This is a genomic window from Altererythrobacter sp. (assembly GCF_050299635.1).
In the GTDB taxonomy this organism is placed as follows: Bacteria; Pseudomonadota; Alphaproteobacteria; order Sphingomonadales; family Sphingomonadaceae; genus Erythrobacter.
On sequence record NZ_JBNKWF010000005.1, the window covers coordinates 1 to 113156 of the forward strand.

The window sequence follows — 113156 nt, forward strand, 5'->3', positions numbered from 1 at the left end:
GTGCCGTCATCGCCGGTGATGCCGTCGCCGGTGATGTCCTCATACTTGGTGCCCGAGATGTCGTAGAGCTCGAAATTGGCGAAATCGAGCCCGGACTGGTCGGCGCCCGAGGTGCCGGTGATGCCGTAGCCAGCCTGGCCGACGGTCTGGACATAGCCACCCGGCAGGACCTCGTAGACGGTCTTGCCGGCATGGGAGGCGTCGAGATCGGTGAAGGACCAGTTGCCCGAGGCATCGGTGGTGGTGGTCAGGTCGTCGCCGGTCAGCGTGCCGGTATCGTCCATGTCGATGAAGATGGTGACGCCCGAGAGCGTGCCGTCATCGCCGGTGATGCCGTCGCCGGTGATGTCCTCATACTTGGTGCCCGAGATGTCGTAGAGCTCGAAATTACCAAAGTTGAGCTGTTCGGTGGTTTCGAAATCGCCCTGCGGTAAATCGACGAGATCCTTGTCGATCGTTACATAGGTTGTGGCGTCGAGGGTTCCGTCACCATCATAAGTATTGATCCAGTCACCAAGGTCGGTCGATCCCGGTGCGCTGACTTCGGTAATCGTGATCGTATAGTCATGGTTGTTGCCGACTACGGGAATGAAGTACTGGCCGTTTGCATCGGTTATTGCGTCGCCGGAATGCGTAATGACATTCTGGCCATTGCCGGTGGTATATTCGTAATGGAACTTCCAGCCTTCGAGCGCTTGCTCGCCAGTGTCCCAGATGCCGTCGCCGTCAACGTCATCCCATTTGTACCCGCTGATGAAGCTTTCACCGAGCGTTTTTGAAACGGACCATTCCTCGAAACCGTCATTCGAAGTGTAGGTGCCATAGACGGAAGTAGGATCATCGTCGGATTCGTCGTTACTTGCGAATTGCGAGTCGTCGAGCGCCGACAGCCCGTCGGAAGAATCCAATACGTCTGCCGCGCCGAATTCAGAGTAGAGCGTGACATTGGTGGTTTCTGGATCGGCACCACCGAAGTTCGAAACCGGCACATAGAAGAACATGTCCGATTTGCCGCTGCCAGCCTGGAGCGAATAATCGAGCAGAACACTATTGTCAGTGTTCTGGTTGTTGTCGCCATCGCTATTGGTGTTGAAAATGTCGTAGTCCAGATCATAGACCAGAGTGGCGTTCAGATCGAACCATCCACCGACATCGTCAATCTCGCCATTTGCGTCACCGTCTGTGACGTCGCTCTTGTACAGCTTGATCGCGTCAAGCGAGAGTAGCGGGCTGGAGTTGAGCTGGTTGATATCGAGCCTGAACTCGTAATAGTCCACACCGTCTATCGTGACGACTGGAACGTCGGCAAGCGAGAGCGTGGTGGTGAAACTGGGTGACGTGTTCTCTTCATAGGAGAGCGGTCGAAAATCGGTGTTGTAGCCGTTTTCAAAACCTGGGGTATCGTCGTTGCCGCCGTCTTGAACGCGAACAAACGCCTGGATGAGCCCGGTGCCGGACGATGATGTCGGCTGCTCCGAGAAGAACAGCGCACCATTTATCAGCGCTTCGCTGCCGGTGATCGTCGTAATGTCGTAATAGATTACGTCGTCGTCGTCTTGAAAAGAGGATTGATCCAGGTCCAGTGCCATTTCCAGCCTCCAAATACGCCTGGCAGGGGGTGCCAGTTGAATTGCATCGGCGACCGGTGACGGAATCGGATTCCGTTCTGTTCTAGATCGTTCAAATCGAGTGCTGAAGCTGGTTGGATAATGGGCCAGCTCTTGTGCCATGGGCTGCGGTTGAATCCGCAATTTCCCAGGAAGGCACTCGGTAAGGCGGCCCAAGTTAATGTTATTGACGAAGCGGCACTAAGTCAGCCGCAAACGCGACTCGCGGAATCAGCGAGTTAGCTAAATGTTAACCTTAACCCACTGCGAGTCAACAATTTGAATTGAAAACCTGCGTCAATGGGACGCAGGCCGGAAGAAGATCGATATTCTGACAGCCGGTTTGCATCCCCATTTATTGGACGAGCGGGTTTGATGCTCGTGGATCTCTTCGATCGGGTTCAGGCACACTGGATTGTATCGATTGCAACCTTATTGGCGATGTCCTAGGCCGCGGTCGATCACAGGAGATCGTCATGCTTGTCGGTGTGCCAAGAGAGATCAAACCCAGCGAATTCCGCGTCGGACTAACGCCCGAGGCCGTGCGCGAATATTGCGCGGCGGGGCACCAGGTCATCGTCGAAACCAAGGCCGGTGAAGGGATTGCGAAGTCCGACGATATATATCGCAAGGCCGGGGCCGAAATTGCGGAGAGCGCTGAGGAAGTCTTTGCTCGGGCCGACATGATCGTGAAGGTCAAGGAGCCGCAGCCCAACGAGTGGGTGCAATTGCGCGAAGGCCAGATCCTCTACACCTATCTTCACCTTGCCCCCGATCCCGACCAGGCACGCGGGCTGATGAAATCGGGTGTTTCCGCCGTGGCCTATGAAACGGTCACGTCGCCTGGCGGTGGCTTGCCGCTGCTCGCACCGATGAGCGAGGTCGCGGGACGGCTCTCGATCGAAGCTGGAGGCATGGCGCTGAGGGCAATCAATGGTGGACGCGGCACATTGATTGGCGGTGTGCCGGGAGTGCTTCCCGCCAAAGTCGTTATTCTGGGCGGCGGCGTGGTCGGCACACAGGCTGCGCGCATGGCCGTCGGACTGGGTGCCAATGTCGAGATTTTCGACAAGTCACTGCCGCGACTGCGCCAGCTTGACGAGATGTTTCAGGGCCGCGTCACAAATCGCTACTCGACCATGGCGACGATCGAGGATGCAATTGGCGAAGCCGATGTGGTGATAGGCGCGGTGCTGATCCCGGGTGCTGCCACGCCGCATCTCGTTACTCGCGAAATGCTGGGGCTGATGAAGTGGCGCGCCGTGCTGGTCGATGTGGCAATCGACCAGGGCGGTTGTTTCGAGACCTCGAAACCGACGACGCATGAAGATCCGACCTACCAGGTCGACGGAATCATTCATTATTGCGTCGCCAATATGCCCGGCGCAGTCCCGCTAACATCCAGCTATGCGCTCAACAATGCGACGCTGCCGTATGGGCTGGCACTGGCCGACCGCGGGATCAAGGCCTGCGAAGACAACCCGCACCTGATGAACGGGCTCAATGTTCACATGGGCAAGATCGTGAATGCAGCGGTGAAGGATAGCCTGGGCTTCTAACAGGCATTAGTAATCGGCATTAGCCAGTCTTGATATGGTCTCGCTCTTGACCTTTCGGCATTCGTTATGTCTTGCACACTGTTCTTGCGAGACATGAGGAGAGCCCCCGATGAAGACCCGTGCCGCCGTAGCATTTGAAGCCAAGAAGCCGCTTGAGATCGTCGAGGTTGACCTCGAAGGACCTAAGGAAGGCGAAGTTCTGGTCGAGATCATGGCGACCGGCATCTGCCACACCGATGCCTATACGCTGGACGGATTCGACAGCGAAGGCATATTCCCAAGTATCCTGGGCCATGAAGGCGCAGGGATCGTGCGCGAAGTGGGGCCGGGCGTAACCAGCGTGAAGCCGGACGATCACGTTATCCCGCTCTACACGCCGGAGTGCCGCCAGTGTAAGTCCTGCCTCAGCGGCAAGACCAATCTGTGCACCGCGATCCGTGCGACGCAGGGCCAGGGCCTGATGCCCGACGGTACGAGCCGCTTTAGCTACAAGGGCGAGACGATCTTTCACTATATGGGCTGCTCGACCTTCTCGAACTTCACGGTGCTGCCTGAAATCGCGGTCGCCAAGATTCGCGAAGACGCACCGTTCCAGACGAGCTGCTATATCGGTTGCGGTGTAACCACGGGCGTGGGTGCGGTGACCAACACCGCCAAGGTGCAGGTTGGCGACAACGTCGTCGTGTTCGGCCTTGGCGGGATCGGCCTGAACGTGATCCAGGGCGCGCGTCTCGCTGGTGCCGGAATGATTATCGGTATCGACATCAATGGCGACCGCGAGGAATGGGGTCGCAAATTCGGAATGACCCACTTCCTCAACACCAAGGGAATGAGCCGCGACGAGGTGGTGGCCAAGGTTGTCGAAATGACCGATGGCGGGGCCGACTACACCTTCGACGCCACCGGCAATACCGAAGTGATGCGCACCGCGCTGGAGGCCTGCCACCGCGGGTGGGGTACCTCGATCATCATCGGTGTGGCCGAGGCTGGCAAGGAAATCGCCACCCGCCCGTTCCAACTCGTAACGGGGCGCAATTGGCGCGGCACGGCTTTCGGTGGCGCGAAGGGCCGCACCGATGTTCCAAAGATCGTCGATTGGTACATGAATGGAAAAATCCAGATTGATCCGATGATTACGCATGTTCTCACCCTTGAAGAAATCAACAAGGGTTTCGACCTGATGCATGCGGGCGAGAGCATCCGCAGCGTCGTGGTCTATTGATCCAGTTGGCAGAGAGAGGAATTACAGAATGTACACGCATGTGATGGTTGGCGCGAACAACCCCGAGGCATCGATCAAATTCTACGATGCGACCTTTGGCGCTCTTGGCGTCCAGGGGCACAATATGGGCGAGCGCGCATTTTACCAGAGCGCTGCAGGCCAGGCATTCGGCGTCGGTGCACCCGCAAATGGTGAGGCGGCTACCTATGCCAATGGCGGCACGATCGGCTTTGCTGCGCAGAACAAGGAACAGGTCGATGCCTGGCACGCTGCCGGCCTCGCCAATGGCGGCGCTGATGAGGGCGCACCGGGCAAGCGTCCGCAGGCTCCCGGCAATGCCTATGGCGCCTATCTGCGCGATCCGGATGGCAACAAGGTCTGCGCTTTCTGCCAACTGCCCGAAGGGGAGTAAGGCCACGGCAAGGCAAAGGGGTGGTTCGATCCGGCTGAATGCGGCCGAACCACCCTAATTGCTAGCGCGCGGATCGGACGAAGGGAGGTAAGTCATGTTTACGCATGTTCACCTTGGAAGTAGCGACGTCGGACGATCCAAAGCGTTCTACGATGCGCTGTTCGATGCATTGGGCGGAGCGCGAAGCTGGAAAGACAGTGAGCGCAACCGGTGGTTCTGGCAGCGCGGCGAAACCTTCCTTGTGGTCGGTGAACCACTCGACCACGAAGCCCCTCATCCGGGCAATGGCGTAACCATCGGCTTCTCGGTCGACAGCCCGGAACAAGGCGATGCCTGGCATGCGGCTGGTATCGCCAATGGCGGCACCTCATGCGAGGACCCGCCAGGCATTCGCAGCCACAGCGCGGAAGGCGGCATCTACCTGGCGTACCTGCGCGATCCGGATGGGAACAAGCTTTGCGCACTCAAGTTTATGGGGCCGTTGGCGGTTTGATGCAAAGAGGCGAATCCGGATTGCTGGCCGACCTCGCTGCGCATGGCATTGCCCATGAGATCCACGAGCACGAGGCCGTGTTTACGGTCGAGGAAAGCCGCGGGATCAAGGATAGCCTGCCGGGCGAGCATACGAAGAATCTGTTTCTCAAGGACGCCAAGGGCGCCTTCTGGCTGCTGACAGTTCCAGCTGAAGCTCAAGTCGATCTCAAGGCTTTGCCGCAAGCTATCGGCTGCAAGCGCGTCAGCTTCGGCAAGGCTGAAGACATGGAATGCTTGCTGGGTATTGCGCCTGGATCGGTCACGCCGCTGGCAATGATCAATGCAGAGCCGGGCAGCATTACAGTGGTGCTCGACGAACGGCTCGCTGCAGCCGATCGCATCAATGTGCATCCGCTACGCAATACGGCGACGGTTGGGCTTTCCGGGGCCGATACGCTCAAACTGTTGCAGCATTGGGGCCATGAGCCGCTTGTCGCACTCATACCAGTCAGGGAAGAATGATGACGCTCGAAACTGTAAGCGAAAACAAGGCCCATGGCGGTGTGCAGGGCGTGTACACTCACAAGTCCGCCGAGACCGGGACGGATATGACGTTCTCCGTCTTCGTGCCTCCGCATGAACCGGGCGCGAAGCTGCCGGTACTGTGGTATCTTTCCGGGCTAACCTGCACCCACGCCAATGTCACCGAGAAGGGCGAGTTCCGCGCCGCTTGCGCTGAGCATGGCATGATCTTCGTCGCACCCGATACTTCGCCGCGTGGCGACGATGTGCCTGACAGCGCAGAAGAATATGACTTCGGCAAGGGTGCGGGTTTTTATGTCAATGCGACGCAGCAGCCCTGGTCGAAACACTATCGCATGCGGAGCTATATCGAGAGCGAATTGCCTGAGGTGATAGTTGCGAGTTTCCCTGCCGATCTGGAGCGACAAGGCATTACCGGCCATTCGATGGGCGGACATGGTGCGCTGACCATCGCGCTGCGCAATCCGGGCCGGTACAAATCGGTTAGTGCCTTCGCGCCGATTGTTGCGCCTTCGCAGGTGCCGTGGGGCGAGAAGGCACTTGGCCGTTATCTGGGCGATGACCGCGCGGCCTGGCGCGAATATGATGCCTGCGCCCTGATCGAGGATGGTGCGCGCGTGCCTGAACTGTTGGTGGATCAGGGCACGGCCGACAACTTCCTCGAAGAGCAGCTACAGACGCACCGGCTTGCGCAGGCTTGCGAAGCCGCCGGGATCGACGCCACGATCCGAATGCAGGATGGCTACGACCATTCCTATTACTTCATCTCGACCTTTATGGCCGAGCATGTCGCCTGGCATGCCGCGCGGTTGACTTAGGCCTGCTTAGACCTTCACCACCGTCTGCTCGATCGCACCGAAGATCGAGTGGTTGTGTTCGTCGCGCATCTCGATTCGCACCGTGTCGCCCGGTTGCATGAAGCGTGTCGAGGGCTGGCCGTCACGGATCGTCTCGATCATACGAATTTCAGCGATGCAGCTATAGCCCAGGCCACCTTCGCTGACGGGTTTGCCCGCGCCGCCATCTTCGCCCTTGTTGGAGATCGTGCCGGTGCCGATCACGGTTCCGGCGCAGAGCTTGCGGGTCTTGGCCGCATGGGCGACGAGTTGGGCCAGATTGAAGGTCGCGTCGACCCCGGCATTGGCGCGACCGAATGCCTCGCCATTGTAGTCGACCATTAGCGGTAGGTGAATCAGGCTTTCGGCCCAGGCATCGCCCAACTCGTCGGGCGTGATGCACACGGGCGAGAAGGCACTGGCAGGCTTGGACTGGAAGAAGCCGAAGCCCTTGGCCAGTTCGCCGGGGATCAGGCCGCGCAGCGACACGTCGTTGACCAGCATCAACAGTTTGATGTGTCCGGCCGCGTCATCGACTGAGACGCCCATCGGCACGTCGCCCGTGATCGCCGCCACTTCGCCTTCCATGTCGCAGCCCCAGGCCACATCGCCCAGCGGAATATCTTCGCGCGGAGCCAGGAAGGCGTCGCTTCCCCCCTGATACATCAGCGGATCGTGATAGAAACTTTCGGGCACAGCGGCACCGCGCGCCTGCCGAACCAGCTCGACATGATTGATATAGGCGCTGCCGTCGGCCCATTGATAGGCGCGGGGAAGGGGGGAAAGCGCCTCGCGCTCATGGAAGCGTTCGCAAGGAACCGCTTCATGCTCGACATCAAGAGCCAGCACTTCGAGCTTGGGCGCAATCCTGTCCCAATCGTCGAGCGCTGCCTGCAAGGTGGGCGCGATGTTCTCGGCGGCGCAATAGCGCGTCAGGTCCTTCGAGACGACGACGAGTTTTCCGTCACGGGTGCCGTCATTGAGTGTGGCAAGTTTCATTGGGACCTCTCGGGATTGTCAGGCTGGTTGTCGGGATGCGCGCGCTGGAATGCGGGCAGGGCAAGGCATGCCTGTTCTATGCGCGTGATGTGAGGCTTGTTGCTGAAATCGAACTGGAAACGCTGCGCATTATAGACCTGCGGCAGGAGCACCACTTCAAAAAATCCGGGGGCGTCGAACAGGAAATCGCCTGTGCCGAGCTGAGTGAGCCGCGCCTCGAGCGGGTCGAGCGTGCGAGCAAGCCAGTGGCGATACCAGGTGCTGATCTCGTCCTGCGAATGGCCGAGCGGGTCCTTGAGATACTTCAGAACAGGCAGGTTGAGCGGCGCGTGCAGTTCGGTCGCTATGGCATAGGCCAGCTCGCGCGCGGTGTACCGATCCTCAACGTCGCGCGGCAGCAGCGAGCGGTCGGGATAAGCCTCGTCCAGCCATTCGAGCTGTGCCATCGATTGTGCGCGGTCGCGTCCGTCCGCTTCCAGCATCGGTACGCTGCCGAAGGGGTTGCGGCTGGTGAAGGCTTCGCCCTTCTGTTCCGAAGTCAGCAGGTTCACAGGGATATATTCGTAGTCGATGCCCTTCAGCTCCAACGCGATGCGCAGGCGGTAGCTTGTGGAGCTGCGATAATAGCCATAGAGTTTCATCTGAACATCGCCCTGGCGGAGTTAGTTTCTGCTGTAACTATATTGCTATCCCTGTGGCAGGCTTGGTGCGATCCCGCAAGCCGTCAAGTCGCCGGGCGATTGGCGAGTAAATCGTCAACCACCGATGGATCGGCCAGCGTTGAAGTGTCCCCCAGATTGCCGGTGTCGTTCTCCGCGATCTTGCGCAGAATGCGGCGCATGATCTTGCCGCTGCGCGTCTTGGGAAGGCCGGGCGCGAACTGCACAACATCGGGTGTGGCAATCGGCCCGATTTCCTTGCGCACCCACTGCACCAATTCCTTGCGCAGGTCGTCGCTGTCTTCCACGCCTTCCATCGTGGTGACATAGGCATAGATGCCCTGGCCCTTAACATCATGGGGCATGCCGACCACGGCGGCTTCCGCCACCTTCTCATGCTCCACCAGCGCGCTTTCGACTTCAGCCGTGCCCATGCGGTGACCGGAGACGTTGATGACGTCGTCGATCCTGCCCGTAATCCAGTAATAGCCGTCCTCGTCTCGGCGGCATCCGTCGCCGGTGAAGTAGTATCCGGGGTACTGGCTGAAATAGGTCTGGAAGAAGCGTTCATGGTCGCCATAGACGGTGCGCATCTGGCCCGGCCAGCTATCGGTGATGACCAGCGCGCCTTCGGTGGCACCCTCCAGCACCGTGCCATCGGCGGCGTCGAGCACAGCGGGATTCACGCCGAACATGGGCTTGCTTGCACTGCCGGGCTTGAGGTCTGTCGCGCCGGGAAGGGGGGAGATCATCGCGCCGCCTGTCTCGGTTTGCCACCAGGTATCAACGATCGGGCAACGCCGCTCGCCAACCACACGGTGGTACCAGTCCCAGGCTTCGGGATTGATCGGCTCACCAACAGAACCGAGAAGTTTTAGCGACTTGCGGCTGGTTCTTGTCACGAAGTCATCGCCTTCACGCATCAGAGCGCGCAGCGCCGTGGGTGCAGCATAGAAGATTTCGACATCGTATTTGTCGATTACCTGCCAGAAGCGCGAATGGTCCGGGTAGTTTGGCACGCCTTCGAACATCACGGTCGTCGCGCCGTTCATAAGCGGAGCATAGACGACATAGGAATGGCCGGTCACCCAGCCGACATCGGCGGCGCACCAGTAGATCTGGCCGGGGCGGTAATCGAACACATATTCATGCGTCATGCTGACCCACACGGCATAGCCTCCGCTGGTATGCAGCACGCCCTTGGGCTTGCCGGTCGAGCCCGAGGTGTAGAGGATGAAAAGCGGATCTTCTGCGTCCATCTCCTCTGGCACGCACTCTGCCGAAACACCGGACACGGCATCGGCCCAGGTCACGTCGCGGCCTTCCTTCATCGGCACGTCGGCGCCGGTACGCTCCAGCACAATGACATTGTCGACCGGCACCTTCTCCAGCGCGGCATCGACATTGGCCTTGAGAGGGATCGGCTTGCTACCGCGCAGCCCTTCGTCTGCGGTCACGACGATATTCGACTGGCAATCCTCGATCCTCCCGGCGAGCGCATCGGGAGAGAAGCCTGCGAAGACGACTGAATGCACCGCACCGATCCGAGCGCAAGCGAGCATCGCGATCGCAGCCTCGGGCACCATTGGCAGGTAGAGCGTGACCCGGTCACCCTTTGCCACGCCGCGGGTCTTCAGCGCATTGGCGAATTTGCATACTTCGGCATGAAGTTCGCGGTAGGTGAGCTTGCGCGCCGTGTCAGCGGGATCGTCAGGTTCCCAGATGATCGCAATTTCTTCGCCCCGCTCGGCCAGATGTCGGTCGAGGCAATTGGCGGCAATATTGAGCTTGCCGCCCGTGAACCAGCGGATGTGAAAGTCTTCTTCGTTGAAGGACGTGTCTTTCACTGTGTCGAAAGGAGCGATCCAGTCGATCCGTTCGGATTGCGTGCGCCAGAAGGTATCGGGATCCTCGACCGATTGGCGATACATCTCCCGATATTTCGCATCGTCGATTTTGGCTGACTTCGCCCATTCATCCGGAACCCGAAAAACGGCGTCACTCATTCGCTAATTCTCCCTTCGATTGGGGTACAGCGTTAGGGCATGGCGGCGCGCGATGGAAGCGCGATTGCCAATGCAATTCAATGCAGGTGCAAGGCCTCGTTGAGCGCTGCGATCATTTCGTTGGGCGGGCATGGCTTGCTTAGCGTTTTGGCGCCGGGAAACCGCTTCCACACTTCATCCCGCGTGAAATGGCAGGAGTGGAAGATTATCGGTACGTCCTGTTCGGCAAGCTGGCGGGCGAGGGGAAAAACCACGCCGTCGCTCAATTGGACATCAAGGATCGCGAGGTCTGGCCTCCGCTTGTGGAAAGCCTGCATGGCAGAGGAAACCTCGCCGTGCGGCCCCTCCACGATGAATCCTGCTTCTGTGACGGTTTCGCACAGGTCCATGGCGACGATACACTCGTCTTCCGCGACCAAAATCCTGAGGCTTGGCATGGCGGCTCCCCCGCATTGTGATATGCGAAGACTCCTAACGTGAATTGGGCGCCGAAGTTCCCACCACTGCGACGCCAAGCCGGGCCTGTTCAGCCTTCGCGGCCGAACTCGCTGACAAATCCCGCTTCGTCTCCAGCTGCGAGCAGTTTCGCCTGCGCAACCCAATTGTCACGCCGGATGCGGCCCTGGAACCGGTCGAGTCTTGCGTCGATACGGTCGATCTCCGCATCGTCCCAAGCGGCGATCTGTTCAAATCGCGTCACGCCCATCTCACCGAGCTTGGCTGCAATTTTTGGTCCTAGCCCCTTGATCCGGGTCAGCTCGTCGCCCCCGGTTGGGGATCCCTGTGAGGTCGGATCGGTGGCTGGAGTGGCCGTTCCGCCAGGCGCATCGATCAATGCCTGATTGCGCTGCGCACGTTCGGCGCCTTCATCGAGCACGTCCTTGCGCTCGCTAACAACAGAGGTGCGCCGGTTGGCCATGAATGCGAACCACGCTACCGCCAGGCCGATGGCGAAGGCGATCAGGAGATAGGGCCAATAGGTCTGGATCAGTTCTGGCATCGAAAAACTACTCCTCGGAAGGGCTGCCGCGCCCCCATAAAAGCCATCCCAGCCCGAGCCCCAATACATAGGCACCGAGCGCAATTGCGAGAACTTCTGACCAGATCGGCATGATCTACCTCGGCCCAGGCGTGTCGACGGGGGTGGGTTGGACCGGTGTCGTTGCCACCACGGAAAATTCGATCCGGCGATTGGCGGGATCTTCGGGCGCGAGGCCATCGATCGGCAGTTGCGAGCCGACACCGCGTGCACGAAGCCCGTCGGCCGGGATGCCTCGGCGCATCAACGCATTCTGGACAGCGAAAGCGCGCTGCCGCGAAAGAGCGAGATTGCCCGGTTCGGGGCCTGAGGCGTCGGTGTGCCCGGTGATTGCGATAATACTGCCGAGACAGGGCCTGAGCGCGGCTGCGACTTCGTCAAGCAGCGGCTGGCTGGCTAGATCCAGGTTGCTCGATGATTCTTCGAAGCGGATCGATCGCGCATTGAGCAAGGCATTCACATCGTCCTGACAATGAAGTGGCGAGAACGTTGTGTCCCCTGCATCGGCCAGCAGCGTTCCGTCAGCCCAGTTGATCCCGCCAATTCCGGGAACTGCCGCGACCGCCTTGGCCACGCGATCGCGCGTATTTGTGTCGAGGTTTTCTCCGCCCGACAGCGTCGGGTGGCGCGTTGGCCAGCCCATCCGGTTGGTGAAACGGGCGCTGACATTTCTTCCGCCAGCCTTTGCGATGGCGGTGGCGGCACGTTCATTCAGGGTTTCGGCGAAATTGGTGTCGGCGGTGCGCGCACCACCGATCGCCACGGCGCAAGTGGCAAGGGCTCCGGCAAGCATTGCGGTTTTGGGGCCAATGGGCATGGCCGTGCCCTTAGCCAGAGCACGGCCATCAGAAAAGGGGGGCTTTCGTGAAGGCGCAAGCTCAGCCGCCGCTGCGCTCACCATTCATCGAGCGTGCAACGTCGTTCAGCCGCAGAAACTCCTGCCGCCAATAGTCGCTTTGCGTTCCGGCCAGCCGATCGACATCGTCAAAGCTGAAATCCATCATCAGTTCGTCGCCGCGCAGCAATTGGCCAAAGGCGGCTACCGAAGCAGCAAAGGCAAAGTCGCCGCGTGGATATCTTGCGTTCTTCAGTGCGCTATGCGGCACAACATAGTCGATCAGCTTCGATTTCGAGCCATTCGGCAATTTATAGCGCAGCTTGACATGTGCGGCCTCGGCCATCTGGTTCTTGGCGGCAGCGGGGGGCGCGTCTTCGTAGCGGCGAGGGGCGATCCATCCCTTGGTTCCCGCTGGCACGATTTCGTAGATTGCAGTGACCTGGTGACCGGCACCGATATCGCCCGCATCGACCTTGTCATTGTCGAAATCCTCTTCGCGCAGGGCGCGGTTCTCATAGCCGACCAGACGATATTGGCTGACGACGGCTGGATTGAATTCGACCTGGATCTTCACATCCTTGGCGATGGTGAAGAGGGTCGAACTCATTTCGTCGCCCAGCACCTTCTTGGCTTCCAGCGCGCTGTCGATATAGGCGTAGTTGCCGTTCCCGTGATCGGCGATCTGCTCCATCATCGCTTCATTGTAGTTGCCGGTGCCGAAGCCGAGCGTGGTTAGCGTGATGCCGCTATCGCGCTTCTGTTCGATCATTTCGACCAACGCATCACGGTCCGAAACGCCGACATTGAAATCGCCATCGGTTGCCAGCAGCACGCGATTGACGCCGCCCTTGATGAAATTATCCTCGGCGATGTTGTAGGCGAGTTGGAGCCCTGCACCGCCCGCGGTCGATCCGCCTGCCTCCAGCCTGTTCAGTGCGGCGCGGATCTTGCGGGTGTCGCTGGTTGGTTCGAGGACCAGCCCGGCAGCACCGGCATAGACCACTATCGATACCTTGTCCTGGGAACCAAGCTCGCCGGCGAGGCCCGATAGCGCAGTTTTGACCAGCGGCAGCTTGTCAGGACTGTTCATCGAGCCCGACACATCCATCAGGAAGACGAGGTTCGCTGGTGGGCGTTCGCTGCGCGGAATGTCATAGCCGCGCAGGCCGATCCGCATCAGATAGGTGTTTTCGTTCCAAGGTGTCCTGGCGACACCGGTGGTGACGGTGAAGGGTTGCGAACGATCCTGAGGTGCGAGGTAGTTGTAGCGGAAATAATTGATCATTTCCTCTGTCCGCACGGCGTCACGCGGTGGCAGTTGCCCCTGCGTCAGGAAGCGGCGGGCATTGGCATAGGCGCCGGTATCAACATCGACCGAGAAGGTCGAAACGGGTTCTGTCTGAACCATTTTGACGGGCGATACCTGCTCGCCATCATATCGCTCGCGGTTGGGCTCGCCGGGCACGATAACTGGTGGAACGAAACCGTATCGTGCCGAAGCCAAATCCGCGCTCTCCGCCATCACCATCGACGGCGTGGCAGGCGGAGGCGGGGCGACGTCCATCTGCGCGACTCTTTCTTTGGCCGGGCTTCCCGTCACGACAATTTCTTCGGACTCCTGAGTTGCACATGCCGTGAGCAATAGCGCGTGCATCGTGACGACGGTTCCGCCGACCAGGATCTTGCGACTTGTGGGTGTGGCTGTGGTGCTGAAGTTGGGCATGATCTGGCCTCCTCTCCCGGCTAGGATAGCACAAAAATGTAATGTTATTACATCTTATATAGTTGCCGCGGGACCGGAGAGGGTGGGGGTCAAATTGGGCCAGCCCCGCGACGAGCTACAGAATTGTCATTTTCGGTGAATGGCGACTGAACGTGTTGTACGTACGTCGAAATGTCAGGATCCGGGCATCTTGTCCTGTGTCTTCGTCCCGCCGATATTGCGGCGGAACAATACCCGGTCTTCGGGGCCGAATCCGCGATGCCAGATCACCCAGCCATAGGTTGCGAGGATCGCGGGAATGCCAAAGACCAGTTCCATCCATTCGGGAAGCTGGGTGGCAATGAAACCCACCGCCACAGCTGGCGCGGTGGCCCAGACGAGGGCCCAGCGCCAATTATTGACCGGTGCCTTGAGAATACGGCTGAGTAGCCATGCCTTGACCAGCGAGGCGGTTCCCAGCGCCAACATCAGTGCCACAGCGGCGCCCGCGGCCTTGAATGCTTCCGAATAGCCAAGTCGCTCGACCAGCATCATTGCGCCGATGGTGAGGGCAGCCTGTAGAGCGATGGTGCCAATGGAAATCGCAAGATTACGCTTGCGGGCGACATAGACCAGCGCGGCTTCGGACACCACAGCGGTCGCAGCGGCCACTTCGGCCATCAGCAGGAAAGCGAGCGCGCCCGTTCCTCCTACGAAATTGGGTCCGACCAAGCCCATCACACCTTCGCCGGGGACGCCTAGCGCCAAAGCGATCCCTGCCTGTGCCGCGATGATCCAGAAGCCGACCTGACGGACTTGGCGGGCGATCGCGTCGAAATTCTTTTCCTTGAGATTGCGCGTGATTACCGGCCCAAGGATGGGCTCGAAACTGGTCTTGAGCTTTTGCGGCAGGCTCGCGACTTGTTGTGCGACGTAATAGACGCCAACCGCTGCGGGCGCTGCGAAGAAGCCCAGGATGAAGATGTCGAGCCGCCGCGTGCCCCATTCGATTGCGTCCGCCACCGCCAGTGGCAGTGCACGCGAGGTCAAGCGGTACATCCTCAGGAGGTCAGGTCGCCATTCCTTGGGTAGGCCATAGGTTCGAAGGAACGGCCATGCCGCTGCGACCAGCCCCGCGAAGATCGAAGCGATATAGGCGAGCGCAAGGCCGGAATCGCTCCAGCGCGAGTAGAAGAATACCCCGGCCATGATCGAGATCGTCCATGGCTCGATCACAGCGCGCGCCCTAACGGTGGTCGCGATGTCATAGCGATAGGCTTGCGCGGCGAGCAGGATCTCGGTCAGCGCATATCCTGGGATGGCAATGACCAATAGCTTGTCGAGCGGGCCATTCATTCCATTGGGGAACATCGGACCAGGTACGAACCAAAGGACGACGCCTGCGATGCAGGACAAAATTAGGGCCAACAGCAGCCCGTCGAACACAAGATTGGCCGGGAGTTCCTCGCCCTCTGTCAGTCTTTGCGCGAGGCCGCGCTTTTCGCCCATCGAGCAGACCAGCGCGAGCAGTTCGATCACAACCAGCGCCGAGGCAAAGCGGCCCAGCGCCTCTGCGCCGTATAGCCGACCGGCTATAAAGAGGAACGGCAGGCGCGCTGCCAGCCGAAGCAGGAAGCCGAAGAAATTTGTCCGTCCGCCCTTGGCAAGGGCAGCAATATCGCCTTGCTCGCTGCTGGGCGCTCCAGCCTGCGGCGCGGGGTCGCTCACGCAGTTGCCCCCTGTTCCGCACGTAGCGGGCGTGAGAGCAGGCTGGTTACGACCTGAGCGGGATCGGCACCTTCGAGGATTGCGTTGACCGCATCGGTGATCGGCATTGCAATATCCTTGTCACGCGCGAGAGCTTGCAGCACCGGCGCAGTGTGCGCCCCTTCGGCGACAGTCCTGCGGTCGGACATCAGGCTTTTTGCTTCACCCCCTTCGCCCAGCGCCTTGCCGAGCGAGAAGTTGCGGCTCGAAGTCGAGGAGCAGGTCAACACCAGATCGCCCAACCCGCACAATCCAGCCAGCGTCTCCGCCTTTGCACCCAGTGCATCGCCGAACCGCAGCATTTCGGCATAACCGCGCGCGATCAGGGCGGCGCGGGCGTTCTGGCCCAACCGCAAGCCTTCGACCACTCCGCAAGCGATCGCGAGCACGTTCTTGATCGATCCGCCGATCTCCGCCCCTGTAACATCGTCCGAATAATAGGGCCGGAATGCGGGCCGCGCGATGGCGGGCGCAATGCGCTCCCATTGCGCTTCACCGCCGCTGCAGGCGAGCGTTACGGCGGTTGGCAAGCCGGCCGCCACTTCATGCGCGAAGGTCGGGCCGGACAGGACCGCGACCTCGCTGTCAGGCTGCGCATCCTTTGCGACGTGGTTCATCAATCGTCCGCTGCCGGCTTCAATCCCCTTGCTGCAAAGCACGAGGTCGCGCGGCCCGGACGCAAGACCACGCAGGACAGAACCGAGATGCTGCGCCGGAGTGACGGCCAGAATGGTGTCGATTCCGGCGAAATCGGAGAGGTCCGACGTGGCACGTACCGGTTCCGCGAGTGTTGCCGATGGCAGAAAGAGGCTGTTGGTATGGCTGGCGTTGATCTCATCGGCCAGTTCCGGCTCGAGTGCCCAGATGAGGACATCGCGCCCGTCGCTCGCGAGCATTTGCGCCAGCGCCGTGCCCCATGCGCCTGCGCCGAGTACGCCGATCCGGCGTCCGTTTCTGTCAGCACTTGCGTGGCTCATGCCTTCACTCCTGCGCCGCGCACCGGCTCTGCATTCGGATCGAGCGGCCAGCGAGGCCGCGCCGCGAAATCCAGCGGGTCGAAATGCCCAAGCGGCAAGCGCTCGATTCCGGCCCATGCGATCATCGCCGCATTGTCAGTGCATAGCGCCAGTGGCGGGGCAGTGAAGCCCATTCCGTGATTGCCAGCGAGTTCTTCGAGTGCGCTTCGCACCGCCAGATTGGCGGCGACACCGCCCGCCACGACCAGTGTGGGGATGGAATCGATCTGGTCCAGCGCGTGCGAGAGCCGGTCCAACAGGCACTCAATAGCCGCCTGCTGGAAGCTCGCGGCAATATCGGCGTCTGTATGTTGTCCTGACTCTTTAGCCCGCAAGACCGCGCTTTTCAGTCCGGCAAAGGAGAAATGCGGTTCTTTCGAACCCATCAGCGGACGAGGAAGCGGCACCGCACCGGAATCGCCTTCGCGCGCCAGGCGCTCAACCGCTGGGCCGCCGGGAAAGCCGAGGCCCAATATCTTCGCTGTCTTGTCGAAGGCTTCACCCAGCGCGTCGTCTATGGTCGTGGCGAGGCGGCGATATCGCCCCACGCCTTGGACCAGCAGGATCTGGCAATGACCGCCGGAGACCAGCAACAGCAGATAGGGAAACTCCAGGGCAGGGTCCGCCAGACGCGGGCTCAGCGCATGGCCTTCCAGATGATTGATTGCCAGCAGCGGCGTGTCCGAGGCCATCGCCAAAGCCTTGGCGCTCACCAGTCCCACCATCACGCCGCCGATCAGGCCGGGGCCAGCCGTGGCTGCAATGGCATCGCATTCGTTCAGAGAGACGCCAGCATCGTTCAATACGGTCTCGATCATCGGCGCGAGCCGCTCTGCATGCGCGCGCGCCGCGATCTCGGGTACGACGCCGCCATAGGGCGCATGTTCCGCATCCTGCGAAGCGATCCGCTGCGCACGGATGACGCGGGTGCTGTCGACCAGCGCCACCGCTGTTTCGTCGCAACTGGATTCTATGCCCAAAACCAGGCTCATGGCGCTTCCCCTTAAGGCTTTGCATGGCTAGGGCAAGCGCATCCATGCCTGACACCGCAAAGTCCCAACCGTTTCTGCGCCTCGGTACGCGCCGCTCGCCGCTTGCGATGGCGCAGGCGCATGAGGCGCGCGCGCGGCTTTGCGCCGCCCACGGCTGGGACGAAAACCGTGTTGAACTTGTTCCCGTGTTGGCGAGCGGCGACAAGATTCAGGACCGTCCCCTCGCGGAAATTGGCGGCAAGGCGCTTTGGACCAAGGAACTCGACGAATGGCTTGGCGAAGGGCGAATCGATGCCGCCGTCCATTCGATGAAGGATGTCGAGACGATTCGGTCCCAGCATTTCACCATTGGCGCATTCCTGCCGCGCGCAGATGTCGCTGATGTGCTGGTGGGGGCGGGCAGTCTTGCAGAGATACCGCATGGCAGCCGGATCGGGACGAGCGCCCCGCGCCGCGCTGCGCAATTGCTCTACACAAGGCCCGATTGCGAGGTTGTGCCGATCCGCGGCAATGTTGCGACCCGTCTGGCCAAGATTCAGGCGGGTGAGGCGCAGGCGACATTCCTTGCGGCGGCGGGCCTCTCGCGGCTGGGCGAGGACAATGTCGGCATTAGGCTGGACGAAGACGACTGGCTTCCGGCTCCTGCGCAAGGGGCAATCGGGATCGAATGCCGCTCCGCTGACGAACGGGTGCGCGCATTGCTGGCAGCGATCGACCATGGCGCGACGCGTGAGGCGGTGCTGGCCGAGCGTGCGCTGCTCGCGCGGTTGAGCGGCGATTGTCACAGCCCGATTGCGATGCTTTCGACTTATGCAGGCGAGATACTCACTCTGCGCTGCGCGTTGTTCAGTCCCGACGGCACCGAGCGGATCGAGCGTAGCGGGCAAGGCCTCCCCGCCGATCATGCCTGGATCGTTGAGCTTGCAGACAAACTGCTCGCGGCGCTGACGCCTGGCATGAGGCCATATTTCGGGATCGATTCCGAGTGATGCAGATCGTCGCAATCCGCCCAGAACCGGGCCTTGCGACAACAATCGGCGCTGCTCGCGAATTGGGAATAGAGGTTACCGGATATCCTGTGTCGCGGATCGCGCCCTTGGACTGGACATTACCCGAGCTCGCCGGAATCGACGCACTGCTGATCGGTGGCGCAAACGCCCTGCGCTATGGTGGGCCGCAACTCCGTCACTTGCGCCATTTGCCTGTGCTGGCCGTTGGCAAGGCGACCGCCCAGGTTGCGGAATCGCAGGGATTTTCCGTGGAAAAGGTGGGTGAGGGCGGGCTGCAACATGTTGTGGATTCGCTCGGCACGCAGCCTCGCCACTTGTTACGGCTCGCCGGAGAAGCGCATGTGCCGCTCACACCTACGGCGAATATCACGATTGCCACCGAGATTGTCTATCGTGTGGAACACCTACCACTGCCGCAAGCTCTGCAGGAAAACCTTGCAGCTCAATGCCTTGTCCTTCTGCATTCGGCAGGTTCCGCCATGCATTTCGCCTGCGAATGCGACCGGCTAGGGCTCGACCGGGCCAGGATCTCACTTGCGGCACTGGGGCCACGCATACTTGCGGCGGCGGGTGAGGGCTGGCGTATGGCGAAATCGGCGCATCGTCCGGATGAAGCCGCATTGCTGGCCTTGACGAAGGACATGTGCCATTAACTTCTGAGCAATCGCGCGCCTGAATAGTGCGCATGTAGGGTCGCGGAACGGACGGAAATGGAATCGAGATTCGGTAGTCGCCGCAAGGCAAGTTCCATGCAGCCAATTCTGGGGGCTGTGATCGCCTCGTTCCTGCTGGGCGCGGCGGTGGTCGGCTATTTTGTCTGGCAGTCGAACGATGATGAACCGCAAGCTGCGCTTGCTTCGCCAGAGGTTGGTGCGCCAGCTGTTGAACCCACTGACGATTCTTCGCCAGAACCAACACCTAGCGCGAGCTCTACCACCGAGGCGGAAGAGGCCGCACAGGCCGCGGAGGCTGCCGAGGCCGTCGAACGCGTGGCCGAGCAGCAAGGGGGGCTGGACCAGCGCCTGGCGGCTGCAGAACAGCGGTTGGCACGGCTCGATTTGCAGGCACAGGCGGCGGCGGGGAACGCCGCGCGGGCGGAAGGCCTGTTGATCGCATTCGCCACGCGCCGTGCGCTCGAACGCCGGGCGGAACTGGGCTATCTTGCCGACCAGCTGCGGCTGCGCTTTGGCGATGCGCTGCCTAATGCCGTGCGGACCATCATTGCATTCTCGCGCGATCCGGTGACGGTGGATGAATTGCTTGCCCGGCTGGAAGGTCTTGGTCCCGAAATCAGCGAAGAGGATGGAAGCCTCACCTGGTCCGATTTCAAGCGTGAGCTTGGCCAGTTATTCGTTGTTCGCCGTGAGAGTACCCCGTCGCCTCAGCCTGAACGCAGGCTCGAGCGCGCGCGCATGTTCCTCGAAACCGGACGGGTCGATTCCGCGATTGCGGAGGTCAAGAATCTGCCAGGCGCGGCAAAGGCGGAAAGCTGGATCGCGGATGCGGAACGTTTTCGCGATGCCATGGACGCGCTTGATCGGGTGGAAACTGCTGCCGTTCTTGAACCCCGGTTGCTGCGCGATAGCTCGGGCAATCCGATCGAACAACTCAGCCCGCTAGAGTCTGGCGCCGAGTAAGCCGATTCAGATCAGGCTTTGAGCAATTCGGGCAATTGACCCGACATGCCGCGTGCTTCGTCCATGAAGAAATGCTTGAGGAAGGATGAGCGCTGCACGCCTGCCATTCCGGCTCGGCGCACAGTCGATGCCAGCTTACCGGGAATGCCGAACAGGCGGGTAAGCCCGTCCGTAGCGGACATGACCATCAGCGAATCGAGCGCGCGCCATTCCTCGTAGCGCTTGAGCACTTGCGGATCGCCCAGGTCGAGACCGAGGTGTTGCGCATCGGCCAGCACTTCGACCAGCGCGCCGACATCGCGCAATCCAAGGTTCAGGCCCTGGCCAGCGATTGGATGCATACCGTGCGCCGCATCGCCAACCAGCGCCAGACGGTCACCGATGATCCTGGCAGTATGCTGGAAGCTGAGCGGATAGGATGTGCGCCTGCTGTTGAGACTGACTTCGCCCAGCAGATCGCCCATCCGCTTCTGGACTTCGGCCAGAAATGCCCGGTCTGAAAGTTTGACGACGCCTGCCGCATCTTTTTCCGAAACGGTCCAGACCAATGCGCTGCGGTGCTGCCCCTGCGGCCCATCAAGCATGGGCAAGAGCGCGAAGGGCCCGGCCGGATAGAATATCTCCCACGCGACATTGTCATGCGGCTTCTCGTGATCGAGCCCCACGATCATTGCGCGATGGCTGTAATCCCACGTTGCCATCTTCAATCCGGCTTCGTCGCGTGTGGGTGAGCGGCGGCCCTCCGCTCCAATCATCAACGCGGCTTCGAGAACGGTGCCGTCCGCCAGCGTGGCCGAAACGCCAAACTCGCCGCGTTCGCGTGCTACAATATCGACAGGAGCGTGCCAGGCAATCAGCGGCTCATTCTTCGCCGCTTCGAACAAAGCCATGCGAAGCTGGCGATTGGCGAACATCCTGCCCAGCGAACCCTCATGCGGTTCGGGCGTGAAATCGAGCCGCCCCGGCTTCATCTGATCGGTTACTGCGATTGAAGCGATCGGGCAGGCAAAGGGCTCCAAACCCTCGCCAATCCCGATATTGCAGAACAGATTCCAGCTCGCGGTGGAAATGGCGGATGCGCGCCCATCGAAACCCTCTGCGGTCAATTCCGCCGGGTCGGCCCGGTCGACGACATGGCTGGACATTCCCTTGCGCGCGGCGGCCAGCGCCAGCGCCATGCCCACCAGCCCGCCGCCGATAATCAGCAAATCGCGCCTGTCACTCATACCAGCCTCGTTGCGAATGGATTGGCATCGCCCTAGAGGCACAGCCGTGACAGACGCAAGGATGATCAACCGATTCCGTGAGTTTGCTGCGCTGGTTGCGTTGCTGGCCGCGCTTGTGCTGGCGCCGCTCGCCCATGCGCAGGAGACGAACCTGGCGGCGGAGCTCGTCGCTGAAAGGGCAGCGCAGCCGGGCGAGGACGTGATGGTCGCGCTGCATTTCACGCCGCGTTCGCATGAGTGGCATGGATATTGGTCGAACCCCGGCGATGCCGGGCTGGGCATGCAACTCGATTGGCAATTGCCGGAAGGCTGGGAAGCGGGTGACACGCTCTACCCGGTGCCGCAGACGCTGATGATCTCCGGCATCATGAACCATGTCTATGAGCATGAATATGCGGTGCTGATCCCGATCACGGTGCCGGCGGATTTTAGCCCCTCCGGTTCAGTGCCCATTTCGCTCAAGGCACAGTGGCTTGCCTGCACGGACAAGATCTGCGTGCCCGAGCAAGCCAAATTGAGCCTGTTTCTGGATAGCAAACCTGATTCGGTAGAGGATCAGCGCTTTGCCATGTGGCGTGCGGCGCTGCCGCCTATGCTCGACAGCAAGAGTGCCTTTGCACTCACGCAGAATGAGCTGCGGCTGGCCATTCCGATCCCTGCCAGCATGGCGCTGGATGCGCCGCATGTGTTTGTCTCCAACGAGCAACTTGTTGACTATGGAGCGCCGCAGACCTTCCGCCGCAAGGGCGATGTGCTGGCTGTAGAGATCCCGCTGAAAGGCGGGGCGACGCCGGAGAAGGTCGAAGGCATCCTGTCGCTTGGCGAAGGCAATGGCGTGCGCTTCATGGCCGAGCTGGGCGATGTGCCGAGTGGCGGAACGCTGGTGAAAGGTACGGCGGCCGACATCCCGCCAATCTGGCTGTTGCTGCTGGGTGCATTGGCAGGCGGCCTGCTGCTCAACATCATGCCTTGCGTTTTCCCGATCCTCAGCATCAAGGCGATCAGCCTGGCTCGTGCTGGCGAAAGCGAAGCGCAAGCTCGCCGGGATGGCCTTGCCTATACTGCAGGCGCCATGCTGGCTTCAGTGGCGCTTGGGGCGGTAATGCTGGTGTTGCGCGCGGCGGGTGAACAGATCGGCTGGGCATTCCAGCTTCAGGAGCCGAGCGTGGTGGTGTTCCTGCTGTTGCTTGCGGTCGCCATCACTGCCAATTTCGCCGGTCTGTTTGAGCTGCCTTCGCTTGCGATCACGCGCGATGACAAGCCCGCCAGCAGTTTTGCCACTGGCCTGCTCGCAGCTTTTGTCGCAACGCCATGCACCGGCCCCTTCATGGCCGCAGCTCTTGGAGCGGCGCTGCTGCTGCCACCGCTTCCCGCACTGCTGCTGTTCGCGGCACTGGGGCTGGGATTGGCTTTGCCGTTCCTGATGATCGGCATGGTCCCTGCGCTTCGCAGCAGGCTGCCCAGGCCGGGCGCATGGATGGTGCGCTTTCGCAAGCTTATGGCAGTCCCGATGGGCCTGACGGCGCTGGCGCTGATCTGGCTGACATCTCGTCTGGGTGGGCAGGGCTTCGCTCTGATCGCTCTGGTGGTGGTGTTCGGCCTGGTCGTCGCGCTGATGATCGTCGGTCGGTTGCAGAGGGCGGGCAAACTGGCCTGGCCCGCATTCGGACTGATTGCGGCCCCGTTCCTCATTTTCGGGGCGTTCGCACTACCTGCGAGTTATGCCGAGGCGGAGGTATCTGCCGAGGATTCGCTGCTCAAGCCGCAAGCCTTCAGCGAAACGGCGCTGGCGGAAGCACGCGCAAGCGGCAAGCCGGTGTTCCTCTGGTTCACAGCCGACTGGTGCGTGACCTGCAAGGTCAATGAAGGCGTCGCTATCGAGCGCGAGGCAACGAAGCAGGCGTTCGAGAAGGCGGGCGTGGTGGCCATGGTCGGCGACTGGACACGCCGCGATGCGGAAATCACGATGTTCTTGAACGCGCAGGGCGCAGCGGGAGTGCCGCTCTATCTGTGGTACGAGCCGGGCGGTGAAGCGGAGCAGTTACCGCAGGTCCTGACGCCTGACACGCTTACAGAGCTGGCTCAGCGCCCTCGCTGACAATCTCCGCGTCCTCTTTCTGATCGCCGCGGCAGCTTTCGATCAGCATCCTCGGGCGTTCGCTGGGATTGAGCGTCAATTTGCCCGCCCCGGGGATCGTCAGACTCACTTCGCGTCGGCCCGTCAGCACTTCCAGTGCGGGGGCGCTGGCGGGGTAGCTGCCTTCCCACAGATAAGCTTCGGGTGCAGCCTCCACCGCATCGACAGGCAGGCGCTCAATATGGGCATTGCCGATCAGTGCCATCAGTGCGCCCGCGCCTTCGTCGGCAGGGGCATAGCGCGTGATCTGCAGCATCGGGGTGCCGGCCTCCTCGACGCAAGCAAGCGCCAGCATCGGCGCTTCGCCCGGATTGCCATAAATGATGCGGCCCGGTGTCTTGCTATCAGCCCAGATCGCATTGCTGCTGTCGGGCGAGTCGATCGGTTGCGAAGGACCGTCCCGCTGACCATCGAGCGGAAAGCGCGCACGTGTCTCGTCGGTCGGTGGCGGTTTGCAGGCAGCGAGAGCGATCAGCGGGAGGCACAGGGCCAGAGAAGAGAGGCGAAACAAGGGATCAGCGGCTCCGGATAAAGGCGCGGATATCGGCCGAGAGCTTGTGGCGGTCTTCGTCGCGCACATACATCATGTGTCCCGCGTCATAATAATGGAAGTGAACCCGATCCTGCGGGATACCGGTGCGGCTGAGCGAATATTCGGCGGCGAAGAAAGGCGTGGCGAAATCGTACCAGCCTTGCCCCACGAACAGGCTCAATCCTGAGTTCTCGCGCATTGCCTTGCCCAGATAGGGCGCAACGGTGAGATAGGCGTTGAAGTCCCGTCCACCGTTGAGGCGCCAGTCCCAATCATTGACGCCACCGATCGTCACATAGTTGCGCTCGGTCGTATATCCCAGCGTGTCGCGGAAAAAGGAATTGGCCGCGGCAGTGTACCCACCGTCGATGCCATAGAAGCTGGGGTCGTTGTCCGGAGTCTCGCCGGCATTGTCGTAATCCTTGCCGGTGTAGCGGCTGTCGAGCCGACCGATGGTGAGCCCGCGATCGCGCAGCAATTCCTTGTAGAAACGGCCCGGCGTTACACGCAGGTCCGCCGCCTCGAGATAGCGTTCGGAAAGGCCGGTGAAATGCGCTAGCTGCGGGCGGATTGCATCGCGTTCGGCCTGGCTGGCCTTCTGACCCTTCAGCAGGAACGCGGCGTAAGGCCCTTCGGCGAACTGCCTCGCTTCCGCAACGAATTGCTCGACCGAAGGTGCATTCGCCTTGCCGTGATAGAGTGCGGTTGCGGCCATGCTCGGGAGATTGGTGATATAGCTTAGCTCATTGCCTTCGGCGTCCGATCCGGCACCGAAATCGAGCACGGTGGAGATCAGGATCACGCCATTGAGCGCAACATCGTTATAACCGCCCTCCAATTCGTGCACGACGGCGGCCGAGCGGGTGGTGCCGTAACTTTCGCCGCCGAGATATTTGGGGCTGTTCCAGCGGCCATTTTCTGACAGCCACTGGCGGATCACCTTGGCGACCGATTGCGCATCCTGCGTTACGCCCCAATAGTCATTGGGGTCGGTGTCGCCGATCGCATGGCTGAATCCCGTGCCGACCGGATCGATGAAGACCAGATCGGTTACGTCGAGCAGCGAATCCGGATTGTCGAGCACAGGATAGGGAGGTCCGCCATCATCCTTCGCGTTGGAAGGGATCGCGACGCGCTTCGGCCCGAATGCACCCATCTGCAACCACAGCGAAGCAGAGCCGGGCCCGCCGTTGAACAGGAAGGTTACCGGGCGGGCCTTGTCACGCGGCTCCGCAATATAGGAGGTGGTGACGATTGCGGCCTTTGGCGCACCCTTATCGTCCTTCAGCACCTGTTCTGCGACGGTTGCGGTGTATCGCACGGATCGCCCGCCGAAAGTGCCGGTGAAAGACTTTGACGAACTGTTGGCAGTGTAGTCGGTTACCTTGGCCGGCGAGTCCTTTGTCTCTTCCGCAGCGGAAACAGCGGGAAGGATCATGCCAAGCGTGAACGCGGCAGTGGCCGCCAGAATGGGTCGCTTTGTCATGTGCGCCTAACTATGCGAGCGGCCGGTTAGTGGCAATCGTAACCTGTTAGCGCATCTTCCGCTGTGTCTTGCCGTAGCGCAATTTGCGCGTGCCGGGTCTTCCCTCGGTCGATTTGCCGATAATGGGCGCGTGCTTGTCCTCGAGCCCGAGTTCTTCGTTCTCCAGCCGCCGGATTTCGTCGCGCAGGCGGCCGGCTTCCTCGAACTCGAGATCGGCAGCGGCTTCGCGCATCCGCTTCTCGAGATCTTCGATATAGGCGCGCAGATTGTGCCCGACGAGATTGTTCACCTCTTCATCGCCGGTTGAGACGGTGACCTGATCCTTGCTTGCCGTATGTGCGACGATATCCGCGATCTGGCGCTTGATCGTCTGCGGAGTGATGCCGTGCTCTTCGTTGAACTCGCGCTGTTTCTCGCGCCGACGCTCGGTCTCGGCCATTGCGCGTTCCATGCTGCCCGTGACGCGGTCGGCATAGAGGATCACGCGGCCATCGACATTGCGCGCGGCACGCCCAATGGTCTGGATCAGCGAGGTTTCCGAACGCAGGAAGCCTTCCTTGTCGGCATCAAGGATGCAGACGAGCCCGCATTCGGGAATGTCGAGCCCTTCGCGCAGCAGGTTGATGCCCACCAGCACGTCATAGACGCCGAGCCTGAGGTCGCGGATCAGCTCGATGCGTTCGAGCGTCTCGACATCGGAGTGCATGTAGCGGACCTTGATGCCCGCTTCGTGCATGAACTCGGTCAGGTCTTCCGCCATGCGCTTGGTTAGCGTGGTGACGAGCGTGCGGTAGCCATTTGCGGCGGTGGCGCGGCACTGCTCGATGCAATCCTGCACCTGATCTTCGACCGGACGGATCTCCACTGGCGGGTCGATCAGCCCGGTGGGGCGGATCACCTGTTCGGCGAAGACGCCGCCGGTCTGCTCCATCTCCCAGCCGCCCGGCGTGGCGGAAACGGCAATGGTCTGCGGACGCATCGCGTCCCATTCGTTGAAGCGCAGCGGGCGGTTGTCGATGCAGCTTGGCAGGCGGAAGCCATATTCAGCCAGCGTGAGCTTGCGGCGGTGGTCACCGCGCGCCATTGCACCGATCTGTGGCACCGTCTGATGGCTTTCATCGACAAACAGAAGCGCGTTCTCGGGCAGGTACTCGAACAGTGTTGGCGGGGGCTCGCCTGGCAAGCGCCCTGTGAGGAAACGCGAATAGTTCTCGATTCCCGCACATGAGCCGGTTGCACCGATCATCTCCAGGTCGAAATTGGTGCGCTGTTCCAGCCGCTGCGCTTCCAGCAAGCGGCCTTCTTCGTGCAGTTCCTTGAGCCGTTCCTTCAGCTCGAATTTGATCGCTTCGGTCGCCTGCTTCATCGTCGGGCCGGGCGTGACGTAGTGCGAATTGGCATAGACGCGCACTGTGTCCAGGCTCGCGCCCTTCTTGCCGGTCAGCGGGTCAAACTCGCTGATCTCCTCGATCTCGTCGCCGAAGAAACTGATCCGCCATGCCATGTCTTCATAGTGGCTGGGGAAGAGTTCAAGATTGTCGCCGCGCACCCGGAAGCTGCCGCGAGCGAAGGCTGTGTCGTTGCGCTTGTACTGCAGCGCGACGAGCTTGCGGATCAATTCGCGCTGATCGACCACCTGGCCCTTCTTGATGTCGAACACCATGGCCGAATAGGTTTCGACCGAGCCGATGCCGTAAAGGCACGAAACCGAAGCGACGATCACCACATCGTCGCGTTCGAGCAAGGCGCGCGTGGCCGAATGGCGCATCCGGTCGATCGCTTCGTTTACGCTGCTTTCCTTCTCGATGTAGGTGTCGCTGCGCGGGACGTAGGCTTCGGGCTGATAGTAGTCGTAATAACTGACGAAATACTCGACCGCGTTTTCGGGGAAGAAGCTCTTGAACTCGCCATAGAGCTGCGCGGCGAGGATCTTGTTAGGGGCGAGCACAAGGGCGGGGCGCTGCATTTCCTCGATCACCTTGGCCATGGTGAAGGTCTTGCCACTACCGGTCACGCCCAGCAGCACCTGCGTCTGTTCGCCATCGCTCGCCGCCGCGACCAGTTCCTCGATCGCTTGCGGCTGGTCGCCTGCCGGTTCGTAGTCGCTGACGAGCTTGAAGCGCCTGCCGCCATCGGCCTTTTCAGGGCGCGCAGGCTTGTGCGGAACGAACTCGCCGCTGGTGTCAGGTTCTTCCAGTCCGCGTCTGATTACGAGTTCGGCCATGTGCGAACATATGGGGCACAAACGCACGCATCGCAACGCTGCAAACGAGTCTTTTACAGAACTGATCTCGCGTTGGTTTCACCGCATACGCTTTGCGGTGGGCGCAGCATCTTGATACCAAGCGGTTGACCCAGTGAGGAGATTCCCCATGCGTACAAGACTGATTGCACTTTCCGCTCTCGTCCTTCCGCTTGCTGGATGTGGTGACGATCCCGCCAGCGATGAGATTGCGAGCGGTGAAAATATCAGCATGGAAGAGGCTGCGCAGCGCGCAAAGGCAAGCGGCGTGAAGCCACAGCCGGGCGAATATAGCGTGACCATGGATGTGCTCGAAGTGAACATGCCCGGCGCGCCAGAAGGCATGGCCGACATGATGAGCAAGATGATGGGCGGCCAGTCGCATAAATACTGCCTGACGCAGGAAGATGTCGACAAGGGCTTCGAAAATATGGCCAAACAGTCGCAGGATGGCGATTGCACCTTCCAGCGCTTCAACGTCAGCGGCGGCGATTTCGATGGCAAAATGGTCTGCAACAATAAGGGGCAGGGCACGATGACGATGACCATGAAGGGCAAGGGTACGCCCACCAGTTCGGAAATGGATATGACCATGGAAGGCGATTTCACCGGCATGGGCCAATCGACCATTCGCATGAAGGCGAAGCATGAACGGATCGGCGACTGCGCCTGATTTTTCGGATTATGGCCGGTTCGTGACCGGGCCCCTTTCGTTCATGCGGGAATAAGTCAGTTCTGTTACACCCCGTCTCATGAGTGAGGCGATTTCCACTGGGCGAGCGGGTTTGAACCGCATGAGTGAGGTGCTGTCCTCGCTTCGCGAGAACGCGCAGACACGCATAGAGCTCGCGCGCGAGCCGCGCCCGGAAGAGGCGGCGGGGGCGCCGCCATTGCGCCTGCTGCTTGGTGAAGCGCTGACTCTTGCCGAACCGCTGGCGCGCAAGCTGCGCCCGCCGCTCGATATCGTCCGTTCCGACAATCCGCAGATCGTGGTCCTGCTGCCCGGCTTTGCCACGCATCCACTGCGCATGCGATATATGGCGCGGCAGATCGAGCGCGCGGGCCACAAGGTGAAGAATTGGGGGCTCGGCTTCAACATGGGTCCGAGCGAAGAGATCTTCGATCACCTTTCCAGCCGTATCGATGCCGTACACGCGCGCTATGGCAAGCAGGTGGTGCTGGTGGGATGGAGCCTGGGCGGGCTTTATGCGCGCGAACTGGCGAAGCGACATCCGGATCTGGTGGCGAAGGTCATCACGATGGGTTCGCCCTTCAGCCAGTCGCCCTATGCTAACAATGTCTGGCGGATCTACCAGTTCGTCACCGGCCATTCGGTTGCTGCGCCCCCGATCAAGGCGAATATGGCGGAAAAGCCCCCGGTCGAAACCGTTGCACTATGGTCACCTCGCGACGGCGCGATATCTCCGCGAGCGGCTTGCGGCCTGCCAGGCGAACGCGACAGGGCCATTGCCCTGCGCTGTACGCATATGGGTTTTTCCAAGTCGCCTGAGGCGATCCTGACCGTGCTTCGGGAACTCGAAAACACTTCTATCAGCTAGGGCTACATGTAACCCCTTGGCGGATCGATAAATGCGTGCAATGTTGCACTGCAATAAATCGAACTCCACTCGGGGATGAATGATCGAGTCTGCGGACCAGTTTGACGAGATGCGAAACGCCGATGGTTCGGTGCGAAGTGCATACGCCGGATATTGCAACTGGTTTGACGAGCAGGATGAGGCGCAGCTTCGCCGCAAGGATAAGGAAGCGGACGACAGTTTCCGCCGAACCGGAATCACCTTCAACGTCTATGGCGAGGACGAAGCCGAGGAGCGACTGATCCCCTTCGATATGGTGCCGCGCATCATCACTGCGGCGGAATGGCGCAGGCTTTCCAGGGGTATCGAGCAACGTGTCAGCGCGCTCAATTCCTTCCTCTACGATCTGTACCACCGGCAGGAAATCGTCCGTTCCGGCCGCGTGCCCGAGCGATTGTTCCGCCACAATGATGCCTGGCTGCCGCAGATGGTGGGCTTTACGCCTCCAGGGGGCATCTACACACATATCGTGGGGATTGACCTGGTGAGAACCGGTCCCAACGATTTCTTCGTGCTGGAAGACAATGCGCGCACGCCGTCGGGCGTTTCGTACATGCTCGAAAATCGCGAAACCATGATGGCGATGTTCCCTGAGCTGTTCTCGCGCGTCTCGGTGGAAACGGTGTCGAACTATCCGCGCCGCCTGGCGAAGAGTCTTGCTGCTTGTGCGCCAGAGGCCACAGGTGGCAAACCGACCATCGCCGTGTTGACGCCGGGCATCTATAACTCGGCCTATTTCGAGCATGCATTCCTGGCCGACCAGATGGGGGCCGAACTGGTCGAAGCGAGCGACCTGCGCGTGGTCGGGGGCAGGGTCCAGATGCGCACGACCCGGGGCTATCAGCCGATCGACGTGCTCTATCGACGCGTCGACGACGACTTCCTTGATCCGCTGACGTTCAATCCCGACAGCGTGCTGGGCATTCCGGGGATCATGGATGTCTATCGCGCAGGCGGGATAACGATCGCCAACGCGCCGGGCACCGGAGTGGCTGACGACAAGGCGGTTTACAGCTTCATGCCGGAAATCGTCGAGTTCTACACTGGCGAGAAACCGTTGCTGCCCAACGTCAAGACCTGGCGCTGCTCGGACAGTGACAGCCTGGCCTATGTGCTCGACAATCTTGACGAGCTTGTGATCAAGGAAGTGCATGGTTCTGGCGGCTACGGCATGTTGATCGGGCCGACCGCGACGAAGCGGGAAATCGCCAGCTTCCGCAAGAAGCTGATCGCCAACCCGCAGAACTATATCGCGCAGCCCACGCTTTCGCTTTCGACCTGTCCGGTCTTCACGCGCAAGGGGTTGGCGCCGCGTCACGTTGATTTGAGGCCTTTTGTGCTGATGTCGCCTAACGGGATCGACATTACGCCGGGCGGGCTGACGCGGGTTGCACTCAAGAAAGGATCGCTGGTCGTCAACTCGAGCCAGGGTGGCGGCACCAAGGATACCTGGGTGCTGAAGGATTGAGATGCTAGGACGCACCGCCAACGGATTGTTCTGGATGTTCCGCTATCTCGAGCGGGCTGAGAATACGGCGCGTATGCTCGATGCGGGTTTACGCATGGCGTTGACCCGGGATCTCATCACTGCAGAGGACGAGTGGCGATCGGTTATCGCGACGTCGGGACGGCAGGAAGCCTATGATTCTATTCATAAGGGCTATTCCGGTTCGCAGGTGTGGAACTTCATTCTGCGCGACAAGGAAAACGCCGGGAACGTTCGCCAGATGATGCATGCGGTGCGCACCAATGCGCGAATGGTGCGAACGGCAATCAGCAGCGAGGTGTGGGAAGCGGTCAACACGAGCTGGATGGAGATCGACGCCATGCTCGCGCGGCCGGTCGGGCAAGCCAGCGTGGGGCAGGTGGTTCGGGCGATCCGCGGCGCGGGCAGCCTCGTGCGTGGCGCGGTCGCGGGCTCCATGCTGCGCGATGATGGTTATTGTTTTGCACAGGCGGGCACATTCATCGAACGGGCGGACAAGACTGCACGTATCCTCGATATCAAATATTTCCTGCTGCTGCCTTCGCCGTCCTACGTCGGGACCAAGCTCGATACCGGACAATGGGAACAGATCCTGCGTTCGGTGGCGGGCGAGCGCGTTTTTACATGGCTTAACTCCTGGCAGATCGACGCGCGCAGTATCGTCGAGTTCCTAGTTCTGGATGATCGGTTTCCGCGCTCGCTGATCTATTGTCACAGCGCCTTGCGCGACCATTTGACCTTGTTGGCGCGCATCTATGGCGGTGAAGGCAAGAGCCACGAACTGATGCGGGATGCCGATGAGCAAATTGCGGGATTGAACGCGGAGAAGATTTTCGATGAAGGACTGCACGAATTTCTCACCGGCTTCATGGCGCGTAATGCGGCGATCGCGGACGCCATCGCCGAAGACTACCGGTTCCTGGCATAGGGGCTGAACCGATGCGCCTCGCCATCCGCCATTCGACTCACTACCGCTTCAAGGAGCCGGTGGTTCATGCGCTGCAGCGCCTCAGGCTCACGCCCAAGGAAACTCAGGGGCAGCGGATACTCGAATGGTCGATGGATTTCGCGCACGCTTCGCCTGAGCTCGAATATGAGGACCAGCACTGCAATACGGTGACCCTGGTTTCGGTCGAGGCAGGTGCACAGGAAGTGGAGATCACTTGCAACGGCACTGTTGAGACACAAGACCATGCCGGCGTGATCGGGCGGCATTCGGGCAATCTCCCGCTTTGGAGCTTCCTGTGCCACACCAGGCTGACGAAACCCGGGGCAGGGGTACGCGCGCTGATTCGTAGCCTTCCCGATCCCAACGAAGGCAAATTGGATTACTTGCATGCCCTTTCTGCGGAAATACGCGGTCATGTGAAATATGAAACCGGTCGCACCCATACTCGTACCACAGCGGAAGAAGCCTTCGATGCGGGACATGGCGTGTGCCAGGACCACGCCCATATCTTCATCGGTGCGGCCCGTGCTGCGGATATCCCGGCGCGCTATGTCAGCGGATATCTCATGATGAATGATCGCATCGATCAGGAAGCGACTCACGCCTGGGCTGAGGCTCATATCGAGGGGCTAGGCTGGGTCGGTTTTGACATCTCCAACGGTATCAGTCCCGATCCGCGCTATGTTCGCGTCGCAACCGGATGCGACTATCGTGAGGCAGCTCCGATTACCGGGATAAGCTTTGGCGCCATCGAAGAGGTTCTTCACGTCAATGTCGCGGTGGAGCAGCAGCGGATCGAGCAATAGCCAGCCATGTCGGTTACGTTCACGCAGCGAATGTCACGAATTGTTCGCGGTGGCTTGACCCGAAGCGTGCAGGATGGTTGTTCGCGCATCGGCGTTTTGGCCACCAGACAAGCGGCCTGAGGCCGGACGGGAAAATTGGAATGACCTATTGCGTGGGAATGATGCTGGATCGCGGCCTGGTGCTGATGAGCGATACGCGCACCAATTCCGGCGTCGACAACATCTCCACCTTCCGCAAGATGTTCCACTGGCAGGTGCCGGGCGAGCGCATGATCGCTCTGATGACGGCAGGAAACCTGGCGACCACACAGGCGGTCGTAAGCCAGCTTGAAGAGCGGACAAAGGCACCTGACGAACGCGGCAATACCTTGCTGCAGGCGCCGACCATGTTCCAGGTCGCAACGGAAATCGGGCAATTGCTGCGCGCCACGATCGAGCAGCCGCAATCCGCCAATGGAGCCAGGGGAGAGGGGCGCTTTTCCGCATCGCTGATCGTCGCGGGCCAGATCGCTGGAATGGAACCGCGGCTGTTCATGATCTATCCCGAAGGCAATTTCATCGAAGCGAGTTGGGACACGCCATTCTTCCAGATCGGCGAAACCAAATATGGCCGGCCGATCATCCTGCGCGCCTATGACCGCGACATGAGCTTCGAAGATGCGGTCAAGTTGTTGATGGTATCTTTCGATTCGACGCTCAAGGCCAATCTCTCGGTCGGGCTACCGCTCGACCTGCTGGTGATCGGTCGTGACGAGTTTGCGCCAACGCATCAGCATCGGATCCAGCAAGACGATGCATATTTCAACGCAATCTCGTCGAGCTGGGGTGACGCGCTGAAGAACACCTTTCATTCGCTGCCGGACTACAGTTTCTACGTGGATTAGGTCTGCCGCATGCCGCGTAGTTACGATCCTGTAGGGGTAATTGCGCAATTCTGCTCCGCAATGGACCTAATTCATCGGTAGAATTGCGTGGGTCAGGTCCGATTGGTCCCGATCTTCGCTCCAATTCGGGCAGGTCTTCGCGTGAAAAGGCGAGGCTCGGGAGGCAGGCTGGCCTCCATGACACGCAAACCCACGCTTCATTTCATCGACCGATCGAGCCGCGTCCGCGCGGAGCTGGCGCGCACCGCCTTCGATCTGGGACATCACGCGGAAGTCTATGGCGATCTGGAGGAACTGTCGCTCCTGCCACCGCGCGAAGGGATCATCGTCGCGCGCGACGATGCGGATCGGGGCGGCGTCGCAGCGATGATCGACCGTCTCGGACGAATGGGCATCTGGCTGCCGCTGGTCGTGTTCGATCATCAGCCGGGCGCCGGGCGCATTGTCGAGGCGATCAGGGCCGGCGCGCTCGACTATCTCTCGCTCCCGCTCGACACGGAAAAGTTCGCGCGCTGCATGCTGCGGATCGAGGACGAAGCAGGGGCCTATTGCGAAAGGCGGAAACGCGAGATCGAAGCGCGCAACCTCCTCGCCAACCTCTCGCGCCGCGAAGGCGAAGTGCTCGATCTGCTTGCCCAGGGCAGCAGCAACAAGACGATCGCGCGCGAACTTGCGATCAGCCCGCGCACAGTCGAAATCCACCGCGCCAACATGATGTCCAAGCTCGGCGCTCGCCATCCCGCCGACGCGGTCAGACTCAGGATCGACGCGCAGGCAGGCAAAAAAGAGAGCTAGGCTGCGCCTCAGCGGCAGAAGCTGCCGTCGCCTTGTTCCAGGTGGAAATGGTCATGGTGATCGGCGTTGTAGTTCGGCCCCAGCACCGTGCCGAAGCGCTTGCAGGCGCTGCGGTGCACGATCCGCAGGAAGCGCCGTTCGGAGTCGCTTCCACCCGACCAGTCGGCGGAGACGGTGATGCGGCGGCCATCCTCCAGCACGAAAGCCGAAACGTCGATCGCCGCGGCACGCGAATGGGCTGAGCGGCGGCCGGTTCCCGCGACATTGCGGCAGGAATAGCTGCCCATCGTCTCGATCCGCGCGAGCGGACTCCCCAGGATTTGCCGCGCCGCGCGATCGACACCGAAGCGGGCCCAGGCGGCGAAGGTCTGCGCGGTGCCGCAAGTGACGGGGCCGATATTGCTGACACCGAACTGACTGCGGTCACCCTGCACCGCGGAGAGTTGCACGGTGTTCACCGTGTTGCACCCGCCGCCATAGTAACGGTCGGGGAGGGGAGAGAAGCGCGATCCGGTCTCGCCCAGGCCGGCAAGGCACATCCGCGACTCTTGCGTCACCGCAAAGGGCCGCGGAGCCGAGACCGGCGCACGCGCCTCGCGCGAGGTTTCCGGCACGCTGCCGCATCCTGCCACGGCGAGCGCGGCGGAAGAGATGGCGAAGGCGCGGAGTATCGACATGGGCTGATGATCCGCCAACATGGTTAACCAAACCCTAATCTCACACCCCGTTCCGACACGGGAGTCGCCGCATGCGGCGGGCCGGGCTAGCCGCAAGACTGGCCGCGTTTACGGCAGTTCGTCCGCTACCTGCTCCCACAATTCGATCTTCACGCCATCCGGGTCGAGCAGCCAGGCGAACTTGCCATAGCCTTCGTCCGCCGTGTCGAGCACCTTCACACCCTTCTTACCGAGCTGCTTCACGAAGGCATCGAGATCGTCGACCCGCAGATTGATCATGAAGCCGCCCTTGCCGGGCTTCACATACTCGTCGTCCTTGAAATGGCTGATGAGCGAATAGGGATTTGCCTTGGGCTCCTCCGCCCAGGCGAGCTGCGGACCATAGGGCCCGTCGATCCCCAGCACCTCGCGATACCATTCGCGCGTCGCCTCCGGGTCCTCCACGACATAAAAAACGCCCCCTAATCCCGTCACTCTGGCCATGTTCGCTCTCCTGAAATCCTACTCGATGGAACACATGGAACACGGTTCATGGGCAAAAACCGCCATTCCGTAAACCTGGAGGCCAAATGTGTGACTCTTTGCCGTAAAGCGTGAACCTGGTGCGCAAGAGTGTGAACTTGCTGGGTGCAGATGTGACTGTGCGGCCCCGCAAAGTGTGACCTTGCGGGTGGGGCGTGTGACCCTGGGCGAGCATGGCTTGAGGTGTGTTCCATGACCACGGTTTAGCCGAGGGGGGCAGTAGGAAAATGAGTGTTACCAGTGGGTTGCAAGCATAAAGTGGGGCCACTCGCGATTGTCCGCTAACGACCCAATTGCGGACATCTCGATCCAATGCGAAAAGCGCCTATGGGGCGACGCAGGCTAACAGACGAAGAACGGCATTTTAGAAAGATTGGATCGGGCATTCCGTTCTCGCGCTGGTGGCCAGCAGCCGCGATCGTTTTCGGCGTTTTGATCGCTGCACTGAACGCTGACTATGTTGCAACCTGCACTGGGATACCGTTGGACGAATACAGCGCACAGCGATCAGCACGCATTGCCATATTGTTCGCCTACCCCTGTAGCCCATATCTTTTGCATGACGGAGTTGAAGGCTCGCTGGTCTTTTTGAGCCTTTGGGCACCTTGGCCGTTCGCAATCGTCAACTGGCGCTGGGCGAGGCGTCAGCGAAAGTTTTGGGATGGTGAGAGGTCGCGTGAGGCAGAACGCCGCAAGGCGAAACGCGATGCAAAAACGCTTGATCACGATTGACCGCTTTCCACCCAATATCGGACATCTCGGCTCAATGATCCTTTGGTCGCAGGGTCAGCAAATACACATGCTCGCCTTCAAGCAAGCGCTCGCCATGCTGGTTGTCGAGGCTGACCGCCTGGAACGCCGCGAAATTGGCATCGCCCAGTGTGCGAGATGGGAGCGGAAAGCGTTCTCACTATGCAAGATCGACAAAACCGCGCTTCGGCACCAGCCGGTACGGATCATAGATGGACGGGAGCGATTGGGGTATCGCGTCACGCTATCGCGTGTGCATCATCCCAACAAGCGCTGGCGCTATTACGCGGCAGCTTTGCGCCGTGCCTTCTTGCGCTCATGCGGGTCGAGGATCGCCTTGCGCAGGCGGATGCTCTGCGGCGTCACCTCCACCATCTCGTCATCGTCGATATAGGCGATCGCCTGTTCCAGGCTCATCCGACGCGGCGGGGTGAGGCGGATCGCATCGTCCTTGCCCGATGAGCGGATATTGGTGAGCTGCTTCGACTTGAGCGGGTTGACCTCAAGGTCGTCCGGCTTGGCGTTCTCGCCGATCACCATCCCTTCATAGACCTTGGCCTGCGCCCCGATAAACAGTTCGCCGCGCTCTTCCAGAGCGTTGAGCGCATAGGCGACGGAGTCACCCGCGCTGTTGGAGATCAGCACGCCGTTGATGCGGCCTTCGATCGGGCCCTTGTAGGGGCCGTATTTGTCGAACAGCCGGTTCATGATGCCGGTGCCGCGCGTGTCGGACAGGAACTCGCCGTGATAGCCGATCAGCCCGCGCGAAGGGGCGGAGAAGGTGATGCGCGTCTTGCCGAGGCCACTGGGGCGCATTTCGGCAAGCTCTGCCTTGCGGCGCTGCATCTTCTCGACGACCGTGCCGGAGTGCTCTTCGTCCACGTCGATCACGACGGTTTCATAGGGCTCCATGCGCTGTCCGTCCTCTTCGCGGAACAGAACCTTGGGGCGGCTGATGCCCAGTTCGAAGCCTTCGCGGCGCATCGTCTCGATCAACACGCCGAGTTGGAGTTCGCCGCGTCCGGCAACCTCGAAGCTGTCCTTGTCGTCGGCTTCGGTCACGCGGATGGCGACATTGGTTTCCGCTTCGCGCAGCAAGCGGTCGCGGATCATGCGGCTCGTCACCTTGTCGCCTTCGCGCCCGGCGAGCGGCGAATCATTGACGGAGAAGCGCATGGCCAGCGTCGGCGGATCGATCGGCTGGGCAGCGATCGGCTCGCTCACGGCGGGATCGGCGATGGTGTTGGCGACGGTCGCCTTCTCGAGGCCCGCCAGCGCGATGATGTCGCCTGCCTGCGCGCTTTCCACCGGCACGCGTTCCAGCCCGCGGAAGCTCATCAGCTTGGTCGCGCGACCCGTCTCGATCACATTTCCATCGGCATCGAGCGCATGGATCGGATCGTTGAGCTTGACGGTGCCCGATTGCACCCGGCCGGTCAGCACACGGCCCATGAAATTGTCACGGTCGAGCAGCGTCGCGAGGAAGGAGAAGGGGCCCGAGGCGTCGAGGCCCGGCTCCGGAACATGGTCCACGATGCGCTGGAACAGCGGGTCCAGCGTGCCTTCGCGTGCATCCTGGTCTTCGCTGGCATAGCCGTCGCGCCCGGAAGCGTAGAGCGTGGGGAAATCGAGCTGTTCGTCATTCGCGTCGAGGCTGACGAAAAGGTCGAACACTTCGTCCAGCACTTCCTGCGGGCGGCCATCGGGACGGTCGATCTTGTTGACGACGACGATGGGCTTCAGGCCCAGCGCCAGCGCCTTCCCGGTGACGAATTTGGTCTGCGGCATCGCGCCTTCCGCGCTGTCGACAAGCAGGATCACGCCATCGACCATGCTCAGGATGCGTTCCACCTCGGCGCCGAAATCGGCGTGGCCGGGCGTATCGACGATGTTGATGCGATTGCCGTTCCACTCGACGCTGGTGCACTTCGCGAGAATGGTGATTCCGCGTTCCTTCTCGAGATCGCCCGAATCCATCGCGCGTTCTTCCACGCGCTGGTTTTCACGGAAAGTGCCGGACTGGCGGAAAAGCTGATCGACCAGCGTGGTTTTGCCATGATCGACGTGGGCGATGATCGCCACGTTGCGCAGTGAGGAGGACATTTCGGACCTTGCAGATAGGGGAGGGGCGCTTGTTGCGCCGCACAATGGGCGCGCGGTTAGCAGGGGAGCGCCCCGGCGGCAAGTGGCTGCAGTGCAGAAGGCCACGGATGACGTAGCGGCAACTGTGTCAAACCCGCAACACAGTTAAAATGGGCAGGTACATGTTTTCTTTGCAACTTGTGCCTATTCGACCGCTCGCGTAATTGTCTGTCATTGTATCGGCAGAACGCGCAATTGGGGGTGCGTGCCGATACCGGGAATGAAATGGAGAGGATATTTCATGCTTTTGAAACAAACAGCTGCCGCTGAATCAATCCGTCTTGGCTTGCTCGCCGGGGCAGCGACGATCGCCCTGTCATTGCCGGCGGCCGCTCTGGCTCAATCCGATCCGGATGGTGACGCTGCGGCGGACGATGCGACACCCACTTTCAATGACAATGTCATCGTGGTGACCGCGACCAAGCGCGAGCAGACGTTGCAGGAAACCCCCATCTCGGTCTCCGTGACTTCGGGCGAAACGCTCGAACGGGCCCAGATCCGCGACCTGATCGATCTCCAGTCGGTTACGCCATCGCTGCGCGTCAGCCAGTTGCAGAGTTCCTCCAACACCACCTTCATCATTCGCGGCTTCGGCAATGGCGACAACAATTTCGGCATCGAGCCTTCGGTCGGCGTCTTCATCGACGGCGTATTCCGTTCGCGCTCTGCCGGTTCGCTGGGCGACCTTGCCAATGTGCAACGCATCGAGGTTCTGCGCGGCCCGCAGTCGACTCTGTTCGGCAAGAACGCATCTGCCGGCGTGATCTCGGTCATCACGCGCGAACCGCAGTTCACCTTCGGCGGCAAGGTCGAAGCGAGTTACGGCAATTACAACTCGATCGTTGTGAAAGGCGATGTCACCGGCCCGATCGGTGAAAACGTCGCATTTGCGCTCGACGGGAGCTACAACAAGCGTGACGGCTATGCGCGCATCGTCAATCTCGACAAGGATCTGAGCGACCGCAATCGCTGGTCCGCACGCGGGCAGTTGCTGTTCGAACCGACGCCTGACCTCAAGATTCGTGCGATTGCCGATTATTCGCGCATTGATGAAGTCTGCTGCACCGTGGGCAATGTTCTGGCCGGGCCGACTGCCGCGATCCTGCCGTTTGTAGGTGGTGCAATCGATGCGAACAATCTGTTCAGCTACGACACCTATCTGAACCAGGAGCCGATCAACAAGATCGACAATTACGGCGGTTCCATCCAGGTCGACTGGAACACCGGGCCGCTTACGGTCACTTCGATTTCGGCCTATCGCAAGCTGAAGAACTTCTTCAACCAGGATGTCGACTTCACCAGCGCGGATATCGTTAGCGAGTTCCGCCGGCAGAATGTGAAGAGTTTGACCCAGGAACTGCGGGTCGCATCCGATTTCGATGGACCGGTGAACTTCCTGCTGGGCGGTTTCTACTTTGACGAGAGTATCGACCAGGCCAGCCAGTTGACCACTGGCACTGTCGCGCGGCCGTTCTTCGATCTTCTGGCGAGTGCCGCGGGCGGCACTTTCCCGCCCCAGTTGGGTACGTTCTCCTTCGTTGAAGGGGCACTCGGCCTACCGCAGAACAGCATCTTCTCGCCCGGGCTGCTTACTTCCGAAGATTTTTCGATGGACAACAAATCGTGGTCCATCTTCGGAACGGTGGATTTCGAACCCGTCGAAGGTCTCGTGCTGACTGCGGGTTTCAACTACACTGACGACAAGAAGGATTTTGCTCTCAGTCAGACGTCGTTCGATCCGCTGGCCAATATCAACATGGTCGACGCCTTCATTGCGGGAGCGATCGGTTCGGCCGATCCGGCGGTGATCGCGGCCTTCGCTCAGTCCAATCCGGCTGTCTTTGCGCAGATCGCCGGGCTGGCGACCGATCCGGCGAGCAATCCTCTGCTGGGCCTGCAACCGTTCCAGTTCCAGCCGCCGTTCCTCAACCTGCCGAATGCGGTCGAAGATGGGCGTACTCGCGACGACGACTGGTCCTATACGCTGCGTGCAGCCTATGACGTTTCGGACCGTGTGAACGTCTATGTCAGCTACGCAACCGGCTTCAAGGCGAGCTCGATCAACCTTTCGCGCGATTCCCGCCCGGCCTTTGGCGATTACATTCCGGGGCCGTTCGGATCGACGATCCTGGCTCCGTCTTCGCCAATCCGCGATGCGGGCCTGGCTGTCCCGAACCTTTCGACCGGTTCGCGATTTGCAGGTCCCGAAGAAGCGAAAGTCTGGGAAGTGGGCCTGAAGGCGCAGTTCCCTGGCGTCGGGTTCAATCTGGCGCTGTTCGACCAGACGCTGAAGGGGTTCCAGAGCTTCACCTTCACCGGCACCGGTTTCCAATTGGCCAATGCGGGCAAGCAATCGACCAAGGGCTTCGAGTTTGACACCACGATCAGCCCGATCGATCCGCTGGTGTTCACCTTTGCGGCGACCTATCTCGATGCGGTCTATGACAGCTTCACCGGCTCTCCCGTCGGCGATCTTAGCGGCCAGCGCCCGGGTGGCATCCCGGAATGGGCGCTGTCCACTTCGGCCACCTACACGCATGAGTTCGGCGCGAGCGGCAATCGCCTGATCACGCGCGTCGACTATAGCCATGAAAGCAACACGCCGATCAACAATGGTCTGCCGACGTTCAACGCGTCACTGGGCAATACGCAGATATTCAGCCGCGAGGTAAACCTTGTGAACGGCTCGATGACCCTGGCGCTCAACAACGGTCTGGAGATTGGTGTGTGGGGACGCAATTTGTTCAACGACAAATACATCCTGACGATCTTCGATGGCGTGGCGCAGGCAGGTACGATCTCGGGCTATCCGAGCGTTCCGCGCACCTACGGCGGTGTCGTCCGGTTCAAGTTCTGATCGAACTGAGCGCTGGAGTTTCGAGGGGGGTCGGTGAAAACCGGCCCCTTTTTCATTGCGTTAGGCGCAATGCTATGATGAGATCCAAGTATCGAGGGGGAGTGGGTTTTATGAGCATCGACGTTTCGCAGGTCATTTCGAAGACATTGGGCATTTCACGCAGCCGGTTCGGCTCCTTGGCAGGGCTTTGGTTCGTATTCTTTGTGATTCAGGTCTTGTTTGTGTTGATCGCCTTTGGTGTCCTCGGTTCGTCAATCAACTTGGCGGGTGGACTTGGACAAGAGTCTCCCTTCGCAGGACTTGGGACAGGAATGTTCCTGTTCCTGGCGATCTTCTATCTAGGCTATCTCGCTATCTATGCCGCGCAGGCTGTATCGATGAGCAGGCAAGCATCTCCCTTGCTAGCGCCCGATTTTGGCCAAGCAATGAGTGTAGGATTTAGGGGAGCATTGCCTTTTCTAGGAGTGGTCGTCCTGCTTCTAATCGCATATTTTTTGGGTGCGCTTCTTTTCGGAGCAATAGTAGGTGTGTTGTCACTACTTGGGAGCGCGGTAGCGGCGATAGGCCTGATCGTCGGAATTCCCTTGTTGATCTATTTGGCGTGCCGGCTTTCGGTTTTGCCGCCGATCATAGGCGTTGAAGGCGTACGCAATCCCATTACGGCAATCACTCGTTCTTGGGTGCTTACGAGCGGGAAGGTCCTCGGGATATTCCTTTCGATGCTGATCTTTGCCGTACTCGCGATCCTTCTCTTGGCCATTCCATTTGGGGTCATCTATTCACTTACCTCGGATCTCGCGAGCGGGGAGGGGGCATCGTCACCTGGTTTGATATCGTTTGTAATCTTGACGCTGGTTGTTTTCGGTATTGCGGTAGCGGTGGTGAGCGCCGCACTTGTGTCAGTAATTCATGGCGAGCTGGCAAGCTCGGGGGGCGAGCAACTGACGGAAACCTTTGAGTAGAGGCGATTGGGGCGGTCGTTTGCGCCGCTCCAGCCCCTCAACCTTCCTTGAGGCCCACGCCGATGCTGGCGCGCGGCTGGTCCATCTCCGTGCTGGCGACCGGATAGGCGCAATAGTCGGCGGCGTAATAGGCGGCCGGACGATGATTGCCGGATAGTCCGACACCACCGAAAGGCGCTGAGGATGACGCGCCATTCGTCGGTCGGTTCCAGTTGATGATACCTGCGCGGACATTGGCCCAGAAGCGGTTGTAGTCCTGCGGGCTGCCGCCGATCAGCGAAGCCGAGAGGCCGAAACGGGTATTGTTCGCCTCTGCAATGGCGGCGTCGAAATCGGGCACGCGGATCACCTGCAGGATCGGCCCGAACAATTCGACATCCGGGCGCTCCTGCATATTGGTGACGTCAATGATCCCCGGCGTCAGGAACGGCCTGGCGTTGTCTGGCCGGCGCATATGCATCAGCACCTTGCCGCCATGCGTAAGCAGATGGACGAAGCTTTCCTGCAGCCGTGTCGCAATTTCATTGTCGATCACCGGCCCCATGAAAGGTGCGGGATCGGCAAAGGGTTCGCCGACGATCAGCTTCTCGGCCAGCTTCAGGACTTCGTCCATCAATTGCGGATAGAGATGCTCGAGCACCACCAGCCGCCGCGCGGCGGTGCAGCGCTGCCCCGCCGTGGTGAAGGCCGACTGGACGATCAGAACTGCGGCTTCGGCCAGTTTGGGCGTATCGATCACCACGATCGGATTGTTTCCGCCCATTTCCAGCGCCACGATCTTGGCCGGATTGCCGGCCAGGGTCTTGTTGATCGCAATCCCGCCCTGGAGCGAGCCGGTGAACAGGACGCCATCGATATTGGCGTTGGAGATCAGCTTCTTGCCTTCCTCGACATCGCCGATCACCAACTGGATGACGTCTTCGGGAATGCCGGCCTTGTGGAAGCATTTGACCAGCAGCTCGCCGGTCGCCGGCGTCTTTTCGCTCGGCTTGAACAGGATCGTGTTGCCCGCGATCAGGGCTGGCACGATGTGGCCGTTAGGCAGGTGCGCCGGGAAATTATAGGGGCCGAGCACGACCATCACGCCATGTGGTTTGTGGCGCAGGGCGGCTGAGCCCTGCAGCGCACTGTCGAGCTTCTTCTTGCCCGTCCGTTCGGCATAGGCGCGGACGGAAATCTCCACCTTGTTGACCACCGCATCGACTTCGGTGCGCGCTTCCCACAGCGGCTTGCCGGTCTCGCGCGCGATCAGATTGGCGAACTCGTCACCCACTGCGCGCACTTCATTGGCAAAACGCCGGACCAGTTCCATACGGTTGGCGAGCGGTTGTGCGGCCCATTCCGGCCATGCGCGGCGCGATCGGTGAATGCACTCACCGATGTCGCTGACGTTTGCGTGCCAGAATGCGACCCCCGTTGCGGGCTCCGTGGAGATAAATTCCTTGACGTTCACTTCGGTATTCCAAATGTGCTGAATGCCCCGTTAGGCTTCTTGATCCGGTTTGGAAAGGTTTGGCGCTCGCAAGCGACAACCAAGCGGTTAACAATGCTCAGAAAACAAGCCCTGCGGGCGTTGGGGGTGTTCCGTGCGCCTCGCCCATCCGGCGGATGGCGGCGATTGTGTTGTAAAGCGGCTGCCAGTCGTCGCGTTCGTCGATTGCCGACCAGAGCGTTTCCATTTCATCGATCAGCATCGATTGTGGTGTGTCATCCTGCCAATAGGGATGCGTGTCCTCGACCGGGCAATGGTTCGCCAAGACATCGCTCAATTCGCCTGATGCAGCGCGACCCCCGCGATGCGCGAAGAAGAACGCATCGGGCTGCTGCCCCTTCTCGCGCATGATCCTTTCGCAGGTGCCGACCAGTTGCGTGTCCGCCTCCGGCCCGCGCGATTGGACCCCCAGCCGCCAGCACCAGCGGCGAGAAATGGCTGCCATGTAGAGCTCACCGAAGCGATTCATCGCTGCCAGCAACGGTTCGGTTTCAGCCAGCAGGCGCAGCGCCACCGCCAGTTGCCCGCAATTCCAATGCAGCGCCTCGGGCTGGCGTCCGAAGGCATAGAGACCGGACTGGTCGAAATAGGCAGCAGTAAAGCCTGGATCCCACGCCGGAAGCCAGCGCCACGGCCCATAGTCGAAGCTCTCGCCCGATATGTTCATATTGTCGGTGTTGAGCACCCCATGGACGAAGCCCGCCACCATCCAGCTTGCAGCGAGATCCGCCAACCGCTCGACCACCTGATGCAGCAGGATGACGGCGGGTTCGTCACGCCCGGGAGCATCAGCAGGCGGCATAGGGCCGGGAAATTGCCCCAGGCAATAATTGACCAGCGCCTCCATGTGATCGCGCTCTTGCAGCGCAAGCAGGCGTTGGAAGGTGCCGATGCGGATGTGGCCATGGCTCAGCCGCACCATCACGGCCGAGCGGGCGGGGGAGGGCTCGTCGCTACGGAACAGGTCTTCGCCCGTCTCCACGAGCGAGAAGGTCTTGGAGGTGTTGACGCCGAGTGCCTCCAGCATTTCGGTGGCGAGCACTTCGCGCACCCCGCCTTTCAGCGTTAACCGGCCATCGGCGGTGCGGCTGTAAGGCGTCGTGCCCGATCCCTTGGTGCCCAGATCGAGCAGGCGGCCTTGCGCGTCGCGCATCTGCGCGAACAGGAATCCGCGCCCATCGCCGATTTCGGGATTGTACACGCGGAACTGGTGGCCGTGATATTTGAGCGCAAGCGGATGCGGCACATTGTCCGGCAGCGGCTCGAAGCGCGCGAAATGCGCGATCCATTGTTCGTCATCCAGCGCATCAAGGCCGATCGCGCTCGCCCAGCGGTGGTTGCGGAAGCGCAAGGTGGCTTGCGGGAATGGAGCTGGCTCGACCGGATCGCCCAGCCACTCCGCCAATTCCATGATTGCAGGGTCTGGGCGGTATTGCGCGGCTTGCGGATCGGATTGCATCCCGCGATAGTGGGGACGCCTTGAGGCTAGCGCAAGCTTGCCCTTATGGTGCAAAGGAACCGGAACTCAATTTCGAAAGCCCCGCACTACATGGATCAACCCTATAGCGACCGGTACTGGACCAGCTCCGACGGTTTGAAGCTCCACTATCGCGATTATCCAGGTCCAGAAGGGGCTTCGCTCGCGCCAGTGCTCTGTATGCACGGGCTGACCCGCAATTCGCGCGACTTCGCAGAGTTGGCGGAACATATTTCACGCCATCGCCGCGTGATCGTGCCTGAAATGCGCGGCCGCGGGATGAGCGACTATGCCAGCGACAGCGCGACGTATAATCCCTTTGTCTATGTCGCCGATGTGGAGGCCCTTCTGGCCGAGCAAGAGATCGATCGCTTCGTCGCGATAGGAACCTCTCTGGGCGGTTTGATGACGATGCTGCTGGCGGCGAAGCTTCCGGGCAAACTCGCCGGGGCGGTACTCAACGATATCGGGCCGCAGGTAGAGACCAGCGGAATCGAGCGGATCGCTGGCTATGTCGGGCACGGGGGCAGTTTCCCGACCTGGATGCATGCCGCGCGCGCACTGGAGGAAGTGCATGGCCATGCTTTCCCGAAATACACGCTCGATCAATGGCTGGAGATGGCCAAGCGTACACTCGTCGTCGGGCAGAACGGGCGCATCAGCTTTGATTACGACATGGCGATTGCTGAGCCTTTCAAGGAAGTCGACAACGCGGTTCCGCCCGACCTTTGGCCCGCTTTCGATGCTCTGAAGGAGGTGCCGCTCCTGTTGCTGCGCGGTGCGCTTTCAGACCTGATATCGCAGGGGGCGGTGGACAAGATGACTTCACGCCACTCTGACATGAAGGCCGTGACTGTGGCCGATGTCGGCCATGCGCCGATGCTCGACGAGCCGGAGGCCCTGACCGCGATTGACGAGTTGCTGGCGCGCGTCCCATGAGCAATCCCGGTGCGGGGGTGCCGCGCGTACTCCACTGCCATTCGAGCTTCTCCGCCGGCGGCAAGGAGCTGCGCTGCGTCCAGCTCATCAATGCGTTCGGCCGCAATCTCAGCCATTCGATCGTGTCGGGCGTTCCCGGCGAAATGAGCGCAGCGAGCCGCATTTCTCGCGCCGTCCAGGTCGATTACCCCGGCGACTTCCCCAGGCTCCAGGGTAGCCCCACGCCGGGGCGGTTGCTGCGGTTGGCGCGTGCGATGAAGTCCTATGATCTGGTGCTGACCTATAATTGGGGGGCGATGGACGCGGTAATGGCGCACACGCTGTTCTCCGATGCGCTCGGCCTGCCTCCACTGATCCATCATGAAGATGGCTTCAACGAGGATGAAGCGGGCAAACGCAAGCTCGGGCGTAACTGGTATCGACGGATCGGGTTGGGCAAGGCCGCGGGTCTGGTCGTGCCGTCAGAGCAGCTTGAGGGCATCGCTCTGGTCGATTGGCAGCAGCCGATCGGGCGGGTGAAGCGCATTCCCAATGGAATCGATACCGCTGCCTTTGCCAGGCCACCCCAGCCTGACGGACTACGCGGGATCGTGAAACGCGAGGGCGAGTTCTGGATCGGAACGCTCGCGGGTCTTCGCCGGGTCAAACGGCTGGATGCGCTGGTGCGCGCCGTCTCAACTCTTCCCGAAGATTGGCATCTGGTTATTGCCGGGCAGGGGCCGGAGAAAGACGCGATCCGCAAAGAGGCCGAGCGGTTGGAGATCAGCCACCGGGTCCACTTGCCGGGACAGGTCGATGATCCGGCACGCATCGTGGGACTGTTCGACATATTTGCCCTCAGTTCGCAGAGCGAACAATTCCCGATCTCAGTGGTGGAAGCGATGGCGGCGGGTCTGCCTGTCGCGGCGCCTGCCGTAGGCGACATTGCCGCTATGGTTGCCGAAGAGAACGCACCATTTGTCGTTGCGCCGAATAATGAGTCAGCGCTGGCCGAAGCGCTTCAGGTGCTCGCACATGATGCGGAACTGCGCATTGCGGTGGGCGATGCGAACCGCGCAAGGGCACGCGCGCAATTCGACGAGAAGCGCATGATTGATAGTTATCGCAGGCTTTATGCCAGCGCGATGGGGCGGGAAATCTGAGCGTCAGATGCACATTTCGCCTTCACCTTCGGTTCAAGCTTTGGGGGACAGGGTTTTTGCGCCATTGCGGTTGGCGCACACCGTCCCTAAAAGCGGCGCCCAAACCCGTATCAGCTGAGGAAAGAGCCCCATTGTGGCGTTGAGACCTTCGAGCGAGAAGACCCAGGAAGAAAAGCAGGCAGCGCAGGACGAAGTCCTGATGCGAGAGATCGATGATGCCGTGCGCCAGGACGAGTATGCCCGGTTCGCCAAGACCTATGGCCGGCCGTTGCTTGGCCTGCTTGTGGCAGGCCTTATGGCGTTTGGCGCATATCTCTATTGGCAGTCGCGCGAAGAAGCGGCGATGGAGAAGGACTCCGAAAATCTTGTGGCCGCGCTCGATCAACTGGGGGCCGGCAATCTCGATAGCGCGGGAAGCCAGGCAGCTGCACTCGCTTCATCGAGCGACAGCGGCGTGGCCGCAGCGGCGCTGATGCTGCAGGCGAGCATCGCAATGCAGCAGGACAAGGTGGAAGACGCCGCCAGCCTCTATGCGCAAGTCGCGGCCAGTGAAACGGCGCCACCTGCCCTGCGCGATCTTGCGACCATTCGCGAGATTGCTGCGACATTCGACCAGCGCAAGCCGGAAGAGATTATCGCGAAACTCAAACCGCTTGCGGTTCCGGGCAAGCCCTGGTTCGGCAGCGCGGGAGAGATGGTAGCGATGGCCTATCTGGAGCAGGGCGACCGCAAGCAGGCGGGGACGCTGTTCGGTGAAATCGCGAAGTCTGAAGACGTACCGGAATCGCTCCGGGCGCGCACGCGCCAGATGGCGGGCCTGCTTGGCGTCGACGCGATCGAGGATGTCGAGGAATTGCTCGAAGAGCAGGGCGTCGACACTCAGGGCGAGGCCGATACTGCCTCCGCAAATGCAGAATAATCTGACTGGATCAAGATAGATGATGACACGCTCTTCTTCTCGCACCCTGTTCGCCGCGGCGGCTCTGGCGATGGCGCTTACCGGCTGTAGCGGCGGGTTGTTCGGAGGTGGGGACAAGAAGTCCACGCCCACGGTCGGAGATCGGATTCCCGTTCTTTCGCGCATCGAAAGCGGGACGACTGTCGATCCCACGATGGCGGGTGTGTCGGTTGTACTCCCTCCCGCGCAGGTGAACAGCGAATGGGCCCAGGGCGGCGGATCGGCCAGCAAGGCTTCAGGTCATCTCGCTCTGTCCGAGAGCCCTGCGCAGGTCTGGAGCGCCAATATCCCCGGTTCGAGCGATCGTAGGCGGCTGGCTGCCGCGCCTGTCGTAAGCGGCGGCAAGCTGGTGGTGGTCGATACCAATGGCGTGATCCATGCATTCGACGCCAAAACCGGTGCGCAGTTGTGGACCCACAAGATGGATCTTGGAGGACGTCCCGCGAACTCGGCATTTGGCGGCGGAGCCAGCATTGCCGATGGCCGTGTGTTCGCGACCAATGGGGTGGGCGATGTGGTTGCGCTCGATGCCGAAAACGGCAGCCTGATCTGGAAGGTTCAGCCAGCCGGGCCGCTGCGCGGGTCGCCTACCGTCGCTTTCGGGCAGGTCTATGTCATGACGCAGGACAACCAGATCTTTGCGCTTGAGGCGAGCGATGGTTCGCTCGTCTGGCAAGAGTCCGGTTCCGCGACGCAGGCGGGTGTGTTCGGCGTTGCTGCACCGGCAGCAGGGCAGGGCACGGTGATCGCAGGCTATTCGAGCGGCGAGCTCTCCGCTTACCGTTATGAGAATGGCCGCGTGCTGTGGGCTGACGCCTTGGCTCGCACCTCGATCTCCACCGAGGTCGGTTCGCTGACCGATATCGACGCCGATCCGATTATCGATTCGGGCCGGGTTTATGCTCTGGGGCAGGGCGGCCGCATGGCAGCTTATGAGCTGGTTACGGGGCAGCGCATCTGGGAACTTAACCTTGCAGGCATCTCTACCCCGACGATCGCGGGCGAGTGGATCTTCACGCTGACCGATGATGCGCGTCTGCTGGCCATCGCGCGCTCGAGTGGACGCGTGCGCTGGATCACGCAGCTCCAGCGTTACAAGGACGAGAAGGACAAGAAGGGGCCGATCTTCTGGACCGGACCTGTCCTTGCAGGCAACCAGCTATGGGTCGCGAGTTCGCGCGGTTTGCTCTACCGCGTCAGCGTGGACGAGGGTTCGGCCCAGCAATATCTCGACCTTGACCAGCCAATCAGCCTGCCGCCGATCGTGGCAGACAACATGTTGTATATTCTGGACGATAGCGGGCGTATTCGCGCTTACCGCTAAGTCTCGCTACTCGTTCGGAAAATTTGTGCCGCGCGTCAAATTCGTGTGGCAAGGTTTACCTTCGCATTAACCCTTTCCGTCTATGCCGCGCGCTGGATGGACAGGCACGCGAAGAGTGACGGCAATTTGCCCAGGAGCGATGTTTCGTCAGGTGTAGGCCTGGCGGGGCTGCTGGGCCTGTTCGCCTGGATCCTGCTTTGCCGCACCTATCCGGCGATCTCCGATTTTCTCGGATTGCCTGGACGGCATGAGGTGCTGTCCGGCCCGCATGCGGCGTTGGCGGCCATGCTCTTTACCGCAGGGCCGATGGCGGTCTGGTCATTATTGGTCGACCGCGTGCATTTGCGCCCGTCGACGGGGCTGGACTGGAACCTGAGGCGGCCCGTTTCGTCCATCATCGACATCTCGGTGGTGAAGATTGGCGGATTGTGGGCCACCTGGGCCGTTATCGCGGCGCTCTATTGCCTGTGCCGCTGGTACTGGGCCGGCAATTACGTGTTTGCGATGGAGGTGCTGCGTACCGCGGCGATACCGCTGTTCCTGCTATCCGTGCCCTATGTCATCTGGCTCGATCGATACATGGTCGAACCGCGTGACCACGCCTGGCATTTCGGTGCCATGCTGATCGGGCGAGAGGCGTGGGACGCTGAGGAAGTGAAGAAGCACTGGCGCGCCTGGATCATCAAGGGGTTCTTCGGCGCTTTCATGATCTCGATCCTGCCACCCGGATTCCAGACCGTGGTTGAAGCGGATTTGAGCCAGATGGTCGCCAATCCGGTCGGGATCGGCGGGCTGCTGATTACTCTGCTGTTCCTGATCGACGTGCAGATCGGAACGGTCGGCTATCTCGTCACGCTGCGCCCGCTCGATGCGCATATCCGCAGCGGCAATCCGTTCCTTGCCGGCTGGCTGGCGGCGCTGGTCTGCTATCCGCCCTTCGTCTGGGGAATCATCGGAAATGGCGATGTGCTGAGTTATGAGCACAATGTTTCAAACTGGTCCCACTGGATCGGCGATAGTCAGGCGCTGCTATGGATCTGGGCCGGTTGGCTGGTCTTCCTCACCGCATGTTATGCCTGGGCAACGGTCGCTTTCGGAATCCGTTTTTCCAACCTGACCTATCGCGGCGTGCTGACCAACGGGCCCTATCGCTTTACGCGGCACCCGGCCTATCTTTCCAAAAACCTGTTCTGGTGGTGCTCCGTCATGCCGTTTCTTGTGACGAACGGTTCCTTGGCGGATGCAATCCGCAACTGCTTCTTCCTGCTCTGCGTGAACGGGATCTATTTCTGGCGCGCGAAGACCGAGGAAGCACATCTGCTCTCGGAAGATCCCAAATACGCCGAATATCACGCCTGGATGGAGCAGAACGGGCTGATTACAGCGCCGCTTGCCCGCCTGAAGCGACGTGTACGTCCGCGAAAGATATTGGTGCAGCCGGCCGAGTAACGGCGCGCCAGGGTCCAAACCCTAGATCGGTTCGCCTTCGTCGGTCTCGAACATCCTGAGGTCGCGATCGAAAGCCCCGATCTCTCCGATGGCAGTGCGCCATTCGGCCATATGCGGGGACTCGAAATGCGCCTTGAGCGCCTCGCGATCGCGCCATGCCTCGGCGACATGAATCAGATCGGGATCGAGCACGTCCTGCGCAAAGGCATAGCGGATACAGCCATCCTCCGCGCGTGTGGCGTTGAGCAGGGGCTCCATCGCTGTACGTACCTTTTCCAGCGCACCTGTCGGTATGCGAACCGTTCCTGCGATCACGATCATTTGGTCTCTCCCCCGCTATCAAAAACTGTGTTCGTAGACTCGACCAATATCGCCGTTCCATTCGCCATGATAGAGATCGAGCAGTCGCTGTGCCGGGACTTTTCCGCTCTCGACGATCTCGTCGAGCGGTTTGAGGAAGCCAGTCTCGTTGTCGCCCGATGAATTGAGCCGCGCGCGTGCGTTTAGCCCGGCCCTCGAAATGGCCAGCACTTCGCGCGCCAGGTCACGCAGCTTGCCGCCGCCGGGCAGGTCGGCATCCAGTGCCAGCCTGGGTACTGCATCGCGTAGCGCCTCGCGCTCTTCCATCGACCAGTCCTTGACCAGATCCCACGCCGCATCGAGCGCCGTGCCGTCATAAAGCAGACCAACCCAGAAGGCGGGCAGGGCGCAAATCCGGCTCCACGGGCCGCCATCGGCTCCGCGCATTTCGAGGAAGCTCTTAAGCCGCACTTCGGGAAAAGCGGTCGAGAGATGATCCCACCAGTCGCCTTCGCGCGGCTTCTCGCCCGGCAATGCAGGCAGTTCGCCCTTAAGGAAATCCCGGAAACTCTGGCCCGCGGCGTCGATATACTTCCCGTCACGGAAGACGAAATACATCGGCACGTCGAGCATGTAGTCGACATAGCGCTCGTAGCCGAAACCATCTTCGAACACGAAGGGAAGCATTCCGGTACGGTGCGGATCGGTGTCCGACCAGATATGGCTGCGGTACGAAAGAAATCCGTTGGGCTTGCCTTCGGTGAAAGGCGAATTGGCGAACAGCGCGGTGGCGAGCGGCTGCAGCGCCAGCCCCACACGGAACTTCTTCACCATGCAGGCTTCGGACTCGTAGTCCAGATTGACCTGGATGGTGCAGGTCCGCAGCATCATGTCGAGGCCGAGACTGCCAACCTTGGGCATGTGCCGCATCATGATTTCGTAGCGGCCCTTGGGCATGACAGGCAGCTCTTCGCGGGTCTTGTCCGGCCACATGCCGAGCCCCAGGAACTTGACGTCGCATTTCTCGCCTATCGCCTTGACCTGCGTGAGGTGACGGCCCGTTTCGGCGCAAGTCTGGTGCAGGTCTTCTAGCGGCGCGCCAGACAGCTCGAGCTGCCCTGCCGGCTCGAGACTGACCGTGCCGTCCTTGCCGCTCATGGCTATGACGTTGCCGCTTTCTTCCACCGGCTTCCAGCCGAACTCGCGCAGGGCGAGCAGCATGTCGCGGATGCCGCAAGGCTCGTCATAGGACGGGGCGTGCTTGTCGTAGTCCTTGTAGACGAACTTTTCGTGCTCGGTTCCGATTCGCCATTTTTCGCGCGGCTTTTCGCCGGCTTGCATCGGCGCGACCAATTGGTCGCGGCTCTCGATGATCGGGTCCTCGGCCCCGGATTCCTCCCGCGTGCTCATTGGGTTGCTTTAGAAAACGGAATGCCGTGGTGCCAGCAAATTATTCTTTGCTGTTCCAATCGCCAATTGCAGACATCCAGACGGATATTCCTGCGATGGCGGCGGTTTCTCCGCGCAGGATACGCGGGCCGAGAGTGACCGCGTGCGAGAACTCCTGTTTGCGGATCGATTCGCGTTCGGCCTGATCGAAGCCGCCTTCCGGCCCGATCAGCAAGGCGGCGGGAGGTGGATTGCCAGTAAAGCAAGCAGCTGCAGGCTCGCCACCTTCCTCGTCCGCAAAGAAAAGTGCGCGCCCCTCGGGCCAATGCTTCAGCAGCGCGTCGAGCTTCATCGGCTCCGCAATTTCGGGCAGGGCAGTGCGTGCGCATTGCTCTGCCGCTTCGGTCACGATCTGGCGCGCGCGGTCAAGGTTGAGCTTGTCCGCGACACAGCGGCGCGTGATGACTGGCTGGATTCGCGCCACGCCCAGCTCGGTTGCCTTTTCCAGCACCAGATCGAAGCGGTCCTTCTTGAGCAGCGCCGCGCAAAGCCAGAAGTCAGGCACCTCCTCTCGCGGGCGGAGCTGCTCGACGATTTCGAGCGATACATTCCGCTTGCCTGCATCGGTGACGCGCGCAGCCCATTCGCCGGTCACATTGTCGCACAGGACCACCGCATCGCCGTGCGAAACCCGCATGACGCGCGACAGGTAATGCGCCTGATTGCCGTCGACGGAAATATTGGCCTCGCCCGCCAGCTCTTGCTCGACGAACAGGCGCGGTGCGCTCTTGGGTGGCCAGGCTGGTGTGGCAGGCATGGGTAGGCAGGTGGCATGGCCCGCGTTAGGGAGCAAGCCATGACCGAACACATTGTCCCCGATACGCAGCACCGCGGGCTGGTTGCGCGCTTGCCGCAATTGCCGCGCGATCTTGCGCAGCTTGCCCGTTTCGACCGGCCGATCGGCTGGTGGCTGCTGTTCTGGCCCTGCGCCTGGGGCGTATGGCTGGCAGGTGAGGGCGTGCAACTGGCGCTTGTTGCATGGCTGCTGCTCGGCGCCATTGCGATGCGCGGTGCGGGTTGCGTCTATAATGATATTGTCGATGCTGATCTTGACCGAAAGGTCGAACGCACAGCCGTGCGGCCCGTTGCCAGCGGAAGGGTGAGCCGCAAGCTCGCATGGGCCTGGCTGTTCTCGCTATGCGCGATTGGGCTTGTCGTGTTGCTGCAATTGCGATTGCAGGCCCAGATCGTGGCCTTGGCGAGCCTGCTGCTCGTTGCTGCCTATCCCTTCATGAAGCGGATCACCTGGTGGCCGCAGGCGTGGCTCGGCCTGGTCTTCACCTGGGGCGTACTGGTCGCCTGGACACAGCTGCGCTGGGACCATTGGGAAGTGCTGGCAGCGATCTATGCGGGCGCGATCTGCTGGGTGATCGGCTATGACACTATCTATGCCTTGCAGGACCGCGAAGACGACGCACTGGTCGGCATTCGCTCCTCTGCGCTGAGGATGGGCAGCCATGTGCGCGGCGGTGTCGCCGGGTTTTACGGGGGTGCCGTAGCGCTGTGGGCATTGGGCTTCTGGCTTTACCGGATGGATCTGGTGGCGCTGCTGGCGTTGCTCCCGGTGGCGCTCCATTTCGTCTGGCAAGTTGCAACGCTCGACCCGGATGATCCTACCAATCCGCTGGATCGGTTTCGTTCGAACAGGATGGCAGGGGCGCTGATGGCGGCGGCCTGTTTCGTAGTCGGCAACGCCTGATGTGCAACCTCTACCGCATGACCCAAAGCCGCAGTGAAGTGGCCAAGTGGTTTGATGCGGAAGATGCACTGGGCGGGGCCAATTTCGGGGCTGAGGTCTTTCCCGGCTATCCGGGCGCGGTGGTGGCGCAGGGAAAGCTCCAGCAAATGCATTGGGGCTTCCCGCTCATCCTGAAAGGAAAGAGCGGCCAGAAGCTCAAGCCCAAGCCGGTCAACAATGCCAGGTCTGACAAGCTCGACAGTTTTTTCTGGCGCGACAGTTTCGATCATCGGCGCTGCCTGGTCCCGGCAACCGCATGGGCGGAAGCGGAAGGGCCGAAGGGCGGCAAGACGCGGACATGGCTTTCACTGCCGGGGCGGGAGCTGTTCGCCTTCGCCGGGGTCTGGCGCGACAGCGACGAATGGGGAGCGTGCTATTCGATCGTGATTACCGAGGCTGCGGGTGCGGCTGCAGAGGTCCACACCCGCATGCCCGTGGTTCTGGCGCAGTCGGACTATCGCCGTTGGATTGAAGGAACGCCGAGCGAGGCGAGCAGTCTTTGCCACCCTTGGGAAGGCGATATCGCGATCGACCGAACCGGTGATGCATGGTCGCGCGGCGGGCAATCGCGTTTGCTCTGATTGGCAAACATCGGGCTGCGCAGGATCGGCTCATTCATTGTCCGTCCCCTGCATAGCTGACCACTTCGAACTCGATGCCGTCCCAGTCGAAGAAATAGAACCGCCTGCCCGGATCGTAGTCATCATGGCCGAAGGGCTCCAATCCGGCATCCACCACGATTTTCTCGGCTGCGTCGAGGTCGTCGACCAACAAGCCGACATGGTTCAGCGGCACGCCTTTGACATAGCGCTCATGCGCCTTGTGATCCGTGTAGAGCGCGAGGTAGCTGGTCTCGCTGCCGACATGGATCGTCTCGCCGCCATTCATTGCCGGGCCGCGCCAGCGCTCGTGCCAGCCGCACAGCCTGGAGAACAATTCAGCGCTGCGCTGAGGGTCGGAAACGGTGAGGTTGGCATGTTCGATCTGGCCTTTCGGCATTGAAAGCACTCCTGATTTTGTGGCCCGTAATCCATTGTGGTGGGCCGGTTGAACGAATCGGGTGCTCATGCTTTTGCAACCTCAAGTTCACTTGAGGTCAAGCAAAAAATGCTGCATGGTTTCGCGCAGAGATTACAGGCGGGATGACCACGTCCAAACGCGAGATCGATCGAGATGAGTGCCAGACTGAAAAGCAGCGACCTGATATCGATTGGCGAGATGGCCCGGCGTACCGGCCTCTCCGTCTCCGCTATCAGGTTCTACGAGGAAAAGGGGCTGGTCGAACCGATCCGCACCGCCGGCAATCAGCGCCGCTTCCTGCGCAGCGATATCCGTCGGCTCAGTTTCATCCTGATCGCGCAAAGGCTGGGGATGGCGCTGTCCGAGATCGAGGAAGAGCTGCGCAAGCTACCCCAGGGCCGCACCCCCAATGCGCACGACTGGCAGAAGATAAGCAATTCCATTCGCGGGGAGCTGGATCGCAAGATCACCCAGCTCGAAAGAATGCGTGACCGGCTTGATGGCTGTATCGGCTGTGGTTGCCTCAGCCTGACGCATTGCCAGCTTTACAACAAGGACGACATTCTGGCCGAGGAAGGGCCCGGCCCGCGCAAGGTCTTCGGATAGGCGGTGGAGCCAGGTTGCAGCGTCAGGTCTGGGGGCCGAGCGCAGGGTCGAGATCGCGCGGCCGGGCGAAATGGACCAGCCTGCCGCAGCCCTTGCCTAGCTCTGACCAGTCATCGATGTCGCATTCGAACACTGCGAAGGCCGAAGTCGGGAATTTGGCTGCCGCCTCGTCAAACAGCGAATTTTCGTTCTTCGGATCGACCAGGTCGAACAGCACTTCCTGCAAGCCGGGGTTGTGCCCTGCCACCAGCACCCTTTCGGCATCGCCCGCGTGCGTCATGACCGAATCGAGGATTGTCTCGCAGCTGGCAAGATAGAGCCGCTCGTCCCATTCCGGTTCCACGTCGGGGAAGGCGGAGGCGAGCGTTTGCCTGACCCGTTCGGCGGTGCTGGCCAGCACCATATCCCATTGCACGCCATGCTCGCGTACATGATCGCCGATCAGCCTGGCACCCTTGCGCCCACGCTCGTTCAACCCGCGATCGAAATCGCGCTTGGCCATATCGTCCCAATCGGACTTGGCATGCCGCAGAAGGCCCAGAATCTTCACAAGCGTATCTTCATGAATGTATTGTCACTTCAGGCTTGTTCCCTCTCCGGCGATCTGGCCCATGCTGCCCCCCAGTCCGTCCGTTGTTTCGATTCCATCCGAAACACCAGCAGCGACGCGTTGTAAAGCCTCATCAAGTGTCAACCGCGTGACGGGCGTCCCTTCAGGGAAGGCAGTAAGCAACCGGCTGGGGAAGGCGGGCGAGAGGACGACGAAGTGACCCCTGTCCTCATTTGAACGGATCAAACGGCCGAATGCCTGCGCCAGCCGCGCACGAATGATGCGGTCGTCATAGGCTGAGCCGCCATTCGCCGCGCGGCGAGCCTTGTGCAGGATATCGGGCCGCGGCCAGGGAACTTGCTCCATCACCACGCAGCGCAGCGAATGGCCCGGCACGTCCACGCCGTCGCGCAGCGCGTCAGTGCCAAGCAGCGAAGCATGTGGGTCGTCGCGGAAGATATCGACCAGCGTGCCGGTATCGATTGGATCGACGTGCTGCGCATAGAGCGGCAGCCCGGCGCGGGCGAGCCGGTCGGCGATGCGGCCGTGCACCGCGCGCAAGCGGCGGATCGCGGTGAACAGGCCCAGTACGCCACCTTCGCTCGCCTCGATCAGCCGCGCGTAGGCGCCGGCGAGCGCGGGCAGATCGCCCTTCTTGATGTCGGTAACGATCAGCACTTCGGCGCGGGCGGCATAGTCGAACGGGCTTTCGGCCGAGGACAGCAAGGGCTGAGTCTCGACATATTCCGCGCCCGAACGCGCGACGGCCACATCCCAAGGATCGCCTTCTGGATTGCGGTCAGTCAGCGTGGCACTGGTCAGCATGACCCCGTGCGAAGGCTCCAGCACCACCTTGGCGAAGGGCTTCATCGGATCGAGCCAGCGCCGGTGAATGCCGATATCGAACTCGCGCGCATCGCTGCGATCGACCGCAAGCCAGTCGACGAATTCGGGATCGGCCAGATTGTCGCCATCCTGCCCGCACAGCCGGCTTAGCAAGGCTTCCCATGCGGCGATCAGATCGATCCGCCAGGTCAGCGAATGGCGCGCACCTTCGATCCGCGCGCGGCCCTGGGCGTCGAGCCAGTCGGGTGCATCTGCCAGCACCGCCTCCAGCCTGGAGCCAAGTTTCATCATCGGCACGCGGATTGCGGCGAGCGCCTGCTGGGCATCGCCCGCCGCTTCGATCAACTCGCCCGGAAGGCCGGAAGCCTCGGTCTCTATGCCATATCCCGCTTCCTGACCGCTTTCGTCGCGCGCATATGTGGCGGTGCGCACTGCGGCGAGCAGCGCTTCAATCGGTCCGGAAGGTTCGCCATCGTGCAATCGTTGCAGCCAGCCATCGGCGGGCAGGGCATGAGCCGCTTCGATCGCCGCCTCCACCGCATTGCCGCTATCATCGTCATAGCTGGCGACATCGGCAAGGCGCGCGGCGAGGCCGCGGCGGCGCCCGCGATTGGCGCGTTCCGGCCCCACGATCCAACGCCTGAGTTCAATCGCTTCCTGCCCGGTGAGCGCTGCGGCGAAAGTCGAATCCGCCGCTTCGAAAACGTGATGGCCTTCGTCGAAGATGATCCGCGTTGGCCTCTGCGCATGATCCCTTCCGCGCGCGGCGTTGATCATCACCAGCGCATGGTTGGCGATCACCAGATCGGCTTGAGCCGAAGCGCGTGCGGCGCGTTCGATGAAGCACTTCCGGTAATGCGGGCAGCCGGCATAGACGCATTCGCCGCGCTGGTCGGTCAGCGCCGCGATCCCGCGCTTGCGGAATAGCGTGCCGAGCCAGCCGGGCAGGTCGCCGCCAATCATATCCCCGTCTTGCGAATAGGCGGCCCAGCGCGCGACGAGCTGGGCCAGGATCGCCGGGCGGCCCGTGAAGCCACCTTGCAGTGCATCTTCGAGATTGAGCAGGCAGAGATAATTCTCACGCCCCTTGCGCACCACCACAGGCAATGAACCGTCCGCCCGAGTTCCCGGCCAGGCGCGTTTGCTTTCCTGCCTCAGCTGGCGTTGCAGGTTCTTGGTGTAGGTCGAGACCCAGACGGTGCCTTGCGACGCCTCGCTCCAAAGCGATGCAGGCGCGAGATAGCCCAGCGTCTTGCCGATGCCGGTGCCGGCCTGCGCCAGCAGCAGGTGCGGCGCTCCGCGCTGCGACCTTGGCGCAAAGACCTGCGCGGCTTCGCTGGCGTAGGAGCGTTGCCCCTCGCGTCGCTCGGCACCTTCGCCGGTTAATTGGTCCAGCCGGGCAAGCACAGCGTCCTGCGGCAGGGCAACCTGCGAAGGGGCAGGGCGCTCGGGCGCGTCCTCCCATTCGGGTAGCTTTGAGAAGAGCCACTTCTCCGCCCGTTCAGGCTTGGCGACATACGGGCTCAACACCTGCGCCCAGGGCCAGCGCAACCGCACCAGCGATTGCAGCGCGCTCCACGCACCTTCGCGCTCGGGCCAATCCCCGCTCTGGCACATCTCGATCAGTTTTCCGGCGGCGGCCTGCAGAAACTCGGGCACATGCTCGTCGCCCTGCGGTTCTTCCAGCCCAAGCGCGTCGGCCAGCCCGCGCGGTGTCGGCACGCAAAACCGGGCGGGGTGGATGAAAGCGAACAGTTCCAGCAGGTCGAGCCCCGAAAGGTCGGGATAGCCCAACCGGGTGGCGACTAGCGGCGCGTTGAGCAGCAACAGCGGCGTATCCGCCGCCGCCATGATCGCATCGCCCTTTGACACTGCGCCGGTAGCGCCATTGGCGGGCCTGAGCCATGTGCCGCTGTGGCTGGCGTGGAGCGCGGGGAGGAGGAGCGGGGAACTCACCTGACCAGAAATGCGCGGGTGGGAACGAAAAGTAAACATGGCGTGGAAGCACAATGGGCGGCTTTTGCCCGGTAAGCTTGCCCTGCCTGAGCGAAAATTGACTCGCCACACGTCGAGGCGGATAAGGCCCTCACAATCAAAAAAGCCGGAGTCGCATGCGTGACGTGATCGGCCGGAAGCATGTCTTGCGTCTGGCGGGTTGGCGTTGCGCAATCATGGGTCGCTTTGTGATGGGTCGCTTTGAGAGAGGAGAGACTCATATGAACAGGGCAATCGCATATTCGATCGCTTCGGCGGCACTTTGCTACGCAAGTGTCGCTGTGGCGGCAACGAGCACCTATACGACCACCGGGGGTCCGGAAAAGACGACCGGCAACGAGCAATACCAGGGCAGCTATCAGGAGGGCACCTCGGTCGTGACATTCTCCGATGGCACGCAAGTGAATGAGAACTGGACCTGCATCGGCGTCTCACAGCCGCCCAATGCAAAGCTGTTCGATTTCCACTTCGCCTGCGATGCAAGCGGGCCTTCGGGAACCTATTCGATGATTTTCGGCTGCAACAATGTTGAAAATGGTATGCAAGGCTGCGTCGGCGGGCTCAACGGCAAGACCGGGATCTATGAAGGCAAGAACGGTGCCACGACCTGGGCCGGACAGGGCGGCTCAGGATCGGGCACCATGCAATGGGCCGATTGAACTGAATCTCGGGAAGGGGCACGGGTCAGCAGCGAAAGCGCCCGTGCTCTTCGCGCTTGCAACATGGGCGGCATTAGGCAAGAGGCTTCGCCCATGAGCATGGAACAACTGATCGAAGCTGCACGCGTCAACAAGGCCTGGCCTTTTCAGGAAGCACAACGGCTGCTCAAACGCTATCCGGACGGCGTGAAGCCGGACGGCTCGCCCGTGCTGTTCGAAACCGGCTATGGCCCATCGGGCCTGCCGCATATCGGCACTTTTCAGGAAGTGCTGCGGACTACGCTCGTCCGCCGCGCCTTCGAAGCAATGATCGGTGCCAAGCCTGAAGACGGCAAGACGCGCCTCGTCGCCTTCAGCGATGATATGGACGGTCTGCGCAAGGTGCCCGACAATGTTCCGAACCAGGAACTGCTGGCCAAGCATTTGGGCAAGCCGCTCAGCCGCATTCCCGATCCGTTCGAAAAGGGGCATGAAAGCTTCGCGCATCACAACAACACCATGCTGCGTGAGTTCCTCGATCGCTTCGGCTTCGACTATGAATTCGTTGCATCGAACGACATGTACAATTCAGGACGCTTCGACGATGCGCTGAAGCAGGTGCTGCGCCACAACCAGGACATTCTCGACATCATGCTGCCGACCTTGCGCGAGGAGCGGCGGCAGACCTATTCGCCGGTCCTGCCGATCAGCCCCTCCACGGGACGCGTGCTGCAGGTGCCGGTTGAAATTGTCGATGCCGATACCGGGCTGGTTCGCTTCACTGACGAGGATGGCTCGCAGGTCGAGCAGTCGGCGCTCGGCGGTATGGCCAAGCTGCAGTGGAAGGTCGACTGGGCGATGCGTTGGTATGCACTGGGCGTCGACTATGAGATGTCCGGCAAGGATCTGACCGACAGTGTTACCCAGTCGGGCCGGATCGTGAAGGTGCTCGGTGGCCGCAAGCCCGAAGGGCTGATCTACGAGCTTTTCCTCGACGAAAAGGGCGAGAAGATCTCCAAGTCGAAGGGCAACGGCCTGACGATCGAGGAATGGCTGACCTATGGCAGCGAAGAGAGCCTGGGTTTCTACATCTTCCCCAATCCCAAGAGCGCAAAGCAGCTGCATGTCGGCGTGATCCCGCGCGCGGTCGACGATTACTGGCAATTTCGCCAGCGACTGCCCGAACAGGAGCTCGACAAGCAGCTGGGCAATCCGGCCTGGCACCTGCTGCGCGCCAATGGCGGTTTCGAAGCGGATGAAGCACCGGGCGCTGGCGACAGCTTGCCGGTTACCTATGGCCTGCTTCTGAATCTCGTCGGCGTATTGGGCGCAGGGGCCAGCCATGAGCAGGTGTGGTCCTATCTCGGCAACTACATCCACGATGCCGATCCTGCTCATCATCCAGAGCTGGATGTGCTGGTGGACAAGGCGCTGGCCTACAATCGCGATTTCGTCGCTCCAACGCTCAAGAAGCGCGCGCCGAGCGAGAACGAAGCAGCAGCCTTGCGTGCGCTGGATGATGTACTTGCAGGGCTCGATCCGGAAACGCCTGCCGAGGATATCCAGACCCAGGTTTACGAGATTGGCAAGAACGAGGAATTCGGCTTCGGCAATCTGCGCGACTGGTTCAAGGCGCTCTACGAGACCTTGCTGGGCAGCGAGCAGGGCCCGCGCATGGGCAGCTTCATCGCGCTTTACGGGATCGCAAACAGCCGCAAGCTGATCGCAGAGGCACTGGCGAACGCCTGATCGCGGTCAAGTGATCGCGGTCAAGTCCACTTGCGGGTGCGATACCACTTGGTGATGACGTATTTCGCGCCTTTCACCACGGGCGTCCCCGCATGCATTGTCCCTTCATTGGGCACACCATCTTCAGTCGCGTTGTTCCACACCAGCAGCACGCCGGGCTTGGGCTCGATCTTGATCCCGACGTTGGTGAAATGGGTCTCGCCGCCTTCCTCGACCTCGTTGAGAAAGGCCATCGCAGTCCAACTGCGCTGCCCGCCGCGCTTGCGCTCCAGCTTCCAGTAGTTTTCGCTGGTATAGAACCAGTCGTTATGCGGCTTGAATTGCTGGCCGGGCAGATAGCGCTGGCCCTGGATCGACTCACCGCAGATTGAACTGATGCCCAGCAGATCGTCGATCCGGCGCGAAATACCTCTTACGAAGCTGTCTTCGCGATCGAGGTCGCCCGAATAGGACGTCCGGAACCCGCTCGCATAATCCTGCTCGTGCAGCGTGCTGGGTTTTGCCACCAGATCAATCATCAGGCACAGGCGGTCGCACTCGGACTGGCTGAGGAAATCGCCCACAGCAAAGATTTCCGCAACATCGGTTTCGATCTTGTAGGCGTGCGGGTCGGCCTCAAGTCGTTCGCGCACCGAAGCGCCAATGCGTTTGAGAGCGGCCTGATCGGGTATCGGGGAAGTCTTGGTCATCGTGCTTTTCCTAGCAAGCCGGTCGCTTGCTGCAAGTGTGCTGCGCTCGCAGGTGCTTGCCGCGCACTTTCGCGATGCTAGGATAGGTCCAACCCCATCGGCAGGAGAGAGATGAATGACCACCGTAACGCAGGCACGCTATTCCGGCGTGGCGATGATATTGCATTGGCTGATCGCTATCGCTGTCATCGTAAACTGGCGTCTGGCTGAAAATTTCGAACATGCCGAGGATGCGGACAAGCTCTATTGGATCACCCAGCACAAGGCGCTGGGCATCACTATCCTGATCCTGAGTGTGCTTCGCCTGCTATGGCGTTTTACTCGCAGGCCGCCTGAATTGGCTGCCAGCCTGGCTGGGTGGGAAAGGTCGCTTGCCCGCGCGGTACATGTGATCTTCTACGTCATGCTCATCGGGCTGCCGATCGGTGGCTGGGTGGCGAGCTCCTTCAGCCATTATCCGATCGATTTCTGGGGGCTGTTCAACGTGCCCCTGCTTCCGGTCGCAGAAAACAAGGAACTCGGTCACGAAATTGCTGAAGCACATGGCGCCGGCGCCACTTTCCTGTTGCTGCTGGTCGTGTTGCACATCGTCGGCGCGCTCAAGCACACGCTGATCGACAAGGACGGCAATATCCACCGTATGCTGCCGTGGGGCCCCGAGCCCAAGGCCTGATTCCGGGTACCTGCAACAAGAAACCCCCATCCGCTGCGGCGAATGGGGGTCCTTGGTGGCTCGCCCCGTTCTATTCGCTCAGGGGCCAGCACTTCGGGAGTAGGTTTACCAGAAGAAGTCGTAGATCACGTCGACCACTTCTCCGGTGTACATATCCACCAGCAACACATCGTCGTAATAGCGCACCCAGCGATAGGGGCCATAGACGTCCGGCAGGCGGTATTGCCACGGATTGCTGATCCAGTAGCGGTTGGAATAGAACAGGCTGTCGAGGAAGAACCCGATGCTCAGCCGGCTGTAGTGGTGATAGCGATAGGGCGAGTAATAGCGCCCCAGCCGGTAGATATGCCGGTGGTCGCGGCGATGTTTGTACCAGTTATAGCGATGGTTCTTGCGCCAATGTTTGCGGTCCCACCGGCGATAGTCATGCCGTGCCTGGCGATAGCCGTCGTGCCGCCCGTCGCGATATGAGCCGCGGCGTCCGTCACGATATCCATCGCGGTAGGAGCCGTGGCGCCCGTCGCGATAGCCGTCCCGGCGGTCGCCTCGCCGTTCCCAGCGGTTGCGGTCGCGATGCCGGTCACGGTCGCGATTTGCCTCGCGATAGGTGCGATTGCGCCTGGTATCCGAATAGCTGTGGTTGCGCCGTGCATCGACTGCGCGGGTCTCGCGGCGATCGCTGCGATTCCATTCGCGCGTGCTGCGCTCCTTCGCAATGTCAGCGCGGCGGTCGCTGCGGTTCCAGTCGCGGCCACGGCGTTCCTCGCCGCGGTTGCGGGCCTGTTGAGCCTGTGCCCGCCGAATGTTCTGCCGCATTTCAGGCCGCTGGTGAACATCACGGGCCGAGCGGCGATCCTGCTGGGCCGAGCGGCGGTTCTGCTGGGTCGAGCGACGCTCCTGGCGCATTTCGCGGCGCTGCTGGCGATTCTCGCTACGCACCTGCCGTAGCTGCGGCCGCTGGCTTCGCTCTGCCTTGTAACGTGGGCTCTGGTCGCGTTCCTTCGCCCCAGCCGCTTCGGGCAGGGCCGTCAGCGCCATCGCGGCAGCGAGGGCGGAGTACGCGCTACCCTTCAAGAATTGGGAAATCGACATGTTAGGCTCCTGTCATGCCGCTCCACCAAGTGCGGCCCTGTTTGATAAGGCTCTGATACTTTGCGAGTGCTGTCACAGAACTGAACCGGCCATACAGGCTTCTGTTCATGTTTCGCGCCATCTTTCTTAATATCGGTCGGCATTCGAATGCCGGAACGATCGATCATTGGACTCCGCACTGCGAGAGAGTAGGGGCGGCGCATGTCCCGTCTTTCCCGCATACTCGATGCCATTCCCAGACCGGATGCGGGCGATCTGTTTCAGATGCAGGATTGGCACCGGCGGCTGGCGACGCTGGTCGGGGCGCTGCTGATCGGCCTGATGGCGCTGGTCTTTACCTATGCGGGCGACAGCGCCCAGCACCTGTTTGAACAATTGGTCGAGCGCTATCGGTGGGCACCGCTGGTACTGACACCCGCGCTGTTCGTCGCCATCGTGATGGTGACGCGCAAGCTCGCCCCTGAAACGCGCGGCTCGGGCATTCCGCAAGTAATCGCCGCCGCGCGAGAGCCCGATGCCAAGGGCACTGCGCCGCTTGTCTCGCTCAAGGCGGGGCTGGCCAAGATCGCGCTGACGGTGGCGGCAATGTTTGGCGGTGCCTCGGTCGGGCGCGAAGGTCCGACGGTGCAGCTGGGTGCAGCGATCATGGTCCAGATCCATCGCCTGTTCGGCGTGCGCCTGACCTCTGGCGTCTATATCGCGGGCGGGGCGGCAGGCGTCGCGGCGGCGTTCAACACGCCGCTGGCCGGAATCAGCTTTGCGATCGAGGAACTGGCCGTCGCTTATGAGCAGCGTATTGCCGTGCTTGTGATGGGTGCTGTCATGATTTCGGGCCTGACTGCACAGGGACTTGCAGGCAACTATGTATATTTCGGACACGTCGGGGGGCACTTGCCGATCACGACAGTGCTGATCGTGGCCCCGGTTGCAGGTATCCTCGGCGGCGTCCTCGGCGGGCTGTTTGCCCGGCTCATGCTCGCGCTGCGCGGACCGGGAGGCAAGTGGCGCGGAGCGCTGGAGCGCAAGCCCTTGCTGGTCGCGTTCATCTGCGGACTGGTGGTCGCTGTACTCGGCATCGCCAGTAACGGCGCAAGCTGGGGCACGGGATACGAGCCAACCAAGGCGCTGCTCGAAGGCGGCGCGATCGATCCGCTGTTCGGTCCTGCCAAATTCGTTGCCGCGCTCGCCACGGCGGTCAGCGGAATGCCCGGCGGCATCTTCGCTCCCTCGCTTGCAGTCGGCGCTGGTTTCGGCAGCCTGCTGACCTGGCCGTTCGATGCGGACCAGGCGGGCGCCATCGTGCTGCTCGGCATGGCGGGATACTTCGTCGGTGTTGTTCGTGCGCCGCTGACGGCGGTGATCATCCTCAGCGAAGCGACGGGCAGTACTGGAGCGATTCTGCCGCTGTTCGCCACTGCGCTGATCGGCGACTGGGCCAGCACCATGGTATGCCGCAAACGCCTCTACCACGCGTTGGCGGAGGATTTTGCAGCCCCTCCTGAATCAAGACCTTCCGGCGATGTTAAGTAGATTCGGGCACCAATTTTCCTTGATCGGAAACTGCACCGGCAACCTTCGCGCTATACGCATCTATTTCATATAGAACGAAAATATTCATTCTGTGGCGATATCTGACTGGCTCTCGAATGGATGTTCGAGTCCGTTTCAGGAAGACGCCGAGGCTGCGCCTTAAGCAATTTGGTAACGCTACCGGAATATATGGCCTGGCTCGTCTCGCTTCAGGGCGCGACGAATGGGAGCCAGGCATATAAAACAGAACGGGCGTCAGAAATGAGCGAAACCAAGAGGATCCTGATTTTCTCCGATAACCCAGGGGATGACTATGTCTCCCGGATTCATTCCGGCGTCAGCAAGGTCGGCTCCGCCGAACGTTTCGAAATCAAGTCGGTGAACATCTATCGCCACAGGCGCAGCATTACAGAAGTCATGGAGGAAACCGGCTGCAACGGGCTCATCGTTACACCTCCGGTTTCGGATGACCGGCACTCGATCCTTCAGATTGAAACGCGCGGCATTCCCTATGTCCGTATTGCGCCGCTGCTCGATCTCGACAAGGGCAACCGGGTAACCATGGACGAGTTTGATGCTGCCGCAGCGATCACCGGCCTGCTGGTCAATAATGGCCATCGCCGGATCGGCATCATGCGCGGCCCCAATACCCATCTGGTCAGCATGCGGCGCTACAATGGCTATACGCACGCGCTTGGGGCGAAGGGCCTGCGGGTCGACAATTCGCTTGTGGTACAAGGGGACTTCACGCGTCAGTCCGGCCGCGAGCAGGCCAGAAAGCTGTTTGCAGCCAAACCTACGGCGATCTTTGCAAGCAATGATGAAATGGCCGCCGGAATTATCGACGCGGCAAATGAAGCGGGAATATCGATTCCCGGGACGATCTCACTGGTTGGCTATGACGATGTTGCGGTGGCCAATACCACTCGTCCGCGCCTGACGACTGTCCGTCAGCCGCTCGAAGAGATGGGTGAGGCGGCTTGCAGGCTGCTGGTCGACCAGATCCGCAACCCCTCAAGGCCCTGCCAGCACACGCTTGTCCCGTTCGAGATCGTCGAGCGTGAATCGGTGGCCGAATATGTCGCTGAGCCGGATGAGACCCCGCGCTTGAGGTCGAACTCGATTTCGATCTAATCGAATCCCGCCCTCCGGGTCTTTGCGATGCTCCGATCGCGCGGCGCATGGCAGCTGTTTCGCTTTCAAGATGTGCCTCAACCGCGCCGCCTCGCGGGTTCTTCATCTGGAGCTAATCTTACCGGCTGAGAGGCGGTCATCGCCTGCCACCAGCGCTATCGCCCCCCTGTGCATAACATCCTCGCCAAGGCCAATAATGGTGATAGGTTGAAAGACGGGGCGCGTAGCGGGGGCTTGGGGCAAGATGGCTACGATTTTTGCAGGTGGGAAAACCTTAAATCCATTGCACAAAGTGCTCGGTTTCAGCTTTGCGCTGGCGATCGGGATGGGGAATGTCATCGGTGCCGGGATAATGAGAACGCCTGGCGGTGTGGTCGATAACATCCCATCCATGCCAATCGTGATGGGTCTATGGCTGTTGGGCGGCTTGCATTGCCTCCTTCTCGCCAACATCGCTTCGGAGCTGATTACCGCCATTCCCAAGGTCGGCGGCAATTACGTTCCTGTTCGCTTTGTATTCGGGGACTCTCTTGGGCTGTTGGCGGGTTGGGCGGATTGGCTCTCGGCGATCGCTTCAGTCGCGGCCCTTGGCGTGGTTTGCGCCAATTTTACCGCGGTGCTGATCCCGCCGCTGGGCGCATATACGCCGCTCGTAGCCATGGCATTCGGCGCAATGTCGTTCGCAGTGAATTTCTGGGGCGTAAGGGAGAGTGCGGCGGCAGAAATTGGTGGCAGCTTGCTGAAGTTCCTATTCCTTTGCGCGATCGTGGTCGCGATCTTCGTCTACCCGCCGCTTTCGCTGGAGATTCAATCTTCGCCCAATCAAGCGGGCGGAGAGTCGACGTTCGGCCTCTTCGGCATATTGATCGCCTATCAACTGATCTACGGCGCGTACGGCGGCTGGTCTGGATCGACCTATTTCGTTGAAGAAGACTCCCATGCGATCCGACACTTGCCCCGCGCAATGTTCATGACTGTGGGGTCTATCATGGTGGTCTATCTCTTGCTCAATGCCGGGCTGTTCCACGCGCTACCGATCGACGTGTTGCGACAGTCAGACCTTCCCGTTTCGGTCGCGATGGCCAATATCTTCGGGCCGATTGGTGGAAAGATAGTCGCCGCCTGTGCGATACTGCTTGCTGCCAATTGCCTGCACGGCAACCTCATGGTCGCTCCGCGAATTCTTTATGGCATGGGGCGCGATGGATTGTTCCCTTTGATTGCAACGCGCGTGAACAAGCATGGAACCCCGGATGTCGCTTTGGCCATTTCCGGTCTATTTGCAGCAGTATTGATCTTGTCAGGCGGGTTCGAGTTCCTGTTCCGCCTCATGGGCGCCCTGATCATCTTTACCTTCGTCCTTTACGAAGCCTCGCTGTTCGGACTCAGGATAAAGCATCCCAACCTGCCGCGTCCCTACAGGGCCAAGCTCTATCCTGCGCTTCCAATCCTGGTCACGCTGGTGGATGTGGCATTGCTTGTGCTCTATATTTCGACCGACCTCTTCAGCGGAGGGGTGATGCTGGGGCTGATCGCGTTATGCGTGCCGATTGGTCACTACCTCTCACGGGAGCGCCAAAGGGCTCGGGCTGCTTGAAACCCGGCCAATCTTGCGCACGCTGACAGCTATCTTCTCCCGTTACCTAGTCAGCTTCTTGTACGCCAGACGCGTAGGCCGATCCGCAGCATCGCCCAGGCGGCGGCGCTTGTCTTCCTCATAGGCTTCGAAATTGCCCTCGAACCATTCGACATGGCTGTTGCCTTCGAAGGCGAGGATATGGGTGGCCAGGCGGTCGAGGAAGAAGCGGTCGTGCGAGATAACCACGGCGCAGCCGGCGAAGTTCTCGATTGCCTCTTCCAGCGCGCCGAGCGTTTCGACGTCCAGATCGTTGGTCGGTTCGTCCAGCAGCAGCACATTGCCGCCTTCCTTCAGCATCTTGGCCATGTGGACGCGGTTGCGCTCACCGCCTGACAACTTGCCGACATTCTTCTGCTGGTCGGCGCCCTTGAAATTGAAGGCACCGACATAGGCGCGGGTCGACATGTCGTGGCCGTTGACCTTCATGTAATCGAGCCCGTCGGAGATTTCCTCCCACACATTGTGCTTGGGATCGAGGTGATCGCGGCTCTGATCGACATATCCCAGTCGCACGGTGTCGCCGATCTCGATGCTGCCTGAATCGGGCTCTTCCTTGCCGGTGATGATCCTGAACAGGGTGGATTTACCCGCGCCGTTGGGGCCGATCACGCCCACGATACCGCCCGGAGGCAGAGTGAAGGACAGGTCTTCGAACAGCAGCTTGTCGCCATAGGCCTTGGAGATACCCTTGGCCTCGATCACCTTGCCGCCGAGCCGTTCGGGAACCTGGATCACGATCTGTGCCTTGCCGGGCTTGCGGTCGGACTGCGCGTCCTGCAGCGCTTCGAACTTGCGGATACGCGCCTTGCTCTTGGTCTGGCGCGCACTGGGCGTCTGCCGGATCCATTCGAGTTCGCGGCTGAGCGCTTTCTGGCGGCCCGATTCCTCGCGGCTTTCCTGTTCGAGGCGCTTGGCCTTCTTCTCGAGATAGGTCGAGTAGTTACCTTCGTATGGGTAGTAGGAGCCGCGATCGAGCTCGAGGATCCAGCCGACCACGTGATCGAGGAAGTAGCGATCGTGGGTGATCATCAGCACCGCACCGGCATATTCCTTGAGGTGGTTTTCCAGCCATTCGACGCTTTCGGCGTCGAGGTGGTTGGTCGGCTCATCCAGCAGCAGGATCGAGGGTTTCTGGATCAGCAGGCGGGTGAGCGCGACACGGCGCTTCTCACCGCCGGACAGATCTGTCACCGGCCAGTCCCCCGGCGGGCAGCGCAATGCCTCCATCGCGATTTCAAGCTGGTTGTCCAGCGTCCAGCCGTCCACCGCGTCAATCTTGGTCTGAAGGTCGGCCATCTCTTCGCCGAGCTTTTCGTAATCGGCATCGGGCTCTGCCATTTCGGCGGCAACGGCGTTGTAGCGCTCGACCAGATCGGCGGTTTCGCGCGCGCCATCCTTGACGTTCTCGAGCACGGTTTTGGTAGAGTCCAGTTCCGGCTCCTGTTCAAGATAGCCGACGGTAATGTTCTCGCCCGGCCAGGCCTCGCCAGTGAAATCCGTGTCGATCCCGGCCATGATCTTGATCAGGGTGGACTTGCCCGCGCCGTTTGGCCCGACGATGCCGATCTTCGCGCCCTGGTAGAATTGCAGATTGATATCGCTGAGCACCGGTTTCTGGGCACCGGGGAAGGTCTTGGTCATGTTCTTCATGACATAGGCGTATTGCGCGGCCATCGGGTCGTCCTTGCATCGGATTCTTGAGTGAAAAGATTTGCCGCGCAGATAGGGATTGCGGCGGGTTAGGGCAAGCTGGACTTCGCTAGACATGCAAGGGACGGGGCGATAGCAGCTTGGGCCATGAAAAGATTCGCATTTGCGCTGGTTGCGCTCTCGCTCTCCCCTTCCATCGCCGCAGCCTCTTCCCAGAGCGCCCTGGTGGGTCAGGCCGACAAGGCGCTGTCGGATGACAGGATCGCGTGGGATTTCGTCGAGGGCATCACGACAGAGGTCGGCCCACGCATGGCTGGAACCGAGGCGGAGGCACGCGGCCGCGCATGGGCCGTGAACTGGCTCAAGGCTCACGGCTTCGCCAACGTCGCTATTGAGCCATTCGATATGCAGACCTGGGTGCGCGGCGAAGAACGTGCCAGCGTCACCGCTCCCTTCGCCCAGCCAATGCGCATCACCGCTTTGGGACGCTCCGCCTCAACCGGACCTGACGGGATCGAAGCCGAAGTGATCCATTTCCCGAGCTACGCCGATCTGAAAGATGCTTCACCGGGCAGCCTGGCGGGCAAGATCGCCTTCATCAGCCATGACATGAAACCCACGCAGGATGGATCGGGCTATGGCTTTGCCGGACCTGCACGCTGGACCGGGCCGAGCCTCGCCTCCAGCAAGGGCGCGATCGCGACGGTGATCCGCTCGGTCGGAACCGAGAACCACCGTACGCCGCATACTGGTGGGACGACCTTTGCCGAAGGCGTCACGCCGATCCCTGCAGGCGCGATCAGCAATCCCGATGCTGATAATCTAGAGCGGATCTTTGCACGGGCCGGAGATCGACCAGTCCGGGTCAAGCTGGTGCTTACCCCGCGCGATATGGGCACAACCCAGAGCGGGAATGTGGTGGGCGAGATCGTGGGCCGCAATCCCTCGTTGCCACCGGTACTGCTCGCTTGCCATCTCGATAGCTGGGACCTTGGCACTGGCGCGGTGGACGATGGCGCAGGCTGCGCGATCATTGCCGCCGCTGCGCTGCATGTGGCGCGGGCTGGCCAGCCGCTGCGGACCATCCGTGTGCTTTTCGCCGGGGCCGAGGAGACCGGCCTTTGGGGCAGTGCGGCTTATGCCGCCGCGCACAAGGATGAACCGATGGCAGTCGGGCTCGAAAGCGATTTCGGGGCGGACCGGATCTGGCGCTTCGATAGCAATTTTCGCCAGAGCAACCCGAGCTTGCACACGAAGATCGCACGTGCGGTGGCCCGCTTTGGTGTCGCAAACGGTATGCAAGAGGCCACTGGTGGAGCCGATCTCAATATCGTTCGCGAACAGAAGTCAGCGATCGTCGATCTGCAGCAGGACGGCACGCACTACTTCGACCTGCATCACACGCCCGACGATACGCTCGACAAGATCGATCCGCTGCAGCTCAGGCAGAATGTCGCGGTCTGGACGCAGGTGGTCGCGATTCTGGCTGATGAGGCAGGACCGATCAAAGGGACCAATCTGGAGGAAGACGTAACGCCGCGGTGATCGCGGGCGTTGCGTCGGCGCAACGCGGACGAAACAAGAATCGCGTTTTCCACGCGGGGAAATTGACGCAGCGCAGGATTGTCGCAACTGCGTGACAAGTTCAATTCGCATTCGGGTCCAAAATCGATCTCCGAGACGGCGAGCAGTCTTGCGCGACCGCCGACGAGTTACATGGGGCAAGCAGATGAAGCATCTCTCCAGCTATTTCGTTTCCGCGGCGAGTGTCGCCCTCTCCGCATCTCTCCTGGCAGCGACACCGGCTATCGCCCAGGATGCGGCAGCAAATGCCGAAGCCGATGAAGGCATCGGTGTGATCATCGTCACTGCGCAAAGGCGCGAAGAGAATATCCAGGACGTTCCGATTTCTGTGACCGCGGTGAGCCAGGATCAACTGACTGCCCTGGGCAGCGGTGGGCAGGATATCCGCGCACTATCGGGCAAGGTTCCAAGCCTGGTGGTCGAATCCTCCTATGGCCGCACATTCCCGCGCTTCTACATTCGCGGCCTTGGCAATACCGACTTCGATTACAACGCTTCGCAGCCTGTGAGCCTGATCTACGATGACGTGGTTCTCGAAAACCCGGTCCTGAAGGGCTTTCCCATGTTCGACATGCAGCAGGTAGAGGTCTTGCGCGGGCCGCAGGGAACGCTGTTCGGTCGCAATACGCCAGCGGGTATCGTGAAGTTCGATTCGGTCAAACCGCAAGACGATTTCGGCGGCTATGCCCGCGTATCATACGGTCGCTTTGAGAACGTGAACGCTGAAGGTGCGCTCAATCTGGCCTTGAGCGACAATTTCGCAGTGCGCGTTTCGGCGCTGTATCAACGCCAAAGTGACTATGTCGACAATGTCCTGCCTTCGGGCACACAAAGGAACGCCTTCGGCGGTTTCGAGGATTTCGCATTCCGTATCCAGGCCGAGGCCGAGCCAACCGACGGCTTCGAAATCCTTCTGACGGGTCAGATTCGTGATCTTGAGGGTACCGCGCGACTTTTCCGCGCCAACAATTTCACGCGCGGTCAGAAAGGCCTCAACGACAATTTTGACCGCTACAGCGTCTCGACTGACGGCAAGAACGATCAGAGCCTCAAGGCACAGAATTTCTCTGCGCGGATCACCATGGATCTGGGGCCCGTTTCGCTGATCTCCGTCACCAGCTACTGGAATGCGGATTCGACTTCGGTAGGCGATGTCGATGGCGGCTTTGGTGCGAACTTCCTGCCGCCCGATCTCTACGGCCCGGGTGAAATTCCGTTTACCGCCGAAACGCGGGATACAGTGCCCGATCTCGACCAGCTGACCCAGGAAATCAGGATTGCCAGCAATGGCGACGGGCCGCTCAGCTATCAGGCTGGGTTCTTCTATTTCGACGAAGACCTGCAGATCCTGAGCGAGAATTATTCGACACTCGGCGATCCCCTGAATGCGCCGGGCGGGGTTAATATCGTTGTCAGCCAGGACCAGCGGAGCGAGGCCTTTGGCCTGTTCGGCTCGCTAACCTATGAGCTTACGGACCAACTGAGCGTCACCGGCGGTATTCGCTACAATGACGACAAGCGGGAATTCGTTGTCGTTCGCAGCCAGGACACACAATTTCCGACCTTCCTGCAGAATCCGCTTGGCACAGTAAGTCGCGAAGTCAGTGACAACACCGTCACCTGGGATGCCAGTGTGCGCTATGAAGCCAGCGACGATCTGAACCTCTATGCGCGCGTAGCGCGAGGCTATCGTGCGCCGAGCATCCAGGGACGCATCCTCTTCCCGCCAGCAACGGCCACGCCGCTTGAAGATGGCGTTTCGGTGGCAGATTCGGAAACGATCACGTCGTATGAAGCGGGCGTCAAATCGACATTGTTCGGCGGACGTGCTCGGATCAATCTCTCCGGCTTCTATTATGACCTGAACAATGCGCAGCTCACAGCGGTGGGCGGCGACGTGAACGCGAACCGCGTAATCAACGCCGACAATGTGCGCGGCTATGGTTTCGAGCTGGATGCAGAAATCGCACCGACCAGCGGCCTGCTGTTCACTGCGGGTGTCAGCTACAACAACACCGAGATTCAGGACGAGGACCTCACCTCCGCTGCATGTGGTGGGACCAGGGTCGATACCTTCCCGGACGTATCGCTGTGCACGATCCTCGATCCGATCGAGATTGCAGCTGCACCCTTCTCGGCGGCGATCGTCAACATCAATGGCAACAGCCTGCCGCAATCGCCGCGCTGGATCGCGAATGTCACGGCGCGCTACGCAGTCCCGGTCGGCGATGGCGAAGTCTATTTCTTCACTGACTGGGCATACCGTTCGAAGATCAACTTCTTCCTCTATGAATCGGTCGAGTTTCAGGACGATCATATGCTGGAAGGCGGTGTACGTGCCGGCTACAAGACCGACCGATTTGAAGTCGCCGCATTCGTCCGCAACATCACCAAGGATACATCGGCGGTGTCGGGGATCGACTTCAACAACCTCACCGCGATGGTCAACGAGCCGCGCATCTGGGGCATCGAAGCCGGCGTGACCTTCTAGACTTCGCGCGGGCGGGGCGGCTCTGCTGCCCCGTTCGCGAAGCTGCGCCGCATTCTTCCGGGCAGGAGCAAGGCCTGAAACACGGCTCTCGAGAGCAGAAAAAGCGCGAAGCTGCCCCAAAGCGCACCATTGCCCAGTGGCCAGGTGAGCCACAGCGCGAGCGCGAAGACCACGGCTGCTCCCGCCATGGAAAGCAGCATGGCGCGAGTCCAGCTCGCGCCCACGAACACCCCATCGAACACGAAGCTGGACACCCCGGCGAAGGGGATCGCCACAAGCCACAATGCCTGGCGCATGGCTTCTCGCGCGACACCCTCGGTCGCGGCGAAGCTGGCGAGGATGGGATCGGCAAAGAGCAGGAAGCCTGCGGACAGGATCGCGGCCGCCACCAGCCCGCGCCACAGGATCGCTCGCACATAACCGGCAAATCCCGCGCGGTCGCCTGCGCCCAGCCGCTCCCCATTGAGCACCTGCGCGGCATTCTCGAACCCGTCGAGCAGCAGCGCGCTGAAAATGAAGAGCTGGTAGATGATACCGTTGGCTGCGAGTACTTCCGGTCCGCGCTCAGCACTGAGCCGCGTCAGCGCTGCGAGCGAAATCGTAAGCACCAATGTGCGCAGGAAGAGGTCGCGATTGAGGCTGAGGAAGGGGCGGATAGCATCCCAGCGGAGCACGGCGCGGTCGCGTAGGGCGGCGAGGAGTGATGCTCCCGCCGATCCCGTCGTCACCATCGCCAGAAGTGCGGTTAGCTTGGCATATTCGGCAATGAAGCTGGACCAGCCGATGCCCGCTATGCCCCATTGCAACTGGAGCGCCAGCAGTAGGCCAAGCGCGACATTGATTACGTTATAGGCCACCTCGATCCAGAGCACGGCAATCATTTGCCGCCTTCCGACAAGGAAGCCCATAAGGGCCAGATTGAGCATGACGCCCGGCGCAGTCCAATAGCGGATATTGGCATAGGTACGGGCAGCGGCCAGAACTTCGCCCTTGGCACCCAGTGCGTCGAGCGCAAGCGGCATCAGAAGCGGCTTGGCCAACAAGAGAACGACAGCGATCGTCAGGCCAATCGCAATGCCGCGTGCCAACAATCTGGCCTGCGCGCTTTCTCCCCCATGCTCCCCGGCGCGCGTGCCAGCTTGCGCCACCAGCCCGGTGGTGCCGGTCTTGAGGAAGTTCATGACGGTGAACAGAACGGCGAACAGGCGTGCGCCGACATCGACCGCGCCTTGCGTTGCGGCATCCTCCAGCCGCCCTACGATCCACATGTCACCCAAACCGATCAATGCGGTCGCTACATTGGTGACCATGGCGGGCAGGGCGATGGCCCAGATCGCGCGCCTATCCAGGTTCAGAGGCTTTGGAGTCGCCATGAAGCGTGGCTTACGCCGGAGAGTGCAGGCGGGAAACGTTTGGCCGGATCATTTCCACCGGGGCGCCTGGCCCCATGTGCATCATCGAAACTGGTCGGGGAGACTGGATTCGAACCAGCGACCCCCTGTACCCAAAACAGGTGCGCTACCAGGCTGCGCCACTCCCCGACCGTTTCGTGCCGCATCAACCGCGCCCCGGTGGTGGGCCCGGCAGGATTCGAACCCGCGACCTAGCCGTTATGAGCGGCCAGCTCTAACCGCTGAGCTACAGGCCCGTCCGGATGCGGCGATGCGGAACGCGCCCTACATTGGGTCTGCAGGTCTTACAAGCCGGTGTTTGCATCCAATCAACGGACAACTGAATCCATGATCTCGGCAATGGTAGTGGGGCGCACGTTCAACTGGCCGCAATAGGCGTAGATGAGCCTGAACCAGTCATACAGCGCGTCGAGGTCCTCTTCGCTACGGATATAGGGCGTATGGCCGATGTCCAGGGACGGGCTGTGGAAGCTGAGAACCAGCACAGGCAACCCGTCATCCACCGCGATATCGACGCCGCGCAGAGCCTCTTCCGCAGTCACTCCTTCGGGCGTCAGTGCTATCCGTTCCAGCATACCCATCCTGGCCAGTGCCCCGCCGAGCCGCGGCATCCGTTCCGTCAAGGGATAGATTTGCGGCCCCTGCTTGCGCAGCATTCCCCAAAACACGCTGGTCACCGGAAGTTCGAGCAATTGGCGTTCCGGATCGATCCAATAGGGCCAGAGCGGATGATGCGAATAGTCCGGGCCGTTGCCCTCGCGATAATCGAAATTGGCGCGAACCGATGTGTCAATCGCCACCCGGGCTTCCTTGAGGATCGTGGCGGTTTGCGGGCCAAGCCCATAGCGGCCTGCGCGATAGCTGGCCGGTACGGTGCCGAACCGATCTTCGACCTTGTTACGCAGCTGGACCAGCTTGTCGCGTTCAAGCTGAGAGGGGAGGTTCCCGGCATAGGAATTATGCGCATTGACCTCTTCATCGAAGGGCGGGTTGACCCAGGGATGAAGCTGGATTCCCACTTCGGCCTTGCCGCGCTTTACCGCATCCCCGATCAGATCGACCGCCAGGTCGGAGGTAACGATTGGCCAGTCGACCAGATACACCGGGCTTACGCCAAGTCCTTCGCAGAACTCCTGGAAATTGCGCAGTCGGATAACGTGATCGAGGCTGTAGCCGGTCGAACTGAAAGGTGCATTCCAGTCGAACTCCTCTTCGGTATCGACCGTCAACAGCACACGTTGGCCAAAGTCCGCCGAGAAGCTCGCCCGTGCCGAATGCGCTGGCGGTTGAAGCATCGAAACTTTCGAGATGGCCACCCTCCATCGCCGCGCGAGCGAAACGGCTATCCCTGGTCGAGAGCAGCCTTGCTTCGCGCCTGTTGGCCTTGGCTAGGCAGGCTCTCATCAAGGGTCAAGAGCGGCAATTTCAGCAAGACCCGATCGTCGTCCTGAACCAGGCCACCCCCGGCTGACCGCGCTTCGGCTCGCGCCAGCCGCAGACTGAATCCCGCGCCGAACAGTCCCGCGCTCAGCCCCCCGGCTGCGGGCCTTGTCTGCGCAGCGAAGAGGTCGTCTTCCGCCATCAGTTCGGCCGGCAGATCGCAAGCGAGAATCGCCTGATTGTCTTCGACCTCGAGCGAGGCGCCCAGCGTTTCGCCTGTGCTGCAAGCCCCTGCAAGAATGGCCAGCATACGCCAGACCAGGGTTTCCGCTTCGTCATGGTCGAGCGCGACCGTCACTGGTTCATCTGGCGTCGCTTCCAACGCAATCCCCGCTAGCCGGGGCGCGAGCACTTGTTCCAATTGCCCCAGAGTCTGGCGGACAAGCTCTGAAAGGTCGGTTTCGCCGCTGGCAGGCGCAATTGCCCCGGTCTCCAGCTTGGCGAGTCGTTCCAGCTCGTCGAACCCCGCCATTATGCGCGCGGCGTCACCGGCGATCGATGCCGCCAGTGCTCGGTATTCGTTGGGGGCGGGGCCGAATAGCTGCTGCTGGATCACTTCGGCATAGCCCTGCAGCGCATTCACTGGCGTACGCAATTCGTGCAGCAACTGGCGAATGCGATCCGCCTCGCTCGCGATGCGCGGATCGATGGCGTCCTTGCGGGGGGGGCGGCGGAATCGCCCGACATAGCCATGGAAACGCCCACCTGACCTGGCAAATCGAGGGTGCGCATCGACGATCCATTCGCCGGAAATCGCCGCTGCGCCTTCCAGCGTCATTTCGGCATGTTTGATAGGGAGCTGGCGCGAGAAGGCGCGCATAACCTGATCGGGAAATGCAGCTTCACCCAGCCTGCGCGGTGAAATGAGGCGTTTGCCGATAACCATCGGGGCCACTTTGGTTTCGGCCCATTCGATCCGGCCAGCAGCGTCGGCAGCAAAGCCGAAGCCGGTAATCTCGAAATCCTCGGCAAGTGGTGCTTCGCCCAGCGGCAGGCGCGGCGAATGATCGATTGGCGGCGCGCCCGATTCACGCTCGCGGCGGAACTGTGCGATCCGCTCGACCAGACGGGATATCTCGCTGGCCTGTTCGTTGTCGGCGCGGGGCGCCGTTATCGGTTCCATCGTAGCCGGAGCTTCGGGCCCGGACCTTGCCGCGGTCGCCGCCGGATCATCGGTTGCCGAGATGTGGTCGTCATCATGGAAGACCCGGTCTGCCTCGGTCAGATGCGAGGCCTCTACGGTTTGATCTTCCTCACCCTCTGAATCTGGCTCCGGTTTCGCCTGTTCGGCTTCGGTTAGCGCTGCTGAATCGCCCGGAACATCGTCAACTGCATCCTCGCCAAACTCGCTCTCGCGTTCCGGTTGCGGCAATCCGCGATCTCTGATGCCGAGCCGTTCGAGGATTGCTTCCGCACTATCGGGAAGGTCGCGGCGGAGCCGCAGGAATCCCCGTGCCCGAATCGGCAGTCGGGGGATAAGCGCTTCCCAATCGCTTTCGGACAGATTCGCGCGGGCAAGTGCAGCCGCAGCGACGGCGGGTTCATCCTCGGCCAGATGGGCGGCCAGTTCAGCGCTGCGGAAGCGCCAACCGGGTTCAGCGACCATGCGCGCCCGATCAACCGCCGGAATCTGTTCGCCCAATGCGCCCAGCCGCAGCCATGCGGCGGCCACCAGGCTCTCGTCCCGCCCGTATTTGCGGTTACCCAGCAGGTCCAGGAGCTGTCGGTACTGGGTGCGCGCCGCATGCTCGCCGGCAGCGCGGTGGCGCAGCACAGTGGCAAGGCGGTCGTCAAAAAACATCCAGACTCCGTATTTCCATCGCGCCAACAGGGCGCATTTCGGGCAGTCTTGTTCCTACCAGTTTATCCAAGCTGCCCGTGAGTGGCTTGTTCAGTGCGTTGCAAAGCGGGACAATTGCTGGCAGGAACAATAAAATTAGCTTCCAAGGCTTATGAAGGGGTCATTCGTTTCATAACGCCGTGGATCAAACCATAGCATTCTTGCGGGGCTCGGGGATGGCCAATCTAGACGAAATCGACCGGAAATTGCTGGCAGAGCTGCAAGCAGAAGGGCGCGTGACAAATGTAGATCTGGCGCAGCGTGTAGGGCTGACGGCGCCTCCCTGTCTGCGCAGGGTGCGCGGGCTGGAAGAAGCCGGAGTGATTCGCGGCTATCACGCCGATCTCGACGCGTCGAAACTCGGCTTCGCAATTACGGTTTTCGCTATGGTGAGCCTCAAGAGCCAGGCCGAAAGCGCATTGCGCGAGTTCGAGGAAGCGATGCGCGAGCTGCCCGAAGTTCGCGAAGTGCATATGCTTAACGGTGAAATCGACTTCATTCTCAAGGTCGTGAGCAAGGATTTGCAAAGCTTCCAGGAATTCCTCACCAGCAAGCTGACCCCGGCGCCCAATGTGGAAAGCGTGAAGACTTCGCTGACGATCCGCACCGCCAAGCATGAGCCTGGCGTGCCGCTTGGGTAGATGAAAGGCGGCCATGTCAAACGAACAGATGCAGATTAGCGGGCACTGTCTTTGTCATGCGGTCGAGATAAGGCTCGAAGAGCCAAACCCGCATGTCGAGATCTGCCATTGCGATATGTGCCGCCGATGGGGCGGCGCATTCTACTCTGCGCTGACTGGCGAAAGCTTTGCCATTTCCGGCGAAGAAAGCATCACGATCTATCGATCGAGCGAGTGGGCCGAACGGGCATTCTGCAGGCACTGCGGAAGCAATCTCTGGTACCGGTTCCTGCCTACAGGCAGTCGCAGCTTTCTCGCCGGACTCTTCTCGGACGCAGATCGATATACCGTAGAGAAAGAGATATTCATCGACGAGAAGGCAGCATGGTGCGATCTTTCGGGAGATCACACACGTCAAACCGGCGCGGAAGTAATTGCCGAAGCGAAGGAAGCCGGGTTCGATCCTGGTCAGGATTAGAGCCCGGTAGGTCTACCGCAGCACCAGCCGATTAGCGATCCCAGCCCTTTCGCAGCTCGCGGTCGATTTTCTCGACCTGCTCGAGAAAGCGCGGGGTTTCGATGCCGCCGAACTGGCGCTTGAACTCCGCTTCGCCGATCCCGTCTCCCAGCTCAATGAGGTCTTCTGGCAGCAATTGCTGGCCATCTGCCTCCATGGCCCATTCGCGCGCCTGCACCAAATGGGACGGATTTGTGAGACGGCGCGCGGTCAGCATACCGGAGCGGTCTGCAGAAAGATCGGCGAAGGAGAATCCGCTCGGATCCTTCGGCGCGAGTTTGGGCGATCTTGCGCCGCTGTCTGCCAGTTCCTTCCATTCGCCCATTGAGTTCGCAAACTGGTCACCCGTTGTAACGGCAAGAGCCGCGGACAACGACCAATGCTTGGCCCAATCCGCGCGGCCTTGCAGGGTGATTGCCTGGCCACGAGGCTTGCAGGTCTCGATCGCGTCGGGTGCGACGCCAGCCAGCCTGCCTACTGTTGGATCGACCACAAACATTGCGAGCGCGACCAGCGCGGCGGCATGCTGCTCGCGACTTTCTGACGAAGCGGCAAGTGCTCGCCCGAGCTGTTGTTCCAGGAGCTTCTGCTTCGATCCGCGCTGCTGTTCGCTCAATCGGCAATAGATGTCCGCCGCCACCGCCGGGTCGATGATCAGCGGGTCATCGGAAAAGGCCTGCTGAACCTGAGCCGGTTCTGGCAGCAGCAAGGTTGCCTCGGCTTTCCCATCCGTAATCCGGGTCGATTGAACCAGCTTATCAAGCGGTTGCACGGCCACGCCTTTGGCCGCGATCAGGCGATGCCCCAAATTCAACATCTTGCGTGAAAGCCAGCCGGGAAACCGGACAGCACCCACCTTCATTCGCAATTCGGGAAAACCTTCGCTTTCACCGCTGATTGCGGTTTGCACATTGAGCCAGCGAAACCAGAACGGGCGGCTCAGCGTGACTGTGAGCGTGTCATCCTCAAGCCTTGTCTTGAAACGATTGGGAGGTAGCCCCTGGCTGGCCAATGCCGCCAGGCTACGAAGCTGGGCATCGTCGAACGATACATCGATCGGATCACCCTGCACGTTCCCGCTGCTTGCCTCCTGCAAGACCGCCCGCACATTCTGGATTTCCCTGGCCGATGGTGTCGGCTGCTCGGCAACCCATGGATCTGAGCCTGTCAGAAGGAAAAAGGCGCCGGCCGCCAAGACCAGCAGCACAATCAGAATGCGGAATGTTCGGGTCATCTAGGGTCTGTTGAAACTCACCGCGAAAGAGCGGTCTGTATGACGGGCGAGCATCAGCTCTCCCGCTCGGCCAACCATTCCTCAAGCCATTTGATTGAATAGTCGCCTGACAGAACGTCATCCTGCCGCAACAGTTCCTGATGCAGCGGGATGTTGGTCTTGACCCCTTCGACGACCATTTCCTCCAGCGCGCGGCGCAGGCGCATGATGCAGCCTTCGCGCGTGCGGCCATAGACGATCAGCTTGGCAATCATGGAGTCGTAATAGGGCGGGATGCGATAGCCCGCGTAGAGCCCCGAATCGACGCGCACATGCATGCCGCCAGCGGCGTGAAAATAAGTCACTTCGCCAGGTGATGGCGCGAAGGTGAAGGGGTCTTCCGCATTGATGCGGCACTCGATCGCGTGACCCTGGAACTCCAGCTCTTCCTGCTTGACCGAAAGCGATTTTCCCGCCGCGATGCGGATCTGTTCGCGCACAAGGTCGACGCCGGTAATGGCTTCCGTCACGGGGTGTTCGACCTGCAGGCGCGTGTTCATTTCGATGAAGTAGAACTCGCCATTTTCCCACAGGAACTCGATCGTGCCTGCGCCGCGATAGGCCATGTCCTGCATCGCCTTCGAGCAGATTTCGCCCATACGCATGCGGTCTTCAGTGGAAATGACGGGCGAAGGCGCTTCTTCGAGCACCTTCTGGTGGCGGCGTTGAAGCGAGCAGTCGCGCTCGCCCAGATGAATGGCGCCACCCTTGCCGTCGCCGAATATCTGGAACTCGATATGGCGCGGGTTGCCGAGATATTTCTCGATATAGACCGTATCGTCGCCGAAGGCAGCCTTGGCCTCGCTCCCGGCCTGCTTCATCAGCGTTTCGATCTGGTCTTCGGACTCGCAGACCTTCATCCCGCGACCGCCGCCACCAGAGGCCGCCTTGATGATGACCGGATAGCCGATCTCTGCGGCGATCTTCTTGGCCTCATCGTAATCGGACACCGCACCATCCGAACCGGGGACCAGCGGCAGGCCGAGCGCACCCGCAGTCTGCTTGGCCGCGACCTTGTCCCCCATGGTGCGGATATGTTCGGGCTTGGGCCCGATCCAGGCGATGTCATGCGCCTCGACGATTTCGGCGAATTTGGCGTTTTCCGAAAGGAAACCGTAGCCGGGGTGGATCGCGTCGCAGTGAGCGACCTCGGCGGCCGAGATGATGTTGGCGATATTGAGATAGCTGTCGCTTGCAGGCGGCGGACCGATGCACACAGCCTGGTCGGCCAGCCGGACATGCATGGCATCGGCATCAGCGGTGGAGTGCACCGCAACCGTCTCGATTCCCATCTCATGCGCAGCGCGGTGGATGCGCAACGCGATTTCGCCACGGTTGGCGATCAATATGCGGGTGATGGCCATGCGCTAACCCCGGATCAGCCGATCACGACCAGCGGCTGGTCGAACTCGACCGGCTGCGCGTTCTCGACCAGGATCGCCTTGACCGTGCCGGACTTGTCGGCAGGGATCGGGTTCATCACCTTCATTGCCTCGACAATCAGCAAGGTGTCGCCCTGGCTCACGCTGTCGCCGATTTTCACGAAATTGTCCGCGCCGGGTTCTGCGGCGAGATAGGCGGTGCCCACCATGGGCGACTTGATCGCATCGGCATGGGTTTCGGCAGGGGCCTCTTCAGCAGCAGCGGCTGGAGCGGCAGCAGGCGCCGCGGATACGGGCGCTGCGGTGGGAGCCGCCGTCACTGCGGCAATGCTGCCACCACGCGAGACCTTGATCTTGCGGTCACCGTCTTCGACTTCGATTTCGGTCAGCCCGGTCTCTCCGAGCAGTTCGGCCAGCTCGCGCACCAGCTTGGTATCGACATTCATTCCGGACCTGCGCCCGGTCGTGCCTTTGGATTCGGCCATATTCGCCCCGTTAACTGTTGTTTGCGGGGTGACTATTCGCGGGAATTGTGGCTGGCAAGGGGCGAAAGCTCAGATTTCGCCATTCGCCACCGCTTCAAGCGCGATCAGATAGCTTTTTGCCCCGTGCCCCTCGACGGTCTTTGCTGCCCCCATCCCGACATAGGAAAGGTGGCGGAACTCCTCGCGCGTCTTGGGGTCCGAAAGATGCACCTCGATCACTGGAGTGGTGATTGCCCGGATGGCATCGAGCAGCGCAACGGAGGTATGCGTATAGGCTGCTGCGTTGAGCAGCACGGCGCGCGCGCCTTCGGCCTGTGCCTCATGCAGCCAGTCAACCAGCATGCCTTCGTGATTGGTCTGGCGCATGTCGATCTCGAGGCCCAGTTCACGCGCGCGGTCCTCCAGCATGCCGGCGATATCATCGAGCGTGTCGGAACCGTAAATCTCCGGCTCGCGCATGCCGAGCAGATTGAGATTCGGCCCGTTGAGGACATAAACGAGGTTGGATGAGGTGGTCATGGGCGGGCCATAGCCCGCAGCGCGTCTACTTGTCGACGCCCTTCACTTTGCCCCATTGGCGGGCGGCGGTGTAGCCAAGGTAGCCGGTGCCGAACAACGCATAGAGCGGCTCTGGCAAGCCGCCCAGATAGGCGTTCATTCCGCTGGCAATGTCGCTCGCGGCGGCAGGATTGAATGCGGCGAGCACGCCCATCGGCAGTGCCCACAGGATCATCGCATACATCACATAGAGGAAGCTGGGGCGCGCGCGGCTGGTCCAGGGATCGGCTGACTGCGCTTCGGCCACGATTGCCTGCAAGCGCGCTTCGATCATCTGCATCTCTCGCGTTCCCTCCAGCCGGATCAGCTCCAGCTTGGCCTTGGCGCGTGCTTCCTTGTCAGGAATGATCTTGTCGATGATCGAGGCGAGGGGACCGATCAGGGTCTCGATAATGGCCATGACATGCGCTCCGTTGCTGCGAATCGCATATCCGATAACCAAATGGGTTCGTGTAGGAAAATTTCGGTTCTATTCGCCCGCTTCGGCGAGCAAGCGTTGCGCCAGCTTGAGATGCGGGAGGTCGACCATCGCACCGTCCAGGCCAACCGTTCCCGCGCCGGGATTATCGGCAAAGGCCTGCACAATCGCGCGGGCATGCGCGAGTTCTTCCTCGCTGGGCGTGAAGGCCTGGTTGATAACTTCTACTTGTGCCGGGTGGATCGCCAGCATTCCGCGAAATCCTTGGCCGCGCACCATCTCGGCCCGTTCGCGCAGTTTATCGAGATCGCGAAATTCGGGCATGACGGTTTCGACCGGCACCACACCTGCCGCCACTGCGCCCAGCAGGCACAGGCTGCGCGCCAGCTCATACGTGGGCATGTAAGACCCATCAGGACGGTGCTGGACGCGCGCGCCGAGCGCGGAGGAAAGGTCTTCGGCGCCCCAGCTCAGAGCAGACAACCGGCTCGATCCCGGATAGTCGCCTTCATACTCGCCGCAGTGGAACATCGCCTTGGGCGTTTCGGTGACCAGTGCGACGATGCGGGTCGAACCAGCGTCCAATCCAAGCGCTTCTTCATGTGCCGAAAGCATTGTGTGGAGGGTTTGGACATCGGCGCGGCCTTCTGCCTTGGGCAGCATGATGCCGCCGGGACCGGATGCCATGACCGCCTCGAGATCGGCCACGGCCTCTCCGCCCGACAGCGGATTGATACGCACCCAGATGCGTTGCCTGTCACTCCGGCTTAGGAGGAATTCCCTCGCCATTATCCGTGCCGCCGGCTTGTTTTCCGGCATGACCGAATCTTCCAGGTCGATCAGCACGATATCGGCCGGTCCGTCTGCCGCCTTGGCCATCTTCTTCTCGCTGTCGGCGGGTGCGAACAGCCAGCTACGCATTTTCGGCGGTTTCGTGCTGGGCGGGGTTGTTTCCGACATAGAAGCTCCTCTTGCAGTGAACGGGGTTAGTGCCGTCTGCAATGGCGCGCAACTCGCGGTCGCGGCGGATCGTGAAGAGGGGGATTTTCCACTGGTCGGGACGACTGGATTCGAACCAGCGACCCCTACACCCCCAGTATAGTGCGCTACCAGACTGCGCCACGTCCCGGAACCAGTGGAGGGCGGCCCTATAGGATGCACATCGGAAGCTGGCAAGCGGCGATGCATGTGGTGCGCTTTTGCCACGATTGTCTCCGCGAGATTGTGATGGGCTTGCAATGCTGCTAGGCGCGCCCACTTAGCGACCGAGGGGAGAGCCTGCGCGGCGAATGCGGCAGCGGTTACGCCCCTCGCGATGTAACGTAGTTCAAACCTGACAGGCCTTTATCCAATGTTTGAAATTCTAGCTGCAGCGGCCAGTGCCGAAGCGCCGCCCGCGTGGTTCCAGTGGGCACCGATCGTCGGCATGATCGTGATCTTCTGGATTTTTATCATCCGTCCGCAGATGAAGCGGCAGAAGGAACATCAGGCAAAAATCGGCGGTTTGAAGAAGGGTGACCAGGTCGTCACCGCCGGTGGCCTTGTCGGCAAGGTGGTGAAGGTTGACGACAATTATGTCGATATCGACCTTGCGCAGGGTGTGCGCGTGAAAGCGGTCAAGAGCACCATCGGCGATATCATTCCGCCCGGTGGCGCGGCAGCCAACGATTGACGCGCGGTTCCAGCGCGAACCAGACAAGGCGAGTGAGTAAGGCATAGAAGATGCTCGAGTTTCCCACCTGGAAGAAGATTTGGTTGTGGGGGCTGACGCTTGTCGCATGCCTTGCGGCCCTTCCGTCGATTTTTTCCGCAGCCAACGTCGCCTGGCCTACCTCGCTTCCCGATCCGGAAGTGAACCTCGGCCTCGACCTTGCGGGCGGTAGCCATATCCTGCTTGAGGCCGATCCTGAGCAGGTGGCTTCGCAGCGGCTTGAAAACATGGAAGAATCGGTCCGAACGCTGATGCGGCAGGCCGAACCGGCCATCAGAATCGGCGATGTGTCGACCAACAACGGGCGGCTGGCTTTCCTGCTTGACAATCCCGCCGATCTGGACCGGGCACGCGAGATTCTCCTGCCGATCGTCAACGGCACCGGACTGACACGCGAATGGGATCTGTCCATTACCGATGGCCAGCGCATGATCCTCGCGCCGACCCAGACCGGGCTGAGCAATGCCGTGACACAGGCGATGGACAGCGCGACTGAGGTGGTCCGTAAGCGTATCGACGCTCTGGGCACACGCGAGCCGACCATTATCCGCCAGGGCGACACGCGCATCGTGGTGCAGGTGCCCGGCTTGCAGGACCCCGATCAGCTCAAGGATTTGCTGGGCCAGACCGCGAAGCTCGAGTTCAAGCTGGTCGACCAGAGCGCCTTGCCCACCGACGTTGCGGAGGGGATTGCTCCTCCGGGCAGTGAAATATTTCCTTACGCAGCAGGTACGCCGTTCGAGGGAACTTCGCTTGCAGTGCGGCGGTTGGGTGGTATCCGCGGTGACAATCTCACCAATGCGCAGCAGGGCGTAAATCCACAGACCAATGAAGCGGTGGTCAACATCACCTTCGATCAGCAGGGCGGGGCGAAGTTTGCCAAGTTGACGACCGAGAATGTTAACAAGCCCTTCGCGATCATTCTCGACGGCGAAATCCTCTCCGCGCCGAACATCAACGAGCCGATCCTGGGCGGTAGTGCGCAGATTTCAGGTAGCTTCACGGTCGAATCCGCCAACCAGCTGGCGATTGCACTGCGGTCAGGCGCCTTGCCGGTCGATCTGAAGGTGATCGAGGAGCGGACCGTCGGGCCGGACCTGGGGGCGGATTCGATCCGCAAGGGCTTGTTGGCGATGATGATCGGTTCGGTCGCGGTGATCGTGCTGATGATCGTCAGCTATGGCCGTTTCGGCATCTATGCGACGATTGCGCTGGGCTTCAACGTGTTGATGATCCTGGGCATCATGGCCGGGCTCAACACCACGCTGACCTTGCCGGGCCTTGCCGGATTCGTGCTGACGATCGGTGCAGCGGTGGACGCTAACGTGCTGGTCAACGAACGAATACGCGAAGAAAGAAAGCGCGGACGGCGCGTGGTGGCCGCGGTCGAGACCGGCTACAAGGAAGCGAGCCGCGCGATCTATGACGCCAACATCACCAACTTCATCGCAGGTGTGCTGCTGTTTCTGTTCGGATCGGGGCCGGTACGCGGTTTCGCCGTGGTGCTGGTGATTGGCCTGTTCACCAGCGTTTTCACCGCCGTGGTGCTAACCCGCATGTGGGTCGCCGGATGGTTGCGCAGGGCGCGGCCAAGCGATCTGAGCCTTTAAGGGGATTTAGCCATGAAACTGCTCAAGCTCGTCCCCGACGATACCAACATCAAGTTCCTCAAGGTCCGCTGGCCCTTCTTCATCGTCAGCATTCTGCTGATTGCTGCAAGTTGGGGCCTGGTGATGACCAAGGGTCTCAACTACGGCGTCGACTTCGCCGGCGGCCAGGAAATCCGCGTCACCTTTACCGAGACAGCGGAAGCTCCCATCGGAGAACTGCGCCAATTGGTCGGCAGCCTGGAAAATGGCGGCGATCCGGTGATCCAGCGCTTTGGCGCGCCAAACGAGGTTTCGATCCGGGTCAAGCTCCCGCCCGAAGCTGAAGGCAATCCCGAATTCGCCGAAAAGATGACGCGCGAAATCACAGATGCGCTGAAGGCAGCGCATAGTGACATTCGTATCGACGGGGTGGACTCTGTTTCAGGCAAGGTGTCGGGCGAGTTCCGCAACGATGCCGTGTTTGCATTGGTCGCCGCGATGATCGCGGTCGCGATCTACATCTGGATCCGATTTGAATGGCAATTCGGCGTCGGCGGATTGTTCGCGCTGTTCCATGACGTGTCGTTGACGCTGGGCATGTTTGCCCTGTTCCAGCTGGAGTTCAGCCTGCAGATCATTGCCGCGATCCTGGCGATCATCGGTTACTCGCTGAACGACACGATCGTGGTCTATGACCGCATCCGAGAGAACCTGAAGAAGTATCGCAAGATGCCGCTGCCCGAGCTGCTCGACCTGTCGGTCAACGAGACGCTGGCGCGAACGGTGATGACTTCGCTGACGCTGCTGGTTGCGCTGATCCCGCTGCTGTTCTTTGGCCCGGCCAGCCTGTTCGGCCTGACTGCAGCCATCACGCTAGGCCTGTTCGTGGGCACCTACAGCTCGATCTACATGGCAGCGCCCATGTTGATCTGGATGGGCGTGACTTCGAACAGTTTCGTTCCGGACGAAACGGTGACCGAGAGGCAGGAGCGGATCGCGCGCGGCGAGGGCTGAGCAAGCCCTAGCCGATCAGTCGTTCGTAATGCTGGGCCAACTCGGCTGCGTTGTTGGACCAGCTGAAACGGTCCACGGTCGCCGCCACCTCTTTCGGATCGGGCTTGTCGGCAAGCACCTCGGAGATCGCTGCGGCAAAATGATCGATGTCGCGCGGCACCAGCCTGCCTGCCGCATTGCTGGTGATGAGCTCGCTCGCGCCGCCGACATCGCAGGTCACTACTGGTGTGCCGCAAGCAAGCGCTTCAACCCAGGCGTTGGCGAGGCCTTCGCTTCTGGTAGGTAGCACCATGACGTCTGCGGCGGAGAGGATTTCTGGCAGGACCTCGTGATCGACCGATCCGGCGAAATGGACGCGGTCGGCAATGCCCAGGTCCTTGGCCAGCCTGCGCAGATGCGCTTCGTCTTCGCCCTTGCCGACCAGGATCAGTCGCGCTTGGGGCAGGGCCGCCAGCGAACCGAGTGCAATGTCCTGTCCCTTGCGCTCGATCAACGCACCCACGGTAACAAGCAGCGGAGCGCCGTCTGGCAGGTCGAACCCGAGTTCGCGTGCCAACTTCGCGCGCAGGCCCGGGCTATCGAGCGGACGAAAGCGGCCACGGTCGAGCCCGGTGTAATGCAAGGTGATATGGTCGCGTCGCATGCCCATCTCGGCCATCTGACCCGCCAGTTCCTGCGATACTGCCAGCAGTCCGCTGCAGCAGTTCGCAGCCTCCAGCATCTCTTCGCGCGCGTAGTCCTTGTCACCCCAATAGCAAATGTCGGCACCCCGCGCCTTGATCGAACAGGGTAGGCCAAGCTGCTGCGCAATCCATGCCGAGGCGGGGCCATCGGGATAGAAGAATTGCGCATCGATCACATCGATCGGCGTATCGGCATGGATTTGCTTCACCAGCGGCAGCGCAGCGCGTGCGATTGCCTTGGCATTGCGGCGAGCACCGAATTTGGGGATCAGGGTGAAGCGTGGGCGATGAACCGTCACGCCATGTTCCACTGCCATTGCAGGTAGCCTCGCCAGCGCGCGATAGCGGCCCAGTGCAACCGGCGGGATGCCGATGGGATTGACCATGGTCACGCGCCAGTCGCCTCGCGCTGCAAGGGCTTCGATCGAGCGCGCGACGAAGGTGCCGAAACGCGGATTGGCCTCGTTTGGATAAAGCGTCGAAAGCGACAGGACGTGCTTCAAAGTTTCCGCACCAGCATTTCCGCCACGGCGATCCAGGCCGGACCATCGACGATCTGCTGTTTCTGCCCGCTGCCCGGTGGCAGGAGGCCAACGAATGTTCCCTGTCGGTCGATCAACCTGCCGAAGTAGAATTGCCCGCCCGGACGCGGGACGAGCACATCACGATTGATCGCATGGGGCGCGTCTTCGAGGGCGATCTGGCGCAGCCACAGCAAGTCGCCGGGCCGGAATTCGCCGACGCTTTCGTCCACCTGCAGCACCATCTGGGTTCCGTCGCCGCTCAGGTCGTTGGGCATGATGGCTTCACGCGGCTTTGTGAGTGGTTCAGGCCCATGAGACTTGAGCGCGGCAACCACCATTGGCTGATCTGAGGCGTCCGACCGGACGAGTAGTTCGGGATCGATCTCCAGCGCGGCTGCAATGCGTTCCATCCATTTGAGCGAGAGGTTGCGCATCCCGGTTTCGAGCCGACCGATGGTCTGTGCGGTGGTGGGCGGCTGACATGCTTCGGCCAATTCGGCCAGCGTCATGCCCTTACCCTTTCGGATGTCCCGGATGCGGTTGATCACTCCAAGCCTCCCTTAACCGGAATGGTGATTTTTCTTTCCTACAGGAACCGGTGGAATGCAAGGCGTTCCTCCCGGCAATACACAGGAGGAATGGCGATGCGCCGCAGACTGGTCGAACGTGAGCTGACAGAAGAGGGTCCGCGCAAGTCAGGGAGCGCGCGCGGGAAGCGCCGGACAGTAACGGTCAATCTCGCGGAATCGCCTTTGTCATGGCTGCATTCGCGCGGGCATCTCGAAGACAGGCTGTTCGACGCGGGCGAGCGGCTGCGGGCTGACTATGAACGCGCCCAGCTAGGCGCAAATGTCACCATGCGCTGGGATCCTGTGCGGGTTAGGAGCACCGGCGAAACCGGGCTACACGCTTCTGAACGCCAGATTGCAGCCAAGCTACGCTTCAATGCTGCGCTGGCTGAAGCGGGCAAGGGGCTGGAGGATATTTTGTGGCGCGTGGTTTGCGCGGGTGAAGGATTGCCCGAAGCGGAGAGGTCGCTCGGCTGGCCTGCGCGCTCGGGCAAGCTGGTGCTGCGCCTGGCTCTCGACCGGGTAGCGGACTTCTACCGCATCATTTGAAGGGCCGCGTGGGTTAGTGCCCAGCGAGGTTTGACGCCTCAGGAAAAGCGGGGGTGGGCTTTCACCCACCCCCACACCAATTACATTCCCTCGACGCTCTTGCTGACGAGGATGTTCACCGCAACGCGGCGGTTCTGTGCCTTGCCTTCGGGCGTGCTGTTGTCTGCCAACGGATCGGCTTCGGCCATTCCGGTGGGAGTAAGCATCCGCCAGGGCTTCCAGCCGCAGGCCTGCTGCAGGTGGTTGACGACGCGGCCGGCGCGCTTTTCGCTCAGGACCTGGTTGAACTCCTGGCTGCCAACCGAATCGGTGTAGCCGACGACCAGCAGCAGGGCATTGTCCATTGCGTCTGCTTCTGCAGCTGCGGCGCAAAGTTCGCTCTCTGCTCCGGGCGTCAGCTTCCACTTGCCCGTGTCGAAATAGACGTTGGTCGTGCCCTTGATGTTGTATTTGTCGATATCGGCCATGCGGCCGCGCAGTGCCTCGGTCGCCGCAGCATTCTTGTTGATTGCCACGTCATGTTCGCCAAAGCGCTGCTCGGTTCCGTTGCGGATCATCGCCGCGGTCTTCAGGTCCTTGTTCTTGAGGTCGATCTTGCTCGCCACAAGGTTGCCGGCCCACTGCACAGTCTCGACGGACACAGGCAAGCCATTCAACAGCGCATCCGCACCCAGCTTGTCGCGATTGAGGCCGAGGAAACCGCCCTTGGCCTTGATTTCGGTGCCATTGCTGATGAGCACTACAGTCTTTGTGCCGCCAGCAGTTGTAACCTGCAGTTTCTCGCCGCTGCGCGCGGAGATGAAACCTTCGATCTCGGGTCCTTCGGTCATGCCAGACAGGTCTGACGGCGGGGAACCGTAAACGGTCGTCAGAACTTCACCATCCGACGATGCCTCCAGCTCCTGCGCGGACAGGACGCCCGCTACGGGCATCGCGAGCATGGCGACCAGTGCCAGGGCTCCCTGCCTCTTCGAAAAAACATTCATCAGTCCACTCCTTCAAATTACGTCAGCCGGACCTGCGTGTTTGCGGTCTTTATCCGACCGCGCCCGTTAAGGCGGGTCCGGCTGTCTGAAACGCACTCATCTCGTCGTAGGGGGTTGTGCCGTCGCTTGACCGCACGAGTTGTTGACGCGATGGGCCTCCTGCGTGTTCAGGCAAACCTTTCTGCCACATGAACAGTTTCGGCACCACCTCCCGTTGTACGGGTGGTTCGAGCGCGATGTGCGGCGAGTCGATGCAGTGTGCTGCGGTTCCGGCCTAACCTTCGACCAGTTCCGCCAGCTCCAGCCATCGTTCCTCGGCCGCGTTCTTTTCCGCACGAGCATTCTCGATTCCGGCGGAGATGGTGGCGAATTTCTGCGGGTCCGAGGTGTACAAGCCGGGATCGGAGAGAATCGCTTCGCCTTTGGCTATAGCGGCATCCAGCTCCTCGATCCGGGCGGGTAGCAGCTCGTAGTCGCGCTGGTCCTTGTAGGAGAGTTTCTTGCTCCCCTTTCCGTTTACGGGAGGGGGCTGCTGGGGGGTGGGTTTCTTCGCGGCCGTTGCAGGCCCACCCGCAGCCCCTCCTGCGCGCGGGGCAGGAGAAGAACGCCGCTTCTTTTCCCAATCCTCATATCCGCCAGCAACGACATCGACACGGCCCGACCCGTCGAGGCCGAGCGTGATCGTGACAGTGCGGTCGAGAAAGTCGCGGTCATGGCTGACAATCAGCACGGTACCGTCGAAATCCGCGATCACTTCCTGCAACAGATCGAGCGTTTCGAGATCGAGGTCGTTGGTCGGCTCGTCCAAGACCAGCAGATTGGCGGTGCGTGCGAATTCGCGCGCCAGAAGCAGGCGCGAACGCTCGCCGCCCGAAAGCGTACCGACCTTGGTATCCACGATCTTGGGGTCGAACAGGAACTCCTTGAGGTAGCCCTGCACATGCTTGCGGATGCCACGCACGTCGATCCAGTCGCCGCCTTCGGCCAGGACTTGCCGCACGGTTCGATCGGGCTCGAGCAGGCTGCGCTGCTGGTCGATCATCACACCGGTGAGCTTCTTCGAGATTTCCACCGTTCCGCTGTCGGGTGCGAGCTCCCCGGTCAACAGCTTGAGCAGCGTTGTCTTGCCAGCGCCGTTCGCACCGACCACGCCGATGCGGTCGCCGCGTTGGATGCGCAGGGTAAAATCCCTGATAATTGGGCGGTCGCCGAAATTCTTGGTGACATGCTCCGCAACGATGACGGACTTGGACCTGAATTCCTCGTCATTGGAAAGCTGCAGCTTGGCGGTTCCGGCGCTGGTAATCATCGCCGCGCGGGCGGCGCGCATCTGGAACAGCTTTTCGAGCCGGCCCTGGTTGCGCTTGCGCCGTGCGGTGACTCCGCGTTCCAGCCAATGAGCCTCGATCTTCAGCTTGGCGTCGAGCTTTTCAGCCGCGCGCGCTTCTTCGGCATAGACTTGCTCTTCCCACGCCTCGTAGCCGCCAAAGCCGACTTCCTTGCGCCGCAAGGTGCCGCGGTCGAGCCACAGGGTGGCCCTGGTCAGGCGCTTGAGGAAGGTCCGGTCGTGGCTGATGACGATAAAGGCGCCCTTGTAGCGGTTCAGCCAGTCTTCCAGCCAGTCGATTGCGCCGAGATCGAGATGGTTTGTCGGCTCGTCCAGCAGCAACAGGTCAGGCTCCATCGCCAGCGCACGAGCAATCGCGGCGCGGCGCTTCTCACCGCCGCTGGCAGTATCAGCCGGTCGCGCCATGTCGATGCCAAGCTGACCGGCAATCGACTCCACTTCATGAGCGGCCGGGGCATGCTCACCCGACAGTGCGAAGTCCATCAGCGTATCGAAGCCGGTGAAGTCCGGCTCCTGCTCAAGAAAGACGATGCGCGTCCCCGGCTTGACCTTGCGTGTGCCGCGGTCTGCCTCGATTCTGTCGTCGATCAGCCGCATTAGCGTGGTCTTGCCCGCGCCATTACGCCCGATCAGCGCCAGCCGATCACGCGGCCCGACATGAAGGTTGATATCAGCGTAGTCCGGTCCGCCGAACAGCCAGCGGCCGCCCTGCTGCAGGCCGAGATTTTCCCAGGAAAGGATCGGGGGTAGTGCCATGGCGCGGCAGTTAGGCGTTCGTATGGCCCGGAACAAGCCGGTTCAGTCATTCGTAATGATGTGCGTTGCAGCCATGGAGGCCTGAAGGAGACAAAACGATGATCCGTACCGCTATTCCCGCCGCCACACTGGCCATGCTGGCGTCCCCCGCTGCCGCAGCCGAGGTGAGGATCGAGGCCCAAAATCCCGTAGTGGAATTGACTGTGAGCGAAGTGGTCCAATCCGCTCCCGACGTCGCTCAGATCGGGGCAGGGGTGACCACTCGTGCCGCGACCGCGCAGGAAGCGGTCCGCCAGAACGCGCAGGAAATGGATCGCCTCGTCACGCGAATGAAGGCGCTGGGGATCAAGCCCAAGGACATCCAGACCAGCAATTTCAGCCTCAATCCGCAATATCGCTATGACCGGACCAATGAGCAGCAGGTCTTCACCGGATATCAGGTCAGCAATCAGGTGAGCGTGAAGCTGCGCGAACTCAAGAGAGCAGGCGAAGTGCTCGATGCCTTTGCCGGAGCGGGGGCGACCAATATCTTCGGTCCCAATTTCATGCTCGAGGATGATTCGGAAGTGAAGGCGACGGCGCGCGGAACTGCCTTCAAGCGCGGCCGGATGATGGCAGAGGAATATGCTCGGATGGCGGGCTATTCAGGAGTGCGTTTGCTGGAGGTGTCCGAAACCTTCCAGTCATACGGCCGACCGCAACCTCTCATGGCGATGCGGGTTGCGGCGGATGCGGCCGAGGCGGCGACGCCGATCGAACTGGGAGAGGTTGGCACCGGCGTAACCATTTCCGTCAAATATGAGATGCAATAGGCTGGCAATGTAGCTGAATGGCGTGCAACGCGAGCATTCACACCTTGTTCAATGCTCTACGCTTAGGCAAACTCGCATCATGAAGCACTTTCTGTCCGTATCCCTTCCTGTTGCACTGGCGCTTGCCGGGCTCACTGTCGTTCCTGCTCAGGCTCGTGACGAACAGGGCGAGGCACGCAAGGAAATGAAGGCGGGCAATGCGCTTTCGCTGCGCGAGATCGAAAAGCGCGTTTTGCCAAAGATGAAGGGCAGCGAATATCTGGGGCCTGCCTATGACGCTGCAGCGCGTGCCTATCGGCTCAAGTTTATCCGTGACGGGCGCGTGACCTATGTCGATGTCGATGCGCGGACAGGCCGGATCATCAAGCAATCTCAATGACTGGCCGGGAGCGGCGATCGGGTGGAGAATCCCTCTCGCTCGCTTGACGCTAACCGCCCAAAGGCTCAACACATCCGCATTCAAGGGAAAGTGAACGGGGAACGATGCGCATCCTGATCGTCGAAGACGAACCGACATTGGGCAATCAGCTCAAGACGACGCTGGAGCAGAACGGTTATGCGGTGGATCTCTCCACCGATGGTGAGGACGGCCATTTCCTCGGCTCGACCGAGGATTACGATGCCGTGATCCTCGACCTTGGCTTGCCGGAAATTGACGGGCTGACCGTGCTCGGCATGTGGCGCAAGGAAGGCCGCACTTTCCCGGTGTTGGTGCTGACTGCGCGCGATAGCTGGTCGGATAAGGTGGCTGGGCTCGATGCCGGCGCGGATGACTACCTCGCCAAGCCTTTCCAGACCGAAGAGCTGATTGCTCGCCTGCGGGCGCTGATCCGCCGCGCTTCGGGCAATACCTCGGCGGAACTCACCGCGGGCGACGTGAGGCTTGATACGCGCTCCGGCCGTGTCACGCTAAGGGGCGAGCCGGTCAAACTGACCGCGCAGGAATATAAGCTGCTCAGCTACCTCATGCACCACAAGGGCAAGGTTGTGAGCCGCACCGAACTGATCGAGCATATTTACGATCAGGACTTCGACCGGGATTCCAACACGATCGAAGTCTTCGTCACCCGCATTCGCAAGAAGCTCGGCGCAGAAGTGATTACGACGATCCGTGGACTCGGCTACAGCCTCGACGACCCCGCAGACGCCCCACGCGCCTGATTCTCCTTCTCCCGAAGCTTCGGGACATGAGGATGCAGGCGCAGTGCGCGAAGATGAGGCGCGCTCCGAACCCGGCTCTGATGTAATTGTCGAGCAGGACAAGAGCGATGCGGACGTGCAAGAGAATGGCAAGGGGCAGGGTAGCCTTGCCCGCCGCATGGCGCTCATCGCCGCCGGCTGGATCGCAGTGTTGCTGCTGGGTGGCGGCTTTGCATTGGACCGGACGCTTGCCGGAATGGTCCGGAGCAATTTCGATGACCAGCTCGAATATGTCCTGACGGCACTGATCGCATCGGCGGAGATCCAGGCAGGCGGTGAAGTCTATCTCTACAGCCAGCTTGGCGACCAGCGTTTCCTTGAGCCCAATAGCGGAGTCTATTGGCAGATAAGCGGGCCGGGTGAAGAGACATTGCCCAGCCGCAGCTTGTGGGATCGCACGCTGGATGTGGAAGGCGATCATTTCGACAGCGAACCGCATTTCTTCGATTCAGACCAGTTCCCGACCGAACATCTGCGAATGGTCGAGCGCACGGTAATTCTGCCCGGAAGCGAGACGGGTTGGACCTTTGCAGTCGCATCCGCGACGGGCGAACTCGACACGCAGATTGCGCGCATCCGTTCTATTCTGGCGTGGAGCTTTGCCGCGCTGGGCCTGGGGCTTTTTGCCATGACATTGCTGCAGATTCGCTATGGCCTCTCCCCATTGCGACGTGTGCGCGCGGCGATCCAGAAGCTGCGCACCACCGGCGCCAACCGGATTGACGAACCGCTTCCCACCGAAGTTCAGCCATTGGTGCAGGAAGTCAACGCGCTGCTCGAGCATACCGAACGCCAAGCGGCGGAAGCGCGCACCCATGCGGGCAATCTGGCCCATGCGCTCAAAACTCCGCTTACGGTGCTGACAAATGCCGCAACCGCCCATGCGCCGGACCTTGGAGACGCGGTGATCCGCGAAACGCGCACTATGCAGCGGCATGTCGATCACCATCTTGCGCGTGCCAGGGCGGTGGGTCGGCGGGCAATGGGTCGTTCGCGCGCGCCTGTCCGCCAGAGTGCTGAAGCGGTGCGGCGCGCGGTAGAGCGGCTCTATCCAGACAAGCGTATCGACATTGCCGGAAACCCGAAGGCAGAAGTACTGATGGAGCGTCAGGATCTCGACGAGATCCTCGGCAATCTCATCGAAAACGCCGCCAAATACGGCGGGGGCAGCGTGTTCGTGACAGTCGATGCCGAACCCGATGCGGAACAATGCGTTGTCTGGATCGAAGATGACGGTGCGGGCATCCCGCCCGAAGAACGCTCGCGCATATTCGATCGCGGCGCGCGGCTGGATACTGGCAAGCCCGGCACGGGGCTGGGCCTCGCCATCGTGCGCGATGTGGCGCAGATTTATGGCGGATCGGTGTCGATGGGCGAGAGCGAGGACCTTGGCGGCCTGTTGGTCGAGCTAAGCCTGCCGCGCGCGACGTAGAGTTTCAGGGATCCAGAAACCGCAGGATTTGATAGTTGTTCTCGGCTCGTGAGAGTTCGCGCCGGTCCAGTACATCGGCTGTTTCGCCAGATTCATCGACGAACTCCACCGCCGCAAATCCCGGCTCGATCCGCACCACCTGGCAGAGCAGGTCCAACCCGTCGCAGCGGAGCAACCCGTCTTGCCCCACGCGCACCTCCGCAAGCGTGAGCAAGAGCGCGCCGCACAGCGAAATCTCGACGACCTGGCAATCATAAGCCCCGTCCTGCAGGATAAACTGACCCATGCTTACGAGTTCGATGCGCTTGGAGCGACGCTGGTCGAGACTGAATATCTCGCGTTGTGGAATGTCGGGACGCATGATGTCGGCCGCTATGGCAGACGCCAGAAACCAACCGATTGCGCGCGGATCAGGTGAAAATACCTAGGGCGCGGACCTCAGGCCGAATCGCGCGCCTTTTCATGGTGCCGGATCACTTCATCGATGATGAAGCGGAGGAATTTCTCGCTGAATTCCGGGTCGAGATCCGCGTCTTCGGACAGCCTGCGCAACCGCTCTATCTGCTTGGCCTCCCGGTCGGGATCGGCAGGAGGAAGCGTGACCTTGGCCTTATACTCACCCACAGCCTGCGTGATGCGGAATCGTTCCGCCAGCATGTGGATTAGCGCAGCATCGATATTGTCGATGCTTTTGCGATAGGCATTGAGGACCGGATCAGCGCCGGTGGGCGAGGCGGGTGCGTGAGGTGACGGGTTAGACATTGCGCCGCCCTTGCTAGCAGCAAATCCACGCTTGCCAAGCGGGCTTGTGACGGCCATGGCGCACCCCATGAGTGCCGAGGTCGTCCCTCTTCCCCGCAAGGTCCCATCGCTTGACCCGATGCTGGCGTTGACAGCGAACGGCATGAATTCGGTCAATGCTGTGATCCTTGAGAGGATGCAGAGCGAGATTCCGCTCATCCCGCGGCTGGCCGGGCATTTGATTTCAGGCGGCGGCAAACGTCTGCGACCCATGCTTACGCTGGCGGGCGCGGAACTGGTCGGATACCAGGGCAATCGTCACTACAAGCTGGCTGCTGCGGTGGAGTTCATTCACACCGCCACGCTGCTGCATGACGATGTGGTGGACGGTAGCGAGCTGCGCCGCGGCAAGGCGGCGGCCAATATCATCTTCGGCAACCCGGCGACCGTTCTGGTGGGCGATTTCCTGTTCAGCCGCGCTTTCGAACTGATGACCGAGGATGGCAGCTTGAAGGTGTTGCGCATCCTCAGCCATGCCAGCGCGGTAATCGCAGAAGGCGAAGTGTCGCAGCTCACTGCCCAGCGACAGATCGAGACCAGTGAGGAACGCTATCTCCAGATTATCGGGGCCAAGACCGCCGCACTGTTCGCCGCTGCAAGCCAGGTGAGTGCCGTGGTCGCCGAATGCAGCGACGAGCAAGAGCGTGCGCTGGAGGAATATGGCCGCAATTTGGGTGTGGCCTTCCAACTTGTCGACGATGCGATCGATTACGATTCGGACGCGGCCGAAATGGGCAAGGACCGGGGCGACGACTTCCGTGAAGGCAAGATGACGCTGCCTGTCATCCTCGCATTTGCACGTGGCGATGAAGAGGAGCGCAAGTTCTGGAAGGCTGCGATCATGGGCCACCGCGCTTCCGACGAGGATCTTGCTCACGCTATCACGCTGATCAAGCGGCACAATGCGCTGGACGACACGCGCGAGCGGGCACGCCATTTCGCGCAAAGGGCGATCGACGCGATTTCGATCTTCCCTGATAGCAAAGCGCGGCAGGCGATGGCCGAAGCGGCGCATTTCGCGGTCGCGCGGGGATATTGAGCACTTCGCTTCCCATCGAAGCTGTCCTTCCTGACATTCAGCGCGCGCTGGCGGATCGTGGCGCGGCAGTGCTGGTTGCGCCGCCGGGTGCGGGCAAGACCACAGCGGTCGCCCCGGCTCTGCTCGATCAATCCTGGTGCAGCGGACAGATTATCCTCACGTCGCCGCGCAGGGTTGCTGCGCGTGCCGCAGCTGAACGCATGGCGGAACTGATGGGCGAGAAACCGGGCGAAACGGTCGGATATCTGACTCGGCTCGACAGCAAGACATCCGCCAAAACGCGCATCCTGGTCGTCACCGAAGCGATCTTCGTCAACCGTATCCTCGAAGACCCGGAACTGGCGGGCGTTTCGGCAGTGCTGTTCGATGAAGCGCATGAGCGGCATCTCGACAGCGACCTCGGGCTTGCACTGGCGCTGGAGAGTCGTGCGGTTCTGCGCGAAGACCTGCGTGTTCTGGTAATGAGCGCGACTATCGATGGCGCACGGTTCGCGCGGCTGCTCGGTGATGGCGCGCATGTGATCGAGAGCGAGGGCAAGGCCTTTCCGCTGGAGATTCGCTGGCTTGGCGCGTCTCCCGATGCGCGGATCGAAGATGCAATGGCTGGTGCGGTGATGCAGGCCTGGCGCGAGCAGCAAGGCGACATCCTCGCATTCCTTCCCGGCGTTGGAGAAATCGAGCGCACGCGCGAACGGTTGGCGGAGCGCTTGCCTGATGTCCCGATCTTGCCGCTGCATGGACAGGTGCAGCCCGCGCAGCAGCGCGCTGCGATCCGGCGCGATGCAGAAGATCGGCGACGGATTGTGCTGGCGACTTCGATTGCGGAAACGTCGCTGACACTCGATGGTGTGTCGGTAGTGGTCGATAGCGGGCTCTCGCGTCATGCCGAGTATGACAAGGCCGCCGGGACGACGCATCTGGTGACTCGTCGCGCCAGTCAGGCGGCATCGGCGCAGCGAGCAGGCCGTGCAGCGCGGCAAAGACCCGGTGTCGCTTACCGCTTGTGGGAAGAACACGGCCACGCAGGCCGGCCGGAGTTTGCGCCGCCCGAGATCGAAATCGCGGACCTTTCCGCGCTTGTGCTCTCGCTGGCGAAGTGGGGCACGAATGATCCCGCCTCGCTCCCCTGGCTCGATTCGCCGCCTGACGCTGCAATCTCTGCGGCGCGCGGCCAATTGGAAAAGCTCGGTGCGCTTGACGGGGAAGGGCGGATCACGCTGCAGGGCGAGCGGATCGCTTCACTGCCGATGGATCCCGTATCAGGTGCGGCGGTGCTGTTCGGCGCGGAGGCGGGGCAAGGTCTGGATGCGGCCAAGCTCGTGTTGCTACTACAGGAGCGCGGGCTGGGCGGTCGTGGAGAGGACTTGCTGCAACGCCTTTCGCGCTGGGATGGCGAGCGCGGTTCGCGCGCCGAGGCTTCGCGTAAACTGGCCCAGCGCTGGGCGAAGGCGGCGGAGCGGCTAGTCGCCGGAGTCGGTTCTAGCTCGATCAACCCCGCTATCTTCCTCGCACATGCACGGCCCGATTTCATTGCAAGGCGGCGCGACAATTCAGGCGAGAACTGGCTTTCTGCCGGTGGGCGCGGGTTCCAGCTCGATCCCGCCTCTCCCTTGGCGCGGGCGGAATGGATCGTGATTGGCGATGCGCAAGGGCAAGCGAAGGGCGCGCGCATCACCGCCGCTGCTGAATTATCCACTCAAGAGGTCGAGAAACACCTTCAACCATTGATCGAAAAGCGGTCTGTAATCCACTGGAATGGCAGTGAAAACCGTGCTGAAGCTCGGCTCGAACGGCGGCTGGGTTCGATCACACTGGCGAGTGGGCCAGACCCCGATCCTGACCCCCAGTCGCTTGTGGATATCCTTGTGGAAAAGGCGGTGGAGCAGCTGGGGACATTGATTCCGGCGGATCTGTTGGCGCGCGGCGGATATGCCGGGATCGAGAAGTTGACCCTCAAGAATTTGCAGGATGAAGCGCAGTCTTGGCTCGCTCCCTTGCTGAACGGGCGGCGTGATCTGGACATGTCCAGAGGCAGGCTCGTCGAGGCGATCCTGAACCTGCTTGATTGGAATGACCGCCAGAAGCTCGACCGTGAGGCCCCGCGCGAGTTCAGCTCTCCGGCTGGCACCAGCCATGTGATCGACTATGCCGGTGACGATGCGCCGAGCGCTGAAGTACGGGTACAGGCGCTGTTCGGTCTCGACAGCCATCCGATGATCGGCCGCACGCCGTTGCTGCTCAAGCTGACCAGCCCGGCGGGCCGCCCCATCCAGTCGACGCGCGACCTGCCTGGATTCTGGCGTGGCAGCTGGACGGACGTGCGCAAGGACATGAAGGGGCGCTACCCCAAACATCGCTGGCCGGATGAACCATGGGCGGAAAAACCGAGCTTAAAGACCAAAAACGCCTTCAATCGAGGCGAGAGTTGAACTAGGGGCGTCCTGTACGACGTAGTCGGACCGCAAGCGCGACCGCACGTCGGCCGGTCAGGCCGGAGCCAAGGCGGACGGATGTCCGCCGCCCGGCGATTGAGGGACAAATAAAGATGAGCGCACGTATCTACCAGCGTCCGAAGAACGCGATGCAGTCCGGCAAGGCGCGCACCGATCAGTGGGTGCTTGAGTTCGAACAGTCTGAGGCGCGCCGTGCCGACCCGCTGATGGGCTGGACCGGCAGTGGCGACACGCAATCGCAGGTGCGGCTCACTTTCGAGAGCAAGGATGCCGCCAAGGCCTATGCCGAGAAATACGGCATTGCCGCACGCGTTCACGCCACTCCGCCCAAGGCGCTCAAGATACAGGCCTACGCGGATAATTTTCGCTGATTGATTGACCCACAGACGCCGGGCGCGCGCCATCCGGCGCACTTGGCTTCCTCCGTCGCTTCGCTCCTCCGGTCAGCCTTGCGGGCCTGCGGCCCGATCTTGCGCTTGGCTGTTGAAATTCTCGCAAATCGCCGCCATATGCCCGCCCGGGAGTCGGGTGGACGTTTGCGTTCGCTCACCGGGTCAGGTCCGGAAGGAAGCAGCCCAGGTGAATTGCGGCGGGTCGCTCGGCTCCTTTTTTGCGCACTGTTCCGGCCCGCTTTTCTTCCGTTTCCTCACATCACCGTCATGACAATCGACGCGGGAGCGCCTACCTAATCGGCATGGGTGATTCACCGGACAATTCGGATACGCCTCCTTGGGAGGAAAAGCAGGAAGACGCGCAACCCAGCGCCGCGGAGCTAGAGGCTGCGGGCCAGTCCGCCATGTTTGGCGATCCTGCGCCGGCGGAAAGTCCAGCCGAACAGCCGAAGCAGGAACCAACAGCTCAAGCGCCAGCCGCTCCGGCTCCTGTTGCCCCGAACCAACCCTATCGCGTGCTCGCGCGCAAATACCGCCCGCAAACCTTCAGCGAGCTGATCGGGCAGGATGCGATGGTGCGCACGCTAGGCAATGCGATCGAGCGTGACCGGCTGGCGCATGCCTTCCTGATGACGGGCGTACGCGGGGTCGGCAAGACCTCCACCGCGCGGCTGATCGCCAAGGCCCTCAACTGTATTGGACCAGACGGGCAGGGCGGCCCGACGATCGATCCTTGCGGCCAGTGCGAGCCATGCCGCGCGATTGCTGAAGGCCGCCATATCGACGTGATCGAGATGGACGCCGCCAGCCATACCGGTGTCGACGATGTGCGCGAGATCATCGAGGCCGTGCGCTATTCCGCGGTTTCCGCGCGCTACAAGATCTACATCATCGACGAAGTGCACATGCTGTCGCGCAATGCCTTCAACGCCTTGCTCAAGACGCTGGAAGAGCCGCCTGCGCATGTGAAATTCCTCTTCGCGACAACCGAAGTCGAGAAGTTGCCGGTTACGGTGCTAAGCCGGACTCAGCGCTTCGACCTCAGGCGCATTCCGGCCGATCTTCTGCATAGTCATTTCGCCGAGATCTGCGTCAAGGAAGGCGTCGAAGCTGAAGAAGAAGCTCTCCACATCATCGCCAACGCCGCCGAGGGATCGGTCCGTGACGGGCTTTCGATCCTCGATCAGGCAATTGCCCATGCCGATCTGGAAGGCGGCGGCCAGGTCACAGGTGAGCGCGTGCGCGACATGCTGGGCCTGGCTGACAAGAGTGCGCAGCGCCGCTTGCTGGAAGTGCTGCTCAATGGTGATGCGCCAGCGCTGTTGAAAGCGGTGGACGATCAATATTCGCTCGGTGTCGAGCCGTTGGCGCTTATGCGTTCGCTGATGGATTTGACGCATCGCGTGACCCTGGCGCAGGTTTCGGGCGGAGAGCCTGACGCCCCCACGGCGGAAGAACGCGCGGCGCTGGCAGGCTTTGCCGATCGGCTTTCCGCTGCGCAGCTCCACCGCCTCTGGCAGCTCCTGCTCAAGGGGCATGAAGAAGTGCGCCAGGCGCCCGATCCGCTTGTTTCGGCACAGATGGCGTTGTTGCGTGTAATGCACGCGCAGGACATGCCCGATCCGGGCAAGCTGGCAAGAAAGATCGAGGAGCTTGCCGAGCGCGGGCCTGCGCCCGCCGCTGCTGGAGAAGCGACGCAGCCGCAGGCGGCACCTGCTGCCTCACTCGACTGGGCGCGGCTGGTGCAGCAGATCGACGATTCGGGGCAATTGCGCGTGGCGCAGATGATGCGTGACTGGGTGCGGGTGATCGAGCTTGCGCCCGAACGGCTGGTTTACACGGTAGCGGCAGGCTTGCCCGACGATCCGGGCCCCGAACTGCGCGACGCATTGCTCAAGCACACGGGCAATCGCTGGCAGGTTGAGCGGGGCGAGGGCGAAGGCGCTCCGACCCTGCGCGAACAGGAAGAGGCGGCGAAGGCCGCAGCCGATGCGAAATTGCGCGAACAGCCATTGGTGAAAGCAGCTCTGGAGGCTTTCCCCGATGCGGAGCTGCTCGACCCGCAGGAAAATGTCGCCCAGGCGGGCGGAAGCAAATGGAACAGGTGATCCGATGAAATCGATGGAAGAGATGATTCAGGCTGCACAGAAAGCGGCTGAAACGATCCAGACGCAGATGAACGACATGCAGGCCAAGCTCGACGGGATCGAAGTCGAGGGGCAGTCGGGTGGCGGGCTGGTGAAAGTCCGCGCCAGCGCCAAGGGCCGTATTCTTGGAGTCACGATCGACGAAAGCCTGATGAAGCCGGAAGAGAAGCAGATGGTGGAAGATCTGGTCACCGCTGCCTTCAACGATGCGCGCGATAAGGCGGATCGGGTTTCGAACGAGGAAATGAAGAAAATCCAGGGGGGCATGGGCTTGCCGCCGGGCTTCAATTTGCCGGGTATGGGCTAAGCGCCATTTCGTGCTAGTATCGGAATGAAACCGATATTGGAGAGGCGATCATGGCAACTTTGATGAACGACAATGGCACCGGCTCGGACGCAGATGTCCGGGCGCAGGTAAGCGATGAAGAGTGGCAGGTCCGCGTCGATCTTGCTGCCGCTTACCGCCTCGTCGCGCATTATGGTTGGGACGATCTGATCTTCACCCATCTTTCCGCCCGCGTGCCGGGCCCGGAACATCACTTCCTGATCAACCCCTATGACATGATGTTCGAGGAGATCACCGCCTCGTCGCTCGTCAAGATCGATGTCGATGGTCAACCCGTCATTCCCACGGCCCATCCGGTCAATCCGGCCGGTTTCACGATCCATTCGGCGCTGCACATGAATTGCGAGGATGCACATGCGGTGATGCATCTCCATACGCCGGCGGGGCAGGCAGTCAGCGCGATGAAGGAAGGGCTGCTGGAGCATACACAGACCGGCATGATCGCGCGGTCTGATATCGCCTATCACGAGTATGAAGGCATCGCGACCGACCTTGAAGAGCGGGAGCGCCTGGTCGAGGACATGGGCGACAAGCATGTCATGATCCTGCGCAACCACGGGACGCTGGCAATCGGCAAGACGGTGGGCGAATGCTTCCTGCGGCTCTATTTCGTGGAACGGGCCTGCGATGCGCAGGTGAAGATGCTCGCTGGCGGCCGTGACTATCTCTATAATCCGCCACAGGGCACGCCCGAAAAGGTCAAGGCGCAGGCGGCACCGGAAGGTGTTGCGATGTTAGCCAATGGCCTCGCCTGGCCCGCACTGCTGCGCAAGCTCGACCGGATCGATCCCAGCTTCCGCAATTAACAGTAGGACAAACCGCCTGATTTCAGCGGTAATCCGACAAGATAACCGTTGAAAGCCGTGGCTTGCGGGCCGTGCTGCCGTTCACTTGATCGCGCCGATCGTGTACCCATCTTGGCAGGATATTGCTCTGTCCTGGCATCATTTGAACGAAGTGCAAACTGCAGCCTTGCGAAGCTATGGAACATAAGGTCATCTCGCTCCCGGCATATGTCATCAAGGCGGAAGAACTGCTCGCCATAAATTATCTTCCGCCTGATCACCCGCGGCCGCGCCATGTCGAATGGATCAATCGCGGGACTGATCAGAAGATGCGCCCGACCACCACCGATCAGCTCTTGCGCACGCTTTACCAGAACACCGACACACCCAGCATTCGCAAGCTGCACGAAACGGCCGGACTGCGCGTGCAGTTTCGCACCGATGCAGAGCGCGACAGATTTGCCGCTGCCTTTGCCAAGGCGCGCGAACTGGAGCACGTCAGGAAAGACCATGTCCTGACGGCTCTGTTCGAGAGCCGTGAAGAGGCGGAATCCGCAATCAAGGAGCTGGATCGCGAAGGCGTGCCGAGCGACGCTATCTCTCTGCTGTGCCGCGCGAGCCAGTTCATGGATCCCGACACCAATTGGCCGGACGGGCATAGTACGGTCAGTGTGGCCAGTGCGATAGCCGGCGGCGGCGTCGCAGGGGCGGTCCTGGGTGTCGGGATACTCCTCGTCCCGGGCGTTGGGCCGGTCGCGGCCGCTGGGGCGATCGCCGGTTCAGCCTTGTCTTCGATTGCCTCGGTCAGCGGCATCATCGGCGCGACCGGCGGAGCGATCGCCAAAATGCTGACCGATCATGACGTGGATGGCGTTTCTGCGGCGCAATATGACACGCAAATCAAGCGTGGGAAGATCTTCGTTTCGGTGGATACGCACGTCGGCAATATCGATCCGGTGGCCGTCAGCGCGATATTTGAACGGTTTGGCGGGCGCAGTGCTGCCGAAGCCTCCAATTAAGGCCGGAGTCGGCCCTCCTTTGCACAGTTAGAGCGATCCCACCCATTGCGGGGGAGCGCGGCTGTACCCATATTCCGGGCAAAGGCGCGCCCAATTGGCGGCCGTGGACTGACAGAGAATGACCGAACAATTTCCTCTCCTTCCCCTGCGCGACATTGTCGTGTTTCCCGGCATGGTTGTGCCGCTGTTCGTGGGGCGTGACAAATCGGTTGCCGCACTCGAAGCGGCGATGGAAGCGAGCAAGGACATCTTCCTGCTCGCTCAGCTCGATCCGGGTTGCGACGATCCAGAGCGTGACGATCTCTATGACGTTGGCGTGGTGGCGCAGGTTCTGCAATTGCTCAAACTGCCTGACGGCACTGTCCGCGTTCTGGTAGAAGGCACCATGCGCGCCAAGCTCGAATCGATGCGGCGCGAAGGCGATTACGAGTTGGCGGAGGTCGCAATTCAGGAGCCCGAAGTGGCTTCGGGCAGCGAAGTGACCGCGCTGATGCGCCAGGCAGTCGAACAGTTCGGCGAATATGCCAAGCACAACAAGAAGCTCGGCGAAGATGCCGGCAACGATCTGAGCGATGTCGACGATGCCGGCGAACTGGCGGACACGATTGCTGCCGCGCTCGCCGCCAAGGTTGCAGACAAGCAATCGTTGCTGACCGAATCTAGCCCGCACAAGCGGCTCGAGATGGTGCTGTCCTTCATGGAAGGCGAGCTGTCTGTGCTGCAGGTCGAACGCAAGATCCGGGGGCGCGTCAAGCGCCAGATGGAGAAGACCCAGCGCGAATATTACCTCAATGAACAGCTCAAGGCGATCCAGAGCGAACTCGGCGGCGGCGACGGCGACGATGGTGACGAAATCGCTGAGCTGCAGGCCAAGGTCGACACGCTCAAACTGTCGAAGGAAGCCAAGACCAAGGCCGAGAGTGAACTCAAGAAGCTGAAGAACATGCAGCCGATGAGTGCGGAGGCGACTGTCATCCGCAACTATCTCGATGTGCTGCTAGGCCTGCCCTGGGGCAAGAAGAGCCGGTTAAAGAAGGATATCGCCAAGGCGCAGGAGATCCTCGATGCGGATCACTACGCGCTGGAGAAGGTCAAGGACCGGATCATCGAATATCTCGCGGTTCAGGCGCGCACCAACAAGCTGAAGGGGCCGATCCTGTGCCTCGTCGGTCCTCCGGGCGTTGGCAAGACCTCGCTCGGCAAGTCGATTGCCCGGGCAACCGGTCGTGAGTTCGTGCGCCAGTCGCTCGGCGGTGTGCGTGACGAGGCAGAAATCCGCGGTCACCGCCGGACCTATATCGGTTCGCTGCCGGGCAAGATCGTGAGCAATCTGAAGAAGGCGGGAACGTCGAACCCGCTGTTCCTGCTCGACGAGATCGACAAGCTGGGCCAGGACTTCCGCGGCGATCCCGCTTCGGCCCTGCTCGAAGTGCTCGACCCCGAACAGAACAGCAAGTTCCAGGACCATTATCTGGAGCTGGACCTCGACCTGTCGGACATCATGTTCGTTACCACCGCGAACAGCCTGAACTTGCCTCAGCCGCTGCTCGACCGGATGGAGATCATCCGGCTGGAAGGCTATACCGAAGACGAGAAGGTCGAGATCGCGACGCGCCACCTTCTGCCCAAGCAGGTCAAGGCGCATGGATTGAAGAAGGGCGAGTTCGAACTGACCGAAGAGGGCCTGCGTGACCTGATCCGCTATTACACGCGCGAAGCCGGCGTTCGTACGCTTGAGCGCGAGATCGCGCGTCTGGCGCGCAAGAGCCTGCGCAAGATTCTTGAGAAGGAAGTCGAGAGCGTCACGATCACGCCAGAAAATCTCGGCGACTTTGCAGGTGTGCGCAAGTTCAAGCACGGCATGTCCGAAGACGAAGCGCAGGTCGGTGCCGTCACCGGCCTGGCTTGGACCGAAGTCGGCGGTGAGCTGCTGACCATCGAAAGCGTGACCACGCCGGGCAAGGGCGAGATCAAGTCGACCGGCAAGCTGGGCGATGTGATGAGCGAAAGCATCGCGGCAGCCTTCAGCTTCGTGAAGGCGCGGGCCCCGGCCTATGGCATCAAGCCCTCCATCTTCCAGCGCAAGAATATCCACATCCACCTGCCTGAAGGTGCGGTGCCCAAGGATGGGCCGAGCGCGGGTGTGGGCATGGTGACGTCGATTGTCTCCACGTTGACGGGAGTTCCCGTACGTCCGGATATCGCGATGACCGGCGAAGTCACATTGCGTGGCCGTGTACTGGCAATCGGCGGGCTCAAGGAAAAACTGCTCGCGGCATTGCGCGGCGGCATCAACACAGTCCTGATCCCAGAAGAGAATGTGAAGGACCTGGCGGAGATTCCCGACAATGTGAAAGAGGGGCTGGAGATCATCCCCGTCTCGCATGTCGATCAGGTTCTTGAGCTGGCGCTTACCTCAATACCTGCACCGATCGAATGGACCGAGGCCGACGACCTCGCGAGCCAGCCGAGCGGCCATCCGGCAACGGGTGAGGGCGCACCAACAGCGCATTGATTGCGGCCAGAAATGTTGCATCGCAGCGACTCGGAAGAGTCGTTGCGCGCAGCTACTTGTATGCTCGTGAAGCAAACTTGCCCCATTTGGGGGCATTGAAGGTCAGTTCGTCGCAAATGGCGAAGATTCGGCAGGAATGAGCCATTTTTCGCCGGATTTGCCTTTGACACTCCGGGCAAAAAGTTCTCAACCTAGCCGCTTTCAATGACGCGATTCATTGAACATCGAACAGCTTACCAGAATCTATTCGACTGAGGGGGTTTTCCAGAATGAACAAGAACGATCTGATCGGCGCAGTCGCGGACTCCAGCGGCCTTTCCAAGAGCGATGCTTCGAGCGCCGTCGAAGGCGTTTTCGATTCCATCACCCGGGCCCTGTCGGGGGGCGATGAAGTGCGCCTGGTCGGTTTCGGCACTTTCTCTGTGGCAAAACGCAAGGCGTCGACGGGTCGCAATCCGCGTACGGGCGAACCAATGACGATCAAGGCTTCCAACCAGCCCAAGTTCAAGGCAGGCAAGGGCCTGAAGGACGCCGTCAACTAAGACGCGCTCCTACTGGGCGCAGCGGATTTGCGCCCCGATAAACAAAAGACCCCGTTGGCAAGACGCCGGCGGGGTCTTTGTCTTTGGCGGCAAAAATCACCTCGTTTCGGCGGAACCGGGCGTTGGACGATTCGCCACCATTTCGTAAGGGCTTATAGAAATTGCCTGTCGCAAACTTAGCAATCTTGGCCGTGATACTATTTGACGCCATACATTGACGGTTCATTACAAGCGAGTAGCCTCCTGGATCAGTTAAGATAACTGATCCAAATCAATGTCTGGCGGGGTGAACGAGACCAGACACGCATGGGAAGGGATTGCAGACCATGAAACTCGGATATCTCGCGGCTGGCCTGGCTTTGGTGGGGATGGCAGCGCAGGCTGCGCCGAACGAAAAGGGCAAAGGCCAAGGCAAAGGCAATGCCCAGGCACAGATGCATAACCAGGGCGGCGGCAATGCCAAGGCCAAGGGTGCCGGCAAGCCGGACGGCAAGGGCAAGGCTGCAGCGAAACCTGCGAATGGCAATTCCGCAAATCGCGCTTCCGGTCCTGCCGCCAAGGCCAAGCAGGCGGGGCAAGGCAATGGCAAGCGTTCCGGTGTGATGCCGGTTGTGGATCGGCGGGGCGACCGCCGCGATGGCCGACATGACGATTTCCGCTTCGGACACCGTGATCGGCACGGAGGCGGGCTGATTGCCGGTTGCCCTCCGGGCCTGGCCAAGAAGCACAATGGTTGCCTGCCGCCGGGACAGGCAAAGAAGCGGTTGTGGCAGCGCACCGGTTGGTTCGGCTATCGTTCGGGCAGCTATCGCTATCTCGATGGCTATCTGCTTCGCCTTGGTCGCGATGGCCGGATCTCAGGTTATGAGCCGCTGCTCGGCGGTATCCTGCGGATCGGCAATGTCTGGCCCGATGGTCAGCGAAGCTATGCTCTGCCTGATTACTATCGCAATTATTACGGCGTGAACGATGGCTATCGCAGCTATGGCAATGCGGTCTATCGGGTCGATCCCGAAACGGCGGCGATCACTTCGATCGCGGCACTGCTGACCGGGCAGGACGTCACTGTCGGCCAGCCGATGCCGCGCGGGTATGACGTTTACAACGTCCCCTATTCCTATCGCTCGCAATATCGCGACGGGCCGGACGCCTATTACCGTTACAATGACGGCTACATCTACCAGCTCGATCCCGAGACGCGCCTGGTCCAGGCCGCGATCGAGTTGCTGATCTGACCGGTTGTGGCCGCCCGGAGTATCCCAACAGACCCTAGAGTAAGGAGTCACGGCTAATGAAGCTGCGTGCAATGACCCTCCCGCTTTCGGCCGCCGTTCTGGCGCTCGCCGCCTGTTCAGGTTCGGACAGTTCTGCCGAAAGCGATGCGATGGTCGAATCGATTCCGACGGCGCTGGCCGATGCCGACGATATGGCAAAGACCGCTGCGGCGCTGGAGCGAACCGGCGTTGACGGGATATTCAACGGCGTTGCCAGCTACACCTTGCTGGCGCCGACGGATGCAGCCTACGCCAAGCTGGATGATAGCGAAGCGCTATTCACAGATGACGAGGCCCGCGCTGCATTGGCGGCCATGCTGAAACATCAGATCGTGCCCGGCTATCTCACGCTGCAAGATATCGCCTCTGCGATCGAGGCGGTGCCGGACGGCAAGGTCACGATGACCGCGATGGATGACACCGTGCTCACCTTCAAGGAACAGGACGGCAAGCTCGTGGTGGTCAGCGACGATGGCACCACAGCCCATCTGGGAGACGAGTCGATCTCAAGCAATGCGAGCATCGCCATTCCGATCGACGCCGTGCTCCTTCAACCTTGAGTCACGAGTCTGACGAACAACCCTAGCGCGAAAGATCGATTAGCGCGGTCGGGGCCTGTTCGGAACGCGCGTTGATCTCCCACGCCAACACCTGGCCTTGAGCGGAAGCCTGCGGACCTTCATCGGTGTTGTTGGCCAGCACCGTTCCATCGGTGATGATTGTGAATGTGCCCTCGGGCATGACGAAAACGGGCGGCTCGCCGTCCTTCTTCTTGTTCGCTTCCATAGCGGCCATTCCCATCACGCCGCCCATCATTCCCTGAAGGGGATTGCCCGCGCCTTGCGCAGCGAAGCCCGGCGCATCGACGCGGACCTTGCCATCCTTGCGCAGGATCACGCTCACGAAGCTGCTGCCAATCGGCATCTTCTCGATCACCGGAAAGGCAAAGTCGTGGCTGAGCTGGCCCGAAATTGCGAAATCGACATCGAACAGGCCGTCACCCTTGTGGCTGACACTGTTCCAGCCCTTCTGGCGCTCGAGCATTTCGACCAGTTCCCGGGCCGCTTCGGGATCGGAGGGATCGACGCCGCCCATGATCGCCTTGAACCGTTCGGCCTTTTCCTTCTTCTCTATGCGCCTTGCATCGGCGCCGGCGTCCCACTCTTCCTTTTGCGCTGCGATTTCCCCAGCCGTGCATTCGCGCGTTTCAAAGCCATCGTCCTCGTAGCAGTCCTTGGCTTCGAACTTGTCTTCCTTGTCCGCTCCCATTTCCGCCAGCTTGCTGAGCGCGAGCATCTGGATCTCACCCTTGTAGGCATAGGAGAAGCTGCCGTCTTTCATCAGTGCGAGCTGCGAATTGAACTTGCCGGGCGAAAGCAGGCAGCCTGTCAGCAACAGCGGAGCAAGCAGGGCGAATAGAAGGCGCGATTTCATTGGAATCCCTCAGCTTTGTCTGGTGGCGACTGCATAAAGCGCAATTGCTGCAGCATTACTAACGTTCAGGCTCTCGATTGCGCTGGAAATCGGCAAGCGGGCGAGGGCGTCGCAATGCGCCTCGATATTGTGCCGCATGCCTTCGCCTTCTGCGCCCAGTACCAAGGCGACCGGTCCGGCGGGCAATGCCTCTGCCAGCGTGGCTTCGCCTGCTCCGGTCAGCCCGATCCGCCAATAGCCCGCCTCGGCCATGTCATCGAGCGCGCGGGCGAGATTGACCACACGCACCCAGGGCACGGTTTCCAGGGCGCCAGAGGCCGATTTGGCCACCACTCCCGATTCGGGCGGGGCGTGGCGGTCCTGCGTGACGATGGCAGCCGCACCGAAGGCCGCTGCGGAGCGCAGGATGGCGCCGACATTGTGCGGATCGGTCACCTGGTCGAGGATGACCAGCGGGCGACCGGTCTCGCCGTCCAGCACCTCGTCGAGGAAGATATCCTCCAGCGGTTCGCATTCGAGCACGAGGCCCTGATGCGGGGCGTCGCGTGCAACCAGCCGCGCCAGATCGGTGACCTCGGCATATTCGACCGGAAAATCTGGCGGCAGCTCGCCGTCGAGCGATTCGACGCCTTCGCGTGTCGCCCACAGCTTGCGATGCCTGCGATCGGGGTTCTTGAGCGCGGCCTCGACCGCGTGGCGACCCCACAAGCGGACATGACCGGACGTGGCGCGGCCCGAACCGCGTCCACCCTTCATCCGTCCCGCTCT

Annotated in this window: 103 protein-coding genes, 3 tRNA genes and 1 other RNA gene (1 of these 107 running past the window's edge); 58 read left to right on the forward strand and 49 right to left on the reverse strand. The window is 61.1% G+C overall.

What is annotated here, in order from left to right:
* Positions 1-1589: hypothetical protein (locus tag ACQY6C_RS03505; protein ID WP_427964785.1), on the reverse strand; the 1589-nt coding region annotated here is incomplete at its 3' end.
* 494 nt (positions 1590-2083) lie between these two features.
* On the opposite strand from ACQY6C_RS03505, the gene ald reads away from it, so the two are divergent.
* From ald to fghA, 6 genes are all read left to right on the forward strand, one after another.
* Positions 2084-3166, forward strand: a complete 1083-nt coding sequence (ald, locus tag ACQY6C_RS03510) for an alanine dehydrogenase (protein WP_427964788.1) — start codon at positions 2084-2086, stop codon at positions 3164-3166.
* Positions 3167-3275: 109 nt separating this feature from the next.
* Entirely contained in the window at positions 3276-4388 is a 1113-nt protein-coding gene (locus tag ACQY6C_RS03515) for an S-(hydroxymethyl)glutathione dehydrogenase/class III alcohol dehydrogenase (protein ID WP_427964790.1), read from the forward strand.
* 28 nt (positions 4389-4416) lie between these two features.
* The gene (locus tag ACQY6C_RS03520; protein ID WP_427964793.1) at positions 4417-4800 is read left to right on the forward strand and encodes a VOC family protein; all 384 of its coding nucleotides are present in this window, start codon (positions 4417-4419) and stop codon (positions 4798-4800) included.
* 94 nt (positions 4801-4894) lie between these two features.
* Entirely contained in the window at positions 4895-5293 is a 399-nt protein-coding gene (locus ACQY6C_RS03525; RefSeq protein WP_427964795.1) for a VOC family protein, read from the forward strand.
* Positions 5293-5796, forward strand: coding sequence for a prolyl-tRNA synthetase associated domain-containing protein (locus ACQY6C_RS03530; RefSeq protein ID WP_427964798.1), 504 nt, complete (start codon positions 5293-5295; stop codon positions 5794-5796). Before ACQY6C_RS03525 ends, ACQY6C_RS03530 begins: the two co-directional genes overlap by 1 nt.
* The gene (gene fghA / locus ACQY6C_RS03535; protein ID WP_427965197.1) at positions 5796-6635 is read left to right on the forward strand and encodes an S-formylglutathione hydrolase; all 840 of its coding nucleotides are present in this window, start codon (positions 5796-5798) and stop codon (positions 6633-6635) included. Before ACQY6C_RS03530 ends, fghA begins: the two co-directional genes overlap by 1 nt.
* Before the next feature lie 6 nt (positions 6636-6641).
* Here fghA and ACQY6C_RS03540 read toward each other — a convergent pair whose 3' ends face one another.
* The 10 genes from ACQY6C_RS03540 to tsaD all read right to left on the reverse strand — a co-directional run bounded on the left by ACQY6C_RS03540 (position 6642) and on the right by tsaD (position 17671).
* Positions 6642-7652, reverse strand: a complete 1011-nt coding sequence (locus tag ACQY6C_RS03540) for a fumarylacetoacetate hydrolase family protein (RefSeq protein WP_427964800.1) — start codon at positions 7650-7652, stop codon at positions 6642-6644.
* Positions 7649-8293, reverse strand: a complete 645-nt coding sequence (gene maiA / locus ACQY6C_RS03545) for a maleylacetoacetate isomerase (RefSeq protein WP_427964803.1) — start codon at positions 8291-8293, stop codon at positions 7649-7651. The genes ACQY6C_RS03540 and maiA overlap by 4 nt, the downstream gene beginning before the upstream one ends.
* A gap of 83 nt (positions 8294-8376) precedes the next feature.
* Complete coding sequence (gene acs / locus ACQY6C_RS03550; protein WP_427964806.1) at positions 8377-10317, reverse strand: acetate--CoA ligase; 1941 nt, start codon at positions 10315-10317, stop codon at positions 8377-8379.
* A 77-nt stretch (positions 10318-10394) separates the two neighbouring features.
* Positions 10395-10754: a response regulator gene (locus tag ACQY6C_RS03555; protein WP_427964809.1), complete on the reverse strand. Its 360-nt coding sequence runs from the start codon at positions 10752-10754 to the stop codon at positions 10395-10397.
* A gap of 89 nt (positions 10755-10843) precedes the next feature.
* Positions 10844-11317 carry a hypothetical protein gene (locus tag ACQY6C_RS03560; RefSeq protein WP_427964812.1) on the reverse strand — a complete coding sequence of 158 codons (474 nt, stop codon included), beginning with the start codon at positions 11315-11317 and terminating at the stop codon, positions 10844-10846.
* Positions 11318-11432: 115 nt separating this feature from the next.
* A complete protein-coding gene (locus ACQY6C_RS03565) occupies positions 11433-12173 on the reverse strand; it encodes an OmpA family protein (protein ID WP_427964815.1) in 741 nt (246 codons plus the stop codon).
* Between the two features lie 61 nt (positions 12174-12234).
* Positions 12235-13917, reverse strand: a complete 1683-nt coding sequence (locus ACQY6C_RS03570; protein ID WP_427964817.1) for a vWA domain-containing protein — start codon at positions 13915-13917, stop codon at positions 12235-12237.
* A gap of 174 nt (positions 13918-14091) precedes the next feature.
* On the reverse strand, positions 14092-15624 hold the full coding sequence (locus tag ACQY6C_RS03575; protein ID WP_427964820.1) for an oligosaccharide flippase family protein: 1533 nt from the start codon (positions 15622-15624) through the stop codon (positions 14092-14094).
* Entirely contained in the window at positions 15621-16640 is a 1020-nt protein-coding gene (locus tag ACQY6C_RS03580) for an NAD(P)H-dependent glycerol-3-phosphate dehydrogenase (protein ID WP_427964823.1), read from the reverse strand. Before ACQY6C_RS03580 ends, ACQY6C_RS03575 begins: the two co-directional genes overlap by 4 nt.
* Positions 16637-17671 carry a tRNA (adenosine(37)-N6)-threonylcarbamoyltransferase complex transferase subunit TsaD gene (gene tsaD, locus ACQY6C_RS03585; RefSeq protein WP_427964824.1) on the reverse strand — a complete coding sequence of 345 codons (1035 nt, stop codon included), beginning with the start codon at positions 17669-17671 and terminating at the stop codon, positions 16637-16639. The genes ACQY6C_RS03580 and tsaD overlap by 4 nt, the downstream gene beginning before the upstream one ends.
* Before the next feature lie 44 nt (positions 17672-17715).
* Here tsaD and hemC point away from each other — a divergent pair, with 44 nt between their 5' ends.
* The 3 genes from hemC (at position 17716) to ACQY6C_RS03600 (ending at position 20318) form a co-directional block, all read left to right on the forward strand.
* Positions 17716-18660: a hydroxymethylbilane synthase gene (gene hemC / locus ACQY6C_RS03590; RefSeq protein WP_427964827.1), complete on the forward strand. Its 945-nt coding sequence runs from the start codon at positions 17716-17718 to the stop codon at positions 18658-18660.
* Complete coding sequence (locus ACQY6C_RS03595; RefSeq protein WP_427964830.1) at positions 18660-19334, forward strand: uroporphyrinogen-III synthase; 675 nt, start codon at positions 18660-18662, stop codon at positions 19332-19334. Before hemC ends, ACQY6C_RS03595 begins: the two co-directional genes overlap by 1 nt.
* A gap of 96 nt (positions 19335-19430) precedes the next feature.
* Entirely contained in the window at positions 19431-20318 is an 888-nt protein-coding gene (locus ACQY6C_RS03600; RefSeq protein ID WP_427964833.1) for a hypothetical protein, read from the forward strand.
* Between the two features lie 11 nt (positions 20319-20329).
* Here ACQY6C_RS03600 and ACQY6C_RS03605 read toward each other — a convergent pair whose 3' ends face one another.
* Positions 20330-21544, reverse strand: coding sequence for a UbiH/UbiF/VisC/COQ6 family ubiquinone biosynthesis hydroxylase (locus ACQY6C_RS03605; RefSeq protein ID WP_427964836.1), 1215 nt, complete (start codon positions 21542-21544; stop codon positions 20330-20332).
* Positions 21545-21590: 46 nt separating this feature from the next.
* On the opposite strand from ACQY6C_RS03605, the gene ACQY6C_RS03610 reads away from it, so the two are divergent.
* The gene (locus ACQY6C_RS03610; protein WP_427964839.1) at positions 21591-23642 is read left to right on the forward strand and encodes a protein-disulfide reductase DsbD family protein; all 2052 of its coding nucleotides are present in this window, start codon (positions 21591-21593) and stop codon (positions 23640-23642) included.
* Here the strand turns inward: ACQY6C_RS03610 and ACQY6C_RS03615 are convergent.
* The 3 genes from ACQY6C_RS03615 to uvrB are packed head-to-tail and all read right to left on the reverse strand — an operon-like array spanning position 23614 to position 27923.
* Entirely contained in the window at positions 23614-24192 is a 579-nt protein-coding gene (locus ACQY6C_RS03615; protein ID WP_427964841.1) for a hypothetical protein, read from the reverse strand. The genes ACQY6C_RS03610 and ACQY6C_RS03615 overlap by 29 nt on opposite strands.
* Positions 24193-24196: 4 nt before the next feature.
* Positions 24197-25699 (reverse strand): S10 family peptidase, encoded by a 1503-nt coding sequence (locus ACQY6C_RS03620; RefSeq protein WP_427964844.1) that lies wholly within the window; start codon positions 25697-25699, stop codon positions 24197-24199.
* Between the two features lie 46 nt (positions 25700-25745).
* Positions 25746-27923 (reverse strand): excinuclease ABC subunit UvrB, encoded by a 2178-nt coding sequence (uvrB, locus tag ACQY6C_RS03625; RefSeq protein ID WP_427964847.1) that lies wholly within the window; start codon positions 27921-27923, stop codon positions 25746-25748.
* Between the two features lie 148 nt (positions 27924-28071).
* On the opposite strand from uvrB, the gene ACQY6C_RS03630 reads away from it, so the two are divergent.
* The 7 genes from ACQY6C_RS03630 (at position 28072) to ACQY6C_RS03660 (ending at position 34459) form a co-directional block, all read left to right on the forward strand.
* On the forward strand, positions 28072-28614 hold the full coding sequence (locus ACQY6C_RS03630; RefSeq protein ID WP_427964850.1) for a DUF3617 domain-containing protein: 543 nt from the start codon (positions 28072-28074) through the stop codon (positions 28612-28614).
* Between the two features lie 121 nt (positions 28615-28735).
* Positions 28736-29500, forward strand: coding sequence for an esterase/lipase family protein (locus tag ACQY6C_RS03635; RefSeq protein WP_427964852.1), 765 nt, complete (start codon positions 28736-28738; stop codon positions 29498-29500).
* Between the two features lie 79 nt (positions 29501-29579).
* Entirely contained in the window at positions 29580-31007 is a 1428-nt protein-coding gene (locus tag ACQY6C_RS03640) for a circularly permuted type 2 ATP-grasp protein (protein WP_427964854.1), read from the forward strand.
* 1 nt (position 31008) lies between these two features.
* Complete coding sequence (locus tag ACQY6C_RS03645) at positions 31009-31953, forward strand: alpha-E domain-containing protein (protein WP_427964856.1); 945 nt, start codon at positions 31009-31011, stop codon at positions 31951-31953.
* Between the two features lie 11 nt (positions 31954-31964).
* Positions 31965-32780, forward strand: a complete 816-nt coding sequence (locus ACQY6C_RS03650; RefSeq protein WP_427964859.1) for a transglutaminase family protein — start codon at positions 31965-31967, stop codon at positions 32778-32780.
* Between the two features lie 140 nt (positions 32781-32920).
* Complete coding sequence (locus ACQY6C_RS03655; RefSeq protein ID WP_427964861.1) at positions 32921-33664, forward strand: peptidase; 744 nt, start codon at positions 32921-32923, stop codon at positions 33662-33664.
* A gap of 177 nt (positions 33665-33841) precedes the next feature.
* Positions 33842-34459 carry a response regulator transcription factor gene (locus ACQY6C_RS03660; protein WP_427964864.1) on the forward strand — a complete coding sequence of 206 codons (618 nt, stop codon included), beginning with the start codon at positions 33842-33844 and terminating at the stop codon, positions 34457-34459.
* Positions 34460-34467: 8 nt separating this feature from the next.
* On the opposite strand, the gene ACQY6C_RS03665 is transcribed toward ACQY6C_RS03660, so the two are convergent.
* Both ACQY6C_RS03665 and ACQY6C_RS03670 read right to left on the reverse strand, forming a co-directional pair.
* On the reverse strand, positions 34468-35136 hold the full coding sequence (locus tag ACQY6C_RS03665; protein ID WP_427964867.1) for an extensin family protein: 669 nt from the start codon (positions 35134-35136) through the stop codon (positions 34468-34470).
* A 108-nt stretch (positions 35137-35244) separates the two neighbouring features.
* A complete protein-coding gene (locus tag ACQY6C_RS03670) occupies positions 35245-35619 on the reverse strand; it encodes a VOC family protein (RefSeq protein WP_427964870.1) in 375 nt (124 codons plus the stop codon).
* 351 nt (positions 35620-35970) lie between these two features.
* Here ACQY6C_RS03670 and ACQY6C_RS03675 point away from each other — a divergent pair, with 351 nt between their 5' ends.
* On the forward strand, positions 35971-36390 hold the full coding sequence (locus ACQY6C_RS03675; RefSeq protein ID WP_427964873.1) for a hypothetical protein: 420 nt from the start codon (positions 35971-35973) through the stop codon (positions 36388-36390).
* A gap of 300 nt (positions 36391-36690) precedes the next feature.
* Here the strand turns inward: ACQY6C_RS03675 and typA are convergent, their stop codons facing one another.
* Entirely contained in the window at positions 36691-38511 is a 1821-nt protein-coding gene (typA, locus tag ACQY6C_RS03680) for a translational GTPase TypA (RefSeq protein ID WP_427964875.1), read from the reverse strand.
* Positions 38512-38791: 280 nt separating this feature from the next.
* On the opposite strand from typA, the gene ACQY6C_RS03685 reads away from it, so the two are divergent.
* Positions 38792-41407: a TonB-dependent receptor gene (locus ACQY6C_RS03685; RefSeq protein WP_427964878.1), complete on the forward strand. Its 2616-nt coding sequence runs from the start codon at positions 38792-38794 to the stop codon at positions 41405-41407.
* Positions 41408-41517: 110 nt separating this feature from the next.
* Positions 41518-42369, forward strand: coding sequence for a hypothetical protein (locus ACQY6C_RS03690; protein ID WP_427964881.1), 852 nt, complete (start codon positions 41518-41520; stop codon positions 42367-42369).
* 37 nt (positions 42370-42406) lie between these two features.
* On the opposite strand, the gene astD is transcribed toward ACQY6C_RS03690, so the two are convergent.
* Together astD and ACQY6C_RS03700 are read right to left on the reverse strand one after the other, a co-directional pair.
* Positions 42407-43822 carry a succinylglutamate-semialdehyde dehydrogenase gene (gene astD, locus ACQY6C_RS03695; protein WP_427964883.1) on the reverse strand — a complete coding sequence of 472 codons (1416 nt, stop codon included), beginning with the start codon at positions 43820-43822 and terminating at the stop codon, positions 42407-42409.
* 97 nt (positions 43823-43919) lie between these two features.
* Entirely contained in the window at positions 43920-45320 is a 1401-nt protein-coding gene (locus tag ACQY6C_RS03700; RefSeq protein WP_427964886.1) for a protein adenylyltransferase SelO family protein, read from the reverse strand.
* Positions 45321-45410: 90 nt separating this feature from the next.
* Here ACQY6C_RS03700 and ACQY6C_RS03705 point away from each other — a divergent pair, with 90 nt between their 5' ends.
* The 5 genes from ACQY6C_RS03705 to ACQY6C_RS03725 all read left to right on the forward strand — a co-directional run bounded on the left by ACQY6C_RS03705 (position 45411) and on the right by ACQY6C_RS03725 (position 51150).
* Positions 45411-46277, forward strand: a complete 867-nt coding sequence (locus tag ACQY6C_RS03705) for an alpha/beta fold hydrolase (RefSeq protein ID WP_427964889.1) — start codon at positions 45411-45413, stop codon at positions 46275-46277.
* The gene (locus ACQY6C_RS03710; RefSeq protein ID WP_427964892.1) at positions 46274-47419 is read left to right on the forward strand and encodes a glycosyltransferase family 4 protein; all 1146 of its coding nucleotides are present in this window, start codon (positions 46274-46276) and stop codon (positions 47417-47419) included. The genes ACQY6C_RS03705 and ACQY6C_RS03710 overlap by 4 nt, the downstream gene beginning before the upstream one ends.
* A gap of 133 nt (positions 47420-47552) precedes the next feature.
* The gene (locus tag ACQY6C_RS03715; protein ID WP_427964895.1) at positions 47553-48338 is read left to right on the forward strand and encodes a tetratricopeptide repeat protein; all 786 of its coding nucleotides are present in this window, start codon (positions 47553-47555) and stop codon (positions 48336-48338) included.
* 19 nt (positions 48339-48357) lie between these two features.
* On the forward strand, positions 48358-49701 hold the full coding sequence (locus ACQY6C_RS03720; RefSeq protein ID WP_427964898.1) for a PQQ-binding-like beta-propeller repeat protein: 1344 nt from the start codon (positions 48358-48360) through the stop codon (positions 49699-49701).
* Between the two features lie 96 nt (positions 49702-49797).
* Positions 49798-51150 carry a methyltransferase family protein gene (locus ACQY6C_RS03725; protein ID WP_427964901.1) on the forward strand — a complete coding sequence of 451 codons (1353 nt, stop codon included), beginning with the start codon at positions 49798-49800 and terminating at the stop codon, positions 51148-51150.
* Positions 51151-51171: 21 nt separating this feature from the next.
* On the opposite strand, the gene ACQY6C_RS03730 is transcribed toward ACQY6C_RS03725, so the two are convergent.
* Genes ACQY6C_RS03730 through ACQY6C_RS03740 form a run of 3 tightly spaced genes read right to left on the reverse strand, consistent with a single transcriptional unit; the run spans position 51172 to position 53656 of the window.
* Positions 51172-51471 carry a putative quinol monooxygenase gene (locus tag ACQY6C_RS03730; protein ID WP_427964903.1) on the reverse strand — a complete coding sequence of 100 codons (300 nt, stop codon included), beginning with the start codon at positions 51469-51471 and terminating at the stop codon, positions 51172-51174.
* An 18-nt stretch (positions 51472-51489) separates the two neighbouring features.
* Positions 51490-52860, reverse strand: a complete 1371-nt coding sequence (locus ACQY6C_RS03735) for a glutamate--cysteine ligase (RefSeq protein ID WP_427964906.1) — start codon at positions 52858-52860, stop codon at positions 51490-51492.
* A gap of 40 nt (positions 52861-52900) precedes the next feature.
* Positions 52901-53656: a 16S rRNA (uracil(1498)-N(3))-methyltransferase gene (locus tag ACQY6C_RS03740; protein ID WP_427964909.1), complete on the reverse strand. Its 756-nt coding sequence runs from the start codon at positions 53654-53656 to the stop codon at positions 52901-52903.
* A gap of 39 nt (positions 53657-53695) precedes the next feature.
* Here ACQY6C_RS03740 and ubiA point away from each other — a divergent pair, with 39 nt between their 5' ends.
* Positions 53696-54598: a 4-hydroxybenzoate octaprenyltransferase gene (ubiA, locus tag ACQY6C_RS03745; RefSeq protein ID WP_427964912.1), complete on the forward strand. Its 903-nt coding sequence runs from the start codon at positions 53696-53698 to the stop codon at positions 54596-54598.
* The gene (locus tag ACQY6C_RS03750; protein ID WP_427964915.1) at positions 54598-55218 is read left to right on the forward strand and encodes an SOS response-associated peptidase; all 621 of its coding nucleotides are present in this window, start codon (positions 54598-54600) and stop codon (positions 55216-55218) included. Before ubiA ends, ACQY6C_RS03750 begins: the two co-directional genes overlap by 1 nt.
* A gap of 34 nt (positions 55219-55252) precedes the next feature.
* Here ACQY6C_RS03750 and ACQY6C_RS03755 read toward each other — a convergent pair whose 3' ends face one another.
* Entirely contained in the window at positions 55253-55636 is a 384-nt protein-coding gene (locus ACQY6C_RS03755) for a VOC family protein (RefSeq protein WP_427964918.1), read from the reverse strand.
* 174 nt (positions 55637-55810) lie between these two features.
* Between ACQY6C_RS03755 and soxR the strand changes: the two genes are divergently transcribed.
* Complete coding sequence (gene soxR, locus ACQY6C_RS03760) at positions 55811-56263, forward strand: redox-sensitive transcriptional activator SoxR (protein WP_427964921.1); 453 nt, start codon at positions 55811-55813, stop codon at positions 56261-56263.
* Between the two features lie 22 nt (positions 56264-56285).
* On the opposite strand, the gene ACQY6C_RS03765 is transcribed toward soxR, so the two are convergent.
* Positions 56286-56813 (reverse strand): SixA phosphatase family protein, encoded by a 528-nt coding sequence (locus ACQY6C_RS03765; RefSeq protein ID WP_427964924.1) that lies wholly within the window; start codon positions 56811-56813, stop codon positions 56286-56288.
* Between the two features lie 24 nt (positions 56814-56837).
* Positions 56838-59654 carry an ATP-dependent DNA helicase gene (locus ACQY6C_RS03770; RefSeq protein ID WP_427964927.1) on the reverse strand — a complete coding sequence of 939 codons (2817 nt, stop codon included), beginning with the start codon at positions 59652-59654 and terminating at the stop codon, positions 56838-56840.
* Between the two features lie 221 nt (positions 59655-59875).
* On the opposite strand from ACQY6C_RS03770, the gene ACQY6C_RS03775 reads away from it, so the two are divergent.
* The gene (locus tag ACQY6C_RS03775) at positions 59876-60313 is read left to right on the forward strand and encodes a hypothetical protein (protein WP_427964930.1); all 438 of its coding nucleotides are present in this window, start codon (positions 59876-59878) and stop codon (positions 60311-60313) included.
* Between the two features lie 93 nt (positions 60314-60406).
* Entirely contained in the window at positions 60407-62041 is a 1635-nt protein-coding gene (locus tag ACQY6C_RS03780) for a lysine--tRNA ligase (RefSeq protein WP_427964933.1), read from the forward strand.
* 20 nt (positions 62042-62061) lie between these two features.
* On the opposite strand, the gene ACQY6C_RS03785 is transcribed toward ACQY6C_RS03780, so the two are convergent.
* Positions 62062-62730 carry a 2OG-Fe(II) oxygenase gene (locus ACQY6C_RS03785; protein WP_427964935.1) on the reverse strand — a complete coding sequence of 223 codons (669 nt, stop codon included), beginning with the start codon at positions 62728-62730 and terminating at the stop codon, positions 62062-62064.
* 115 nt (positions 62731-62845) lie between these two features.
* Between ACQY6C_RS03785 and ACQY6C_RS03790 the strand changes: the two genes are divergently transcribed.
* A complete protein-coding gene (locus ACQY6C_RS03790) occupies positions 62846-63403 on the forward strand; it encodes a cytochrome b (protein WP_427964938.1) in 558 nt (185 codons plus the stop codon).
* 105 nt (positions 63404-63508) lie between these two features.
* Here the strand turns inward: ACQY6C_RS03790 and ACQY6C_RS03795 are convergent, their stop codons facing one another.
* Positions 63509-64441, reverse strand: a complete 933-nt coding sequence (locus ACQY6C_RS03795; RefSeq protein ID WP_427964941.1) for an RcnB family protein — start codon at positions 64439-64441, stop codon at positions 63509-63511.
* Between the two features lie 255 nt (positions 64442-64696).
* On the opposite strand from ACQY6C_RS03795, the gene ACQY6C_RS03800 reads away from it, so the two are divergent.
* The 3 genes from ACQY6C_RS03800 to ACQY6C_RS03810 all read left to right on the forward strand — a co-directional run bounded on the left by ACQY6C_RS03800 (position 64697) and on the right by ACQY6C_RS03810 (position 68756).
* Positions 64697-66025: a chloride channel protein gene (locus tag ACQY6C_RS03800; RefSeq protein WP_427964944.1), complete on the forward strand. Its 1329-nt coding sequence runs from the start codon at positions 64697-64699 to the stop codon at positions 66023-66025.
* A gap of 261 nt (positions 66026-66286) precedes the next feature.
* On the forward strand, positions 66287-67159 hold the full coding sequence (locus tag ACQY6C_RS03805) for a substrate-binding domain-containing protein (protein ID WP_427964947.1): 873 nt from the start codon (positions 66287-66289) through the stop codon (positions 67157-67159).
* 292 nt (positions 67160-67451) lie between these two features.
* A complete protein-coding gene (locus ACQY6C_RS03810; RefSeq protein WP_427964950.1) occupies positions 67452-68756 on the forward strand; it encodes an APC family permease in 1305 nt (434 codons plus the stop codon).
* Between the two features lie 42 nt (positions 68757-68798).
* Here ACQY6C_RS03810 and ettA read toward each other — a convergent pair whose 3' ends face one another.
* On the reverse strand, positions 68799-70472 hold the full coding sequence (ettA, locus tag ACQY6C_RS03815; RefSeq protein ID WP_427964953.1) for an energy-dependent translational throttle protein EttA: 1674 nt from the start codon (positions 70470-70472) through the stop codon (positions 68799-68801).
* Positions 70473-70595: 123 nt separating this feature from the next.
* Between ettA and ACQY6C_RS03820 the strand changes: the two genes are divergently transcribed.
* Together ACQY6C_RS03820 and ACQY6C_RS03825 are read left to right on the forward strand one after the other, a co-directional pair.
* Positions 70596-71993: a M20/M25/M40 family metallo-hydrolase gene (locus ACQY6C_RS03820; RefSeq protein ID WP_427964956.1), complete on the forward strand. Its 1398-nt coding sequence runs from the start codon at positions 70596-70598 to the stop codon at positions 71991-71993.
* Positions 71994-72177: 184 nt separating this feature from the next.
* Complete coding sequence (locus tag ACQY6C_RS03825) at positions 72178-74523, forward strand: TonB-dependent receptor (protein ID WP_427964959.1); 2346 nt, start codon at positions 72178-72180, stop codon at positions 74521-74523.
* On the opposite strand, the gene ACQY6C_RS03830 is transcribed toward ACQY6C_RS03825, so the two are convergent.
* The 5 genes from ACQY6C_RS03830 to ACQY6C_RS03850 form a co-directional block, all read right to left on the reverse strand.
* Complete coding sequence (locus ACQY6C_RS03830) at positions 74520-75896, reverse strand: MATE family efflux transporter (protein ID WP_427964962.1); 1377 nt, start codon at positions 75894-75896, stop codon at positions 74520-74522. The genes ACQY6C_RS03825 and ACQY6C_RS03830 overlap by 4 nt on opposite strands.
* A 91-nt stretch (positions 75897-75987) precedes the next feature.
* A tRNA-Pro gene (locus tag ACQY6C_RS03835) sits at positions 75988-76064 on the reverse strand.
* Between the two features lie 31 nt (positions 76065-76095).
* Positions 76096-76171 (reverse strand) — tRNA-Ile (locus ACQY6C_RS03840).
* 72 nt (positions 76172-76243) lie between these two features.
* Positions 76244-77230 (reverse strand): polysaccharide deacetylase family protein, encoded by a 987-nt coding sequence (locus ACQY6C_RS03845; RefSeq protein ID WP_427964965.1) that lies wholly within the window; start codon positions 77228-77230, stop codon positions 76244-76246.
* 47 nt (positions 77231-77277) lie between these two features.
* Positions 77278-79176, reverse strand: a complete 1899-nt coding sequence (locus ACQY6C_RS03850) for a histidine kinase dimerization/phospho-acceptor domain-containing protein (protein WP_427964967.1) — start codon at positions 79174-79176, stop codon at positions 77278-77280.
* Between the two features lie 215 nt (positions 79177-79391).
* Between ACQY6C_RS03850 and ACQY6C_RS03855 the strand changes: the two genes are divergently transcribed.
* Entirely contained in the window at positions 79392-79856 is a 465-nt protein-coding gene (locus tag ACQY6C_RS03855; protein ID WP_427964970.1) for an Lrp/AsnC family transcriptional regulator, read from the forward strand.
* Positions 79857-79869: 13 nt separating this feature from the next.
* The gene (locus tag ACQY6C_RS03860) at positions 79870-80313 is read left to right on the forward strand and encodes a GFA family protein (RefSeq protein ID WP_427964973.1); all 444 of its coding nucleotides are present in this window, start codon (positions 79870-79872) and stop codon (positions 80311-80313) included.
* A gap of 31 nt (positions 80314-80344) precedes the next feature.
* Here the strand turns inward: ACQY6C_RS03860 and ACQY6C_RS03865 are convergent, their stop codons facing one another.
* The 7 genes from ACQY6C_RS03865 to ACQY6C_RS03895 all read right to left on the reverse strand — a co-directional run bounded on the left by ACQY6C_RS03865 (position 80345) and on the right by ACQY6C_RS03895 (position 85597).
* Positions 80345-81586: a hypothetical protein gene (locus ACQY6C_RS03865; RefSeq protein ID WP_427964976.1), complete on the reverse strand. Its 1242-nt coding sequence runs from the start codon at positions 81584-81586 to the stop codon at positions 80345-80347.
* A 53-nt stretch (positions 81587-81639) separates the two neighbouring features.
* Positions 81640-82989, reverse strand: coding sequence for an acetyl-CoA carboxylase biotin carboxylase subunit (accC, locus tag ACQY6C_RS03870; RefSeq protein ID WP_427964979.1), 1350 nt, complete (start codon positions 82987-82989; stop codon positions 81640-81642).
* 14 nt (positions 82990-83003) lie between these two features.
* Complete coding sequence (gene accB, locus ACQY6C_RS03875) at positions 83004-83492, reverse strand: acetyl-CoA carboxylase biotin carboxyl carrier protein (RefSeq protein WP_427964982.1); 489 nt, start codon at positions 83490-83492, stop codon at positions 83004-83006.
* Between the two features lie 69 nt (positions 83493-83561).
* On the reverse strand, positions 83562-84011 hold the full coding sequence (locus tag ACQY6C_RS03880) for a type II 3-dehydroquinate dehydratase (RefSeq protein WP_427964985.1): 450 nt from the start codon (positions 84009-84011) through the stop codon (positions 83562-83564).
* 25 nt (positions 84012-84036) lie between these two features.
* On the reverse strand, positions 84037-84450 hold the full coding sequence (locus ACQY6C_RS03885; RefSeq protein WP_427964988.1) for a holin family protein: 414 nt from the start codon (positions 84448-84450) through the stop codon (positions 84037-84039).
* A 69-nt stretch (positions 84451-84519) separates the two neighbouring features.
* Positions 84520-85428 (reverse strand): HpcH/HpaI aldolase/citrate lyase family protein, encoded by a 909-nt coding sequence (locus ACQY6C_RS03890; RefSeq protein ID WP_427964991.1) that lies wholly within the window; start codon positions 85426-85428, stop codon positions 84520-84522.
* A 92-nt stretch (positions 85429-85520) separates the two neighbouring features.
* Positions 85521-85597, reverse strand: a tRNA-Pro gene (locus ACQY6C_RS03895).
* A gap of 222 nt (positions 85598-85819) precedes the next feature.
* Between ACQY6C_RS03895 and yajC the strand changes: the two genes are divergently transcribed.
* Genes yajC through secF form a run of 3 tightly spaced genes read left to right on the forward strand, consistent with a single transcriptional unit; the run spans position 85820 to position 88782 of the window.
* Positions 85820-86140 carry a preprotein translocase subunit YajC gene (yajC, locus tag ACQY6C_RS03900; RefSeq protein WP_427964994.1) on the forward strand — a complete coding sequence of 107 codons (321 nt, stop codon included), beginning with the start codon at positions 85820-85822 and terminating at the stop codon, positions 86138-86140.
* 50 nt (positions 86141-86190) lie between these two features.
* A complete protein-coding gene (secD, locus tag ACQY6C_RS03905) occupies positions 86191-87789 on the forward strand; it encodes a protein translocase subunit SecD (RefSeq protein ID WP_427964997.1) in 1599 nt (532 codons plus the stop codon).
* Between the two features lie 12 nt (positions 87790-87801).
* Positions 87802-88782: a protein translocase subunit SecF gene (gene secF / locus ACQY6C_RS03910; protein WP_427965000.1), complete on the forward strand. Its 981-nt coding sequence runs from the start codon at positions 87802-87804 to the stop codon at positions 88780-88782.
* Between the two features lie 7 nt (positions 88783-88789).
* Here secF and ACQY6C_RS03915 read toward each other — a convergent pair whose 3' ends face one another.
* Both ACQY6C_RS03915 and ACQY6C_RS03920 read right to left on the reverse strand, forming a co-directional pair.
* Entirely contained in the window at positions 88790-89968 is a 1179-nt protein-coding gene (locus ACQY6C_RS03915; RefSeq protein WP_427965003.1) for a glycosyltransferase, read from the reverse strand.
* Positions 89965-90537 (reverse strand): helix-turn-helix domain-containing protein, encoded by a 573-nt coding sequence (locus ACQY6C_RS03920; protein WP_427965006.1) that lies wholly within the window; start codon positions 90535-90537, stop codon positions 89965-89967. Before ACQY6C_RS03920 ends, ACQY6C_RS03915 begins: the two co-directional genes overlap by 4 nt.
* A gap of 96 nt (positions 90538-90633) precedes the next feature.
* Between ACQY6C_RS03920 and ACQY6C_RS03925 the strand changes: the two genes are divergently transcribed.
* Positions 90634-91107, forward strand: coding sequence for a DUF6456 domain-containing protein (locus ACQY6C_RS03925; RefSeq protein ID WP_427965008.1), 474 nt, complete (start codon positions 90634-90636; stop codon positions 91105-91107).
* 80 nt (positions 91108-91187) lie between these two features.
* Here the strand turns inward: ACQY6C_RS03925 and ACQY6C_RS03930 are convergent, their stop codons facing one another.
* A complete protein-coding gene (locus ACQY6C_RS03930) occupies positions 91188-92093 on the reverse strand; it encodes an OmpA family protein (protein WP_427965011.1) in 906 nt (301 codons plus the stop codon).
* 274 nt (positions 92094-92367) lie between these two features.
* Positions 92368-94197, reverse strand: coding sequence for an ABC-F family ATP-binding cassette domain-containing protein (locus ACQY6C_RS03935; RefSeq protein WP_427965014.1), 1830 nt, complete (start codon positions 94195-94197; stop codon positions 92368-92370).
* Positions 94198-94295: 98 nt separating this feature from the next.
* Between ACQY6C_RS03935 and ACQY6C_RS03940 the strand changes: the two genes are divergently transcribed.
* The 4 genes from ACQY6C_RS03940 (at position 94296) to ACQY6C_RS03955 (ending at position 97641) form a co-directional block, all read left to right on the forward strand.
* Positions 94296-95009 (forward strand): SIMPL domain-containing protein, encoded by a 714-nt coding sequence (locus ACQY6C_RS03940; protein ID WP_427965016.1) that lies wholly within the window; start codon positions 94296-94298, stop codon positions 95007-95009.
* A gap of 79 nt (positions 95010-95088) precedes the next feature.
* Entirely contained in the window at positions 95089-95388 is a 300-nt protein-coding gene (locus ACQY6C_RS03945) for a PepSY domain-containing protein (RefSeq protein WP_427965019.1), read from the forward strand.
* A 104-nt stretch (positions 95389-95492) separates the two neighbouring features.
* On the forward strand, positions 95493-96170 hold the full coding sequence (locus ACQY6C_RS03950; protein ID WP_427965022.1) for a response regulator transcription factor: 678 nt from the start codon (positions 95493-95495) through the stop codon (positions 96168-96170).
* A 115-nt stretch (positions 96171-96285) separates the two neighbouring features.
* Positions 96286-97641, forward strand: coding sequence for a sensor histidine kinase (locus tag ACQY6C_RS03955; RefSeq protein ID WP_427965200.1), 1356 nt, complete (start codon positions 96286-96288; stop codon positions 97639-97641).
* A gap of 4 nt (positions 97642-97645) precedes the next feature.
* Here the strand turns inward: ACQY6C_RS03955 and ACQY6C_RS03960 are convergent, their stop codons facing one another.
* Entirely contained in the window at positions 97646-98002 is a 357-nt protein-coding gene (locus tag ACQY6C_RS03960; RefSeq protein WP_427965025.1) for a PilZ domain-containing protein, read from the reverse strand.
* 77 nt (positions 98003-98079) lie between these two features.
* On the reverse strand, positions 98080-98403 hold the full coding sequence (locus ACQY6C_RS03965; RefSeq protein ID WP_427965202.1) for a chorismate mutase: 324 nt from the start codon (positions 98401-98403) through the stop codon (positions 98080-98082).
* A 67-nt stretch (positions 98404-98470) separates the two neighbouring features.
* On the opposite strand from ACQY6C_RS03965, the gene ACQY6C_RS03970 reads away from it, so the two are divergent.
* From ACQY6C_RS03970 to ACQY6C_RS04025, 12 genes are all read left to right on the forward strand, one after another.
* On the forward strand, positions 98471-99481 hold the full coding sequence (locus tag ACQY6C_RS03970) for a polyprenyl synthetase family protein (RefSeq protein ID WP_427965028.1): 1011 nt from the start codon (positions 98471-98473) through the stop codon (positions 99479-99481).
* Positions 99478-101910: an ATP-dependent helicase HrpB gene (hrpB, locus tag ACQY6C_RS03975; RefSeq protein ID WP_427965031.1), complete on the forward strand. Its 2433-nt coding sequence runs from the start codon at positions 99478-99480 to the stop codon at positions 101908-101910. Before ACQY6C_RS03970 ends, hrpB begins: the two co-directional genes overlap by 4 nt.
* A gap of 116 nt (positions 101911-102026) precedes the next feature.
* Positions 102027-102305: an ETC complex I subunit gene (locus ACQY6C_RS03980; protein ID WP_427965034.1), complete on the forward strand. Its 279-nt coding sequence runs from the start codon at positions 102027-102029 to the stop codon at positions 102303-102305.
* A gap of 146 nt (positions 102306-102451) precedes the next feature.
* Positions 102452-102546, forward strand: an RNA gene (ffs, locus tag ACQY6C_RS03985) — signal recognition particle sRNA small type.
* Positions 102547-102628: 82 nt separating this feature from the next.
* The gene (locus ACQY6C_RS03990) at positions 102629-104434 is read left to right on the forward strand and encodes a DNA polymerase III subunit gamma/tau (RefSeq protein ID WP_427965037.1); all 1806 of its coding nucleotides are present in this window, start codon (positions 102629-102631) and stop codon (positions 104432-104434) included.
* 4 nt (positions 104435-104438) lie between these two features.
* Positions 104439-104780, forward strand: coding sequence for a YbaB/EbfC family nucleoid-associated protein (locus ACQY6C_RS03995; protein WP_427965040.1), 342 nt, complete (start codon positions 104439-104441; stop codon positions 104778-104780).
* Between the two features lie 50 nt (positions 104781-104830).
* Positions 104831-105625, forward strand: coding sequence for a class II aldolase/adducin family protein (locus ACQY6C_RS04000; protein ID WP_427965041.1), 795 nt, complete (start codon positions 104831-104833; stop codon positions 105623-105625).
* A 176-nt stretch (positions 105626-105801) separates the two neighbouring features.
* Positions 105802-106623 (forward strand): hypothetical protein, encoded by an 822-nt coding sequence (locus ACQY6C_RS04005; protein WP_427965044.1) that lies wholly within the window; start codon positions 105802-105804, stop codon positions 106621-106623.
* Between the two features lie 118 nt (positions 106624-106741).
* Positions 106742-109138 (forward strand): endopeptidase La, encoded by a 2397-nt coding sequence (gene lon, locus ACQY6C_RS04010; protein ID WP_427965046.1) that lies wholly within the window; start codon positions 106742-106744, stop codon positions 109136-109138.
* Positions 109139-109407: 269 nt separating this feature from the next.
* Complete coding sequence (locus tag ACQY6C_RS04015) at positions 109408-109680, forward strand: HU family DNA-binding protein (RefSeq protein WP_427965049.1); 273 nt, start codon at positions 109408-109410, stop codon at positions 109678-109680.
* Between the two features lie 326 nt (positions 109681-110006).
* On the forward strand, positions 110007-110915 hold the full coding sequence (locus ACQY6C_RS04020; RefSeq protein ID WP_427965052.1) for a hypothetical protein: 909 nt from the start codon (positions 110007-110009) through the stop codon (positions 110913-110915).
* 56 nt (positions 110916-110971) lie between these two features.
* Positions 110972-111514 carry a fasciclin domain-containing protein gene (locus ACQY6C_RS04025; RefSeq protein ID WP_427965054.1) on the forward strand — a complete coding sequence of 181 codons (543 nt, stop codon included), beginning with the start codon at positions 110972-110974 and terminating at the stop codon, positions 111512-111514.
* Positions 111515-111536: 22 nt separating this feature from the next.
* Here the strand turns inward: ACQY6C_RS04025 and ACQY6C_RS04030 are convergent, their stop codons facing one another.
* Both ACQY6C_RS04030 and rlmB read right to left on the reverse strand, forming a co-directional pair.
* On the reverse strand, positions 111537-112388 hold the full coding sequence (locus ACQY6C_RS04030; protein WP_427965057.1) for a hypothetical protein: 852 nt from the start codon (positions 112386-112388) through the stop codon (positions 111537-111539).
* 9 nt (positions 112389-112397) lie between these two features.
* Positions 112398-113156: the 3' portion of a 23S rRNA (guanosine(2251)-2'-O)-methyltransferase RlmB gene (gene rlmB / locus ACQY6C_RS04035; protein WP_427965060.1), read on the reverse strand. 36 nt of this gene lie beyond the right edge of the window; only the last 759 of its 795 coding nucleotides appear in the window; the start codon falls outside the window, past its right edge — the gene reads right to left on this strand; the stop codon is at positions 112398-112400.

What these genes read in the sequence shown, in the direction of transcription:
- ald (WP_427964788.1), top strand. Translation starts at nt 2,084, where the DNA reads ATGCTTGTCGGTGTGCCAAGAGAGATCAAACCCAGCGAATTCCGCGTC.
- ACQY6C_RS03515 (WP_427964790.1), top strand. Translation starts at nt 3,276, where the DNA reads ATGAAGACCCGTGCCGCCGTAGCATTTGAAGCCAAGAAGCCGCTTGAG.
- ACQY6C_RS03520 (WP_427964793.1), top strand. Translation starts at nt 4,417, where the DNA reads ATGTACACGCATGTGATGGTTGGCGCGAACAACCCCGAGGCATCGATC.
- ACQY6C_RS03525 (WP_427964795.1), top strand. Translation starts at nt 4,895, where the DNA reads ATGTTTACGCATGTTCACCTTGGAAGTAGCGACGTCGGACGATCCAAA.
- ACQY6C_RS03530 (WP_427964798.1), top strand. Translation starts at nt 5,293, where the DNA reads ATGCAAAGAGGCGAATCCGGATTGCTGGCCGACCTCGCTGCGCATGGC.
- fghA (WP_427965197.1), top strand. Translation starts at nt 5,796, where the DNA reads ATGACGCTCGAAACTGTAAGCGAAAACAAGGCCCATGGCGGTGTGCAG.
- ACQY6C_RS03540 (WP_427964800.1), bottom strand. Translation starts at nt 7,652, where the DNA reads ATGAAACTTGCCACACTCAATGACGGCACCCGTGACGGAAAACTCGTC.
- maiA (WP_427964803.1), bottom strand. Translation starts at nt 8,293, where the DNA reads ATGAAACTCTATGGCTATTATCGCAGCTCCACAAGCTACCGCCTGCGC.
- acs (WP_427964806.1), bottom strand. Translation starts at nt 10,317, where the DNA reads ATGAGTGACGCCGTTTTTCGGGTTCCGGATGAATGGGCGAAGTCAGCC.
- ACQY6C_RS03555 (WP_427964809.1), bottom strand. Translation starts at nt 10,754, where the DNA reads ATGCCAAGCCTCAGGATTTTGGTCGCGGAAGACGAGTGTATCGTCGCC.
- ACQY6C_RS03560 (WP_427964812.1), bottom strand. Translation starts at nt 11,317, where the DNA reads ATGCCAGAACTGATCCAGACCTATTGGCCCTATCTCCTGATCGCCTTC.
- ACQY6C_RS03565 (WP_427964815.1), bottom strand. Translation starts at nt 12,173, where the DNA reads ATGCCCATTGGCCCCAAAACCGCAATGCTTGCCGGAGCCCTTGCCACT.
- ACQY6C_RS03570 (WP_427964817.1), bottom strand. Translation starts at nt 13,917, where the DNA reads ATGCCCAACTTCAGCACCACAGCCACACCCACAAGTCGCAAGATCCTG.
- ACQY6C_RS03580 (WP_427964823.1), bottom strand. Translation starts at nt 16,640, where the DNA reads ATGAGCCACGCAAGTGCTGACAGAAACGGACGCCGGATCGGCGTACTC.
- tsaD (WP_427964824.1), bottom strand. Translation starts at nt 17,671, where the DNA reads ATGAGCCTGGTTTTGGGCATAGAATCCAGTTGCGACGAAACAGCGGTG.
- hemC (WP_427964827.1), top strand. Translation starts at nt 17,716, where the DNA reads ATGCCTGACACCGCAAAGTCCCAACCGTTTCTGCGCCTCGGTACGCGC.
- ACQY6C_RS03595 (WP_427964830.1), top strand. Translation starts at nt 18,660, where the DNA reads ATGCAGATCGTCGCAATCCGCCCAGAACCGGGCCTTGCGACAACAATC.
- ACQY6C_RS03600 (WP_427964833.1), top strand. Translation starts at nt 19,431, where the DNA reads ATGCAGCCAATTCTGGGGGCTGTGATCGCCTCGTTCCTGCTGGGCGCG.
- ACQY6C_RS03605 (WP_427964836.1), bottom strand. Translation starts at nt 21,544, where the DNA reads ATGAGTGACAGGCGCGATTTGCTGATTATCGGCGGCGGGCTGGTGGGC.
- ACQY6C_RS03620 (WP_427964844.1), bottom strand. Translation starts at nt 25,699, where the DNA reads ATGACAAAGCGACCCATTCTGGCGGCCACTGCCGCGTTCACGCTTGGC.
- uvrB (WP_427964847.1), bottom strand. Translation starts at nt 27,923, where the DNA reads ATGGCCGAACTCGTAATCAGACGCGGACTGGAAGAACCTGACACCAGC.
- ACQY6C_RS03630 (WP_427964850.1), top strand. Translation starts at nt 28,072, where the DNA reads ATGCGTACAAGACTGATTGCACTTTCCGCTCTCGTCCTTCCGCTTGCT.
- ACQY6C_RS03635 (WP_427964852.1), top strand. Translation starts at nt 28,736, where the DNA reads ATGAGTGAGGTGCTGTCCTCGCTTCGCGAGAACGCGCAGACACGCATA.
- ACQY6C_RS03640 (WP_427964854.1), top strand. Translation starts at nt 29,580, where the DNA reads ATGATCGAGTCTGCGGACCAGTTTGACGAGATGCGAAACGCCGATGGT.
- ACQY6C_RS03645 (WP_427964856.1), top strand. Translation starts at nt 31,009, where the DNA reads ATGCTAGGACGCACCGCCAACGGATTGTTCTGGATGTTCCGCTATCTC.
- ACQY6C_RS03650 (WP_427964859.1), top strand. Translation starts at nt 31,965, where the DNA reads ATGCGCCTCGCCATCCGCCATTCGACTCACTACCGCTTCAAGGAGCCG.
- ACQY6C_RS03655 (WP_427964861.1), top strand. Translation starts at nt 32,921, where the DNA reads ATGACCTATTGCGTGGGAATGATGCTGGATCGCGGCCTGGTGCTGATG.
- ACQY6C_RS03660 (WP_427964864.1), top strand. Translation starts at nt 33,842, where the DNA reads ATGACACGCAAACCCACGCTTCATTTCATCGACCGATCGAGCCGCGTC.
- ACQY6C_RS03665 (WP_427964867.1), bottom strand. Translation starts at nt 35,136, where the DNA reads ATGTCGATACTCCGCGCCTTCGCCATCTCTTCCGCCGCGCTCGCCGTG.
- ACQY6C_RS03670 (WP_427964870.1), bottom strand. Translation starts at nt 35,619, where the DNA reads ATGGCCAGAGTGACGGGATTAGGGGGCGTTTTTTATGTCGTGGAGGAC.
- ACQY6C_RS03675 (WP_427964873.1), top strand. Translation starts at nt 35,971, where the DNA reads ATGCGAAAAGCGCCTATGGGGCGACGCAGGCTAACAGACGAAGAACGG.
- typA (WP_427964875.1), bottom strand. Translation starts at nt 38,511, where the DNA reads ATGTCCTCCTCACTGCGCAACGTGGCGATCATCGCCCACGTCGATCAT.
- ACQY6C_RS03685 (WP_427964878.1), top strand. Translation starts at nt 38,792, where the DNA reads ATGCTTTTGAAACAAACAGCTGCCGCTGAATCAATCCGTCTTGGCTTG.
- ACQY6C_RS03690 (WP_427964881.1), top strand. Translation starts at nt 41,518, where the DNA reads ATGAGCATCGACGTTTCGCAGGTCATTTCGAAGACATTGGGCATTTCA.
- ACQY6C_RS03700 (WP_427964886.1), bottom strand. Translation starts at nt 45,320, where the DNA reads ATGCAATCCGATCCGCAAGCCGCGCAATACCGCCCAGACCCTGCAATC.
- ACQY6C_RS03705 (WP_427964889.1), top strand. Translation starts at nt 45,411, where the DNA reads ATGGATCAACCCTATAGCGACCGGTACTGGACCAGCTCCGACGGTTTG.
- ACQY6C_RS03710 (WP_427964892.1), top strand. Translation starts at nt 46,274, where the DNA reads ATGAGCAATCCCGGTGCGGGGGTGCCGCGCGTACTCCACTGCCATTCG.
- ACQY6C_RS03720 (WP_427964898.1), top strand. Translation starts at nt 48,358, where the DNA reads ATGATGACACGCTCTTCTTCTCGCACCCTGTTCGCCGCGGCGGCTCTG.
- ACQY6C_RS03725 (WP_427964901.1), top strand. Translation starts at nt 49,798, where the DNA reads ATGGACAGGCACGCGAAGAGTGACGGCAATTTGCCCAGGAGCGATGTT.
- ACQY6C_RS03730 (WP_427964903.1), bottom strand. Translation starts at nt 51,471, where the DNA reads ATGATCGTGATCGCAGGAACGGTTCGCATACCGACAGGTGCGCTGGAA.
- ACQY6C_RS03735 (WP_427964906.1), bottom strand. Translation starts at nt 52,860, where the DNA reads ATGAGCACGCGGGAGGAATCCGGGGCCGAGGACCCGATCATCGAGAGC.
- ACQY6C_RS03740 (WP_427964909.1), bottom strand. Translation starts at nt 53,656, where the DNA reads ATGCCTGCCACACCAGCCTGGCCACCCAAGAGCGCACCGCGCCTGTTC.
- ubiA (WP_427964912.1), top strand. Translation starts at nt 53,696, where the DNA reads ATGACCGAACACATTGTCCCCGATACGCAGCACCGCGGGCTGGTTGCG.
- ACQY6C_RS03750 (WP_427964915.1), top strand. Translation starts at nt 54,598, where the DNA reads ATGTGCAACCTCTACCGCATGACCCAAAGCCGCAGTGAAGTGGCCAAG.
- ACQY6C_RS03755 (WP_427964918.1), bottom strand. Translation starts at nt 55,636, where the DNA reads ATGCCGAAAGGCCAGATCGAACATGCCAACCTCACCGTTTCCGACCCT.
- soxR (WP_427964921.1), top strand. Translation starts at nt 55,811, where the DNA reads ATGAGTGCCAGACTGAAAAGCAGCGACCTGATATCGATTGGCGAGATG.
- ACQY6C_RS03770 (WP_427964927.1), bottom strand. Translation starts at nt 59,654, where the DNA reads ATGTTTACTTTTCGTTCCCACCCGCGCATTTCTGGTCAGGTGAGTTCC.
- ACQY6C_RS03775 (WP_427964930.1), top strand. Translation starts at nt 59,876, where the DNA reads ATGAACAGGGCAATCGCATATTCGATCGCTTCGGCGGCACTTTGCTAC.
- ACQY6C_RS03780 (WP_427964933.1), top strand. Translation starts at nt 60,407, where the DNA reads ATGAGCATGGAACAACTGATCGAAGCTGCACGCGTCAACAAGGCCTGG.
- ACQY6C_RS03785 (WP_427964935.1), bottom strand. Translation starts at nt 62,730, where the DNA reads ATGACCAAGACTTCCCCGATACCCGATCAGGCCGCTCTCAAACGCATT.
- ACQY6C_RS03790 (WP_427964938.1), top strand. Translation starts at nt 62,846, where the DNA reads ATGACCACCGTAACGCAGGCACGCTATTCCGGCGTGGCGATGATATTG.
- ACQY6C_RS03795 (WP_427964941.1), bottom strand. Translation starts at nt 64,441, where the DNA reads ATGGCGCTGACGGCCCTGCCCGAAGCGGCTGGGGCGAAGGAACGCGAC.
- ACQY6C_RS03800 (WP_427964944.1), top strand. Translation starts at nt 64,697, where the DNA reads ATGTCCCGTCTTTCCCGCATACTCGATGCCATTCCCAGACCGGATGCG.
- ACQY6C_RS03805 (WP_427964947.1), top strand. Translation starts at nt 66,287, where the DNA reads ATGAGCGAAACCAAGAGGATCCTGATTTTCTCCGATAACCCAGGGGAT.
- ettA (WP_427964953.1), bottom strand. Translation starts at nt 70,472, where the DNA reads ATGGCCGCGCAATACGCCTATGTCATGAAGAACATGACCAAGACCTTC.
- ACQY6C_RS03820 (WP_427964956.1), top strand. Translation starts at nt 70,596, where the DNA reads ATGAAAAGATTCGCATTTGCGCTGGTTGCGCTCTCGCTCTCCCCTTCC.
- ACQY6C_RS03825 (WP_427964959.1), top strand. Translation starts at nt 72,178, where the DNA reads ATGAAGCATCTCTCCAGCTATTTCGTTTCCGCGGCGAGTGTCGCCCTC.
- ACQY6C_RS03830 (WP_427964962.1), bottom strand. Translation starts at nt 75,896, where the DNA reads ATGGCGACTCCAAAGCCTCTGAACCTGGATAGGCGCGCGATCTGGGCC.
- ACQY6C_RS03845 (WP_427964965.1), bottom strand. Translation starts at nt 77,230, where the DNA reads ATGCTTCAACCGCCAGCGCATTCGGCACGGGCGAGCTTCTCGGCGGAC.
- ACQY6C_RS03850 (WP_427964967.1), bottom strand. Translation starts at nt 79,176, where the DNA reads ATGTTTTTTGACGACCGCCTTGCCACTGTGCTGCGCCACCGCGCTGCC.
- ACQY6C_RS03855 (WP_427964970.1), top strand. Translation starts at nt 79,392, where the DNA reads ATGGCCAATCTAGACGAAATCGACCGGAAATTGCTGGCAGAGCTGCAA.
- ACQY6C_RS03860 (WP_427964973.1), top strand. Translation starts at nt 79,870, where the DNA reads ATGTCAAACGAACAGATGCAGATTAGCGGGCACTGTCTTTGTCATGCG.
- ACQY6C_RS03865 (WP_427964976.1), bottom strand. Translation starts at nt 81,586, where the DNA reads ATGACCCGAACATTCCGCATTCTGATTGTGCTGCTGGTCTTGGCGGCC.
- accC (WP_427964979.1), bottom strand. Translation starts at nt 82,989, where the DNA reads ATGGCCATCACCCGCATATTGATCGCCAACCGTGGCGAAATCGCGTTG.
- accB (WP_427964982.1), bottom strand. Translation starts at nt 83,492, where the DNA reads ATGGCCGAATCCAAAGGCACGACCGGGCGCAGGTCCGGAATGAATGTC.
- ACQY6C_RS03880 (WP_427964985.1), bottom strand. Translation starts at nt 84,011, where the DNA reads ATGACCACCTCATCCAACCTCGTTTATGTCCTCAACGGGCCGAATCTC.
- ACQY6C_RS03885 (WP_427964988.1), bottom strand. Translation starts at nt 84,450, where the DNA reads ATGGCCATTATCGAGACCCTGATCGGTCCCCTCGCCTCGATCATCGAC.
- ACQY6C_RS03890 (WP_427964991.1), bottom strand. Translation starts at nt 85,428, where the DNA reads ATGTCGGAAACAACCCCGCCCAGCACGAAACCGCCGAAAATGCGTAGC.
- yajC (WP_427964994.1), top strand. Translation starts at nt 85,820, where the DNA reads ATGTTTGAAATTCTAGCTGCAGCGGCCAGTGCCGAAGCGCCGCCCGCG.
- secD (WP_427964997.1), top strand. Translation starts at nt 86,191, where the DNA reads ATGCTCGAGTTTCCCACCTGGAAGAAGATTTGGTTGTGGGGGCTGACG.
- secF (WP_427965000.1), top strand. Translation starts at nt 87,802, where the DNA reads ATGAAACTGCTCAAGCTCGTCCCCGACGATACCAACATCAAGTTCCTC.
- ACQY6C_RS03925 (WP_427965008.1), top strand. Translation starts at nt 90,634, where the DNA reads ATGCGCCGCAGACTGGTCGAACGTGAGCTGACAGAAGAGGGTCCGCGC.
- ACQY6C_RS03930 (WP_427965011.1), bottom strand. Translation starts at nt 92,093, where the DNA reads ATGAATGTTTTTTCGAAGAGGCAGGGAGCCCTGGCACTGGTCGCCATG.
- ACQY6C_RS03935 (WP_427965014.1), bottom strand. Translation starts at nt 94,197, where the DNA reads ATGGCACTACCCCCGATCCTTTCCTGGGAAAATCTCGGCCTGCAGCAG.
- ACQY6C_RS03940 (WP_427965016.1), top strand. Translation starts at nt 94,296, where the DNA reads ATGATCCGTACCGCTATTCCCGCCGCCACACTGGCCATGCTGGCGTCC.
- ACQY6C_RS03945 (WP_427965019.1), top strand. Translation starts at nt 95,089, where the DNA reads ATGAAGCACTTTCTGTCCGTATCCCTTCCTGTTGCACTGGCGCTTGCC.
- ACQY6C_RS03950 (WP_427965022.1), top strand. Translation starts at nt 95,493, where the DNA reads ATGCGCATCCTGATCGTCGAAGACGAACCGACATTGGGCAATCAGCTC.
- ACQY6C_RS03960 (WP_427965025.1), bottom strand. Translation starts at nt 98,002, where the DNA reads ATGCGTCCCGACATTCCACAACGCGAGATATTCAGTCTCGACCAGCGT.
- ACQY6C_RS03965 (WP_427965202.1), bottom strand. Translation starts at nt 98,403, where the DNA reads ATGTCTAACCCGTCACCTCACGCACCCGCCTCGCCCACCGGCGCTGAT.
- ACQY6C_RS03970 (WP_427965028.1), top strand. Translation starts at nt 98,471, where the DNA reads ATGAGTGCCGAGGTCGTCCCTCTTCCCCGCAAGGTCCCATCGCTTGAC.
- ACQY6C_RS03980 (WP_427965034.1), top strand. Translation starts at nt 102,027, where the DNA reads ATGAGCGCACGTATCTACCAGCGTCCGAAGAACGCGATGCAGTCCGGC.
- ACQY6C_RS03990 (WP_427965037.1), top strand. Translation starts at nt 102,629, where the DNA reads ATGGGTGATTCACCGGACAATTCGGATACGCCTCCTTGGGAGGAAAAG.
- ACQY6C_RS03995 (WP_427965040.1), top strand. Translation starts at nt 104,439, where the DNA reads ATGAAATCGATGGAAGAGATGATTCAGGCTGCACAGAAAGCGGCTGAA.
- ACQY6C_RS04000 (WP_427965041.1), top strand. Translation starts at nt 104,831, where the DNA reads ATGGCAACTTTGATGAACGACAATGGCACCGGCTCGGACGCAGATGTC.
- ACQY6C_RS04005 (WP_427965044.1), top strand. Translation starts at nt 105,802, where the DNA reads ATGGAACATAAGGTCATCTCGCTCCCGGCATATGTCATCAAGGCGGAA.
- lon (WP_427965046.1), top strand. Translation starts at nt 106,742, where the DNA reads ATGACCGAACAATTTCCTCTCCTTCCCCTGCGCGACATTGTCGTGTTT.
- ACQY6C_RS04015 (WP_427965049.1), top strand. Translation starts at nt 109,408, where the DNA reads ATGAACAAGAACGATCTGATCGGCGCAGTCGCGGACTCCAGCGGCCTT.
- ACQY6C_RS04020 (WP_427965052.1), top strand. Translation starts at nt 110,007, where the DNA reads ATGAAACTCGGATATCTCGCGGCTGGCCTGGCTTTGGTGGGGATGGCA.
- ACQY6C_RS04025 (WP_427965054.1), top strand. Translation starts at nt 110,972, where the DNA reads ATGAAGCTGCGTGCAATGACCCTCCCGCTTTCGGCCGCCGTTCTGGCG.
- ACQY6C_RS04030 (WP_427965057.1), bottom strand. Translation starts at nt 112,388, where the DNA reads ATGAAATCGCGCCTTCTATTCGCCCTGCTTGCTCCGCTGTTGCTGACA.